At 62.3% G+C, this 115,343-nt stretch carries 102 protein-coding genes (2 of these 102 cut by a window edge); 56 read left to right on the top strand and 46 right to left on the bottom strand.

The window, feature by feature from the left end; all coding sequences use genetic code 11:
- Window positions 1-1,066: the 3' portion of a M13 family metallopeptidase gene (locus tag FHS64_RS02700; protein ID WP_167175261.1), read on the top strand. Its footprint begins 1,064 nt before the window's first position; 1,066 of the gene's 2,130 nt are visible here — the last part of the coding sequence; the start codon falls outside the window, past its left edge; the stop codon is at window positions 1,064-1,066.
- Between the two features lie 392 nt (window positions 1,067-1,458).
- Here the strand turns inward: FHS64_RS02700 and hisS are convergent, their stop codons facing one another.
- From hisS to FHS64_RS02675, 5 genes are all read right to left on the bottom strand, one after another.
- Window positions 1,459-2,928 (bottom strand): histidine--tRNA ligase, encoded by a 1,470-nt coding sequence (gene hisS / locus FHS64_RS02695; RefSeq protein ID WP_167175258.1) that lies wholly within the window; start codon window positions 2,926-2,928, stop codon window positions 1,459-1,461.
- A 43-nt stretch (window positions 2,929-2,971) separates the two neighbouring features.
- Window positions 2,972-4,165 carry a DUF418 domain-containing protein gene (locus FHS64_RS02690; RefSeq protein ID WP_167175254.1) on the bottom strand — a complete coding sequence of 398 codons (1,194 nt, stop codon included), beginning with the start codon at window positions 4,163-4,165 and terminating at the stop codon, window positions 2,972-2,974.
- A gap of 25 nt (window positions 4,166-4,190) precedes the next feature.
- Entirely contained in the window at window positions 4,191-4,760 is a 570-nt protein-coding gene (locus FHS64_RS02685) for a hypothetical protein (RefSeq protein ID WP_167175251.1), read from the bottom strand.
- Entirely contained in the window at window positions 4,760-5,641 is an 882-nt protein-coding gene (locus FHS64_RS02680) for a 3-hydroxybutyryl-CoA dehydrogenase (RefSeq protein WP_167175248.1), read from the bottom strand. Before FHS64_RS02680 ends, FHS64_RS02685 begins: the two co-directional genes overlap by 1 nt.
- 134 nt (window positions 5,642-5,775) lie before the next feature.
- Window positions 5,776-6,102 carry a YggT family protein gene (locus tag FHS64_RS02675; protein ID WP_167175246.1) on the bottom strand — a complete coding sequence of 109 codons (327 nt, stop codon included), beginning with the start codon at window positions 6,100-6,102 and terminating at the stop codon, window positions 5,776-5,778.
- Between the two features lie 682 nt (window positions 6,103-6,784).
- Between FHS64_RS02675 and FHS64_RS02670 the strand changes: the two genes are divergently transcribed.
- The 3 genes from FHS64_RS02670 to FHS64_RS02660 all read left to right on the top strand — a co-directional run bounded on the left by FHS64_RS02670 (window position 6,785) and on the right by FHS64_RS02660 (window position 19,943).
- Window positions 6,785-15,202, top strand: a complete 8,418-nt coding sequence (locus tag FHS64_RS02670) for an SdrD B-like domain-containing protein (RefSeq protein WP_167175243.1) — start codon at window positions 6,785-6,787, stop codon at window positions 15,200-15,202.
- Window positions 15,199-18,837 (top strand): OmpA family protein, encoded by a 3,639-nt coding sequence (locus tag FHS64_RS02665; RefSeq protein WP_167175240.1) that lies wholly within the window; start codon window positions 15,199-15,201, stop codon window positions 18,835-18,837. The genes FHS64_RS02670 and FHS64_RS02665 overlap by 4 nt, the downstream gene beginning before the upstream one ends.
- A 119-nt stretch (window positions 18,838-18,956) precedes the next feature.
- Window positions 18,957-19,943: an urea transporter gene (locus FHS64_RS02660; protein WP_167175237.1), complete on the top strand. Its 987-nt coding sequence runs from the start codon at window positions 18,957-18,959 to the stop codon at window positions 19,941-19,943.
- 155 nt (window positions 19,944-20,098) lie between these two features.
- Here FHS64_RS02660 and exaC read toward each other — a convergent pair whose 3' ends face one another.
- Both exaC and FHS64_RS02650 read right to left on the bottom strand, forming a co-directional pair.
- Complete coding sequence (gene exaC / locus FHS64_RS02655; RefSeq protein WP_167175234.1) at window positions 20,099-21,616, bottom strand: acetaldehyde dehydrogenase ExaC; 1,518 nt, start codon at window positions 21,614-21,616, stop codon at window positions 20,099-20,101.
- Window positions 21,617-21,748: 132 nt separating this feature from the next.
- Window positions 21,749-22,732: a GAF domain-containing protein gene (locus tag FHS64_RS02650; RefSeq protein ID WP_167175231.1), complete on the bottom strand. Its 984-nt coding sequence runs from the start codon at window positions 22,730-22,732 to the stop codon at window positions 21,749-21,751.
- Window positions 22,733-22,971: 239 nt separating this feature from the next.
- Between FHS64_RS02650 and FHS64_RS02645 the strand changes: the two genes are divergently transcribed.
- From FHS64_RS02645 to FHS64_RS02635, 3 genes are all read left to right on the top strand, one after another.
- Window positions 22,972-23,703 (top strand): PepSY domain-containing protein, encoded by a 732-nt coding sequence (locus FHS64_RS02645; protein WP_167175228.1) that lies wholly within the window; start codon window positions 22,972-22,974, stop codon window positions 23,701-23,703.
- 322 nt (window positions 23,704-24,025) lie between these two features.
- A complete protein-coding gene (locus FHS64_RS02640; RefSeq protein WP_167175226.1) occupies window positions 24,026-24,643 on the top strand; it encodes a glutathione S-transferase family protein in 618 nt (205 codons plus the stop codon).
- A 75-nt stretch (window positions 24,644-24,718) separates the two neighbouring features.
- Window positions 24,719-26,239: a VOC family protein gene (locus tag FHS64_RS02635; protein WP_167175223.1), complete on the top strand. Its 1,521-nt coding sequence runs from the start codon at window positions 24,719-24,721 to the stop codon at window positions 26,237-26,239.
- Here FHS64_RS02635 and FHS64_RS02630 read toward each other — a convergent pair.
- The 5 genes from FHS64_RS02630 to FHS64_RS02610 all read right to left on the bottom strand — a co-directional run bounded on the left by FHS64_RS02630 (window position 26,236) and on the right by FHS64_RS02610 (window position 29,744).
- Window positions 26,236-26,514, bottom strand: coding sequence for an HPr family phosphocarrier protein (locus FHS64_RS02630; RefSeq protein ID WP_167175220.1), 279 nt, complete (start codon window positions 26,512-26,514; stop codon window positions 26,236-26,238). The genes FHS64_RS02635 and FHS64_RS02630 overlap by 4 nt on opposite strands.
- The gene (locus FHS64_RS02625; RefSeq protein ID WP_167175217.1) at window positions 26,511-26,915 is read right to left on the bottom strand and encodes a PTS sugar transporter subunit IIA; all 405 of its coding nucleotides are present in this window, start codon (window positions 26,913-26,915) and stop codon (window positions 26,511-26,513) included. Before FHS64_RS02625 ends, FHS64_RS02630 begins: the two co-directional genes overlap by 4 nt.
- A gap of 108 nt (window positions 26,916-27,023) precedes the next feature.
- On the bottom strand, window positions 27,024-27,455 hold the full coding sequence (locus FHS64_RS02620) for an HPr kinase/phosphorylase (RefSeq protein WP_167175214.1): 432 nt from the start codon (window positions 27,453-27,455) through the stop codon (window positions 27,024-27,026).
- On the bottom strand, window positions 27,452-29,065 hold the full coding sequence (locus tag FHS64_RS02615; protein WP_167175211.1) for a sensor histidine kinase: 1,614 nt from the start codon (window positions 29,063-29,065) through the stop codon (window positions 27,452-27,454). Before FHS64_RS02615 ends, FHS64_RS02620 begins: the two co-directional genes overlap by 4 nt.
- A complete protein-coding gene (locus FHS64_RS02610; protein ID WP_167175208.1) occupies window positions 29,034-29,744 on the bottom strand; it encodes a response regulator transcription factor in 711 nt (236 codons plus the stop codon). Before FHS64_RS02610 ends, FHS64_RS02615 begins: the two co-directional genes overlap by 32 nt.
- A gap of 207 nt (window positions 29,745-29,951) precedes the next feature.
- Here FHS64_RS02610 and FHS64_RS02605 point away from each other — a divergent pair, with 207 nt between their 5' ends.
- Window positions 29,952-31,664: a hypothetical protein gene (locus FHS64_RS02605; RefSeq protein ID WP_167175206.1), complete on the top strand. Its 1,713-nt coding sequence runs from the start codon at window positions 29,952-29,954 to the stop codon at window positions 31,662-31,664.
- A gap of 21 nt (window positions 31,665-31,685) precedes the next feature.
- Here FHS64_RS02605 and FHS64_RS02600 read toward each other — a convergent pair whose 3' ends face one another.
- The 9 genes from FHS64_RS02600 to nepR all read right to left on the bottom strand — a co-directional run bounded on the left by FHS64_RS02600 (window position 31,686) and on the right by nepR (window position 40,758).
- Entirely contained in the window at window positions 31,686-32,027 is a 342-nt protein-coding gene (locus FHS64_RS02600) for a TFIIB-type zinc ribbon-containing protein (protein WP_167175204.1), read from the bottom strand.
- 134 nt (window positions 32,028-32,161) lie between these two features.
- The gene (locus FHS64_RS02595) at window positions 32,162-33,385 is read right to left on the bottom strand and encodes a BaiN/RdsA family NAD(P)/FAD-dependent oxidoreductase (RefSeq protein ID WP_167175201.1); all 1,224 of its coding nucleotides are present in this window, start codon (window positions 33,383-33,385) and stop codon (window positions 32,162-32,164) included.
- A 58-nt stretch (window positions 33,386-33,443) separates the two neighbouring features.
- Window positions 33,444-33,758 carry a GNAT family N-acetyltransferase gene (locus tag FHS64_RS02590; RefSeq protein WP_167175198.1) on the bottom strand — a complete coding sequence of 105 codons (315 nt, stop codon included), beginning with the start codon at window positions 33,756-33,758 and terminating at the stop codon, window positions 33,444-33,446.
- 24 nt (window positions 33,759-33,782) lie between these two features.
- Window positions 33,783-36,710, bottom strand: a complete 2,928-nt coding sequence (gene polA / locus FHS64_RS02585) for a DNA polymerase I (protein ID WP_167175195.1) — start codon at window positions 36,708-36,710, stop codon at window positions 33,783-33,785.
- A gap of 105 nt (window positions 36,711-36,815) precedes the next feature.
- On the bottom strand, window positions 36,816-37,883 hold the full coding sequence (gene obgE / locus FHS64_RS02580) for a GTPase ObgE (RefSeq protein ID WP_167175192.1): 1,068 nt from the start codon (window positions 37,881-37,883) through the stop codon (window positions 36,816-36,818).
- 131 nt (window positions 37,884-38,014) lie between these two features.
- Window positions 38,015-38,152 (bottom strand): entericidin A/B family lipoprotein, encoded by a 138-nt coding sequence (locus FHS64_RS02575; RefSeq protein ID WP_167175189.1) that lies wholly within the window; start codon window positions 38,150-38,152, stop codon window positions 38,015-38,017.
- A 59-nt stretch (window positions 38,153-38,211) separates the two neighbouring features.
- Window positions 38,212-39,951 (bottom strand): sensor histidine kinase PhyK, encoded by a 1,740-nt coding sequence (gene phyK, locus FHS64_RS02570; protein WP_167175185.1) that lies wholly within the window; start codon window positions 39,949-39,951, stop codon window positions 38,212-38,214.
- Between the two features lie 4 nt (window positions 39,952-39,955).
- Window positions 39,956-40,564, bottom strand: coding sequence for a sigma-70 family RNA polymerase sigma factor (locus tag FHS64_RS02565; protein WP_167175182.1), 609 nt, complete (start codon window positions 40,562-40,564; stop codon window positions 39,956-39,958).
- On the bottom strand, window positions 40,561-40,758 hold the full coding sequence (gene nepR, locus FHS64_RS02560) for an anti-sigma T factor NepR (protein WP_167175180.1): 198 nt from the start codon (window positions 40,756-40,758) through the stop codon (window positions 40,561-40,563). Before nepR ends, FHS64_RS02565 begins: the two co-directional genes overlap by 4 nt.
- A 220-nt stretch (window positions 40,759-40,978) precedes the next feature.
- On the opposite strand from nepR, the gene phyR reads away from it, so the two are divergent.
- Together phyR and FHS64_RS02550 are read left to right on the top strand one after the other, a co-directional pair.
- A complete protein-coding gene (phyR, locus tag FHS64_RS02555; RefSeq protein ID WP_167175176.1) occupies window positions 40,979-41,773 on the top strand; it encodes an anti-anti sigma factor/receiver protein PhyR in 795 nt (264 codons plus the stop codon).
- Window positions 41,774-42,042: 269 nt separating this feature from the next.
- Window positions 42,043-42,453, top strand: a complete 411-nt coding sequence (locus FHS64_RS02550) for an acyl dehydratase (RefSeq protein WP_167176243.1) — start codon at window positions 42,043-42,045, stop codon at window positions 42,451-42,453.
- Between the two features lie 70 nt (window positions 42,454-42,523).
- Here FHS64_RS02550 and FHS64_RS02545 read toward each other — a convergent pair whose 3' ends face one another.
- Window positions 42,524-43,303 carry a SapC family protein gene (locus tag FHS64_RS02545; protein ID WP_167175173.1) on the bottom strand — a complete coding sequence of 260 codons (780 nt, stop codon included), beginning with the start codon at window positions 43,301-43,303 and terminating at the stop codon, window positions 42,524-42,526.
- Between the two features lie 162 nt (window positions 43,304-43,465).
- On the opposite strand from FHS64_RS02545, the gene FHS64_RS02540 reads away from it, so the two are divergent.
- Genes FHS64_RS02540 through FHS64_RS02530 form a run of 3 tightly spaced genes read left to right on the top strand, consistent with a single transcriptional unit; the run spans window position 43,466 to window position 45,850 of the window.
- Window positions 43,466-43,963: a Fur family transcriptional regulator gene (locus FHS64_RS02540; RefSeq protein ID WP_167175170.1), complete on the top strand. Its 498-nt coding sequence runs from the start codon at window positions 43,466-43,468 to the stop codon at window positions 43,961-43,963.
- Window positions 43,960-44,877, top strand: a complete 918-nt coding sequence (locus FHS64_RS02535) for an alpha/beta fold hydrolase (protein ID WP_243862681.1) — start codon at window positions 43,960-43,962, stop codon at window positions 44,875-44,877. The genes FHS64_RS02540 and FHS64_RS02535 overlap by 4 nt, the downstream gene beginning before the upstream one ends.
- Window positions 44,867-45,850 carry a hypothetical protein gene (locus FHS64_RS02530; RefSeq protein ID WP_167175167.1) on the top strand — a complete coding sequence of 328 codons (984 nt, stop codon included), beginning with the start codon at window positions 44,867-44,869 and terminating at the stop codon, window positions 45,848-45,850. The genes FHS64_RS02535 and FHS64_RS02530 overlap by 11 nt, the downstream gene beginning before the upstream one ends.
- Here FHS64_RS02530 and FHS64_RS02525 read toward each other — a convergent pair.
- Together FHS64_RS02525 and secA are read right to left on the bottom strand one after the other, a co-directional pair.
- Window positions 45,847-47,004 carry an aminotransferase class V-fold PLP-dependent enzyme gene (locus tag FHS64_RS02525; protein ID WP_167175164.1) on the bottom strand — a complete coding sequence of 386 codons (1,158 nt, stop codon included), beginning with the start codon at window positions 47,002-47,004 and terminating at the stop codon, window positions 45,847-45,849. The genes FHS64_RS02530 and FHS64_RS02525 overlap by 4 nt on opposite strands.
- A 192-nt stretch (window positions 47,005-47,196) precedes the next feature.
- Complete coding sequence (secA, locus tag FHS64_RS02520; protein ID WP_167175161.1) at window positions 47,197-50,049, bottom strand: preprotein translocase subunit SecA; 2,853 nt, start codon at window positions 50,047-50,049, stop codon at window positions 47,197-47,199.
- Window positions 50,050-50,416: 367 nt separating this feature from the next.
- Here secA and FHS64_RS02515 point away from each other — a divergent pair, with 367 nt between their 5' ends.
- The 4 genes from FHS64_RS02515 to FHS64_RS02500 are packed head-to-tail and all read left to right on the top strand — an operon-like array spanning window position 50,417 to window position 53,405.
- On the top strand, window positions 50,417-51,319 hold the full coding sequence (locus FHS64_RS02515; RefSeq protein WP_167175158.1) for a peptidylprolyl isomerase: 903 nt from the start codon (window positions 50,417-50,419) through the stop codon (window positions 51,317-51,319).
- A 21-nt stretch (window positions 51,320-51,340) separates the two neighbouring features.
- Complete coding sequence (gene argJ / locus FHS64_RS02510) at window positions 51,341-52,714, top strand: bifunctional glutamate N-acetyltransferase/amino-acid acetyltransferase ArgJ (RefSeq protein WP_167175155.1); 1,374 nt, start codon at window positions 51,341-51,343, stop codon at window positions 52,712-52,714.
- Window positions 52,715-52,725: 11 nt separating this feature from the next.
- The gene (gene mutT / locus FHS64_RS02505) at window positions 52,726-53,151 is read left to right on the top strand and encodes an 8-oxo-dGTP diphosphatase MutT (RefSeq protein ID WP_167175152.1); all 426 of its coding nucleotides are present in this window, start codon (window positions 52,726-52,728) and stop codon (window positions 53,149-53,151) included.
- Window positions 53,152-53,177: 26 nt separating this feature from the next.
- Window positions 53,178-53,405 (top strand): Flp family type IVb pilin, encoded by a 228-nt coding sequence (locus FHS64_RS02500; protein WP_167175149.1) that lies wholly within the window; start codon window positions 53,178-53,180, stop codon window positions 53,403-53,405.
- Between the two features lie 8 nt (window positions 53,406-53,413).
- Here FHS64_RS02500 and FHS64_RS02495 read toward each other — a convergent pair whose 3' ends face one another.
- Window positions 53,414-54,298, bottom strand: coding sequence for a methyltransferase domain-containing protein (locus tag FHS64_RS02495; RefSeq protein ID WP_167175147.1), 885 nt, complete (start codon window positions 54,296-54,298; stop codon window positions 53,414-53,416).
- Between FHS64_RS02495 and FHS64_RS02490 the strand changes: the two genes are divergently transcribed.
- Genes FHS64_RS02490 through FHS64_RS02455 form a run of 8 tightly spaced genes read left to right on the top strand, consistent with a single transcriptional unit; the run spans window position 54,297 to window position 59,110 of the window.
- Window positions 54,297-55,088: a ComF family protein gene (locus tag FHS64_RS02490; RefSeq protein ID WP_167175145.1), complete on the top strand. Its 792-nt coding sequence runs from the start codon at window positions 54,297-54,299 to the stop codon at window positions 55,086-55,088. The genes FHS64_RS02495 and FHS64_RS02490 overlap by 2 nt on opposite strands.
- Before the next feature lie 39 nt (window positions 55,089-55,127).
- Window positions 55,128-55,385, top strand: a complete 258-nt coding sequence (gene grxC / locus FHS64_RS02485; RefSeq protein WP_167175142.1) for a glutaredoxin 3 — start codon at window positions 55,128-55,130, stop codon at window positions 55,383-55,385.
- A 20-nt stretch (window positions 55,386-55,405) separates the two neighbouring features.
- Complete coding sequence (locus FHS64_RS02480) at window positions 55,406-56,245, top strand: carbon-nitrogen hydrolase family protein (protein WP_167175139.1); 840 nt, start codon at window positions 55,406-55,408, stop codon at window positions 56,243-56,245.
- Entirely contained in the window at window positions 56,242-56,679 is a 438-nt protein-coding gene (locus FHS64_RS02475; RefSeq protein WP_167175136.1) for a DUF1178 family protein, read from the top strand. The genes FHS64_RS02480 and FHS64_RS02475 overlap by 4 nt, the downstream gene beginning before the upstream one ends.
- A 4-nt stretch (window positions 56,680-56,683) precedes the next feature.
- Window positions 56,684-57,493 carry an AraC family transcriptional regulator gene (locus FHS64_RS02470; protein WP_167175133.1) on the top strand — a complete coding sequence of 270 codons (810 nt, stop codon included), beginning with the start codon at window positions 56,684-56,686 and terminating at the stop codon, window positions 57,491-57,493.
- Between the two features lie 41 nt (window positions 57,494-57,534).
- Window positions 57,535-58,005 (top strand): DUF6265 family protein, encoded by a 471-nt coding sequence (locus tag FHS64_RS02465; RefSeq protein ID WP_243862680.1) that lies wholly within the window; start codon window positions 57,535-57,537, stop codon window positions 58,003-58,005.
- Entirely contained in the window at window positions 57,960-58,496 is a 537-nt protein-coding gene (locus FHS64_RS02460) for a GNAT family N-acetyltransferase (RefSeq protein WP_243862679.1), read from the top strand. The genes FHS64_RS02465 and FHS64_RS02460 overlap by 46 nt, the downstream gene beginning before the upstream one ends.
- 53 nt (window positions 58,497-58,549) lie before the next feature.
- A complete protein-coding gene (locus tag FHS64_RS02455) occupies window positions 58,550-59,110 on the top strand; it encodes a lipocalin family protein (RefSeq protein ID WP_167175130.1) in 561 nt (186 codons plus the stop codon).
- 13 nt (window positions 59,111-59,123) lie between these two features.
- On the opposite strand, the gene ubiG is transcribed toward FHS64_RS02455, so the two are convergent.
- Entirely contained in the window at window positions 59,124-59,951 is an 828-nt protein-coding gene (gene ubiG / locus FHS64_RS02450) for a bifunctional 2-polyprenyl-6-hydroxyphenol methylase/3-demethylubiquinol 3-O-methyltransferase UbiG (RefSeq protein ID WP_167175127.1), read from the bottom strand.
- An 81-nt stretch (window positions 59,952-60,032) separates the two neighbouring features.
- On the opposite strand from ubiG, the gene FHS64_RS02445 reads away from it, so the two are divergent.
- The 5 genes from FHS64_RS02445 to FHS64_RS02425 all read left to right on the top strand — a co-directional run bounded on the left by FHS64_RS02445 (window position 60,033) and on the right by FHS64_RS02425 (window position 66,784).
- Window positions 60,033-61,331, top strand: a complete 1,299-nt coding sequence (locus tag FHS64_RS02445; RefSeq protein ID WP_243862678.1) for an aspartate kinase — start codon at window positions 60,033-60,035, stop codon at window positions 61,329-61,331.
- 82 nt (window positions 61,332-61,413) lie between these two features.
- Window positions 61,414-63,717 (top strand): phosphoenolpyruvate--protein phosphotransferase, encoded by a 2,304-nt coding sequence (gene ptsP, locus FHS64_RS02440; protein WP_167175124.1) that lies wholly within the window; start codon window positions 61,414-61,416, stop codon window positions 63,715-63,717.
- An 86-nt stretch (window positions 63,718-63,803) separates the two neighbouring features.
- Entirely contained in the window at window positions 63,804-64,964 is a 1,161-nt protein-coding gene (locus FHS64_RS02435) for a helix-turn-helix domain-containing protein (RefSeq protein WP_167175122.1), read from the top strand.
- Between the two features lie 70 nt (window positions 64,965-65,034).
- Window positions 65,035-66,165 (top strand): flavodoxin-dependent (E)-4-hydroxy-3-methylbut-2-enyl-diphosphate synthase, encoded by a 1,131-nt coding sequence (gene ispG / locus FHS64_RS02430; RefSeq protein WP_167176233.1) that lies wholly within the window; start codon window positions 65,035-65,037, stop codon window positions 66,163-66,165.
- Window positions 66,166-66,187: 22 nt separating this feature from the next.
- On the top strand, window positions 66,188-66,784 hold the full coding sequence (locus FHS64_RS02425; protein ID WP_167175117.1) for a glutathione S-transferase N-terminal domain-containing protein: 597 nt from the start codon (window positions 66,188-66,190) through the stop codon (window positions 66,782-66,784).
- A gap of 34 nt (window positions 66,785-66,818) precedes the next feature.
- Here the strand turns inward: FHS64_RS02425 and FHS64_RS02420 are convergent, their stop codons facing one another.
- Window positions 66,819-67,592: a sulfite exporter TauE/SafE family protein gene (locus FHS64_RS02420; RefSeq protein ID WP_167175114.1), complete on the bottom strand. Its 774-nt coding sequence runs from the start codon at window positions 67,590-67,592 to the stop codon at window positions 66,819-66,821.
- 86 nt (window positions 67,593-67,678) lie between these two features.
- The gene (locus FHS64_RS02415) at window positions 67,679-68,302 is read right to left on the bottom strand and encodes a response regulator (protein ID WP_167175110.1); all 624 of its coding nucleotides are present in this window, start codon (window positions 68,300-68,302) and stop codon (window positions 67,679-67,681) included.
- A 267-nt stretch (window positions 68,303-68,569) separates the two neighbouring features.
- On the opposite strand from FHS64_RS02415, the gene prfA reads away from it, so the two are divergent.
- Window positions 68,570-69,637, top strand: coding sequence for a peptide chain release factor 1 (gene prfA, locus FHS64_RS02410; RefSeq protein ID WP_167175107.1), 1,068 nt, complete (start codon window positions 68,570-68,572; stop codon window positions 69,635-69,637).
- Here the strand turns inward: prfA and FHS64_RS02405 are convergent.
- Window positions 69,634-70,881, bottom strand: a complete 1,248-nt coding sequence (locus tag FHS64_RS02405; protein WP_243862677.1) for a YihY/virulence factor BrkB family protein — start codon at window positions 70,879-70,881, stop codon at window positions 69,634-69,636. The genes prfA and FHS64_RS02405 overlap by 4 nt on opposite strands.
- Before the next feature lie 103 nt (window positions 70,882-70,984).
- On the opposite strand from FHS64_RS02405, the gene prmC reads away from it, so the two are divergent.
- The 5 genes from prmC to FHS64_RS02380 all read left to right on the top strand — a co-directional run bounded on the left by prmC (window position 70,985) and on the right by FHS64_RS02380 (window position 75,168).
- Window positions 70,985-71,911 carry a peptide chain release factor N(5)-glutamine methyltransferase gene (prmC, locus tag FHS64_RS02400; protein WP_243862676.1) on the top strand — a complete coding sequence of 309 codons (927 nt, stop codon included), beginning with the start codon at window positions 70,985-70,987 and terminating at the stop codon, window positions 71,909-71,911.
- A 343-nt stretch (window positions 71,912-72,254) separates the two neighbouring features.
- A complete protein-coding gene (locus FHS64_RS02395) occupies window positions 72,255-73,148 on the top strand; it encodes a DUF4167 domain-containing protein (protein ID WP_243862675.1) in 894 nt (297 codons plus the stop codon).
- A 127-nt stretch (window positions 73,149-73,275) separates the two neighbouring features.
- Entirely contained in the window at window positions 73,276-73,932 is a 657-nt protein-coding gene (locus tag FHS64_RS02390; protein ID WP_167175098.1) for a hypothetical protein, read from the top strand.
- A gap of 113 nt (window positions 73,933-74,045) precedes the next feature.
- The gene (locus FHS64_RS02385; RefSeq protein ID WP_243862770.1) at window positions 74,046-74,693 is read left to right on the top strand and encodes a DUF4893 domain-containing protein; all 648 of its coding nucleotides are present in this window, start codon (window positions 74,046-74,048) and stop codon (window positions 74,691-74,693) included.
- Between the two features lie 61 nt (window positions 74,694-74,754).
- Window positions 74,755-75,168 (top strand): SPFH domain-containing protein, encoded by a 414-nt coding sequence (locus FHS64_RS02380; RefSeq protein ID WP_167175092.1) that lies wholly within the window; start codon window positions 74,755-74,757, stop codon window positions 75,166-75,168.
- A 38-nt stretch (window positions 75,169-75,206) separates the two neighbouring features.
- Here FHS64_RS02380 and FHS64_RS02375 read toward each other — a convergent pair whose 3' ends face one another.
- Window positions 75,207-76,856 (bottom strand): serine hydrolase, encoded by a 1,650-nt coding sequence (locus FHS64_RS02375; RefSeq protein ID WP_167175089.1) that lies wholly within the window; start codon window positions 76,854-76,856, stop codon window positions 75,207-75,209.
- Window positions 76,857-76,937: 81 nt separating this feature from the next.
- Window positions 76,938-78,845: a BCCT family transporter gene (locus FHS64_RS02370; protein WP_167175086.1), complete on the bottom strand. Its 1,908-nt coding sequence runs from the start codon at window positions 78,843-78,845 to the stop codon at window positions 76,938-76,940.
- Window positions 78,846-79,089: 244 nt separating this feature from the next.
- Between FHS64_RS02370 and FHS64_RS02365 the strand changes: the two genes are divergently transcribed.
- The 3 genes from FHS64_RS02365 (at window position 79,090) to FHS64_RS02355 (ending at window position 84,567) form a co-directional block, all read left to right on the top strand.
- The gene (locus tag FHS64_RS02365) at window positions 79,090-81,324 is read left to right on the top strand and encodes a TonB-dependent receptor domain-containing protein (RefSeq protein WP_167175083.1); all 2,235 of its coding nucleotides are present in this window, start codon (window positions 79,090-79,092) and stop codon (window positions 81,322-81,324) included.
- Between the two features lie 129 nt (window positions 81,325-81,453).
- A complete protein-coding gene (clpB, locus tag FHS64_RS02360; protein WP_167175080.1) occupies window positions 81,454-84,042 on the top strand; it encodes an ATP-dependent chaperone ClpB in 2,589 nt (862 codons plus the stop codon).
- Between the two features lie 219 nt (window positions 84,043-84,261).
- Window positions 84,262-84,567 carry a GIY-YIG nuclease family protein gene (locus FHS64_RS02355; RefSeq protein WP_243862674.1) on the top strand — a complete coding sequence of 102 codons (306 nt, stop codon included), beginning with the start codon at window positions 84,262-84,264 and terminating at the stop codon, window positions 84,565-84,567.
- A 102-nt stretch (window positions 84,568-84,669) separates the two neighbouring features.
- Here the strand turns inward: FHS64_RS02355 and FHS64_RS02350 are convergent, their stop codons facing one another.
- Complete coding sequence (locus tag FHS64_RS02350) at window positions 84,670-85,020, bottom strand: hypothetical protein (protein WP_167175075.1); 351 nt, start codon at window positions 85,018-85,020, stop codon at window positions 84,670-84,672.
- 648 nt (window positions 85,021-85,668) lie between these two features.
- On the opposite strand from FHS64_RS02350, the gene FHS64_RS02345 reads away from it, so the two are divergent.
- Window positions 85,669-85,998, top strand: coding sequence for a hypothetical protein (locus tag FHS64_RS02345; protein WP_167175073.1), 330 nt, complete (start codon window positions 85,669-85,671; stop codon window positions 85,996-85,998).
- A 218-nt stretch (window positions 85,999-86,216) separates the two neighbouring features.
- Here the strand turns inward: FHS64_RS02345 and FHS64_RS02340 are convergent, their stop codons facing one another.
- Complete coding sequence (locus tag FHS64_RS02340) at window positions 86,217-86,834, bottom strand: TlpA family protein disulfide reductase (protein WP_167175070.1); 618 nt, start codon at window positions 86,832-86,834, stop codon at window positions 86,217-86,219.
- Between FHS64_RS02340 and argH the strand changes: the two genes are divergently transcribed.
- Genes argH through lysA form a run of 3 tightly spaced genes read left to right on the top strand, consistent with a single transcriptional unit; the run spans window position 86,833 to window position 89,753 of the window.
- Window positions 86,833-88,236 carry an argininosuccinate lyase gene (gene argH, locus FHS64_RS02335; protein WP_167175067.1) on the top strand — a complete coding sequence of 468 codons (1,404 nt, stop codon included), beginning with the start codon at window positions 86,833-86,835 and terminating at the stop codon, window positions 88,234-88,236. The two genes, FHS64_RS02340 and argH, sit on opposite strands and share 2 nt — an antisense overlap.
- A 14-nt stretch (window positions 88,237-88,250) precedes the next feature.
- Entirely contained in the window at window positions 88,251-88,463 is a 213-nt protein-coding gene (locus FHS64_RS02330; protein ID WP_167175064.1) for a hypothetical protein, read from the top strand.
- 15 nt (window positions 88,464-88,478) lie between these two features.
- Window positions 88,479-89,753 (top strand): diaminopimelate decarboxylase, encoded by a 1,275-nt coding sequence (gene lysA / locus FHS64_RS02325; RefSeq protein ID WP_167175061.1) that lies wholly within the window; start codon window positions 88,479-88,481, stop codon window positions 89,751-89,753.
- A 34-nt stretch (window positions 89,754-89,787) separates the two neighbouring features.
- Here lysA and FHS64_RS02320 read toward each other — a convergent pair whose 3' ends face one another.
- A complete protein-coding gene (locus FHS64_RS02320) occupies window positions 89,788-90,321 on the bottom strand; it encodes a phosphoribosyltransferase (RefSeq protein WP_167175058.1) in 534 nt (177 codons plus the stop codon).
- Entirely contained in the window at window positions 90,314-91,255 is a 942-nt protein-coding gene (locus FHS64_RS02315; protein ID WP_167175055.1) for an MJ0042-type zinc finger domain-containing protein, read from the bottom strand. The genes FHS64_RS02320 and FHS64_RS02315 overlap by 8 nt, the downstream gene beginning before the upstream one ends.
- A 74-nt stretch (window positions 91,256-91,329) precedes the next feature.
- Between FHS64_RS02315 and FHS64_RS02310 the strand changes: the two genes are divergently transcribed.
- The 5 genes from FHS64_RS02310 to FHS64_RS02290 all read left to right on the top strand — a co-directional run bounded on the left by FHS64_RS02310 (window position 91,330) and on the right by FHS64_RS02290 (window position 95,234).
- Window positions 91,330-92,088: a cell division ATP-binding protein FtsE gene (locus tag FHS64_RS02310; RefSeq protein WP_167175052.1), complete on the top strand. Its 759-nt coding sequence runs from the start codon at window positions 91,330-91,332 to the stop codon at window positions 92,086-92,088.
- Entirely contained in the window at window positions 92,085-92,984 is a 900-nt protein-coding gene (locus tag FHS64_RS02305) for a cell division protein FtsX (RefSeq protein ID WP_167175049.1), read from the top strand. Before FHS64_RS02310 ends, FHS64_RS02305 begins: the two co-directional genes overlap by 4 nt.
- A 9-nt stretch (window positions 92,985-92,993) precedes the next feature.
- Window positions 92,994-93,641 carry a YdcF family protein gene (locus FHS64_RS02300; RefSeq protein ID WP_167175046.1) on the top strand — a complete coding sequence of 216 codons (648 nt, stop codon included), beginning with the start codon at window positions 92,994-92,996 and terminating at the stop codon, window positions 93,639-93,641.
- Between the two features lie 5 nt (window positions 93,642-93,646).
- Window positions 93,647-94,357, top strand: a complete 711-nt coding sequence (locus FHS64_RS02295) for a lysophospholipid acyltransferase family protein (protein ID WP_167175043.1) — start codon at window positions 93,647-93,649, stop codon at window positions 94,355-94,357.
- Between the two features lie 94 nt (window positions 94,358-94,451).
- The gene (locus FHS64_RS02290) at window positions 94,452-95,234 is read left to right on the top strand and encodes a MipA/OmpV family protein (RefSeq protein WP_167175040.1); all 783 of its coding nucleotides are present in this window, start codon (window positions 94,452-94,454) and stop codon (window positions 95,232-95,234) included.
- 72 nt (window positions 95,235-95,306) lie between these two features.
- Here FHS64_RS02290 and hisC read toward each other — a convergent pair whose 3' ends face one another.
- Genes hisC through FHS64_RS02265 form a run of 5 tightly spaced genes read right to left on the bottom strand, consistent with a single transcriptional unit; the run spans window position 95,307 to window position 101,548 of the window.
- Complete coding sequence (hisC, locus tag FHS64_RS02285; RefSeq protein WP_167175038.1) at window positions 95,307-96,407, bottom strand: histidinol-phosphate transaminase; 1,101 nt, start codon at window positions 96,405-96,407, stop codon at window positions 95,307-95,309.
- A gap of 18 nt (window positions 96,408-96,425) precedes the next feature.
- The gene (locus tag FHS64_RS02280) at window positions 96,426-97,106 is read right to left on the bottom strand and encodes a hypothetical protein (RefSeq protein WP_167175035.1); all 681 of its coding nucleotides are present in this window, start codon (window positions 97,104-97,106) and stop codon (window positions 96,426-96,428) included.
- On the bottom strand, window positions 97,106-98,251 hold the full coding sequence (locus FHS64_RS02275) for a DUF2125 domain-containing protein (protein ID WP_243862673.1): 1,146 nt from the start codon (window positions 98,249-98,251) through the stop codon (window positions 97,106-97,108). Before FHS64_RS02275 ends, FHS64_RS02280 begins: the two co-directional genes overlap by 1 nt.
- Complete coding sequence (ybaK, locus tag FHS64_RS02270; RefSeq protein WP_167175032.1) at window positions 98,230-98,703, bottom strand: Cys-tRNA(Pro) deacylase; 474 nt, start codon at window positions 98,701-98,703, stop codon at window positions 98,230-98,232. The genes FHS64_RS02275 and ybaK overlap by 22 nt, the downstream gene beginning before the upstream one ends.
- 1 nt (window position 98,704) lies before the next feature.
- On the bottom strand, window positions 98,705-101,548 hold the full coding sequence (locus FHS64_RS02265; protein ID WP_341771055.1) for an ATP-dependent DNA helicase: 2,844 nt from the start codon (window positions 101,546-101,548) through the stop codon (window positions 98,705-98,707).
- A gap of 161 nt (window positions 101,549-101,709) precedes the next feature.
- Between FHS64_RS02265 and FHS64_RS02260 the strand changes: the two genes are divergently transcribed.
- A complete protein-coding gene (locus tag FHS64_RS02260) occupies window positions 101,710-102,702 on the top strand; it encodes an alpha/beta fold hydrolase (RefSeq protein WP_341771054.1) in 993 nt (330 codons plus the stop codon).
- On the opposite strand, the gene FHS64_RS02255 is transcribed toward FHS64_RS02260, so the two are convergent.
- From FHS64_RS02255 to fsa, 4 genes are all read right to left on the bottom strand, one after another.
- The gene (locus FHS64_RS02255) at window positions 102,699-103,682 is read right to left on the bottom strand and encodes a retroviral-like aspartic protease family protein (RefSeq protein ID WP_167175026.1); all 984 of its coding nucleotides are present in this window, start codon (window positions 103,680-103,682) and stop codon (window positions 102,699-102,701) included. The two genes, FHS64_RS02260 and FHS64_RS02255, sit on opposite strands and share 4 nt — an antisense overlap.
- Before the next feature lie 67 nt (window positions 103,683-103,749).
- Entirely contained in the window at window positions 103,750-104,682 is a 933-nt protein-coding gene (locus tag FHS64_RS02250; protein ID WP_167175023.1) for a tyrosine recombinase XerC, read from the bottom strand.
- Window positions 104,661-105,347: a DUF484 family protein gene (locus tag FHS64_RS02245; protein ID WP_243862672.1), complete on the bottom strand. Its 687-nt coding sequence runs from the start codon at window positions 105,345-105,347 to the stop codon at window positions 104,661-104,663. Before FHS64_RS02245 ends, FHS64_RS02250 begins: the two co-directional genes overlap by 22 nt.
- Before the next feature lie 71 nt (window positions 105,348-105,418).
- Window positions 105,419-106,072 carry a fructose-6-phosphate aldolase gene (gene fsa / locus FHS64_RS02240; protein WP_167175020.1) on the bottom strand — a complete coding sequence of 218 codons (654 nt, stop codon included), beginning with the start codon at window positions 106,070-106,072 and terminating at the stop codon, window positions 105,419-105,421.
- A 30-nt stretch (window positions 106,073-106,102) separates the two neighbouring features.
- Between fsa and FHS64_RS02235 the strand changes: the two genes are divergently transcribed.
- Window positions 106,103-108,265, top strand: a complete 2,163-nt coding sequence (locus FHS64_RS02235; RefSeq protein ID WP_167175017.1) for a primosomal protein N' — start codon at window positions 106,103-106,105, stop codon at window positions 108,263-108,265.
- Window positions 108,266-108,325: 60 nt separating this feature from the next.
- On the opposite strand, the gene FHS64_RS02230 is transcribed toward FHS64_RS02235, so the two are convergent.
- Complete coding sequence (locus FHS64_RS02230) at window positions 108,326-109,135, bottom strand: TerC family protein (protein WP_167175014.1); 810 nt, start codon at window positions 109,133-109,135, stop codon at window positions 108,326-108,328.
- A gap of 363 nt (window positions 109,136-109,498) precedes the next feature.
- Here FHS64_RS02230 and FHS64_RS02225 point away from each other — a divergent pair, with 363 nt between their 5' ends.
- The 5 genes from FHS64_RS02225 (at window position 109,499) to FHS64_RS02205 (ending at window position 114,382) form a co-directional block, all read left to right on the top strand.
- Window positions 109,499-110,053 carry a F0F1 ATP synthase subunit delta gene (locus FHS64_RS02225; protein WP_167175011.1) on the top strand — a complete coding sequence of 185 codons (555 nt, stop codon included), beginning with the start codon at window positions 109,499-109,501 and terminating at the stop codon, window positions 110,051-110,053.
- Window positions 110,054-110,119: 66 nt separating this feature from the next.
- Window positions 110,120-111,652 carry a F0F1 ATP synthase subunit alpha gene (gene atpA, locus FHS64_RS02220; RefSeq protein WP_167175008.1) on the top strand — a complete coding sequence of 511 codons (1,533 nt, stop codon included), beginning with the start codon at window positions 110,120-110,122 and terminating at the stop codon, window positions 111,650-111,652.
- 25 nt (window positions 111,653-111,677) lie between these two features.
- Window positions 111,678-112,553, top strand: a complete 876-nt coding sequence (locus FHS64_RS02215) for a F0F1 ATP synthase subunit gamma (protein WP_167175004.1) — start codon at window positions 111,678-111,680, stop codon at window positions 112,551-112,553.
- A 35-nt stretch (window positions 112,554-112,588) separates the two neighbouring features.
- Complete coding sequence (atpD, locus tag FHS64_RS02210; protein WP_167175001.1) at window positions 112,589-114,112, top strand: F0F1 ATP synthase subunit beta; 1,524 nt, start codon at window positions 112,589-112,591, stop codon at window positions 114,110-114,112.
- Between the two features lie 3 nt (window positions 114,113-114,115).
- On the top strand, window positions 114,116-114,382 hold the full coding sequence (locus FHS64_RS02205; protein ID WP_167174998.1) for an ATP synthase F1 subunit epsilon: 267 nt from the start codon (window positions 114,116-114,118) through the stop codon (window positions 114,380-114,382).
- Window positions 114,383-114,457: 75 nt separating this feature from the next.
- On the opposite strand, the gene FHS64_RS02200 is transcribed toward FHS64_RS02205, so the two are convergent.
- Entirely contained in the window at window positions 114,458-114,934 is a 477-nt protein-coding gene (locus FHS64_RS02200; RefSeq protein WP_167174995.1) for an RNA pyrophosphohydrolase, read from the bottom strand.
- A gap of 77 nt (window positions 114,935-115,011) precedes the next feature.
- Between FHS64_RS02200 and FHS64_RS02195 the strand changes: the two genes are divergently transcribed.
- A protein-coding gene (locus tag FHS64_RS02195) for a Tat pathway signal protein (protein WP_167174992.1) crosses the window boundary here: on the top strand, window positions 115,012-115,343 show its 5' portion. The gene runs 64 nt beyond the window's last position; the window shows 332 of its 396 coding nt (coding positions 1-332); its start codon is at window positions 115,012-115,014; its stop codon lies beyond the right edge, outside the window.

Raw genomic sequence — 115,343 nt, 5'->3', positions numbered from 1 at the left:
TTTTGCCGATCGCCGCTGGGAATTCCGTGACCGCGACCTGTCCGGTCAGCCCGAACAGCGCACCCGCGAAAAACGCGCCATCTCGTTTGCCGAGGGCGCACTGGGCGAGGCCGCTGGCCGTCTTTATGTCGCCCAGTACTTCCCGCCGGAATACAAGGCCAAGATGGAAGAGCTGGTCGCCAACCTGCGTCTGGCGCAGGGCGAGCGTATCCGCAACCTGACCTGGATGGGCGACGAGACCAAGGCTGCGGCTCTGGAAAAACTCGAAAAATTCACCGTCAAGATCGGCTATCCGGACAAGTGGCGTGACTATTCGGCGCTGCAAATGCGCGGTGACGATCTGGTCGGTAACGCCCTGCGTCTGCGCCAGTGGAGCTATGCAGACCGTCTGTCGCGCCTCGACAAGGACGTGGACAAGACCGAGTGGGGCATGACCCCGCAAACGGTCAACGCCTATTACAACTCGATCAATAACGAGATCGTCTTCCCGGCGGCCATCCTGCAACCGCCCTTCTTCGATCCGAATGGCGATGCAGCGGTCAACTATGGCGGTATCGGCGGCGTGATCGGTCACGAAATCGGCCACGGTTTCGACGACCAAGGCTCCAAGTCGGATGGCGATGGTGTGCTGCGCGACTGGTGGACGGCCGAGGACCGCGCCAACTTCGTCGCTCTGACCACGCGTCTGGGCCAGCAATACGCCCAGTTCGCTCCGGTTGAAGGTCACAACATCAATCCGGCCCTGACCATGGGCGAGAACATCGGTGACGCGTCCGGCGTGGCCGTGGGTCTGCATGCCTATCGTCTGTCGCTGAAGGGCCAACCGGCTCCTGTGATCGACGGCATGACGGGCGACCAGCGCTTCTTCTTCGGCTGGGCGCAGGTCTGGCAGTCGAAGTACCGCGAGCAGGCCCTGATCCAGCAGGTCGCAACCGACAGCCACTCGGCTGCCGAGTTCCGTGTCATCGGCCCGCTGCGTAATGTCGATGACTGGTACGAGGCCTTCGGCGTCAAGCCGACGGACAAATACTATCTGGCACCGGAAGACCGCGTTCGTCTCTGGTAGGCTCGAAAGAGTTTCGATATCGGAAAGCCGGTCCTTTGGGGCCGGCTTTTCTTTTGCGCGTTCATTATTCGGGTACGCCGTGAATGTGACGTACACGGACGAAAACGGCACAAATACAGGCCAGAACGGCATGTTTGCTGCGGTTTCAGGCTTCAGGCATGAAAAAGCCCGCTGCGGGGGATACATCGCAGCGGGCCTTCTCGCTCTCTGTGGAGCGGACGTTTCCTCCCCGAAACGCCTCCAAGTGACTGCTGCGCTATCAGCGCCGCGTCCCTCGAGTAGGACCAATTGACCTATTAGGTGCCCTTGGGTCAATCGGGGCAAACAGCGAAATCGAAGCTTTTATGAGTTATCGCTGATAATTTGGAAAAAAGCCCGATAATTATCGAAGTTTATTCGATAATGCTTTTTATGGTCGAAACCAGCGCCGAGCGGGCCACCTTCATCTGTCCCGGACGGGCAGCTTTCCATTCTTCATTGTTGGAAATTGCCGCAGCCTGGGCGCGACCGGCGTCCAGATCTTTGATAGTGACTTCACCGGCAGCGATCTCGTCGCCACCCAGAATAACCGCAGCCGGTGCCCCGCGACGGTCGGCATATTTGAACTGTGCCTTCATACCGGCACGACCCAGATACAGCTCGGCGGCAACACCGGCATTACGCAGCTCCGATACCGCATCCAGATAGTGCTGCATGTCGTCATCCGAGAAGACGATGACCACGACCGGACCACGTGTTTGCGGGCCGCTGCGACCCGCCGAGCGCAGGGCAGCCGCCAGACGCGACACACCGAACGAGAAGCCGGTGGCCGGAATGGTCTGGCCGGTAAAACGGGCCACGAGGTCGTCATAACGACCGCCGCCACCAATGGAGCCAAAGCGGATCGGGCGACCCTTTTCGTCCTTGGTTTCCAGCAGCAGTTCGGCCTCGAACACGGTGCCGGTATAGTATTCCAGACCGCGCACGATGGTCGGATCGAACTTCACGGCATCCTGCGCCACGCCCATGGCGTTCAAGGCGCGATCGATGGCCGCCAGCTCTTTCAGAGCCGCATCACCGGCCTCGCCCAGACCGGCACCGATATTGGCAATCGTATCCAGAACTTCCGAACGCGAAGCTTCGCTATTGCTGACCGAGGCAAGGAAGGTCTCGACCCCGCCAATCAGGTTCGAGGGCAGGTTAGCCCCCTTGGTATAGTCACCGGACTCATCCAGACGGCCCTCCCCAAGCAGCAGGCGCACGCCCTCGATGCCCAGACGGTCGAACTTGTCGATGGCGCGCAGAGCCGTCAGGCGCTGGTGGGTGTCGGTAATGCCACCCGCATCGAACAGGCCGTCAAACAGCTTGCGGTTCGAGACGCGGATCACGGCTTGATCGGGGGTCAGGCCGGTGGCCAGCAAGCCCTCGACACCCATGGCGAGGATTTCGGCATCGGCCTCGGGGCGGTCCGAACCGACCGTGTCGGCATCGCACTGCCAGAATTGGCGCAGACGTCCCGGACCCGGCTTTTCATTGCGCCAGACCGGACCATAGGCATAGCGACGATAAGGCTTGGGCAGGGTTTCCCAGTTCTGGGCCGCAAAGCGGGCCAGCGGGGCCGTGTGGTCATAGCGCAGCGCGATCCACTGGTCGTCATCGTCCTCCAGCGCCAGCACGCCCTCATTGGGGCGGTCGGTATCGGGCAGGAACTTGCCCAGCGCATCGACATATTCAAAGGCTGGCGTTTCCAGACCTTCAAAGCCCCAGCGTTCATACACTTCGGACACGCGCGCAATGATGCGGCGTTCGGCGCTCAGGTCGCTGCCACGGCGATCCTGAAATCCACGGGGCGAGCGGGCTTCGGGGCGTTGAATGTCGGTCATGGGTTGGCGATTAAGCCATCCCCCGCATCGCTGCAATCCGGCTTTAGGCCGCGGCGCGCGAAAGTGACAGCTTGCGACCCTCGGTCAGCGAGCGCCAGACCCACTCAAACGGCCCCCAGCGATAGGCTTTGAGCCACAGATGGGCAAAGAGGATCTGCACCACCCACACCGAGGCAATCACACCCCACAGGGCCGCCGGACCCATCTGTCCATACAGTTTAGGTCCCCACGGCATGTAGAACAGCGTGGTCATGATCAGGGTCTGGGTCAGATAGGTGGTAAAGGCCATCTGGCCGACCGGCCGCGCCCATGCAAACAGGGCAGGCAGCTTGATGATGATGGCCGCATAGGCCAGCGAGATCGGCACCGCCAGCGACGAGCCAACCATATTCATCCCGCGCGACGGCAACAGTTCGGGCGCAACACCCCCCTCGACCCATGCTGCCCAGCCCTTGAGTGCCAGCGCAGAGAGGCCGACCGCGATGATGGCGGCATAGATTTTGTTGCTGAGCTGGCCATGGAAAAACCCGACCTTGAACAGGCCCATGCCCAGCACCATCAGGGCAAAGACCGCAGGGGCCATGATGGTCAGGCTCATGCCCTGTACAATGGCCCAGCTGACCAGATTGGCCAGCATGGCCGCGCCATAGCCGGACTGGACCTTGACCACATCGGCCAGAATACCGGCGGTTGTGACCTCGGCATGCCCCTCGAATGCGGCTGCAATCTCCGGCGGCATGACCGGCATCAGCAGACCCAGAGACGCCTGAAGAAAGATCAGGGCGGCGGTGATGCTGCCACCGACAATCAGCAGCATTTTGCCGGATAGGCCGCGCATCAGCATCACAAACAGGCCGGTCCATGCATACAGCATCAGGATGTCGCCAAACCAGAAAGCCAGCCCGTGGATCAGACCAAATACGGCCAGCCAGCCAAGGCGGCGCAACAGCTTTTTACCGCGTTCCCGGTCATTGCGTTCGCCGCCCACCAGATAGATGGACACTCCGAACAACAGACAAAACAGGGTGCGGAACTTGTCGGCAAACAGGGCCTCGATGGCCCATGCGCCAATGCGGTCATTGCCCTGTAAAACGCCATCGACAGCCATGGGCAGCTTTTGCATGGCCAGCATGGCATCCATCGGCCAGCTATAGGCGAGGGCATTGACGACCAGAATGCCCAGAACGGCGACGCCGCGCACGGCGTCCAGATTACTGATGCGGTTCACAGTCCCCATTATGTCCCCCGACAATGGTGGCCGCCTAGAACGGGCGGCGTATAGGCGGCGCGGCCTTGCCATAGGCAATATAGGCCACGCAGATACCGCCCCACAGCGCATAGCTGACCCCGACCATCAGGGCCAAGGGCACGCCGATAACACCAAAGGTCAGCACCACAGTTTCGATGGCGCCCAGCGCCTGAACAAAGCTTTCGCCCGCAAAACCGGCGACGATGGCCAGTGCCAGCGTCATCAAAACCTGCAAACAGGCGGCCAGAAGACCGCCATAGATGACATAGCGACCGATCACGGCGCGGCGTGTCCATGGCGCATTGTTCGGGCGCTTGGCCTTGGCCAGACGGTTGATGGCTATCGGCGCGGCAATCAGGCCCACGGCCAGCAGAATGATCCGCCAGTCCGTATCCAGCCCCGACCACAGATTATGCGGTGGCCAGAACGGGAAGGTCAGCAACAGCGGTGGCCATGCGGCCGCAACGATGGACGCAATGATCTTGGCCTGTAGCGATTTGCGCGGTGTTACGCGCTCCGAGCCGGGAAACCGGTCGATAATGCTGGGCGTATTCGGATTCTGGGGTGCGGAATGGTCGGTCATCAGCGTGTCGGTACCGGCGTTTCGCCCGAATAATCATAAAAGCCACGGCCGCTCTTGCGACCCAGCCAGCCCGCCTCGACATACTTTACCAGCAGCGGGCAGGGGCGGTATTTGCTGTCGGCAAGGCCTTCGTGCAGCACGTTCATAATGGCCAGCGCCACATCCAGACCCATGAAGTCCGCCAGTTCCAGCGGTCCCATCGGGTGGTTGGCACCCAGCTTCATGGCCGTATCAATCGAGGTGACGGTGCCGACACCTTCGTACAGCGTATAGATGGCCTCGTTCATCATCGGCACCAGAATACGGTTGACGATGAAGGCGGGGAAATCTTCGGACGCGGTGGTCTGTTTGCCAAGGCTCTCGGCAAAGGTGACAGCGGCGTCATAGGTGGCCGCCGAGGTGGCAATACCGCGCACAATCTCGACCAGACGCATGACCGGCGCAGGCTTCATGAAATGAAGACCGATAAAGCGCTCGGGGCGGTCGGTTTCCGCCGCCAGACGAGTGATGGAAATCGACGAGGTATTGCTGGCCAGCAGGGCGTGCGGGGCCAGATGCGGCACAATATCGACCCAGGCCTGTTTCTTGGCAGCTTCTTCTTCCAGAACCGCCTCGATGACCATGTCGGCTCCCGAAACGGTGTCGGCCAGGGAGTCGCAAACCTTGATACGGGCCAGATAATCTTGCGCCTGAACGTCGGTAATCAGGCCGCGCTCAACACGGCGCGCCAGACTGGCGGCGATCTCGCCTATGGCCAGAACAGCACGGCCATGGGCTGTGTCGTATAGTTTCACGTCATAGCCGCCACCGGCGACGGTCTGGGCAATGCCCGAACCCATCTGGCCCGCACCAATAATGGCGACTGTTTTGATCCCGCTCATACGACTCTACAGGTTCGCACCCCGCAAGGGGCATAAGAATACCAGCTTAGGACCCCGCGCAGGGCGTGCAAGCACCGAATGGTGGCCGACGCATAATCCTGCGCCGGCGTGTCCACCAGTCAACGCAGTAGGCCCTAACCGCCGATGAGGCGCAGCGACGTCAGGTGCAGGGCAGGGACCACATAGATCTGCAGGCCCTGAATGATGATCAGTGCCACCACAGGCGTTAGATCAATCCCGCCCAGCGGCGGAATGAAACGGCGCAACGGTGCCAGAATGGGCGAGGTGATGCGGTCCAGTGCCGTGGCCAGCTGATAGACGAAACGGTTGCGGTAATTGATGACATCAAACGCGAATAGCCAGCTCAGAATGGCATTGGCGATGATGGCAATCAAAACCAGCTTGAGCGCGGCACCGATCAGGAAGAACAGAAAGCCGACAAGGCTGGCAGCAAGGGTCATGGACAGGTTTCCGGTAAAAAGTTGGCCTGTTCTAGCCTCGCCCCGCGCCCGCGCCAAGGCGCGCTGTGCCGCAGCCACCCCGACGATGTGCGACCGATCAGCCTGAATGGCCCGCTTCGCTGATGTTTAAGGCGTGTTTGGGGTCGTTTTGATCGCCGCAAAGCCATCCTGTCGGACGTTTCAGGGCGTAGAAAAGGACGGAAAGATTTTCCTCTATAATTATAATGTATATACAGCGGTTAATGCGTGGTCTTAAATAACATTGAGTTTTAAGTTTCAATATTACGTAATTGGTATGTTGAAATTGATAGCGTGATAGTGTTCCGAGGTCCCATTTCATGCACACGTGTATTGGGTATGTGGTGTGGTTCTAAACTCGCCACTCGACCTTGGGTGACTAAGTAATTCTACATAGCCGGCAAGACGAAAATTGGCAAAATAGTCGCGTTCGGTTTTGAATACAGTTTGTTACATATCGCAGCGTGGCCATACGGAACAAAAAGGCGCTAGAAGCTCCATAACCGGATCGGTGGGCGATGTGGGGGCGGCTGTAAGCGTCAGATTTATTCAAATCTGGCGCTGATTTTCGTCACTTCACAGGCCTGACCTTCGTCGGACTGGAGACTGTGAAGTGTTGAAATTGCTCGGTTTGTTCAAGCGTGTTGCGTTGCGTGCAATGCGCGTGGCCGCACCCCTTGCTATGGTCGGTGTTGCAGGAGTTGCTGTCGCAGGCGACCTGCAGGTTTCCGACTATTCGTGGGATCCCAATCCTGTTGCGAACGGTGGTCAGGCGAAGTTCACGATCACGGGTGCCAATAACGGTCCGGGTGTTGTGACCGATGCGGTTGTGACAATTGCTGTTCCGTTAAACTTCTCGGTCCAACCCGGCGCGTACCCGAACTACTGCACCCTGTCCGATGATGTGGGCAGTCAAACCTTGACCTGTAATCTGCCGAGCCTGGCGGTCGGCAATTTCGAATTCGAATATACGGCGAACGCCATAAAGGTCGGTTCGGAAACGACGTCGGTGACGATTTCGTCCGCGACCAATACGGGTAACGATCCGGCTAACGATACGCTGTCGGTTTCGCCGGCTGTCGTGGCGGGTGCCGATCTGGTTGTCACCAAGGATGACGGTCGTCCGACCAGCAGCATCCCTGCCGGTGGCACGCTGAACTATACATTGAAGGTTGTGAACAATGGCCCCGACGCAACCGGTGCCATTCGTCTGGTCGACAACCTGCCCGCCGCCAGCAATTTCGAGTTTATTTCTGCGGCCGGTACGAACTGGAATTGTACGCATGCCAATACAGTGGTCACCTGTGATTATACGGGACCTGATGTTCAGGGGGCCCTGCCCGATGTGATCGTGTCGGGGCGTGTGCTGGCGACCGGCGGTACGATTACCAATAATGCCTTCACGGAAATCTCGGGAAGCGACGTTCGTGATCCGAAGCTCGACAATAACTCCGCTCCGGCGGTTGTGACGACGATTGAACCCGGTGCAGACTTCGAAGCCGAAAAATCCATGCCGGCCTCGATCATCGAGGGCGATGACGTCACTATTACTCTGGGTGTCCGCAACCGTGGCCCGCTAGAGGTTGCGGGTGCGACGATCACGGACGTGATCGCGCCTGAATTCCAGATCGTAATGCCGCTTCCGACAGGATGTTCGGCCGTAGGCCAGACGGTCACCTGTATAGCGGGCAGCCTCTCGACGGGTCAAAATCAGGACTTCCCGATTTCGGTCAAAGCGATCGCGCCGACCGCCGGTGTGGTTGTGAACACGGCAGATGTCACCCTGCCTGCGGGCGTTACCGATCCGACCCCGTCAAATAACAAAACAAATGTCAGCTATCAGATTTCGGCCCCTAGTTCCGACCTGACCCTGACAAAGAACAAGGGTCCGAACCCGGTTGCCGCGAACGGCATCATGACCAGCACGATTACCCTGACCAACAAGGGTCCGTCGGTGCTCAATTATGATGTGGGCACACCGCTGCGTATTGTTGATACGGTCACTGCGAATGAAACCTTTGTTTCGGCAGATGCGCCCTGGACCTGTTCTCAGACGAACTTGCAGATCACGTGTGAACTGGAAGGTCCGGGGACTCTGCCCGTTAACGGCAATATTCCGCTCGTCCTGAAGACGCAGGCCGGAAATGCCGCGGATATGGATCTGGAGAACACGGCCTGCACTGGAACGACCGGCGGTTCGGGCGCTTTGCCGGGCGATGGCAATACTGCGAACGACTGTGCGACCGCTGATACGCGTGCGACGCCGAACGCTGCCGACCTGTCCATTGTGAAAGAGGTCAGCCTCGACAAGGCGACGTGGACCCAGACACCGGCAATCACTGTCGCCGATAACGTCAACTCTTTCTATATACGCCTGACAGTCGCTAACGCCGCTGGTGGCCAGATTGCGCGTACCGTCAAAGTAACCGACTTGCTGCCGAACCATCTGAATGCAGGTTCGATGGTCACTGCGGTTGTAGAGGATTCGAAAACCGCAGGCACAATGAGCTATAATGCGGGTACCGGCCTCATAGGCTGGGACCTGACCGATCTAGCCGCCGGAACCAGCCACACTCTGGTGGTTCGCGTTGACCGCCCGTTTGAAAGTGGCGAGTTCACCAACAAGGCTAGGGTTTCGTCGCCGGACACGACCGAGCTCGACACTCTCAATAACGAGTCCGAGGCCAAGTACACGATCGCGCCGATTGCCGACATCACGCTCAACGGTAAATCGATTACGCCGGATCCGGCGCAGGTCGGTGTGTTGTCGACCTATGAAATCAGTGTGCGCAACCTGGGGCCGAACCCGGCCGCCGGTGTGGTTGTTACGGATATTATTGATCCGACACGCTTCGAACTGGTGGGCGAGCCGAGCTCTACGCTGAACACTGCAAACTGCACGAAGGATGATTCGTCAGGTCTGGTCCAGTGCGCGATGGGCACAATCGCCCGTAATGTCACCTACCAGATTCACCAGCCGGTTCGTGCGCGCTATCCGTTTGGCGGAAGCACGTCGTTCCCGGCCACCCACACCAACACAGCGTCGGTCACCACCACGACGCTGGAAACCGATACCACCAATAATAGTGTCTCGAAGACACACGATGTGTCGGGTCCGCAAATGGATCTGGCCATTACCAAGAATGAGCCGAGCGCGGCCTATGATCCCGTGCCCTACGGCTCACAGCTTGTATATGATGTCCGCGTCACCAATCTCGGCCCGTCGCGGGCTTCGAATATCATCATTACAGATACGCCGGCTCCCCCTGCGGGCTATACGATGACGCTTGCGGGCGCTCCTGAGATCAATCCGGTCGGAGCGAGTGGCGGTAACACACGCTACACGCCGCCGGCACCAAGCTGTGTACCTTCGGGAAGCGATATCCAGTGCCGCCTGCATGGTACCGATGTCAGCCAGAACTATCTGGACGCACGTCATCAGGTTATTTTCCGTCTGACTTTCAATGTGGTGCCTGATGCAGGTGTCCCGCCGCCGACCGGTACGCTGACATTCTCCAACAGCGTCAATGTGATCTCGCTGGAGCAGGACAACATCACGACGGTTCAGGCTGACAGCCAGTTGGCCAACAACAAGGCGACCCAGAACACGACGATTATTCCGTCGACCGATCTGGAAGTGGTTTCCAAGACCCGCATCACGGATTCGCCGGTCGAGATTAACCAGCCTGTCGAATACAAGGTTGTCGTTCGCAATAACGGCCCGTCACCGACCACACAGATCCGCGTTTCGGATCAACTCCCGACGGGCTGGACCCGTGTGGGAGGGGAAACGGCTGTCGGTTCTGGTGGTGCAAGCGTTTCCAATCGCGAATGTTCGGGCACGGACAAGGTCATCTGCGTTCTTGACGGTACGTTCCCGGGCAATGGTGATCTGGTCACCGTGACCTTCTTTGCCAAGGCTCCTGATCCGTACGACGGTGATTTGAACACTGACCTGACCAACACGGCTGAAATCAAGCCGGGTCAGGACAGCTTGGGTGTGGAAATCAGCCGTGACTCTGTGCCGACCAATAATACCGGTACCGCAGTTACGCAGGTTACCGAGTCGTCGATTGCGGGCACGGTTTACGCTGACAACAACCTCAATGATGCGATTGATGCGGGCGAAGCTCTCTCGGGCGTTACTGTCAAGCTGACGGGTACGGATAGCTTCAATAATGCGATTGCAGAGCGTACGACCACTACGGCTGCCAATGGCACGTTCAAATTTGAACGTCTGCCGGCCGGCTCCTACACGATCGTAGAAACCCAGCCGTCACGCTATTTCGACCGCAACGAGACGGCAGGTACTGCCGGTGGCGTTGTCGATAACGCGGTCTATAGCAGCGCGGCTGACTACAACACGATTTCCGCCATCAACCTGCCTGCGAAAACCGCAGCAACGGACTACCTCTTCCAGGAAATCGAAGCCGCAAAGGTTTCGGGTGTCATCTATGCCGACATGAACAATGACGGTGTGCACGATGCGGGCGAGACTGGCTTTGCGCCTACCGCATTCAAGACAGCACCTCATCTGGAGCTGACGGGTACCGACTATGCCGGTAACGCCGTCAACCTGACGACAAATGTTGATGCGAACGGCCAGTATCAGTTCACCAATGTCCCGCCGTCGAATGGCAATCCGTACACCGTGACCCAGCTGGTTCAGCCGGACGGTGCTTCGGATGGTCTGGACACCAACGGTGGTACCAATGTGGTTGCGGGTTCGCGCGGTCGCACGGCCCCCGAGGGCATTGTCATCGGTACGGTTGCACCTGCCGACAATCTGACCGGTCGTAATTTCGGTGAACTGCTGACCTCGACCCTCGGCGGTATGGTCTTCCTTGACCCGAACTCGGATGCGACCCGTGATGCGTCTGAAACCTCGGGTCTGTCGGGCGCTATTGTCCGCCTTACCGGCACGGACGATATGGGTCAGGTGATTGATTGTTCGATCACCACGACCGCTTCGGGTCTGTACCAGTTCCCGGTGGCGGGCCATGCCCTGCCGCTGTGTCAGGTGCTGCGTCCGGGCGACTATGCTCTGGAAATCACGCCGTCTTCGGGTCTGACCCATACGGGTGCCTATCTGGGTTCGCTGGGTGGTACCTCGAACGGCCTGACCGGCACGAACACGCCTTCGGCGGGGGCTGCGGCCCTGCAGGTGACCGGAATTGAAATTCTGGCTGGCTCGGATGGCACCAAGTATGACTTCGGTGCGATCGGTGAAGGCCTCAGCGGCTTTGTCTATATCGACCGCAATGCCTCGGGTGTCCGCGATGCAGGCGAAGCCGGTATTCCGGGCGTAACCATGACCCTGTCGGGTACGACGGCCAGTGGTCAGGACGTCTGCACCATGATCGTCTGTGAGGTTCAGACCGACGCGACGGGTGGCTTTATGTATCTGGGCGTTCCGGGTTCGGACGCCACGGGCTACACCCTGACCGAGCAGGCCCAGCACACGGCACCGCTGTCGAGCTATACCGACGGTCTGGAAGCTGCGGGCAATCTGGGCGGCACTGTGGGCAATGACGTCATCAGCAATATTGTGCTGGCGATGGGGACCCTCGGTACGAACTACAGCTTCGGTGAAGTGGCCGGTTCGCTGGCGGGTTCGGTCTTTATCGATGCCGATAATGACGGTGTCCGCGATGCGGGCGAGGCCGGCATCGAAGGTGTCGAAATCACCCTGACGGGTACGACCAAGGACGGTCAGGATATCTGTGCCTGGCGCGCAGCCCTTGATCCGGCTCTGTCGTGCACGATCCGTACGGATGCCAATGGCAACTATATCTTCAACGATATGCCGGAAGGCGATTACAGCCTGATCGAAACCCACCCCGGCCAATATGCCGACGGCAAGGAAGGCGCGGGTACGGCTGGCGGTACAACCGATAATTCGGTCTTCAACGGCACGCCTGCCGCCAACACCATCAGCAACATCACGCTGGGTGCGGGCGAAAAGGGCACCGACTATGTGTTCGGCGAGCAGGCCGTCGTCATCAAGGGCAGTGTCTATAAAGACATCGACCGTGACGGTGTGCGCGATCCCGAGGACACCCCGATCGGTGGCGTCGTGATTGAACTGTACGAAAACGGCGTACTGGTCGGCACCACCACAACGGATGCGGACGGTAATTACAGCTTCACCGACTTGCCTTCGGGTGACTACACGATCCGCCAAACCCAGCCGGACGGCTATGGTTCGTCGACCCCGAACGAGGTTCAGGTCAACCTGACCCCGGGCGTCGAGCAGTCGATCGACTTTGGCGAAACCGTCAGCACCATGTCGGGCCATGTCTTTGTCGATGCCAATAATGACGGCATTCGCCAACCGGGCGAGGCACCGATCGCTGGCACCGTTGTGACCCTGACGGGTACCGACGATGCCGGTAATCCGGTAACCCGCACGGCCACCACCAATGCGCAGGGCGAGTGGGTCATCGACGACCTTCTGTCCGGCACCTATCAACTGGTCGAGACCCAGCCGGATGGCTTCTCTGACGGTGCAGACAGCGCCGGTAGCGTCGGCGGCACGGTCGAGGCCGATGGCGACCGCATCTATGACATCACCCTTCCGGTGGGCACGGATGCAACCGACTATGCCTTTGGCGAGCGTGGCCAGAGCCTGACCGGCACTGTCTATGTCGATGTGGACGGCGACGGTTCGTTCACGCCGAACGATCGTCCTCTGGAGGGCGTGGTTGTCGAACTGCGCAAGCCGAATGGTGAACTGGTCGCGACGACCACCACCAATCCGGACGGCAGCTATAGCTTCGGCAATATCCGTGGCGGTGATTACGTCGTCGTGGAAATCCAGCCGGACGGCTATGGCAATGGCCGCGAAAACCCGACCAACCGCGTTCCGGTGACCATCGTTTCCGATGAGACACCGCCGGTTGTGAACTTCGGCGAGCGTACAGGTTCGCTGTCGGGCCTCGTCTATAACGACACCAACAATAATGGTGTCCGCGATGCCAACGAGCCGGTCATCGGCGGTGTCACTGTGACGCTGACGGGAACGGATGCGCGTGGCGAAACGGTCACCCGCACGACGGTCACACAGGCCGACGGCAGCTATGTCTTCACCGACCTGCAGGGCGGCACCTATTCGGTGACCGAAACCCAGCCGGACGGCTATGACGACGGTATCGACACGGCGGGTACGTCGGGCGGTACCTCGGACGGTGCCGACACGATCAACCAGATCGTTCTGGCTCCGGCCACGGATGCGACCGGCTACCTGTTCGGTGAGCGCGGTGCCGAAGCGGCCGTGTCGGGTACGGTGTGGATGGATACCAACCACAACCGTGCTCTGGACGGCGGCGAAGAGGTGCTGGCCGACTGGACGGTCGAACTGTTCCTGGGCGATGTCCTGATGGGCACGGCCCTGACCGGTTCGGACGGTGGCTATGCCTTTACCGGCGTGGCTCCGGGCTCGGGCTATTCGGTCCGCTTCCGTCACCCGCAGAACAATGCGGTCTATGGCGGTGCGCGTCCGAACGAGAACGGAACCGCCTACACCAATGGTACGGTTTCGCCGTCCAATCCGGGTGGTGCGACCATCCGTGATGGCGAGCTGGCCGACATCACCCTGCAACCGGGTGCCACTGTTCCGCAGCAGTCCCTGCCGCTTGATCCGTGGGGTGTCGTCTATGACTCCGTGCGCCGTACGCCGGTGCAGGGTGCCATTGTCGAGATCAACGGTCCGGCTGGCTTCGATCCGGCCAAGCATCTGGTGGGCGGTGAAAGCGGTCTGCGTCAGGTCGTCGATGCCAAGGGTCTGTACTACTTCCAGCTGGTCAGCTCGGCTCCGGCGGGTGTTTACACCCTGTCGGTGACCCCGCCGAACGGCACCTACAACCCGATCCAGCCGTCCAGCATGCTGCCGCCTTGCGTCGGTCCGCTGACGGTGAACGCGACGCCGGACCCGATGCTGGTCTCGACCATCAACGGTGCCCCGCCGATCGGTACGCCGGAAACCTGCACCACAGGGACGCTGACGACCGGTTACGTTCTGACGCTCAACCTGACGCCGGGCCTGTCGGCCAATGTCGTGAACAACAACATCCCGCTGGATCCGATCCTCGAGGGTGCCATCGAAGTCACCAAGACGACCCCGATGGTCAATGTGGTTCGCGGCGGTCTGGTCCCGTACGTTGTCACCGCCCGCAACACGCTGGCTGGCACCGTACCGGGCGTGACGGTGACCGACCGTGTTCCGGCCGGCTTCCGCTACCGTGAAGGCAGTGCTCTGCTGGACGGTGTCGCGATCGAGCCGATCCAGAACGGTCGTCTGCTGAGCTGGCCCGACCTGACCTTCGCGGCAGGTGAAACCAAGCGCTTCCAGCTGATCCTTGTGGTCGGTGCGGGCGTAGGCGAGGGCGAGCACACCAATACGGCGTTCGCGCTCAACCCGACTGTGGACCAGATCATCTCGAACATCGCCGAGGCGACCGTTCGTATTATTCCGGACCCCGATTTCGACTGCACGGACATCCTCGGCAAGGTGTTCGACGACCGGAACGGCAACGGCGTACAGGATGACGGCGAACCGGGTCTGGGTGGCGTGCGTCTGGCAACGGCGCGTGGTCTGCTGATCACGACCGATGCCGAGGGCCGCTACCACATCACCTGCCCGATGATCCCGAACGAGGACCGTGGCTCCAACTTCATCGTCAAGCTGGATGACCGCACCCTGCCGACAGGCTACCGCGTCACCTCGGGCAACCCGGAAACGGTTCGTCTGACGCGCGGCAAGTTCGCCCGCCTGAACTTCGGCGCCAGCCTGCACCGCGTGGTGCGTCTGGACCTGAACGCCGAAGCCTTCGAAGGCAGCGATCTGCGTGCAGAGTTCGAACAACAGTTCGAGACCCTGCTGGTCACTCTGGCCGAACGTCCGTCGGTCCTGCGTCTGGCCTATGCGTCGCAAGGCGAGGATGCGGATGTGATCCGCGACCGTATCGCCAAGGTGCGTCGCATGATCCGCGACCGCTGGAACGATGCCGGTGACCGTTACCGTCTGGTGGTCGAGGAAGAGACCGTCATTGCGTCAACTTCCAACGACGGAGGCGTGCAATGATCCGCGCGTCGAACAAACTGCTGACCGCCCTGTTTATGGGCGGCTCGGCCATCGCTCTGGCCACGGCTGTTCAAGCGCAAGACGCTTCGAACAGCCAGGATCAGGTCTATTGCGGCCGTGACACGGATCGTCCGTGCGGTCCGGTAGCCGATGATGCTGCGGTGGAACGCCGTGGCGTCGGCAATAACCTCGAAGCCGCCGATCGCGGTGCCTCGACCCCGTTCCGCATCAGTGTGGACGGGGAGGGGGACACCGACGACCTGCGCGCCGACCGCCAGCGCCGTCAGGATCTGGCCTTGGCCGGTGCCGATGTCCGCGTACAGGCCACGGGCTTTGATGTCCGTCCTGTGCTCAGCATCGTCGCCGACCAGCCGGTCATCCGTGCGGGCTATCCGGTGCGTTTCTTCACGCTCAGCAACTATGCGGCGTTTGTAGAACGCGCGGAAATCCGCATCTTCCGCGCTGACCAGAATACGGGTGAAGCCCCGATGACGGTCATTCCGCTGCGTGTCGGTGAAACGGCCACATGGTCCACCGACCGCGAGCAGGCGGGCGAGCAACGCTATCGCTATCTGCTGCGCGTCTATGGGGCCGAAGGCCGCTATGACGAGACGGCGGCAAGCACGCTGGGCGTCACCCATGCCATTTCCGTGACCAAGCCGGATATTCTCGAAGGCCCGTCCTTCGAGAATATGCGCACGACCGATTCCATCGCGGTACGCGGTGCGGCTGTGACCATCAGCGGCGAAGTCGAGGACAAGGCCACGCGGGTCAGCGCCTTTGGCGCGCCGGTGCCGGTCGATCTGGCGGGCCGTTTCATGGTCCAGCAGATCGTCCCTGCCGACACCAAGTCTGTGGCCGTGCAGATTGCCCGTCCGCAACAGGCTCCGGTTGATCTGATGCGCGAAGTGGTTCTGCCGCGCAGTGACCGCTTCTTTGTCGGTATTGCCGACATCACCGCCGGTAGCCGTAGCTTCGATGCGGCCAAGCTCGAACTGCTGGGCGATACGGGCGACCATCGCGACGACTTCGTGGATGGCCGTCTGGCCTTCTACTTCAAGGGTCTGGTCAAGAACGACTGGCAGGTCACGGCCTCGGCCGATACCGGCGAACAGCGCCTCAAGAACCTGTTCGACGGCTTCCTCGAAAAAGACCCGCGCTCGATGCTGCGTCGCCTTGATCCGGATATGCACTATCCGGTCTATGGCGATGACTCGGTCACGGTTGAAGATGCGCCGACCTATGGCCGTTTCTATATCCGTGCCGAAAATGAAAACACCGACGCCATGTGGGGTGTCTTCCAGAGCCATCTGGGCGGCAACGAACTGATCCGTCACCAACGCACGCTGTACGGTGCCAATCTGGACTGGCGCAGCGAGGGCGTGACCGAGGGCGGCGAGCGCCGTACCGAGCTCAACGTCTTTGCCGCCGATCCGGGCACGATTGCCAGCCGCGAGGACTTCGCCTCGACCGGCGGCTCGGTTTACTTCTTCCGCAACCGCGACATTGCACCGGGTTCCGAGCGCGTCTTCCTAGAAGTGCGCGACAAGGATTCCGGTCTGGTGCTGGAGCGTCAGGAACTGATCGCCGCGCGCGACTATGATGTGAACTATCTTCAGGGTCGCGTCATGCTGCGCAACCCGCCGCCGATGACGGCCGGTTCGGACAGCTTTGTCCAGCAATCGACCCTGTCGGGCAATCCGGTCTGGGTGGTTGCGACCTACGAATACTCGCCGGGTCTGACCCGTCCAGATGCCTTCACCACAGGCGCGCGTGCCCAGCACTGGCTAAACGAGCGCGTTCGTGTGGGCGGCAGCGCCTATCACCAGGGCGAAGATCAGGCCTCGCAAGACCTGTTCGGTGCCGATGTGCTGTACCAGCACGCCGCCAATACCTTCGTGAAGCTTGAGTTCGCTCAGGCCGACGGTCCGGGTGATGGCTCGTTCCTGTCGTCCACCGGCGGTTACGACTTTACCCAGATCCGTACCGAAGCCGATCAGGCCAATGCGGTCAGCCTGACCTTCGGCGGCAAGATGGACGAGGTCGGTATCGACCGCGATGGCCGCTTTGCCGGTTACTACAAAAAGCGCGAGGCCGGTTTCTCGGCACCGGGCGAGCTGACCTTCAGCGAGACGCTGGACCAGTATGGCGGCTCGGTTGATCTGGCCCTCAGCGAAACCCTGCGCCTTCAGGCCAAGGGTGATGTGACCGACGGTCGTCTGACCGAACGTCACGCCATCGAGGCCGGTCTGCGCCGCGAGGTGGCACAGGGCTGGTTCGGTTCGATCGGTATCCGGTCGGACAAGCAGCAGGGCCAGCGCACACCGTACAGCCCGCTCTATGTGCCGCCGCCCAGCGAAGGCACGCGGACCGATGCGGCTGTGACCCTCGGCTATCGCCACACGCCTGATCCCGACAATCAGGAACGCGACATCCATGATGCGCCGTGGGCGGTCTGGGCTCTGGCTCAGGCGACCCTCGACCATGATGGTGGCCGCCAGTCGAACGACCGCTACGGCCTCGGTGCCGAATATCAGGTTCATGACCGCCTGAAGTTCAAGGGCGAGCTGTCTGACGGCGATATGGATTTCGGAGCCGATCTGCGTGCCGATTTCGCCATGTCCGAGCGTGGCAGCCTGTATCTGGGCTATGCACTGGCCGGTGAAAATCCGGATGCCATGTCGGGGGGCCGCCTCGGTCGCCTGACCGGGGGTGCCCGCCAGCAGATGAGCGAAAAGACCAGCGTCTTTGCCGAGCAACGCTATGACCATGGCGAAGGCCCGACCGGCTGGACCCAGGCCTATGGTGTGGACTTCAGCCCGATCGAGGCGTGGACCTTCGGTGCCCGCTACGAAACCGGCACCTTGTCCGATGCGCTGGGTCAGGAAATCGAGCGCATGGCCATCGGTGCAACTGCCGACTATGGCAGTGATCGCCTGCGCTGGGCCTCGGGTCTGGAGTTCCGTAAGGACGACGGCACCACGGTGGGCGAACGCACCACGGTGACCACCCGCAACCAGATCACCTACAAGGCGACCCCTTCCTTACGTCTGTTTGCCAAGGCCAACATCTCGATGTCCAATTCCGATCAGGAAATGGCCATGGATGCGGACTTCTACGAGCTGGCTCTGGCCAGTGCGTATCGTCCGGTGGACAATGACCGCTTCAACATGCTGGCCAAGTACACCTATCTGGCCGACCTGCCGTCGCCCGCACAGGTGGACGCGCTGGGCCAGAACCTCGACTATGCGCAACGCAGCCATATCGCGGCTGTGGACGGCACCTATCAACTGACCCCGCGCCTCGCGCTCGGGGCCAAGGTGGCTTACCGCATCAGCGAACTGCGCGCCTCGCGTGACGAAAGCGCACAGTGGTTCGACAGTGAGGCCATGTTCTGGGCTGTCCGTGCGGACTACCAGATCGTGCGCCGCTGGGATGTTATGGTCGAGATGCGCGACCTGCGTATCAAGGAAGCCCATGACAGCCGTCTGGGCGCTCTGGTCGGTGTCTATCGCCACTTCGGCGACCACATGAAACTGGGTGTCGGTTATAACTTCACCGACTATTCGGACGATCTGGGTGACCTCAGCTATGACGAGAACGGCTGGTTCGTGAACCTGATCGGCAAGTTCTAACCGGACCATCCGATAAATGTGAACAGCCCCCTCGACGAGGGGGCTGTTTGCATTTCGGAGCAGGATTTTCCTTAACCCGCACAGTCTAGGCTCAAGGCCGGATTGTCAGGAGTTAAGCCATGAAGCTGTCATCAACCGGACTGGTATGGGACGATACGGGTTCCGCCTCCGGCCCTGCCTTGCGGGCATTGGGTTTGGTCGACACGGTCCTGCGCGGCGTGGGACAGGTCATGCTGCAGAACAACAGCTATGCAGGCCTGCTGTTTCTCATCGGGGTTTTCTACAACTCGACCCTATTCGGTATCGGGGTTCTGGTCGGCACGCTGTCCAGCACGCTGACCGCCCGTCTGCTGGGGGCCGAACGCGCCCAGATCCGCGACGGCCTGTTCGGCTGTAACGGCGCGCTGGTGGCGGTCGGGATACTCTATTTCCTGCATCCGGGCGTTCTGACATGGGCCTGTGTGATCGTGGCCGCCGCCTGTTCCAGCGTACTGATGGCGGCGATGCTGAACATGATGCGGGTGTGGAAACTGCCGGTGCTGACGGCGCCGTTCGTGTTTACGACCCTGTGCGTGTTTCTGGCGACGGCGCGTTTCGGGCGTCTGCAATCCACCGAGCTTTTGCCCTCTGCAGGCCTGCCTCACGACGCAACGGTTGAAGGCTTCGTCACCGGCTCGACACTGGTCCACGGCCTGTTCAGTGGCGTGGCACAGGTCTTCTTTCAGGCCAGTCCGGTGACGGGGGCCCTGTTCCTTGCCGGCCTTCTGGTCAGCTCGCGCCTCGGCTTTGTCGCGGCCATGGCAGGATCACTGATCGGGGCCATGGTCGCATGGGGCATGGGCGCCGCCGAGGCCGCCATCTATTCGGGCGCGTTCGGTTTCAACAGCGTCTTGACCGCTATTGCCTTGGCCAGCGTATTCCTGCGCCCTAGCACAGCGTCCCTGGCCTATGCCGGTTTGGCCACCATGGTCACACCACTGGCCTATGCCGCAGTATCCGCCCTGCTGGAGCCTGTCGGCATGCCCGCCATGACCCTGCCTTTCGTGCTGGTGGTCTGGGTATTCGTTCTGGCCATACCGCTCTTCCCGCGTCTTAAGAGCGCCTAGGCGTACAAAAGAAAAAGGCGCGGACTAAAAGTCCGCGCCTGAGCCTGCGACCGTGGGGGGATCGGTCGGACAGTGTCTGTTCGGAAAGTGCAGTTGGTCTCAAACTTCCCTGAAGCCGCCGAGGGGGGAAGAGGCGGCCAACAGACAGCGGTCGGTCAGAAGAAGCCCAGCTTGTCGGGGCTGTAGCTGACCAGCAGGTTTTTGGTTTGCTGGTAGTGATCCAGCATCATGCGGTGGTTTTCGCGGCCAATGCCCGACTTCTTGTAACCGCCAAAGGCGGCATGGGCCGGATACTGGTGATAGCAGTTGGTCCAGACGCGACCGGCCTGAATGCCGCGACCGGCGCGGTAGGCGGTGTTCATGTCACGCGACCACACGCCTGCGCCCAGACCGTATTCGGTGTCATTGGCGATGGCGATGGCTTCTTCCAGCGTCTTGAAGGTGGTCACAGCCAGAACGGGGCCGAAGATTTCTTCCTGGAACACCCGCATGTCATTGGTGCCCTTGAAGATGGTCGGCTTGATGTAATAGCCGCCCGCCAGATCGTCCTTCAGCACGGCCTGTTCGCCGCCGGTCAGAACCTCGGCACCCTCGTCCTTACCGATTTGCAGATAGGACAGGATCTTCTTCAGTTGCTGGGCCGAAGCCTGTGCACCGACCTGGGTTTCGGGGTTCAGCGGGTCGCCCTGCTTGATGGCTTCGACGCGGGCAATCGCCTTTTCGATAAAGGCTTCATAGATGTCTTCGTGGATCAGGGCGCGGCTGGGGCAGGTGCAGATCTCGCCCTGATTGAGCGCGAACATGACAAAGCCTTCCAGCGCCTTGTCGAGGAAGGCGTCATCGGCATCCATCACATCCTTGAAGAAGATGTTCGGCGACTTGCCTCCCAGTTCCAGCGTCACCGGAATGATGTTCTGGGTCGCATATTCCATGATCTTCTGGCCGACCGCGGTCGAGCCGGTAAAGGCGATCTTGGCGATGCGCGGATTGGTGGCCAGCGGCTCGCCCACCTCGATGCCGGTGCCCGATACGATGTTCAGCACGCCCGCCGGAAGCAGGTCCTGAATGATCTCGACCAGCAACAGGATCGAGGCCGGTGTCTGCTCCGCAGGCTTCAGCACGATGCAGTTACCGGCGGCGAGGGCAGGGGCAATCTTCCACGTCGCCATCAGAATGGGGAAGTTCCACGGAATGATCTGGCCGACCACGCCCAGCGGCTCGTGGAAGTGGTAGGCCACGGTGTCGTTATCCAGCTGCGACAGGCCGCCTTCCTGCGCGCGGATGCATCCGGCGAAATAGCGGAAATGGTCAATCGCCAGCGGAATGTCGGCGGCCAGGGTTTCGCGCACCGGCTTGCCGTTGTCCCAGGTCTCGGCCTCGGCAATGGCTTGCAGGTTTTCTTCCATGCGGTCGGCGATGCGGTTCAGCATCAGGGCGCGCTGGGCGGGGCTGGTGGTGCCCCATGCATCCTTGGCGGCATGGGCGGCGTCCAGTGCCAGTTCCACATCGGCAGCGTCCGACAGGGCCACTTCACACAGCACGCGGCCGTTTACCGGCGAGGTATTCTCGAAATAGCGGCCATTGACGGGGGCGACCCACTCACCGCCGATGAAGTTGTCGTAGCGGGCCTTGTATTGCGGCGTCACGCTGCGGGTAAATTCGGATTTGGTCATCGAAATGGCCTCCTGCTGTTTCCTGTGCGCCGGTGGCTCGGCGTCGTTCAGGAGACGTTGGGACGACCGTGGGGGACTTGCCAGAGGGCGCACTCATGGTGCGGCGCACACCTGTCGCAGGATTGCGACAGGTCAGTGCAACTCGATCAGGCCCAGCTTGTGCAGCTTGCGATGAAGGGTGGCGCGACTGATGCCCAGCGCCCGCGCCGCCGCCGAGACATTGCCACCGGAACGGGCCAGCGCCCGCCGTACCGCCCCGCGCTCGGCCTCATGCAGATCGGTTTCGGTTTCGGCGTAGGGCGCTTGTGCTGGGGCCAAAAGATCAGCCGCCGGAAGCTGGGCGGCAATCCTCTCGTCGGTAATCAACAGCGACAGCCGCGCGGCCCGCGTTGCGCCGATAACCAGATCGTCGCGGTCCACCGCCAACAGTGCGGCGTGGTTGCGTTCGCTGGCATCACCGGCCAGCACAATACGCGCATCGCTGAAGGCCTGACGGAAGGTCTGGGCCTCGATGGCGCGAACCGCATCGGCCACAGCCGTTGAAATCAGACCGAGAATGCTTTCGGTGGCATCGGCGCGACAGGAAGAGACGTCCAGCGATCCCACCAGCCGCCCCAGATGGTCATGCACCGGATAGGTGACGCAGCTCAGTCCGGTATTGCGCGCATGGAAATGCTGGTCGCGGTGAATGGTGACGGGGCGATGCTCGGCCAGAGCCGTGCCAATGCCATTGGTGCCTTCGACCGCCTCGGACCATACCGCCCCCGGCCACAGGCCCCAGCGGTGGAAGGTCTGGTCATCGGCCACAGCGCCGCGCCGTTCAACCGGAATGCCGTCCGTATTGGTCAGCAGCACGCAACAGCCCACACCGCCGACGGCCTGAAACAGACGGTCCAGCACCCCTTCGGCGGCGCGCGTCACAGGCTCCATCGCCTGTTGCGCCTCGCGCAGTTGCAGGTCGGTAATGGTCTCGACCTGACGGTGCCGCATCGGGTCCAGCCCGTGAAGCGTGATGGAACGACGCCATGAAGCCGCCAGGGCCGAGCGGGCACCGGCGCTGTCGTCCAGTGCCTGACGGATCAGATTGCCATGGTCGTTACGTAAACGATCATTCACAGTCGGCCTCCAAGGCTGCGCCGATACGGATCAAACGCGTCTTGACGGGGGGCGTCAATACGGGGGCGTCAATGCGTCATCGCTGTCCCGCTCCAGTGGCGATAGATGGGGATGCGACCCGACCAATGCAAACGGGCCAGCCGCCTAACCGCTTCTTGGCGGGGCCGAGGGGAAGACCCCTGCTATGCGTATAGGGTTTCAGGGTGATAGAGGCGCATGAAAGCGCATCAGGGGGAAATATGAAGGTCCTGCGATACTCGACACAGATCCATAAATGGATCGGCCTTGTTGTGGGCGTGCAAGTTCTGTTCTGGGTGGCCGGTGGTGTGGTGATGACCGCCATCCCGATCGAGACGGTCCGCAGTGAGCATCGTTTGAAACCGGCCTCGCCTGTGGCCCTGCCTGTAGAACAGGTCCTGCCTCTGGCCGATGTGGTGCAGACCACAGGCATTGCCCCGGCGCGTGCCGAGCTTAAAGGCACACAACGCGGTCCCGCATGGGTTCTGACCCCGTCGGGCGCCGAGGCTGTGACCCTGAACGCCACCACGGGTCGGCCTTTTGCGGCGATGGATGCCAACGAAGTTTCGGCGCTGGCCATGGCTGCCTATCGGGGCACAGCGGCGGCGCAACCGCCGATCCTGCTGGATCAGGCCCCCAAGGAAACCGGCCGCGACGGGCCGATCTGGCGCGTGAATTTCAAGGATGCCGAGCGCACAACCTTCTATCTGTCCCCCCAGACCGGCGAGGTTGTGACGCGGCGTTCGGCGGTGTGGCGCTTCTATGATTTCTTCTGGCGGCTGCACATTCTCGACTTCAAGAATGGCGACAATTTCAACCACCCGCTGCTGGTCGGTCTGACAGTTCTGACGCTCAGTATTGTGGTGACCGGCTTTATCCTGTTGTGGATACGCCTGTCGCGCGACCTGAAAATGGCGCGCGCCGTCCGTGCCGCCCGCCGCAAGGCGGGCTAAGGGGCTAGGGCAGGGTCTGGACCGTTTCAGGAGGCTGTGACACCCAAGCCTCTCCCGCGGACGGGCCTGATAGTGAAAACCATGTCAGGCCTATCGCCGCTATGATCGCGGCAATGCTGAGAAACCGGATACGGGCCTGTTCGCGCAGGCATAAAGGGTCGTTCCGCATAGCCACCCCGATGGCTGTTGGTGAGCAATCCTGAGCCGAGGCTAGAACAGAAAGCTTGACCGTGAAACCTAGGATAAATGCTTAAGCTTGTACCCGTGCCGTTCGTGCCCATGTCCACTTGATCGCTTGCTGATTTTTGACGGAGCTGCCCCCTTGCCGACCCTGTATTACGCCGTAGGTGCCTGTTCGATGGCCCCGCATATTGTTCTGGAATGGATCGGTGCGCCCTTCGAGGCCGTCAAAGTCCAGTACGGCTCACCCGAGCTTCTGGCGGTCAATCCGGCGGGGGCTGTTCCGACCCTGCGCGAGGACGATGGCTGGCTGCTGACCCAGGCGGGGGCCATCCTCGACTATCTGTCGCAAAAACACCCCGAGGCCAATCTGTCGGGCGGCGACAGCCTGCGTCAAAAGGCCGAGAACCATCGCTGGTCGGCCTTCCTGACCTCGGACATGCACGCCGCCTTCTGGCCGGTCTTCATGCCGTATCGCTATACGACCGACGAGAGCGACGAAGCCCGCGCCAAGGTCGTCGCCGCCGGTCACGTTCTGGTCCACAAACAGTTCGCCACCCTCGACAAGCACCTTGAGGGCCGCGAATGGATTTTGGACGGCAAGTCGGTGATCGACGCCTATGCCTTCCCGATGATCCGCTGGGGCAAGAAGCTGCTGGAAGGCAACCTGACGCAATATCCGAACGTTCTGGCCCTGCACGACCGTCTGGCCGCCGATCCGGCTGTCCAGAAGGTTCTGGACCGCGAATCCGGCAACTAGGCCGTCTGAAAGCGTAAGCCTTTACAGCCCCGTCCGGTCACAGGCCGGACGGGGTTCCTGATCGAAAGATACCCGATGACGACCGGCATCCATCACGTCACCAGCATCACCGCCGATGTTCAGGCCAATGTGGATTTCTACATGGGGTTTCTGGGCCTGAACCTCGTCAAACAGACGGGCGGGTTCGAGGATGCCGAGCAACTTCACCTGTTCTATGGCGCACCCGACGGACGCCCCGGCACCCTCGTCAGCTTCATGGTGTGGGAGGCCACAGGCCGTGGCCGCACAGGGCTGGGTCAGGTGTCGGAAATCGCCTTTGCCGTACCGACCGACAGTCTGGGCGAATGGATGATGCGGGCCATCTCGGCCAATATTCCCGCCGAGGGCCCGATCAAGGAATTCGGCGAGCCGGTCCTGCGCCTGAAAGACCCTGACGGCCTGATTATCAAACTGGTGGCCAGCGAAGCGGCCTTAGGCTCCGGCTCGGTCACGGCACCTTGCTATATTCGCGGCGTGACCCTCCTCAGCGACCGCGCCGAGGAGACCAACCGCTTCCTTGGCCATTTCGGCTATAGTGTCTCCCGTACCGAAGACAGCGTCACCCGCCTGAAGTCGGACACCGATGTGGTGGATGTGCATAGCGTCACCGGCTTTGTGCCGTCGGTAAAGGGCGCAGGCGTGCCCGACCATGTGGCCTTCCGCGCCCCCGATATCGAGACGCTGAAAAACTTGCGCGAAACCCTCAGGGACCATGTCCCGACCATGGTGCGCGACCTGCAATATTTCAGCTCGTTCTATGTGCGCGACAGCAGCGGTCTGTCGATCGAGTGCGCCACAGACCTACCGGGTCTGACCGTCAACGAACCGGCAGACCAACTGGGCCAGTCTTTGCAATTCCCGCCCGAGGTGATGTTCTTTGTTGCCGACGATCTGAGGATCAAGCTGCCGCAGTTTTCGCGTCCGGGCGAAATGCGCGGCCCCAAGCGTGACCTGCCGTTCGTGCATCGCTTCTATTGGCCGGAAGATCCCGACGGCTCGACCATTGTCCTGCTGCATGGCCCTAGTGGCGACGAGGCCGAGCTGATGCCTTTGGCGCACCGGATCAATCCGCGTGCGGCGCTTCTGGGTGTGCGCGCCCGCGCCACCGAAGAAGGCAATCTGCGCTGGTTCCGCCGTGAGGGCGATGCTGTGTTCGACCAGAAGGACATCCGCGCGGAAGCTGCGGCCTTCAATGCCTTTCTGGCGGGGGCTATCCGTGGCTATGCGCTGGAGGCCGACACGCTGATGCTGCTGGGCTATTCCAACGGGGCCGACATGATCGGGGCGATGGCGCGTCTTTATCCGGACAGCGTCAAACAGGCGGTCATGCTGCGGCCTGCAAACGCCGTGACGGGCGAGGTCTCAACGGATACGGGCGAAGGCCGTCTGCTGCTGCTCTCGGGTGCCGATGACAATCTGGCCCCGCTCCAAAGCGCAGAGACACTCAAGGCGGCGTTGCAAGCGCACGGCCATCAGGTGGATCACCAGACCCTCAGCGCCGGTCACTGGATGGTCGATGCCGACGAGGCCGCCATCCGGGCGTGGCTGAACGCCTAGGCCTCTTCGTCGAAGCGGCGGGCGACGAGGTCCGACAGGGCCGTAACCGCCGCTGCGGCATCGCTGCCCTCGGCCTTGACCGCGATCGAGGAGCCGATACCGGCCCCCAGCATCAGCAAGCCCATGATCGAGCGGGCATCAACCGTGGTGCCGTCTTTGGAAACGTGGATTTGGGCCTCGAATTCCGAGGCGGTCTTTACGAACTTGGCCGAGGCGCGGGCATGCAGTCCGCGCTGGTTGCAGATCGCCATTTCGGCGTGGACGGCTTCGCTCATTTATCCCCTGCCAAAACCCATGACGCGACCGAGATATATTTGCGCCCCGCATCCTGCGCATGGGCCACACAGGCCTCAAGGCTCTCGCGACCGCGCACACTGGCCAGCTTGATCAGCATGGGCAGGTTCAGACCGGCAATCACCTCGGCCTTGGTCTGTTCCATGACCGAAATGGCCAGATTGGACGGGGTGCCGCCGAACATGTCGGTCAGCAGAATCACGCCATCGCCGTCATCGACCGCAGCCGAGGCGTCGAGGATGTCGCGCCGGCGGCGCTCCATGTCATCTTCGGGACCGATACAAATGGCCGCGACACCGCGCTGCGGGCCGACCACATGCTCCATCGCCGAGATGAATTCGGAGGCCAGACCTCCGTGGGTGACGATCACCAGACCGATCATAAATCTAAACCGAATGGCCCATATCTGCCGAACATCAACAAGAAGCGGTCAGGTTGAACCCTGTTAGACGCCCCTTGGTCCGATGTCTTAAGCCAAAGCCACAAAGGTTCAAAGGGCTTCCAGTGCACGGATGACCAAACTCGCCGCGCTGGCAGGGCGCGGATCAAGCTGTAACAGGGGCACATCCACCCCGCACAGCTTGAGACCTTGCGGTTCGGGCATACGCTCGGCGGCATGGTCGATCAGGTCGATAACCAGTGAAATAGAGGCTGTTTTCAACGGTGTGACCGGACGGATGCCCAGACCGCGCACCTCGATCAGGCCGGAAATCCTGGCCGGAGCCGTGGCATATAACCGGCCAGAACTTGTCCACAGGTGGACGTAATCATCCCCGATCAGACGCGCGCCTATGTCCATAAGTCGCAGGGCCAGATCGCTCTTTCCGGCCCCCGACGCCCCGCGGATCAGCACCCCGCGCCATGCACCGCACAGCCGCAGGGCGACCGCGCTGGCATGGACGGTGGGGGTGTCGGGGGTCATCCTGTCCGGCGCCCCGCCAGCGGCAGGCGCACAATAAAGCTGGCACCCTTCACCTGATCGCCTTCGCTACGGTTGATAGCGACAACCGTGCCTTCGTGCGCTTTCACGATCTGGCGCACAATCGACAGGCCAAGACCGGAATTGGTGCCAAAGGCCGTACCCTTGGGTCGCGAGGTATAGAAACGCTCGAACACGGTTTCCAGATTGTCGGGCGGAATACCCGGGCCATCATCCTCGACGCGCACACGCCAGAAGTCAGGACTGTCGTCCTTCTCCAGATAGACGCGCACCTCGGCTCCTTGCGGGCTGAACGAGCGGGCATTGTCGATCAGGTTGCGGAACACCTGACCCAGCGGCGTGTCGCGTCCCACCACCTGTGCGGGCATGGACAGGCTGTTGATCAGGCGCACCGGAATATCGCCTTCGCGCAGGCTGTTTTCATAGACGCCGATAATGTCCGACAGCAGCTCCCCAAGATCAATCGAACGTGGGCGGTCACGCGACAGCTCGGCATCCAGACGCGAGGCATTGGAAATGTCCGTAATCAGACGATCCAGACGGCGCACATCGTTTTGCAGCAAATTGGTCAGGCGCGCGCGCTGTTCCTCGGTCTTGACCAGAGGCAGGGTCTCCAGCGCCGAACGGATCGAGGTCAGCGGATTCTTGATCTCGTGCGAGACATCGGCAGCAAAGCGTTCGATGGCGTCCATACGCATGGACATGGTGTCGGTCATGCTCTCCAGCGCACGGGCCAGACCGCCGACCTCGTCCTTGCGGGCGGTCAGGTCGGGCAGGGAGATGGCGCGGGCGCGTTGCAGACGCACTTGGTCGGCGGCTGCCGACAGTCGCAATACGGGCCGCGCCACAAACAGATGCAGCACCAGCGACGCAAACAGGTTCACCCCCAGCGCCACAAAGGCAAACGGCATCAGGGCGCGGCGCTGGGCGGCCAGAATGGCGTTCACATCACCGGCTTCCAGTGTCAGTACGCCCAGAACCTGCTGGACGTGGCGCACGGGCAGGGACACGGACACCACGCGCTCGCCTTCTTCGTTGCGGCGGATATTCATCTGCGGCTGACCCTGCAGGGCCAGTTCGACCTCGGCCGCCAGTGCCGCATCGGCCTCGGAACGCGCTTGTTCGATTTCGGCTTCGGAAACGGGCGGTGGCGCGGTGGTGCCCGAGGGCAGGGCGGGCGGCAAAGGCTCGCCCGGAATATTGTCCGAGACGTTGTAGGAATCAGAGACCTGAATCCCGTCCACATCGAACAGTCGGGCGCGCTGCCCATAGGGAATGAAGTTGTCGCGCAGCCAGTAGGCGGCGGCGCGGTCGTCCAGCATGGGATAGGGGTCCCCCTGGGTAATACCCAGTTCACCCAGAACATTGGACAAAAGCTCGGCCTGCACCGACAGCGATTCCTGTCGGGCATTGATCAGGCCACGGCTCCACTCGTTCAGAGCCAGAGCCCCGCCGATCATAATCAGCAGACTTAGAAGGTTGAGAGCCAGCATAAAGCCGCCCAGTCGTGACCCGCCAAAACGAAATCGTCTGGCAGGCCGTCTGGGCGGCTTCTGGTTCTTAGGCTTCGCGGTAACGGTAGCCGACGCCATACAGTGTCTCGATCGCGTCGAATTCAGGGTCAACCATGCGGAACTTCTTGCGCATACGCTTTACGTGGCTGTCGATGGTGCGGTCATCGACATAAACCTGGTCGTCATAGGCCGCGTCCATCAGGTTGTCGCGGCTCTTCACGAAACCGGGGCGCTGGGCCAGAGCCTGAAGCAGCAGGAACTCGGTGACGGTCAGTTTGACCGGCTTGCCTTCCCACGTGCATTCGTGGCGGGCCGGATCCATCGACAACGGGCCGCGCTTGATGGCCTTGTTGGCATCGGCATTGGCCGCGTTTTCGGTCAGGTCGATACCCTCGACACCGGCACGGCGCAGCAGCGCCTTTACGCGTTCCAGCAGCAGGCGCTGGCTGAACGGTTTGTGCATATAGTCGTCGGCACCAAGGTTGAAGCCGAGGATTTCGTCGATTTCCTCGTCCTTGGAGGTCAGCATAATGACCGGCAGGTTCGAGGTCTGGCGCAGACGGCGCAGCACTTCCATGCCGTCCATACGCGGCATCTTCACATCGAGGATGGCCAGATCCGGCGGGCTATTTTCCAGAGCCTCAAGGCCCGAGGCACCGTCATGATAGGCGGTGACCGTGTGGCCATGGCTTTCCAGCGCCAGGGAAACGGACGCGACGATATTCTCGTCGTCATCGACCAGGGTGATGTTAGCCAAGGGCTTCTCCTTGCGAACGAACGCGAACGGTGTTGCCGACACAACGCACGGCGAGCGGTACAGTTTCGGTATGATTAAGGCAGATTAGGGCCTTAGGAAATGGGAAGTTGTAACTTTCGCTGCAAGTGCTGCCTGTGACGATAAGTTGAAACCCTGCCTTAAACTCCTTGAGCGATAACAGACGACTGATAGCTTGGCGGGAAATCTATGGCGGGGCCCATTCACTACGAAATCTACGTTCGCAAGCACGCGAACTCAGAATGGGCTTTGCTGATGGCCCATGAGGACCGTCGGCACAGCATCGACACGGCCGAAGAAATCATCCGAGACAAGATCGCGGCGGCGGTCAAGGTGACCAAGGAAACGCTCAATCCGGTCACGATGGAGTTTTCCAGCATCAGCGTGCTGCGCCTCGGCGCACCCGATCCGGTGCGTAAAAAAGCCAAGGTCGATACGCCCACCGGTCCCGCCTGTCGCTCGCCTGCCGAACTTTACACCGTCCATGCCCGCGAAAGTCTGGGCACGATTCTAGAGGACTGGTTGCGCCGTCAGGGGGCAACGGCGTTCGAGCTTCTACATTCGCCGGTACTGGCCGAACGGCTGGACGCGGCAGGGGTCGAGGTCCAGCACGCGATCCAGAAGGTTGCCGTCCCCGAGGCACAGGCCACCGGTCAGGACCTGCACGCTCTCTTGCGCCTTTATCAAAAACTGTCGGATCAGACGGTCGAGCAGATTATCAAGGCGGGCCGGCGCGGCGAGTTTATGGATCCGGCGGTCATACCGGTCGCCAAAATTGCCGAAAACCTGCAAGGTGATAGCGACCGCGCCTTCAAGATGGGCGGCACGATTGCCCATGCGCTGACCGGCCTGCGCGGGTCGCGCGCGCGCCTGTCGGCTCTGCTGGACCTGTGCGATCAGGCCCCGCAGGCAGGCGCACTTCGCGCCATGGTCATGGTGCCGATCGAACAGATTTTGTGCGAGATGCTGGCGGGCAGCTGGAACCTGCCGGACCTGTTCGGCCCGGCTCTGGATCAGGGCTCGACGCTAGCGGCGGTGGTACGGATGGTGGCCCCGCGCGAGGTGGCTGCGATTGTGGCGCACGATCCGCGTCTGGCCATGATGGTGCCGCCGGTCGAGGGCCCTGCGGCCCGCCTTGGCGAGCGTCTGGCCGTGGGCGAGTTCCCGCTAGTGGCGGCGGCACTGGCCAAGATGGTGCTGCGCGAACTGACCAGTCCGCGCCGCCTGCGTCCCGGCGATGCCGAGGGCGAGATCAATATCCTGCGGGCGCTGGCCACGTCGCTGACGGCCACGGCAGGACGACTTCTGACGCTCGAAGAGGTGCAAAACGCCTTTATCGAACGCTCGCGCCTGCTGGTAACGGCTGATTTCGTGGCCGCCTATGTGCGCGGTTGCCACACGGTTCTGGAAGAGGCCGAGCGTCTGGCGCGGCTCAGCGACAATGTGACTGGCGGGGCCAGCAAACGCGCCGCCGCCCGCTGGCTGGAGGCCTGTGTGTTGTCGCTGCGTTTCGAGGCCGAGCTTTGCGCCACCACCCCGCCACCCTTGCATCGCCTGATGGCCCTGCGCCGTCTGCAACGCTCTATCGAAGGGGCGGGGCTGGAGGGCAAGAGTGCTGAAAACACCACTGAAACCCTTGGCCGTATCGGCACCAAGATCGCCGAGGAAACACGCCTGATCGCGCAGATCGCCAAGGCCTCGGCGCCGCTCCAGCAAAAACTGACGATACTGTTGCGGCTGGCCACGGCAGAAGCGGCACCGGTGGGCAAGGTCAACGAGATGGCCCGCGCGGAGGCTATGCGCCTGATACGCCTGCCCGAAACACGCCAGTTCCTACAGACCTCGCCCGAGGTTCTGGCGTCGCTCAGGCCGATGATGAAGGCCGCCGGACTGGCGGGTTAAGCCTGTCCAGCGGCTCTTGGATCAGTCGAAAATGTCGAAGATATCGAGGCGCTTTTTCTTTTTGTAATAGCGCTCGTCTTCCTTGTGACGACGATAGTCGTCCTCGCGGCTGCGATAGGGCGCTTGCTGGGGCTGTTGGCCCCATGGCGACGGCTGATGGTGCTGTTGTTGTGGCGGCGGCGCTTGCGGGGCAGGGGCCGCCACCGAGGCACGACCGTCCTGGGTCGCACCTTCCATCAGTTTTTCCAGCTCGCCGCGATCCAGCCACACGCCGCGACAGGTCGGGCACATGTCGAACTGCACGCCATTGCGATCCAGCGTCTGCATGGGGGCATTGTCATTGGGACACATCAGAAGAGGCATAGTGATCCTTTCGCCTTCTTGCGGGCCGACATCATCCGGCACCTGCCGGACCAGAGGGGCCCGTCCCGCATTTTCGAGCTAGGAAGTCTGCCGCGACAACGCAACGTGCCCGCATGTCGCAGGAGGCAAAATATTCAGCAGTGCTGGCCGCACGCCCAGCCCGATGACCATGCCCACTGGAAATTATAGCCGCCCAGCCAGCCGGTAATGTCCACGGCCTCGCCGATAAAGAACAGACCGGCGACCGTCTTGGCCTCCATGGTCTGCTGGTCCAGCTGCATCGTATCCACGCCGCCCACGGTCACTTCGGCGGTGCGATACCCTTCGGACCCGACCGGCTTCACGCTCCACGCATTCGCGCTTTCGGCCAGCAGGCGCAGCTTCTTGTCGCCCTGTTCGGCCAGCTTGCCCTTCAGGCCCGCCCGCTCGCACAGCACCTCGGCCAGTCGGCGCGGCACAATATGGCCCAGCGCCGTATGTACCATCTGCTTGCCGTTCTCGTTCTTGGCTTCCAGCAGCAGGGCCGCCACATCCTTGTCGGGGGCCATGTCCACAGTGATGGCCTCGCCCTCGCGCCAATAGGAACTGATCTGCAGGATCGACGGGCCGGAAAGACCACGGTGGGTAAACAGCATCCCCTCGCGGAACTCGGTCGGCTTGGCGGGCCGCTTGGGATCGGCATCCTTGGGGACTTTGTGGCGCACCACAGCATCCAGCGACACCCCCGCCAGCGGCTTCAGGCTTTCCAGCAGGGTCGGCTCAAACGTCAGCGGCACCAAGCCCGGACGGGTATCGGTCACACGCAAGCCGAACTGTTTGGCCACATCATAGGCCCAGCCTGTGGCCCCCATTTTCGGGATCGACTTGGCACCCGTGGCGATCACCACAGAGGTGGCCTGAACGCGCGATCCATCATCCAGATCGACCGTATAGAGACTGCCGTCATGGCTTAGGGATTTGACCCCGAGGTTTAGAGACAGGGTAACCCCAGCACGCGCCATCTCGTCGGTCAGCATCTTGATAATGTCCTTGGCGCTGTCGTCACAGAACAACTGGCCAAGGGTCTTTTCGTGATAGGCGATGCGGTGGCGCTCGACCATCTTGATGAAGTCGTGCTGCGTAAACCGCTTCAGTGCCGACAGGGCAAAGCGCGAATTTTCACCCAGATAAGCCGCCGGATGGATGCCCGTATTGGTGAAGTTGCAACGCCCGCCGCCCGAGATGCGGATCTTTTCACCGGGCGCGCGCGCATGGTCAATCACGCGCACGCGGCGTCCGCGCTTGCCCGCTTCGATCGCGCACATCATGCCGGCAGCACCGGCTCCGACAATCAGGACATCAAGGGTCTGGAGTTTCATCAGCAGGCCCTAGCAGGACGGGGCGCAAAAACGAACCCCGCCCTTTAGGGGGTCCGGCCTATTTCAGGCCCAGAACGATCTTGTAGCCGTCCTGCACCAGATCACCATATTCCTCGGGGTGCTTCTGGATGTAACCGGCAAAGAAGGTGCAGGTCGGCAGGATTTTCAAACCCTTGTCGCGGATGTCCTGCAACACATGCTTGGCCAGACGCGAGGCAATACCTCGACCACCCAGCTCTTCCGGAACCAGCGTCTTGGAGACCAGACGGCCCCCTTCGACATTGTTGTATTCCACATAGGCCACATGCCCATCGACATGCAGTTCGTAACGACGCTCGGCTTCGAGGTCTTTGATTTCGGGATCAAGCGACATGGGTGTTCCTTTGAGGGGAGGGGATCAGTGCGCCTGATCCCAGTTGGCGGCGGCCTTGGCTTCGACTTCGATGGGAACGCTGAGGGCGACGACAGGTTCAGCGGCCTTTTCCATCACCGACTTGATGATCTTCAGGGCGCGCTCGGCCTCGGCTTCCGGTGCTTCAAACACCAGTTCATCGTGGACCTGTAAAAGCATGCGGGTTTGCAGACCCGCATCCTTCAGGGCATCGGGCATACGGATCATGGCGCGGCGGATGATGTCGGCGGCGGCCCCTTGGATGGGCGCGTTGATGGCGGCCCGCTCGCCGAACTGGCGCTCGGCCCCCGACTTGGAATGGATGGCCGGAATATGGATGCGGCGACCGAAGATTGTCGAGACATAGCCGTCGCGTTTCACCGTCTCCTTGATGCGGTCCATATAGTCGCGGATGCCGGGGAAGCGTTCGAAATAGGTGCGGATATAGGCCGCGGCCTCGCCCTGCTCGATGCCCAGCTGGTTGGCCAGACCAAAGGCCGAAATGCCATAGACGATGCCGAAATTGATCGCCTTGGCGCGGCGGCGCGTCTCGGATGGCATGCCCTCTACCGGCACACCGAACATTTCCGATGCGGTGGCCGCGTGAATATCCAGCCCCGCCTTAAAGGCACGCTTCAGCTCGGGAATGTCGCCGATATGGGCCAGCAGGCGCAGCTCGATCTGGCTGTAGTCGGCAGAGATCAGCACATGGCCGTCACGCGCGATAAAGGCCTGACGGATTTCGCGCCCCGTTTCGGTGCGGATCGGGATGTTCTGAAGGTTCGGATCACTGGAGGCCAGACGCCCCGTCGAGGCCGCCGCCAACTGATAGGAGGTGTGAACGCGCTCGGTCTTGGGGTCCATCGCCTCCAGCAGGGCGTCCGTATAGGTACTCTTCAGCTTGGCCAACTGGCGCCAGTCGAGGATGGCGCGCGGCAGGTCATGCGTCAGGGCGAGGTCTTCCAGCACCGAGGCATCGGTGCCCCATTGGCCGGAGGCGGTCTTCTTGCCGCCGGGCAGGTTCATCTCACCAAACAGGATCTCGCCGATCTGTTTGGGGCTGGCGATATTGAACGGGCGACCCGCAATCTCGTGGGCCTTCTTTTCCAGCTCGTCCATCCGCAGACCAAAGCTTGAGGACAGGCGACGCAACAGGTTCGGATCAATGCGGATACCGGCCAGTTCCATATCGGCCAGAACCGACGGCATCGGGCGTTCCAGCGTCTCATAGACATTGAGCAGGCCCTGTTCGGCCAATTGCGGTTTCAGAAGCTGCCACAGCCGCAAGGTCACATCGGCGTCCTCGGCGGCATATTCGGTCGCGGGGGCCAGTTCGACATGCTTGAACGACTTGGCGCTCTTGCCGGTGCCGGTCACCTGTTTGAACGGGATCGGTTCGTGGTCGAAATGACGACGCGCCTGCTCGTCCATGCCGTGCGCGTGCAGACCGCCGCCCAGCACATAGGAGATCAGCATGGTGTCGTCGTGCGGGGTAATCTCGATGCCCTGACGGCGCATGACGGCCATGTCGTATTTGCCGTTCTGCATCACCTTCAGAACGCTTGGGTCTTCCAGCAAGGCCTTCAGGCGCGGCAGGGCCTCGGCTAGCGCAACCTGTTGCGGCGCCGCATCGGCTCCACCGCCGAAATCGAGGCCACCGCCAAAGTCCAGACCGCCCGATCCGGCCTCCGGCATGTTTTCATGGGCCAGCGGCACATAGCAGGCCTGATTGGGACCCACCGCCAGCGACAGGCCGACCAGACCGCTATGGGTGGCCGACAGGGCGTCCGTTTCGGTATCGAACCCGACCACGCCCGTGGCCTTGGCGCGGGCAATCCATTGGTCCAGTGCCTCCAAGGTCGTCACGCACTCATAGATGCTGCGATCAAAACTCTGCGGGCCGGAAACGGGGGCAGGGGTGTCGGTCCCGCCATAGCGCGGCGTGGCAACCGGCGCGCCCATCGGCGCGGCGCGCTTGGGCGCAAAGGCCGAGGTGCCGTTGGCGGTCGCCTTACCGTCACCCACGCGACGCGCCAGCGTGCGGAACTCCATCATCTCGAGGAACTCACCCAGCACCGCAGGGTCGGGATCACGCAAAGCAAAGTCCGAAACCGGTTCCGGCGCAGGTGCATCACAGGTCAGCTTGACCAGTTCGCGCGACATGCGGATTTGATCGGCGAAATTGATCAGTGTTTCGCGGCGCTTGGGCTGTTTGATCTCGCCCGCGCGTTCCAGCAGCGTATCGAGGTCGCCATATTCACCGATCAACTGGGCGGCCGTCTTGGGGCCGATACCGGGCGCACCGGGGACGTTATCGACACTGTCGCCGATCAGGGCCTGCACATCGACCACGCGGTCGGGCGCGACGCCGAACTTTTCCATCACGGCGTCTTCGGCCAGCACGCGATCCTTCATCGGATCATACATGACCACGCCGTCACCGATCAGCTGCATCAGGTCCTTGTCGGACGACACGATCACGACCTCGCCACCGGCATCGCGCACCTTGCAGGCATAGGTGGCGATCAGGTCGTCGGCCTCGAAACCGGGCAGTTCGACACCGGCCACGCCAAAGGCCTTGGTGGCCTCGCGCACCAGCGGGAATTGCGGCACCAGATCTTCGGGCGCAGGCGGGCGGTTGGCCTTGTACTGGTCGTACAGCGTGTTGCGGAAGGTCTTTTCCGAATGGTCGAACACGGCGACCAGATGGGTCGGGCCATCGGCGCTCTTGGTGTCCTGCAACAGCTTCCACAGCATGTTGCAATAGCCTTGAACCGCCCCCACGGGCAGGCCGTCCGACTTGCGTGTCAGCGGCGGCAGGGCGTGATAGGCGCGGAAAATATAGGCCGAGGCATCGATCATCCACAGCCGCACGGGCTTGTCCGTGGCGGGGGCGTCGGTTGCGGCGGGGGTGTCGTGGGGCGCTTCGGTCATGGGGCGAACATAGGCGCGCTTTGAGGCGGCGTCATCCGGTCAAAACAAACCCCGTCCCGCTTTTGGCGGAACGGGGTTTGAAAAGCTTGCATAGACGCGATGCGCTTACATCGGCGACCAGCCACCGGGGGTTTCAAAGACGGTATCGTCTTCCTCCTCGGCCACCACATGGCGATCACCACGCAGTTTGCGCACCTCGGCATAGGCGGCGCGCAGCAACTCGGTCACGCCTTCACCCGAAACACCCGACACCAGCATCGGACGACGACCGGCGGCGGCCTCAAGGGCATCGGCCTTCTCGATGCGCTCTTCTTCCGACAGCGAGTCGATCTTGTTCAGGGCCAAAATCTCGGCCTTTTCCGCCAGACCGTCGCCATAGGCTTCCAGCTCGCCACGGATGATACGATAGGCATCCACCACATCGTCCTGCGTGCCATCGATCAGATGGATCAGGCTGGCCGAGCGCTCGACGTGGCCTAGGAAGCGCGTGCCAAGGCCCGCGCCTTCGCTGGCCCCTTCGATCAGGCCGGGAATATCGGCAATGACGAAGCGTTCGGTCGATGACAGATCCACCACGCCAAGGTTCGGCACCAGCGTCGTAAACGGATAGTCCGCCACCTTGGGCTTGGCCGCAGAAACCGCCGACAGGAAGGTGGACTTGCCCGCATTGGGCAGACCCGCCAGACCGATATCGGCAATCAGCTTCAGGCGCAGCCAGATCCAGCGTTCCTGACCTTCCTGACCGGGATTGGCGTGGGTCGGGGCCTGGTTGACCGGCCCTTTAAAGCGGGTATTACCCCAGCCGCCATTACCGCCTGCCAGCAGTTTCACGCGCTTTCCGGCGCGATCCATGTCCAGCAGCACGGTCTCCTTGTCCTCGTCCAGCACCTGTGTGCCGACCGGAACGCGCAGGACGATATCCTCGCCCTTGCCGCCGTGCATCTGGCGACCCTGACCGTGATGGCCGGTCTGGGCTTTGAAATGCTGCTGGTAGCGATAGTCGATCAGGGTGTTCAGGCCGTCAGCGGCCTCGACCCAGATGTCGCCACCCTTGCCGCCGTCACCGCCGTCGGGACCGCCATTGGGAATAAATTTCTCGCGTCGGAACGACACGGAGCCTGCGCCGCCGTTACCGGAGCGGATGTAAATCTTGGCCTGATCGAGGAACTTCATGTGTGCCTTATGGCTGAACTCCGTGGCTTTTTACAGGTCACAGGCGCTCAAGCTCGCCAATCGTGTCTTTGGTGCAGCAAAAAGGAGCCCCTTCCGGCAGGAAAGAGCCCCTTTACAGCGGTTGCCCGTGATTAGTTTTTGCCGTCGCGCGCGGCATCTTCGACCGCAGAACCGGCAGCTTGTGCGTCACGACCGACACCGGCAACCGTGTTGCAGGCGGCTGTGGTCAGGGCGGCGGCAATGACTGCGAGGACCATAAGTTTGCGCATGGAAAGCTTCCTTGAAACATGAATGTGGGGGCGTTTGCCTCAAGGATAGAACGCAAGGCCTACAGGTCTTGTTCCGATCGTGATGGAACGGCAGTTTCTGGCGAGGCCGGTGTTTCAAAGACAAGGCTGGCAATCGTGCCGCCAGAATCCGCCTTGCGGGTGGTGGCCGTCCCGCGAAGCTGTTTGGCAAAGGCCGTCATCAGGGTCACGCCGACACCGGATGTCACATCATTCATGCCGGGGCCGTCGTCCTCGACCTCCAGTGTGCTGGTCTTGCCATTGACCTTGAAGCGGACCTTGAGTTCGCCGCCGCGACCGGCAAAGGCGTGCTTCTGGGCATTGGAAACCGCCTCGACCAGCCAGAGCGCCATCGGGGCCAGTTTTTCGGGATCGATGCTGAGCGGGTCGGCCTCGATGGAGCTTTTTACCAGCGGGCCACGCAGGGATTCCGACGCCACCAGATGCCCGACCAACTCGGTCAGGAATACCTCGGCATCGGCATGGCGCACATCCTCGCCCTGATAGAGCGTGCGGTAAATCAGGGCCAGGGCCGAGATTCGCTGGCGCGTATCGCCCAGAGCCGCCCGTGCGGCGGGGTCTTCGACAACCCTTTGCTGCATCGACAACAGCGACGAGATGATCTGCAGATTGTTCTTCACGCGGTGGTGGATTTCGCGCAGCAGGGCATCTTTTTCGTGCAGGGCCTCGGTCAGGGCCGCATCGCGCCGGGTAATATTCTCGGCCAGTTCGTCCATGGTGCGCGCCAGATGGCGGATTTCCAGCGGCGCATTTTCGGCCTGAACGGGGCGGATCGTATAGCGACCGCGCGCATAGATGGCGGCAATCCGGTCCAGATAGTCCAGCCAGCGGATGACAATACGCTCCGACGCCAGCATGGCCGCCGCAAACGCCGTCAGCCACGCCGCCAGCGGCAGCATCAGGAAGCGGATCGGGTTGGTCTGGGCCCAGAACCACGGCGAGGCTGCGGGGGCCGAGATCACCGCATAGACATTCTGGTTTTCCAGCTTGGCGGCGGCATAGAGGCGGTTCACCCCGTCGGCCCCTTTGGCGCGCAAGACAGCACCGGCCTCATGACTGTGGGGTTTCAGCCAGTTTTTCAGAGGGGGGAAGCTCTGGCCAAAGGTCAGGCCTTTGATCGGGGTGAGGGCACGGCCCTGATCGTCAAACAGGCCGGTCTGGGTATCGGGCGGAAGCGGTATGTCCTGCGTGGACAAACTGAAAATGCTGGTCGGAATGACAGCCACGAGTACGCCGTCAAAACCCCCCAGCGGTCGTGTGGCCCGATAGGCAAGGGCCAGTTGGCTGCCCTCGGCATCGGTTTGCAAAAAGATATGCGAGGTGCTGCGGCCCTGTGCCAGCGCTTTGAACCAGTCGCTGTCACGCACGTCGCCAAAACGGGCGACCTCTTTTTCGTGCGAGGCACACAACACCGTGCCATCGGTGCCGAAGCGGTACAGCGCCTCGACCTCGCCGATACGGTTCACCAGCCCGTTCAGGCGCGCATTACAGTCAAAGGCCTGACCTTCGGGGGCAATAATGCTCAGCAATATGCCGGCGCGATTAAAGGCGCTTTCGGCTTCGCGCACACTGCGCTCGGCGGCCAATTGCAGGTCGGCCTTCAGGTCGGTGGTCTGCTGTTGGTACTCGCCCCGGACCTGTATCAGCCCCAGTAGGATAAAGGGCAGCAACGACAGGGCCATCGAAAAGCCCAGACGCGCACGAATACCCTCAACACGCCTCTGGCGACGTCCCAGCCATTTCCGCAATAGCGGCGGCATGGGCTCAGTTCCGCAAGGGACTGCTCAACCGATCGGCATCGGCGAGAATAGAGCGCATGGCATCACCGGCGGCCTTGCCGTCGCGTTCATAACCGCCGCGTTCAAGTGCGGCCAGCAGGGCCTTTCGGGCCCGCGACACGCGGCTTTTGACTGTCCCGACGGCGCACTGGCAGATTTCAGCCGCCTCTTCATAGGCAAAACCGCCGGCACCGACGAGGATCAGGGCTTCGCGCTGCTCTTCGGGCAGGGTTTTCAGGGCCATACGCAGTTCGTCCAGCGCCACAGGCGCTTCGGGATCATCGACCGCGATCAGGGTGCGTTCGGCGGCTTCCTGATCCAGTTGGGTCGAGCGCCACGAGCGGCGCTTTTCCGAATAGAACTGGTTGCGCAGGATCATGAAGGTCCAGGCCTTCATATTGGTGCCCATCTGGTATGAGGCACGCGCATCCCATGCCTTCATCATGGCTTCTTGAGCCAGATCGTCGGCGGCCGTCGGGTCACCCGTCAGGGTGCGCGCGAAGGCCCGTATGTGAGGGATGAGGCCCACAAGTTCTTTCTTGAAGGCATTGTCATCCGCTGACGGCGGCTTGGGTGCCGCTCCGGTTGAACTCATGCCCCACCTTTGTTTTCTCGTTGATCTGCGCGCCTCAGGATGGACAGAAACTCATCCGGCACCGGTTCGTTTACGATCTCGTCGAACAGATGTCTCAGCTTCACGCCAATGGCTTGCTGTCGCAGTCTCGCTTCATCGAGATCTACGTCGTCAATATCGTTAGTATCATGAACTCGTTGAGATTTTTCAGTCATTAACTCTTGGACCGTCCCCCTGTCCGGCAGACCTCTTCCCGGACACGCTGCATGCTAAACGCCTTGACAGGCTTTACCGTTCCGACAGCTTAGCTGAAAATTGTAAAACGGGTGGTAAAACACGGAACTGCGGCCAAGGTTCTCCGTTTAACCTTTCTGTCTTATGGTCTGGGGGGTAGCGCCGGTAATCGGTCTGCTTCAGACATCGGGGATTATAGGTATGAGCCTTTTGGCTAGATTAGCGCCTCACCTTCCGTATGTGCGGCGTTTTGCGCGGGCCCTGACGGGTGATCAGGCAACCGGCGACCACTATGTACGCGTGGCCCTTGAAGCTCTGGCTGCGGGGGAACGTCAGCTACCGGCGGATATGACACCGCGGGTGGCTCTGTATCATATTTTCCACGCCATCTGGTCTTCCAGCGGCGCACAGCTCGAAGATCACGGCAGTGCATCGGGCAATGCGGCCGAGGATAATGCCTCGCGCCGCCTGATGAAGATTTCGCCGGCCTCGCGTCAGGCCTTCTTGCTGACCTCGCTGGAAGGGTTCACCCCGTCCGAAACGGCGCAGATTCTGGATGTCGATATTTCGGCGGTCGAGCGACTGGTGGCTCAGGCCCAGACCGATATCGATGCCGAACTGGCCACGGATGTGCTGATTATCGAGGACGAGGCCATCATCGCCGCCGACATCGAAAGTCTGGTGCGTGAACTTGGCCACCGCGTCACCGGCACGGCCGCCACCCATACCGAGGCGGTCGAGGCGGTGCGCCAAAAACGTCCGGGTCTGGTTCTGGCCGACATCCAGCTGGCCGATGGCTCTTCGGGCATCGATGCGGTGAAGGAAATCCTGCAAAGTCTGGACGTGCCGGTGATCTTCATCACCGCCTTCCCCGAGCGTCTGCTGACGGGCGAACGCCCCGAACCGACCTTCCTGATCACCAAACCCTTCCAGCCGGAAACGGTGAAGGCGGCCATCAGTCAGGCCCTGTTCTTCCATCCATCACCGCGCGGCTGAGTTTTGCTCTGGCCCAACGAGAGGGAACCCGTCCGGCAGGGCGACGTTCTTCACGCATAGCCCCTGCCAGTCTGGCAAGGCTCCTCTGGCAAGGCCCCGCTCGTTTTGCGAGGTGGGCTATGGATGTACCTCTTTTGTGATGATGCGACTTTTAAGGCGGCCCTGCGGGGTCGCCTTTTTTTGATGCATCGGCCCGGGCGCACACATCTTGTTTGTGCGGGGGAACGGGTGGCATGGTGGAAATGCATATTGCGGCGGGGATCAAAAACATGGCCGAGCTACTGAACATCCATTTCGAGCAGATCGAGGTGGGACAGGTCGTTTCCCTCGGCGTTATCGCCGTGGATGGCACATCGCTGGCCCTCTATGTCGAGCGTTTCCTGCCGGGTTGGGATGACAGCTATGGCGCACCGGACGGGATGCTCTATGCGCTGTGGAGCCGATTATCTTTTGAGGCCTGTAGCCGCTGGGCCGGTTTCAAAATGCTGGCCGTCGATGGTGTGCGTTACTTGCGCAATCCGCCCGCCGGAGAGCTGTTGCGGGGCCGAGTGACCATTATGGGCAAGGACCCTGTCGGCGATAATAAGGGCGTGGTCATCGCCCAGCAGGACCTGCTGGACGAGGCGGGCCGTCTGGTCTTTTCGTGCCTGACCCGCTCGCTGGTCGCCCGCCAGTCCTGATCCATACGATCGGCAAAGAAAAACGCCCCGCAGTATTCTGCGGGGCGTTTCTTTTAGCTTACAGCGCCGATCAGGCGTTGGCAGCGGCCTGACGGGTCAGGGCCAGAGCGATCAGACGATCCCAGCCAGCCAGCGACACGAGGTGCGCATAGATCTGGCCCAGAGCGCCGTTGTCGCGCAGTTCAACCAGCTTGTCGGCCGGCAGAGCCTTCAGCTTGTCTTCCGAAACGGCGAAATACTCGGCCAGCTTCTGGGTTTGGCCCGGCGTGCCGTCGGCATTGCGCGGGGTGAAGTTGGCTTCCTTGACTTCGAACAGGTCCAGATCGGTCAGGATCTTGACGAACGACTCGGTGCGCAGGCGCTCCTGTTCGAAATTGTTGCAGAACTCCATCGCGTTCTTGACGTAGGCGCTCGGCTCGGTGCCTTCGAACAGCGGGGTGTCGCCGCCTTCGACGAAGTAGGGTGCAGCGCGGTCGATGCACAGGATCATGCGCTGTTGCGCGTCGTCATTGGCGTAGACGAACGGATAGCGACGGGCATAGGCCGGAATATAGGCGTCCGAACGGAACTCGCCGTCGGTCACGAACAGGTTGTCATTGGCGTTCAGGCCCATGGCAACGACCGGTTGCTTGCTGTCGCCGACGAAGATCACCGGATAGGACAGGGCGGCCGGTGCGAACTCGGTCACGGTCAGCGGCACAATATTGGTCTGGCCGATGAAAGCGTACGGCTTGTCGACAACCTTGACGCCCAGCTTGCCGTGCGCCTCGATCGACAGCGGTTCCGGTTGCGAATAGAAAAGTACGTTACCGGAGAGGCCGCCGGCGTTTTGTGCAGTCGTGTCGGTCATAAAACTTCTGGTGTTCTGGACAGAAAGGAGGCGCGTTCTAGCCCATAGTATGTCTAACGGCAAACGCGGTACGGACCTTTGTGAACCACGTTTTGCAGCCGTCTGCCAGTCCTGATGCCCAATGTGGTTGCGACAAGCGACGGGAAACCTTAGCTCTAGGCCATGACCAAGGCTTGCCAACACGATCACGACGGCCACGCACGCGGCGAGACCGAGGTTGCGCGTATTCTCGCCAGCTTCGAGGCTTCCTGCGTCGCGCAGGGCGAACGCATGACGGCTCCGCGCCGCCGCGTCCTCGAATTGCTGCTGACAGCGGGCGAGCCGGTCAAGGCCTATGACCTGATTGCCCGCTATGGTGTGAACGGCGAAGCGGCCAAGCCGCCGACCGTTTATCGCGCACTGGAATTTCTCGAACGCTGGGGCGTGGTCCACCGGATCGCGTCCATCAGCGCCTATGTCGCCTGCTCGGTCCACAAGGACGAGGTACAGGCCCATGCGGCGGCGTTTCTGATCTGCGACTGCTGCGGCTCGACCGCCGAGGTGTCTGTGCCGCTCAGTGATCTGGGGCTGGCCGGTGCCGCCTCGCGGGTCGGCTATAACATCGAGCGCACCACGATCGAGGGCCACGGCAAATGCGCCCAGTGCCGGGATGCCGCATGATGGACGGCAGTCTTGATGGCACCATGGCCATCCCGCCGCGCCGTCTGTCTGTTCCGGTCCGCAACCGTTTTGGCGAAGGCCGGATGGCCGTGCTGGATTTCGGCCCAGCCGAGCGTCCGGTTGATCTGGTCTTTGTCCATGCCAACGGTTTCAATGCCTATACCTATCGCCAGCTTCTGTCGGGACTGGCGGGGCGTTTGCGTATCTGGGCGGTGGACCTGCGCGGTCACGGACACACAACCCTGCCGGCCAAGGTGCAGGGACGCCAAAACTGGCATGACCATCGCGACGACCTGATCTCGCTGCTGGAAACCATCGACGGTCCGCCCGTCGCCCTGTGCGGCCATTCCATCGGCGGCACATCCAGCCTGCTGGCCGCCGCCAAGGTACCACACCAGGTCTCGCGCCTGATCCTGCTCGATCCGGTGATCTGGTCATTTGCGACCATGGCGGTGTTCAACACCCCGTTGCTCAATAGCTTGTCGCGGCGCGCCCCGATTGTGCAATCGACCTTGCGCCGACGCGCACACTTCGACAGCCGCGAACAGGCCTTCACCTCGTGGCAGGGACGCGGGGCCTTCAAGGGCTGGCCCGACGCGGTGCTGCGCGACTATCTGGCCGATGGCCTGATCGAGAATGGCCCAATCGAGGATGGCAAGGGTCTGCGACTGGCCTGTAGTCCCGAATGGGAGGCCTCCAACTATGCCGCACAGGCGCATAATCCGTGGCGGGCGCTGCGCCAGTATGACGGGCCGGTCCAACTCCTAAAGGCCGAAACCGGCAGCCTGTGTGCGCTGAACAAGCCATCGGCGGGCCATCAAGTTTCGATCCATACGGTGACAGGTGCAGGCCACCTGTTTCCGATGACCCATCCGCAGGTGGTGCGCGAGGTCTTGTCGGACCTTGCCGCCTAGCCGTCCCTACCTGTCGAACCGCACCGCCGCAGCCTTGGCCGCAGGCATCGGGCTGGGGCTGGTGGTGGCGGGCCTGATGATTGTCATCTGGTGGACCGTGACCCAGAAGGACCGCGCCGTGCGCGTGGTCCGCGATGATCCGGCGCTTGAAACCCTGCTGGCCTCGGCCCCTGCGATCCGCCTCAATGCGGGCGAGCGCCCCGTCACGATTATTTCGCCGCGCGCGGCGACGGCGCTGGAACAATGGCTGGGCGCGGACGCCGCCGAACTGGCCACCCATGGCCGCGAGGTTCGCGCCATCATCGTGCCGTCCGGCCACGGCGGGGCCAGCGAGGAGGCCACGGTGGTCCAGCTCTGGCAGGGGCGCGATATCGGCCTTTTGCGCCAGTGGCTGTCGATGCGGGCCGAACACTGGACCGCGGTGGGCATAGAGCCTGTGTCGTCATCAGAAACACGCATGGCGACTCTGGCCGAGGCGGCGGGTTTGCGCCGTTCGGTCTTACAGCGGCTGAGCCGTCCGGCTGATGACAACCGCTGGCCGCTGGTGATCTGGCGCGACGGGGCGGGGCAATTGGCCGTGTGTTATTGCCATACGCCCAAAGCGGTCGCCGAAGCCCGTCTTGCGCTGGGCCTGAAGGGGGCTTCCGCACCGGTGGTTGCTGTGCCCACTCCCCCTGCGCCAATACGCACAGCGCCTGCTACGGCTGAGGCTGAAACCACAGATTCCTATCCGCGTCTGGGCGATATGCCTGCCCCGGAGCCTTCCGCGACCCATCCTTATGGCGAGGTGTCCGAAACGCACACCCGCCCTGCGCCTGTTCTGCCGGGGGATGCAGCGCCCGTAGCACCGTCACCGCAAAAGGCTGCACCGCGTCCGGCCAGCCGCCCTGCGCGTCCTGCAAGGGCCCCGCGCACAGACGTGAACACGGCGGCCCCCAAGGCCGAAAAAGACGCCGAAAGCCTGTTCTACTAAACCGACAGGCAGGCAGCGATCAGGCGCTCCACGTCCGCTTCGTCCTGATAGGGACCAAAGCCGAACCGGATCACATCGTCACGGACATCGGTGACGATATGCGCCTCCAGTAAACGGTCGCGAATGGTCGCGGCTTCGGGGTGTTTGAGCGCCAGAAAACGCGCACGGGCCTGTTCGCCAACCACCGGATTGAGCCAGCGAGCCGCCGCCAGTAGTCCCTTGTCCGAGGCCTGAATCGCGCTCTGGAATTGCTGCTGCAACCGGCGCGAATGTTCGGCCATATCGGCAATCGCGATCCCTTCGGCGGCCAGCATGTCCTGCACGGCATTGAAGCGGTAAAGGGCGCTGACATCGAAGGTCGCCCCCCAGAACCGCCCGCCATCGGTGCGATAGCCGACACCGCCCGCCGGTCCTTCCAGATCGCCGAACTCGGCAAACCATCCGGTCACAACAGGGCGCGGACCATAGCCATCGGGCGCATGCAGGAAACACGCCCCTTCACCCGCCATGGCGTATTTATAACCGCCGGCCAGATAAAACACGCGGTCATGGATGCCCGACAGATCGGTCGGCGTGGCCATAAAGCCGTGATAGCCGTCAATCACCACCCACGGCCCCTCGGGACGCGACAGGGCCGCCAGCGGCTCAAGGTTTCCGGCCAAGGTTCCGGTGCGGAAAAATACCTGACTGACAAAGATCAGATCATGGCCGCCCTTTTGCGCCTCGGCCAGAAAACGGGCTTCGAAACTGTCGAAGGGTTCGATCGGCACGGTGGTCAGTTCCGCCGCGCCTGTCTCTTCCCAGCGCTGGCTCTGGCGCCGGAACGAATGGAACTCCGCATCAGTCGTCAGTATACGGACAGTCGGCTTCTCAACCGCCGAAACGATACGCAGCAACAGGTCATGGGTATTGGGCGCAAAGACGATGCTGTTGGCATCGGGCAGCCCCAGCAGACGCGCCACATGGCCTTGGGCCGCGGGAATGACCTCACCGAAGATCAGGTCCCACTTGCGGTCCGCATGGCGGTTGGCATCGTCCCAAGCCAGCCCTTGCGCCTCATAGGAGACATCCGGCCACAGATGGTGGCTGTGCGCCGCAAAATGCAGACGCTCGGGAGACAACGACAAGGCGCGGGTAAAACGGTGTTTTAGCATGCACGCACCTTAGCGTGTTCTGCTGTTCACCCAATAAAAAAGGGGCGAGGGCCGTAGCCCCCACCCCTGATTTTTACCGCTCAAGCAGCGAGCGACCGCGTCGCGAGAGTTAGCGGCGGCGGGCAAGGCCCGCCCACCTTTCTGCTTGGGCCGCGGTCAAAAGGCTCCGCCTTTTCGACCCGACGCGGCCTGTTAAATCAAACTACCGTGGCAGTGCTTGAACTTGCGGCCCGAACCACAGGGGCAGTCGCCATTGCGGTTGGTGCGTTCCCAACCGACCGGCAGAGCCTCGACCGGCAGCTTGGCGCGGTCATCACCGGTCAGCATACCTTCGGGATTCTGGGCCATCGGATTGGCCATTTCGTTCTCGCCCGTACCCGGATTCAGGTGGATTTCCTGAAACTCCGGCATTTCCAGTTCCGGCGGAGCCTGGAAGCGGAACTCGACCGTCATCAGCCAGCGCGTCACATTCTGGCGCAGGTCGTGCAGCAGGTTTTCAAACAGGTTGAAAGCCTCGGTCTTGTACTCGTTCAGCGGGTCGCGCTGGCCATAGCCACGCAGACCGATCACGCCGCGCAGGTGGTCCAGATGCACCAGATGCTCGCGCCACTGCATGTCGATCATTTGCAGCATGAACTGCTTTTCGAGATTGCGGGTCTGTTCGACGCCGACCATTTCCAGACGCTCGGCGGCGCGGGCATTGGCGGCTTCGTTCAGGCGCTCTTCGATTTCTTCGTTCGACACGCCTTCTTCGGCCGCCCAGTCATGCAGCGGCAGCTCCAGACCGAGAATGCTCTTCACCTTCTCGTCCAGACCGTCGATGTCCCACTGCTCGGCATAGGCCTTGGGCGGCATGAAGCGTTCGACCAGATCGGAAATGGTGTCCTGACGGAAGTCGGCCACCAGCTCGGACAGGTCGTTGGAGTCCATGAACTCCTGACGTTGTTCGAACACGGCCTTGCGCTGGTCGTTGACGACGTCGTCATACTTCAGCACGTTTTTACGCATGTCGTAGTTGCGGGCCTCGACGCGCTTCTGGGCGGTCTCGACGGCGCGGTTCAGCCACGGGTGGCTGATGGCCTCGCCCTCGGCGACGCCAAAGCGCTGCATGATGGCGTCCAGACGGTCACCGGCGAAAATACGCAGCAGATCGTCTTCGCACGACAGATAGAATTTCGACGTACCCGGGTCACCCTGACGGCCGGTACGACCACGCAGCTGGTTGTCGATACGGCGGCTTTCGTGACGCTCGGTGCCCAGAACGAACAGGCCGCCCGCGGCGAGGCCCTTCTCCTTGGCGACGACGATCTCGGCCTTGAACTCGGCTTCCTTGGCGGCCAGTTGCTCGGGCGTGACCTCGATGGCGAGGTTACGCTGTTCCAGACGCCAGCGCTCGATACGCATTTCCAGGTTACCGCCGACCTGAATGTCGGTACCGCGACCGGCCATGTTGGTGGCGATGGTCACCGCGCCGGGCAGACCGGCATCGGCCACAATATAGGCTTCCTGCTCGTGCTGACGCGCGTTCAGAACGTTGTGCGGGATGCCCTTACCGGTGGCATAGGTGATGTCATAGGCGTCATCGCCGACCTTCTGGGCTTCCTTCTCGCGACCGGCATATTCGGCCTTGAGGGTGCGGCCCGTCTCGACCTTGTAGGCATAGGTCTTGAGGATTTCCGACAGCTCTTCGGACTTCTCGATCGACACAGTACCCACCAGAATCGGCTGGCCACGCACGTGGCAGTCGGCGATCTGGGCGGTGATGGCGTCGTTCTTTTCCTTGAAGGTGCGATAGACCTCGTCGTCATAGTCCTTACGCAGGATCGGACGGTTGGTCGGCACTTCCAGAACATCCATCTTGTAGATGTCGAGGAATTCCTGAGCCTCGGTCGCGGCCGTGCCGGTCATGCCGGACAGCTTTTCATAGAGGCGGAAATAGTTCTGGATCGTGACCGAGGCCAGGGTCTGGTTCTCGGGCTGGATCTTGACGTCTTCCTTGGCTTCCAGCGCCTGGTGCAGACCTTCGGACAGACGACGGCCCGTCATCATACGGCCGGTATATTCATCGATCAGGACGATCTCGTCGCCCTTGATGATGTAGTCCTTGTCGCGGTTATACAGCGTATTGGCGCGCAGGGCCTGGTTCACATGGTGGACCAGCGACACGTTCAGCGGATCATACAGGTCCTCGGTGCCGTCGGTCAGGTGACCGGCTTCCTTGAGCATCTCCTCGATGCGCTCCGAACCCAGCTCGCTCAGCAGCGCCTGACGCTGCTTCTCGTCCAGCTCGTAGGTGTCCTTGTCCTTGATCAGTTCCTTCACCAGACCGTCAACGATCTTGTAGAAGTCCGAACGATCCTCGGTCGGGCCGGAGATGATCAGCGGGGTACGCGCTTCGTCGATCAGGATGGAGTCAACTTCATCGACGATGGCAAAGTGGTGGCTACGCTGCACCATCTCGCGACGGTCATAGACCAGATTGTCGCGCAGATAGTCGAAGCCGAATTCGTTATTGGTGCCGTAGGTAATGTCGGCCTGATAGGCCATTTGGCGCTGGCCTTGCGACAGGCCATTGACGATCACGCCCACTTCCAGACCGAGGAAGCGATAGACGCGACCCATCTGTTCGGCGTCGCGGCGGGCCAGATAGTCGTTCACGGTAATGACGTGAACGCCCTTGCCGTTCAGGGCATTCAGATACACCGGCGCCACAGCCACCAGGGTCTTGCCTTCGCCGGTTCGCATCTCGGCGATACCGCCTTCATGCAGGATCATACCGCCGGTCAACTGGACGTCGTACTGACGCTGGCCCAGAACGCGCTTGGACGCCTCGCGGGCAACCGCAAAGGCTTCCGGCAGGATCTTCTTGAGGCTTTCACCACCCTCGACGCGATCGCGGAAGGTCTGCGTCATCATGCGCAGTTCGTCGTCCGAAAGCGCTTCGAACTTGGGTTCGAGGGCGTTGATCTTCTGAACCTCGGCCATAAAGGTTTTGACTTTACGGTCGTTCGAGGAACCAAAGAATTTCTTGGCGATGCCGAGCATGGGTGATCCGAAACGGTCGAGCGGCTGAAGGCTCAGAGAAAAAGACAGCTCTCGCCCGCATCGAGGCATTGAAAACGCAAGGATTTCCGGTGCCAGCCCTTCAGGCGGCTCCATCCTCGCTCCTTCAATCGAAAATCCCTCGACTTGGGCGCAAGGCGGACTTAAGCACCGACCTGTGGCCTGTCAACGCGAGCAGTGTTTTGGTAGAGCTATGCGTGCCTCAAAACCACAGGTTCACAGGCTTTTGCCCGTCCGCTTTTATCGTCCCCGTGCAGGGAGTGTAGGCAGGGAGTGTTTGATGCGATTGTCGCGCCCGTTGTTCTTCTCCGATCACTTTTTCCGGATGCGCCGAACCGTGGGCGGGCCTATGGCCGTCAGACTGGCTGCTGTCCTGCTGGCAGTGTCGGTGGCGGCCTGTGGCGATAATCCCGAAAAACTTCATCCCGATGCCGGTGACCGCGTGGTGGCCCGTGTCGAAAAGCATGAAATCTGGGCCTCCGATGTGCGCCGCGAAGCGGTGGCGCAGGGCCTGATCGGCGATGCCGAGCCGCTGGATGTCGCCTCCGAACTGTTCCGCCGCGTGCTGGACGAGGTGATCGACCAGACCCTTCTGGCCCGCGAGGCCGAACGTCGTGGCCTCGATAAAAGCCCCGCCGCCCAGCGCCGTCTGGAGGCTGTGCGCCAGCGTATTTTAGGCGACATGCTGGTGGAATCTGCGGTCGACAAGGCCGTGTCCGACGAAGCGGTCCAGCGCCTCTATGCCGAACAGCAACGCCGCGCCAAACGCTCCGAGGAGGTGCGCCTGCGCCTGATCCTCAGCGACACCCGCGCCGAGGCCGATGCCGTTCTGGCGCTGCTGGGGCAGGGCACCAGTTTCGAAGCCGTCGCCGCGCAACGCTCGGTGGACGAGGCATCGCGCGCTCTTGGCGGCGATCTGGGCTATGCCACGCCCGACCTTCTGCCGCCGGTCTATGCGGCGGCCATTACCGAAAAAGCGGCTGGCAGTGTCATCGGGCCGGTCGAGGCCAGTGGCCGCTGGGCCATCCTGCGCGTCGAGGACCGCCGCGCCGAAACCCCGCCGACGCTGGAACAGGCCCGCCCTGTCATCGTGCGCTATCTGACCTATGAAGGTGTGCGCCAGCTCTTGGAACAACTGCGCGGTAAGGCCAATGTCGAATTCGAGATTGACCCGCCGCGTTCTGCGCCGCAAACGCCACCCCCTGTTTCGACCGCTGCTGCGGCAGCGTCTTCGCCCGTAGCGACTTCTTAAGTCCCCCACTGGATCCGCCTGATGAGCCAACCCCCTGTGAAACCTTCCTCGACCGGTCACATGATTGAAGCCGCCATCGAGAAGGCGCTCGATCCTTTGACCTCGGCCATCAAGCGGGCCACCCAGCCTGCGGCCAAACCGGCGGCGGGCAAGCCGGACCTGATGATCTCGCCTCTGGCTGTGCCGTTCCCCGAACTGCCGGTTATGGGCGGTGTTGAAATCGCCACGGCCCGTGCCGGCTTTTACAAGCACGAGCGCGACGATCTGGTGGTGTTCCACTTCCCCGACGGTGCCAATTGCGCGGGTGTGTTTACCCGCCACAAGGTCGGCTCGGCACCGGTGGACTGGTGCAAGAAGCAACTCGACGCCGAAAAGGGCGGCGAGGGCGTGCGCCTGATGGTCATCAATGCCGGCTGTGCCAATGCCTTTACCGGCAAGCTGGGGGCCGATGCCGCCCGCCGCACCGCCGCCGAGGCCGCCAAGCGCTTTGGCTGCCGCCAGCGCGACGTCATGCTGGCCTCGACGGGCGTGATCGGTGTGGTGCTGGATGACAGCAAAATCACCGCCAAACTGCCCGACATCCAGGCCGGTCTGTCGCCTGACAACTGGGCCAAGGCCGGTTCGGGCATTATGACCACTGACACCTTCCCCAAGGGCTCGACCGCCGAGTGCGAGATCGAGGGCGTGAAGGTGCGTATCTCGGGCATTGCCAAGGGCTCGGGCATGATTGCACCGGACATGGCGACCATGCTGGCCTTCATCGTTACCGATGCCGACATCGCCCCGCCGGTGCTGAAGGCGCTGCTGAACCTTCATGTCCGCACCACCTTCAACTCGGTGACGGTCGATGGAGACACCTCGACCAATGACACGGCGCTGATCTTTGCCACCGGCACCTCGGGCGCGCCGCGCATCGGCCGCGTCGGCGATCGCCGCCTGAAAGACTTCTCGCGCGCTCTGGAACAGGTCATGCTCGATCTGGCCCACCAACTGGTCAAGGACGGCGAGGGCGCAACCAAGTTCGTCAAGATCACCGTGGATGGCGCCGCATCGCCCGCCTCGGCCCGCAAGCTGGCCAAGTCCATCGCCGACAGCCCGCTGGTGAAAACCGCCATTGCCGGTGAAGATGCCAACTGGGGCCGTATCGTCATGGCCGTCGGCAAGACCGACGAAGCCGTGGACCGCGACCGTCTGGCCATCTTCTTTGGCCCGCACACCGCCGCCGTCGATGGCGCACCGGCCACCGACTATAATGAAGAGGTGATGAGCGCCTATATGAAGAATGACGAGATCGACATCACGGTCCACGTCGCTTCGGGCCGCGCCTCGGCCACGGTTTGGACCTGTGACCTGACCAAGCGTTATATCGAGATCAACGGGGACTATCGTTCGTGACAGGGGCGCTCGTGACGGAAGTCGAAAATGCGGGGGCAGTCCCTACTGTCCTCGTCGTCGCCGTGGCCCTGATCGATCCGGATGGCCGCATCCTAATCGCCCAGCGCCCCGAGGGTAAGCAACTGGCAGGCCTGTGGGAATTCCCCGGCGGCAAGGTCGAGGCTGGCGAGCGCCCCGAACAGGCTCTGATCCGTGAATTGCATGAAGAGCTGGGTATCGACGTCAAGGAGGCGTGCCTCGCCCCCTTCGTGTTTACCAGTCATGCTTACGAAAAATTTCACTTACTGATGCCACTCTACCTTTGCCGTAGGTGGTCGGGCACGGTTGTGGCCAAGGAACATACGGCACTGGCGTGGGTCAAACCGGATAAGCTTCGGGACTATCCCATGCCCCCCGCCGATGAGCCGCTGATCGCCTGGCTCAGGGATTTGATTTAAACCGGCCTGTCCGGAAAGGGTGGCCTATGCGCACGACAGTCAAAGCTTTTGCAAGCGACACCAGCGGCGCAACCGCCATCGAATACGGCCTGATCGCCTCGCTGATCGCCATGGTCATTCTGGTGGCCCTGTCGGCCACTGGCGACGGCGTCATGGCCAAATGGGATCTGGTCATGAAGCGCGTCATTGCGGCTCTCAGCGGCAGTGGCGGAGAGGGCGGCGGAGGCGGCGAAGGGTCTGGTGAAGGCGGCTGATCTGCCGCCTATTCGTCCGTCACTTCCTTCACACCCAGAGCATCGGCCAGCCGCATCTTGGCCGAGCCACGCTTGGCGGGCTTTTGCTGGCTCTCGTGCGGAGCCCAGCCTGCCAGATGCACCATTTCAAACGTTGCCGGAATCCGGCCATCGGCCTCGGCATGGCGCTCGACATAAAGCGCTGCGGCCCGCGCCAGAATATCACGGCTGAGCGGCTTGATCTGACCGGCCAGTGCGTTTGTTTCGCCCATGGCCCGCAGATCGCGCATCAGCGAAAACGGATCGCGATACCGCACTGTCACCCGATCCACATCCGAAACCGGCAGGGCAAATCCGGCCCGCTGTAACAGACCCGCCCCGTCAAAACCGTCGACAAAGGGCGATATCCGCGCCTGCGCCCCGCCACGTATCTCCAGCTCTGCCTCGGTCAACACGCCGCGCAGTTCTTTCAGGGTCGCCGCGCCAAACAGGCTGCCGATAAACAGCCCGTCCGGCCGCAAGGCCCGCCGGATCTGTGCCAGCGCCCCGGGTAGGTCATTGGCCCAGTGCAGACCAAACAGGTTGATAATCAGGTCCGCCGACTGCTCGGCCACCGGCAAGGGGGCCGCCCCCGGTGCCGCCCGTTCATCCAGAGACCCGAGCGATTCAATCGCACCGATCCGCTCTGCCGCTGGCATGCCTTGCAGCGCCTGCGCCACCAGTCCTCCATGCGGAGACAGATCGACGCCGCGCGGAAACTCGCGCAGGATGGCCGACAGGGTATGGGCGGCATCCTCGGCGGCCCTGCGATGTAGAAAATCCGCCTGCGGGAACAGGCGCTGCGCGCGGGCAAGACGATGGACACGACGGCTGGCGTCGAAAATATTGGGGGGACCGGAGGAGGGGGCGCTCATGACGGGATTAGATGGCCGTTTGCGATCGGGAATAAAAGCCCCGTGGGCCATTCGACTGCGCGATTATGGTCGGGCCTTGGTCGATATTGTCCTGCCGCCCGCCAGTCTAGACGGGTTCGAGGGCAGTCTTGGCGGCCTCAGCGTCTCGGCCTTCAACCGCATAATCTTTCTGGAAGACCCTGTTTGCGACGGCTGCGGTCAGGCCTTCGAATATGAACTGGCTTCGGGGGGAGGGCGCTGTATTCCCTGCCAGACCACGCCCCATCTGTTTTCACGCGCCCGCGCAGCCTGCATCTATGACGAGCATTCGCGCGGCCTGATCCTTGGCCTCAAACACGGCGATCAGCAGGCCCATGCCAAGCTGTTTGCCCGCTGGCTCAGCCGCGCCGCCGATCCGCTCATCCTCGACTGCGATGCGGTGGTGCCGGTGCCTCTCCACCCCTCGCGCCTCTTGCAACGCCGCTTCAACCAGAGCGCCGAGATCGCCCGCCCCTTGGCCGCCCTTCGCGGCCTGACCTATCTGCCCGATAGCCTCAAACGTATCCGCGCCACCCAAAGCCAGGGCGGAAAGTCCCTTGGCGGTCGCAAAACCAATGTGCGCGGCGCATTTCGCGTGACGGCCTCGGGGGCCAAAAAGATCGTGGGCCGCCGCATCCTTCTGGTGGATGATGTGCTGACCACAGGGGCCACCGCCAATGCCTGTACCAAGGCCTTGCTGGACGCCGGAGCCGCTAGTGTTGATCTGGCCGTGATTGCGGGGGTGCATGGCGCGCGCGAAATGCCTAAATAGGGCTCAGTTTGATATTCCCCCTGTAAGGAGATGCCCCGCGTGGCCGAGATCGTTATCTATACCAAGCCCGGTTGCCCCTATTGCATCCGTGCCATGTCGCTGCTGGACCGCAAGGGCGCAGCCTATACCGAGATCGTCGCTTCGAACGATCCGGCAAAGAAGGCCGAGATGGTTGCCCGCTCGAACGGTGCCGCCACCTTCCCGCAAATCTTCATCAACGACCAGCACATCGGCGGTTGCGACCAACTGCACGCGTTGGACGCCAAGGGCGGCCTCGACCCGCTGCTGGCCGCTTAAGAGCTTTTCAGGAGCGTGATATGAGCGTCATGGTCAAAACGGCCCTGATCCAGACCTGCACACCGGCCACAAGCCGCGCGGGCCTTGCCCATATCACGCCCCTGATCCGTCAGGCCGCTGCCGAAGGTGTCGAGTTTGTCCTGACCCCCGAAGGCAGCAACTTCCTCGAACAGCGCAAAGGCCTGCGCGAGGAGGCTCTATCCGACGAGGCCACCGACGAAGCCGTCCTTGGCCTGCAAGCTCTGGCAGCGGAGCTGAACATCTGGCTCCTGATCGGCTCGGTAATCGTGCGCTCCGGTATCGAAGGCGATGACCGTGCCGCCAACCGCAGCCTGCTGATCGACCCGCAAGGCCGCATCACTGCCCGCTATGACAAGATGCACGTCTTTGACGTCGATCTGGATACGGGCGAACGCTGGCGCGAAAGCGCCGTGATCCGCCCCGGATCGCAAGCCGTGGTGGCCGACACGCCGTGGGGCGGCCTTGGCCTGACCATCTGCTATGACGTGCGCTTTGCCTATCTGCACCGCGCACTGGCACAGGGCGGAGCCTCACTTTTAACGGTGCCCGCCGCCTTTACCCGCCCGACCGGCGAGGCCCATTGGGAAGTCCTGCTGCGCGCCCGCGCCATTGAAACCGGCAGCTTCGTTCTCGCCCCCGCCCAAGGCGGCACCCACGAGGATGGCCGCAAGACATGGGGCCGCTCCATGGTCATCACCCCGTGGGGCGAGGTCATCGCCAAGCTGGACCATGACCAACCCGCCATTCTTCATGCGACCTTGGACCTGTCGCTCGTCGATGCCGCGCGCCGCGCCATTCCGGCCCTGACCCACGACCGTCAATTCGTGTCCGGCCAATGATCCGCTACGCCCTCATCTGCGATCACGACCACGGTTTCGAGGCGTGGTTTGCCTCGTCATCCGACTATGACGATCAGGCCGAGCGCGGCTTGGTCGAATGCCCCTTCTGCGCCTCCCGCGCGGTCAGAAAACAGATTATGGCCCCCGCCGTCTCCGGCACCAAAAAGACCGCAACGGTCCAGCCCGACGCCTTGCAAACCATGCAGACCATGATGATGGAGGCCGCCCGCGAGGTGCGCGCCCATGTCGAGGATAATTTCGACTATGTCGGCGACACCTTCGCCCGCGAGGCCCGCGACATCCATGAAGGCCGCAGCGAGAAACGCGAAATCTATGGCGAGGCCACACCCGCCGACATCAAAAAACTGAAAGACGACGGCGTCCCCTGCGTGCCGCTGCCGGACCTGCCGCCCGATCCCAAAAAGGCCAACTGAACGGATGGGTGGAGAAGAAAGATACGAAGAGTTCGCTCCGCCTGAATCCCTACGCCCCTTTGTGCGTCTCCTGTGGACCTATGCGGCACCGGCACCGACAGGGGCCGTGCAGCGCATTGCGCCGGATGGCTGCCCCGAGCTGGTGATTGATCTGGCTGCTCCCTATGCGGAGGAGGGCGAAGACGGCGTCTTTCGGCCCCAGCCTTCGGTGATTTTCGCCGGTCAGTTGACCCGACCCATGCTCATTCGTCCGGTTGGTCCGGTCGAGATCGTCGCTGCCAAGTTCGAGCCGGACGGCGCACGCGACGGGTTGGGGCGTCCTCTGATCGAGGCGACAGACCGGAGACTGGATTTTGTAAAGCGCCTGCATGGTTTTGCGGCACCATCAGACGATCCCGCAGCTCAGGCGGCGGCCTTGGCGGCATGGCTGGAGGGGCAGCGCCAAACGGGCAGCTGGCATATTGATCCCGCAGTGCGCGCCGAGGTCGCCGCTGCCGAGCGTGAAACCGATGGACCGTTACTGAACCCGACGGAACGGCGCGCCCTGCAACGCCGCTTTCGCGACCGTGTCGGCGTCTCTCCGCGTACCTTGCGGTCGGTCTTTCGCTTTCGCCGTATTTTCGACCACGCGACAGGTCCGGATGCTGATGCGGCCTCTTGGCTAGAAGCCGGACTGGCCGCAGGCTATTTCGACCAACCCCAGATGGCGCGCGATTTTCGTCGCTTTCTGGGATGCACGGCGACGGAATGGGCACGCGAGCAGATGGAGTTGGCGCGCAAATTGGCGTCGCAATCTTACAAGCCCGCTTCGTGAGCTTGGCCTAGCTTGGGGCGATCCTTGAGGAGGGAAGCATTATGACAGCTATGATTGGTCTGGCGTTCGCCACTTTGTTGCAGGCAGGCCCGGTTGCGCCACAAACACCCGACCTGTCGTGGTTGGCCGGCTATTGGCTGGATTGCTCGCGCGGCGGCGAGGCGTCCGAAACCTGGAGCGATCCGAGACTGGGTCTGATCGTTGGGTCTTCCGTAACTGTGCGAAATGGCCGCAGCGGCTTCGAGAGTAGCCGCATTGCGCCCCTGAAAGACGGCGGACTGGCCTATTTCGCCCAGCCTGACGGGGCACCGGCAACGGTTTTCCGCCTGATCGAAAGCGGCCCGCAGCGCGCCGTCTTTACCAACCCCGAGAACGATTTTCCGCACCGGATCATTTATCAACGGCATCAGGATCAGCTACAGGCCCGTATCGAGGGGGCTGATGACGACGAGAACCGGAGTATGGAATGGACCTTCAACAAAGCCGAGCTGAACAGCCGATGCCCGCGCTGAACTGGCGCGCCATGCGCGAAAGCGATCTGGACGGTGTGGTGCTGGTGGCCCAGAAATCCTTCCCGGACCATCCGGAAGAACGCGCCTGTTTTGCCAATCGTCTGGACCTGAACCCGAACGGCTGCTTCGTGCTGGCCGACGATCAGGACACAGTAAAGGGCTATCTGGTGTCCTATCCGTGGATGCGGAACATGGCACCGGCGCTGAATGTGCTGATCGACGCCATCCCCGCAGATGCCGACAGCTATTACCTGCACGATCTGGCCATCGACCCCGATGTGCGTGGCGGTGGCCATACCCGCACGGTGATCGAAAAACTGGCCGAACAGGTCAAGGCAGACGGCTGGCCGCGCGTGTCGCTGGTCGCGGTCAACAACGCCACGGGCTTTTGGAACCGCAACGGTTTTGAAGTGCAAAACCCCGAAGGCATGGCCGAAAAACTGGCCAGCTACGGCGATGACGCCCGCTATATGGAACGCCCTCTGGTCTGATAAGACCCTGAAGTCTGAGGGAACCACTGACGCGCGCAGACGGTTTTATAGGCATGGCAAATCTTAAAACCCGTCTGCCCGTCCTTCTTCTGGCAGGTGTCGCCCTTGTGGCGCTGGGGGCCTGCGCGACCTTGCAGCAAGGCCCGTCCGGCAATGCCCGCGTGCCGGAACCTGCCAAAACCGTAGAGCTCGATCGCTATCTGGGGCGCTGGTACGAACTGGCCCGCTACGAACAGGGCTTCCAGAAGGATTGCGAGGCGGTGACCGCCGATTACAGCCTGCGCGATGACGGCCTGATCCGCGTCGTCAACACCTGCCACGAAGGCGCGCTGAACGGCCCTGTCAAACAGGCCGAGGCCCGCGCCAAGGTGGTTGCGGACAGCGGCAATGCCAAGCTGAAAGTATCCTTCTTCGGTCCCTTCTATGTCGGCAATTACTGGGTGCTGGACCATGCCGACGACTATAGCTGGGCCATCGTCGGCGAAGGCTCCGGCCGCTATCTGTGGCTCCTCAGCCGCGAGCCTAACCCGTCACCGGAGCTGCGCGAACGCCTTTGGAGCCGCACGGGCGAACTGGGCTACGACCTGTCCATGCTGCGCGTGACCCGGCATTAGGGCGTGAAGGCCATCAGGCCTTCTTGATGGCCACCATCATATAGTTGATGTCGGAATCGCCTTCGCCCCAGCGGTCGTTCAGCAGATCATAGCTCAGACCATACGGGCCGGTAACGGTCAGCGGCTCGTCCTTGAGCATGTCGCGGATCTCGTCGGGCTTGAGGAACTGCTTCCAGTTGTGCGTCCCTGCGGGCACCCAGCGCAGCACATATTCGGCAACGAACTTGCCCAGCAACAGCCCCTTGAGGGTGCGGTTCAGCGTGGCGACAATCATGATCCCGCCGGGTTTCACCAGCTGGGAACAAGCCCGCACAAAAGCCTCTGGATCGGCGACGTGTTCGATGACCTCCATGGTCAGAACCACATCGAATGGACCTTCGCCTGCCTCGACCATCTGCTCGACCGTGGACGCCTTGTAGCGGATATCCAGACCGACCTGCTCGGCATGGGCGCGGGCAGTGCCGATGTTCTCCGACGACGCATCCAGCGCCGTGACCTCAAACCCCATGCGCCGCATCGGCTCGGCCAGCAGGCCACCGCCGCAACCGATATCGATCAGCTTAAGACCGGCAAACGGCGCGCGCGTATTGGCATTCAGGCCGTAATGGTCGGCCACACGGTCGCGCACGAATCTCAGACGGGCCGGATTAAAGCGGTGAAGCGGCGCAAACGGCCCCTTCGGATCCCACCATTCGGCAGCTTGCGCGGAAAATCGTGCCACATCGGCAGGGTCGATACTGGGGCCTTGGGCACGTTCCATGGTTCCGTCATGCGGAATGTCGGAAAAATCCTGCGCGGATTGGGGATTGCGCTCAAGGCTGCTGTCGTTAGAAGCGGACATGAGCGAAGGGATGGACTGCCTTTCATTCCGACGCAAGTGACAAGACGCCCCTGATTTGGGCACCGGTAACCGGGGATAAGGATGACAGGCGCAAGCCAAGAGACGGATCGCAGCCGTCTGGTCATGAAGTTCGGTGGAACTTCGATGGCCGATCTGGAGCGAATTCGCCGTGCGGCGCGCATTGTCGCCGCCGAGGCGGCTAAAGGTAAAAAGGTCGCTGTGGTCGTATCGGCCATGGCGGGCAAGACCAATGAACTGGTGGCATGGACCGATGGCGCGGGCGCACCCGCAGCCGGTCTGTACCCCAAAGGCTCGATGACCGATGACGAGTACGATGTCGTCGTCGCCTCGGGTGAACAGGTCACATCGGGCCTTCTGGCCCTGACCCTTCGCAATATGGGCCTGAAAGCCCGTAGCTGGATGGGCTGGCAGATTCCGATCATCACCGATGACGCCCACGGTCGTGCGCGCATCGAGGATGTGCCGGGCGAAGTGCTGGGCGCGTCGATGGATGCCGGTGAAATCGCTATCATTCCGGGCTTCCAGGGCGTCTCGCGTTCGGGCCGTATCACCACCTTGGGCCGTGGCGGCTCCGACACCTCGGCTGTGGCCGTGGCGGCAGCGCTGAATGCGCCTTGCGACATCTATACCGACGTGGACGGGGTCTATACGACCGATCCGCGCATCGAGAACCGCGCCCGCCGACTGGCCCGCGTCTCTTATGAAGAAATGCTCGAAATGGCGTCCTTGGGGGCCAAGGTCTTGCAGACCCGCTCGGTCGAACTGGCCATGCACAAGCGCGTGCCTGTGCGGGTTCTGTCCAGCTTTATCGAGCCTGATGAAAACGGAAAACTGCCGGAAGATGCCGGCACCCTGATTTGCGACGAGGATGAGATCGTGGAAAAGCGCATCGTTTCCGGCGTGACGATGAGCCGGGACGAAGCCCGGATCACCCTGCTGGGCCTTTCGGACCGTACCGACGCTCCGGCCGACGTCTTCACCCGTCTGGCCGAGGCCAGCGTGAACGTGGACATGATCGTCCAGTCACAGGCCCGCAGCGCCGGTACCGTCAACCTGACCTTCACCACTGGCCGCCGCGACGCTGCCCGCGCTGCCGAGCTGATGAGCTCGCTCAAGTCGGAAATCGGCTTTGAGGAAATCCGCGTCGATGACGATGTGGCCAAGGTCTCGGTCATCGGTGTCGGCATGCGCTCGCACGCCGGTGTGGCCCAGATGATGTTCCGCGCCCTTGCGGACAAAGGCATCAAGTTCCAGGCCATCTCGACCTCGGAAATCAAGATCAGCGTGCTGATTGAGTCTGCCTATGCCGAACTGGCTGTGCGCGCCCTGCACGCGGCCTACGGTCTGGACACGCTTTAAAGGCGAACAGCGTCATCACAGATAGAGACAGCCGTGCCGCTTGCTGGCACACTGGACACCGGTCAGCAGAACAGGAGCTGTCATGGTCAAGAATGCGGGATTGACGACACGGGGCCCACGGAACCTGCTGCGCCAAATCCGCGAGGCCTTGGCCGGCGGTTATGGTGCGGGCGGTGCCAGTGGTGTCGCGGTGGCCGGTGCCCAGCAAAGGCTGGACATGGTGGTGGGCATTATTGCCCGCTCCATGGTGGCCGAGGTCTGCTCCATCTATCTGCGACGCGGCTCGGGCGAGCTTGAGCTGTTCGCTACCGAAGGCCTGAATCCCGCCGCTGTCCACAATACGCGCCTGCGCCCCGGCGAGGGTCTGGTGGGCGAGGTGGCCCGTCTGGCCCGCCCGATCAGCTTGTCGAACGCGCAGGAACACCCGAACTTCTCCTATCGTCCGGAAACGGGCGAAGACCCGTTCAATGCCTTCCTTGGCGCGCCCCTGCTGCGCGGTGGTCGCGCCATCGGGGTGCTGGTGGTCCAGAACCGCGCCGCCCGCGTCTATGACGAGGACGAGCTGGAAGACATCCAGAACATCGCCATGGTGCTGTCGGAAACGGTGGCGTCTGGCGGTCTTCTGGCCGATGCCGAACTGCGCGATGTCGAGCTGTCGCCGCACCGGCCAGAGCGCCTGTCCGGCCAGAAATTCTCCGAAGGACTGGCCGTGGGCCGTGCCGTCCTGCACGAAGCCCCTGTTCCACCCGAAAAGCTGCTGGCCGATGATCCGGCCCTTGAGGAAGTCCGCCTTCAGGACGGCCTGTCGGCCCTGAAATCCAGCATCGACCTGTTGCTCGAAGGCGGTCAGGCCAAGCTGGGCGGCACCCCTTACGAGGTGCTCGAAACCTATCGCATGTTCGCCGACGACCGTGGCTGGAACCGCTCGCTCGAAGAGGCGGTGCGCTCGGGTCTGACGGCCGAGGCGGCGGTGGACCGTGCCCGTAACGAGCACCGCGCCCGTTTTGCCAGTGCGCGTGACCCCTATATCCGCGAGCGGCTGCACGATTTCGAGGATCTGGCCAACCGCCTGTTGCGCGTCCTGATGGGCGATAATCCGGGCGAGCGGCAACTGCCGGACGATGCCATTCTGGTGGCACGTAATCTCGGCCCTGCCGACCTGCTGGAATATCCGCGCTCCAAGCTGAAAGGCCTTCTGCTCGAAGAAGGCTCGCCCGCCGGTCACGCCGCCATTGTGGCCCGCGCGCTGCAAATCCCCTGTGTCGGGCGCCTGACGGGCCTTCGCGACCGTCTGTCCGAAGGTGATCCGGTCATCGTCGATGGCGAAACGGGCGAAGCCTTCCTGCGCCCGCGTCAGGACATGCTGGTGGCGCTGCAAAGCCGGATGGAGGTGCGTGAACAACAACGTGCCGAGTTCGACCAGCTGCGCGATACGCCCGCCATCACGCTGGACGGCACGCGCATCATGGTGCTGACCAATGCCGGTCTGGCGGTCGATCTGGAAAATCTGGACATGACGGGGGCCGAGGGCATCGGCCTGTTCCGCACCGAGTTCCAGTTCATGGTCGCCGACGAACTGCCGAAATTGACGGCCCAGACCGCGCTCTACAAACTGGTGCTGGATGCGGCGGGCAACCGCCCTGTGACCTTCCGCACGCTGGATATCGGCGGCGATAAAATCCTGCCCTATCTGGAACCCGAGCGCGAGGAAAACCCTGCCATGGGCCGCCGCGCCATCCGTCTGGGGCTGGACCGTCCGGCCCTGTTGCGGATGCAGCTGCGCGCCCTGTTGTCGGCGGCGGCGGGACGCGAACTGCGCGTTATGTTCCCGATGATCGCCACGGTCGAGGAATTCCGCCGTGCGCGCGAAATGGTGGACCGCGAAATGGAATGGGCGCGCCGTCGTGGCCGCACCCTGCCGCGCCTGACGCGGGTGGGGGCCATGATCGAATGCCCCAGCCTGTTGTGGCACCTCGACGCCCTGCTACCGCTGACAGACTTTGTCTCCATCGGCACCAATGACCTGATGCAGTATATGTTTGCTGCCGACCGCACCAATCCGCGCGTGGCCGACCGCTATGATCCGCTGTCGCCACCGGCGCTGCGGGCGCTGCTGGAAATCCGCGAGAAATGCACCGACACCAATACGCCGGTGTCCATCTGTGGCGAACTGGCGGGCAAGCCGCTGGAGGCGTTTGCCCTGATCGCGCTGGGCTTTGACCGCCTGTCGGCTCCGGCCAGCGGTGTGGGACCGGTCAAACGGATGATCCTGTCCACCGATCTGAAAGCGGCCCGCCGTGGAATGGAGCCACTTTTGGCGTCTTCGGCCAGTAGTGTGCGCGGAGAGCTGGAATCGCTGGCGCGCAAACTCAACCTTGCGATCTGATCCGGCCACACGTTGAACCCGACCGCCGCCTCGTTTAAGCGGGGAAGACCAAGATCTGCCGAGCCCGGCAATGGATATTCCGACTGATGGATCAGGACCGGCCCCTGCCGCCCGAAAACGACAGCCAGACCGCACAGACCGCTGAAGACACGGCACATGAAGACATGACCGCCGAGCCGACAACGCTGGGCGGGCGACTGCGTGCGGCACGTCTGGCGTCCGGCCTGTCCTTTGTCGAGCTGTCCACCAAGACCCGCGTCAATACCCGCTTCCTCAAGGCCATCGAGCAGGGCGACCAGTCGCTGCTGCCGTCGCGCATTTTTACCATGGGCTATGTGCGTATCTACGCACAGGTTCTGGGTCTGGACGAACTGGAAGCGGTCGAACAGTACAAGGCCGAATTCCCCGAAGCCGGTGCCATACTTCAGGCCCCGACCGGCGCGGCCTTCCAGCAGATGCGCCGCCGCTCGCCCGCCATTCTGGGTGTGATTGGGGTCGTCGGTCTGGCCTTCCTGTGCTGGAATATCTTCCAGCGCCTGAACCGCATCGAGCCGCCCCACCCGTCGGACCTGACGGCGATACCGGCTGTCTGGTCCAAGGAGGCCGATAAGGTCCCGCAGACCGCTCTGGTTCTGGGCGGCCCGCAAGCCGCCCCGCCGGACCAGACCACGCCGCCGCTGTATCTGACCCCCGGTATCGAGGCGCAGATTTTGGGTGATGATCCCGACGCCGCCGCGACGGCTGCGGCACCGGCTCCGCCGGTTCAGGCCGCTTTTAACCCGCGCGGTGCATTGTACGGCGCACCGGCCAACAGCTCGACCACCACCTTACAGGCCATCAAGCCCGTGACTCTGGTGGTGCGTCAGGGCGACGGGCGTGTCCTGTTCGCCCGCCAACTGGCCGAGGGTGATAGCTGGCGGGCACCGCTCAATGTACAGGCCACGGTCGATGTGTCTGATCCGACCGCCGTGGCTGTCTATATGAACGGCGAACTGGCGGCCCCTCTGGCGGGCACGCAAACGCCGCTGGCCCGTTTGAATGCCCTGGCCGGTAACCTGGCCCGTCAGGCCGAAAGCCGCGCCGCCGCTGCCGCCGAGGCCGAGGTGAGGGCCCGCAACGCTCTGGCCGAACAGGCTGCTGCCGAACTGGCCCGCACCACGCCACCCGCTGCGGCCGCCGCGCCTGTGGCAACACCTGCCCCCACCACATCTGCCCCCACCACATCTGCCCAAGTCGTGCCCCAATAGGGGCCGACACATAAACTTTGTCTTCGGAAGCGTGGTCATCGCCCGCGCCCCGTCCTATGTATTGGCTGTCATGTCAGACCACACCCACGTCCGTCCGTGGCGCCATATCGAGCGCCGCAAGAGCCGCCAGATCCGCGTCGGCAATGTCCTTGTCGGTGGCGATGCCCCGATCAGCGTCCAGTCGATGACCAACACCCCGACCACGGATGCCAATGCCACGATCGGCCAGATCCGGCAGTTGGAAGAGGCAGGGGCCGATATCGTGCGCGTGTCCTGCCCCGACGTGGAATCCACGGCGGCGTTCAAGACCATCGCCAAGGCGGCCAAGGTGCCGCTGGTGGCCGATATCCACTTCCACTACAAACGCGGCATCGAGGCCGCCGAAGCGGGCGCGGCGTGTCTGCGCATCAACCCCGGCAATATCGGCTCGGCGGATCGTGTGCGCGAGGTCATCAAGGCCGCCCGCGATAATGGTTGCTCTATGCGGATCGGTGTGAATGCCGGATCGCTGGAAAAGGAACTGCTGGAAAAATACGGCGAGCCTTGCCCCGATGCCATGGTGGAAAGCGCGCTCAACCATGCCCGCATCCTTCAGGACAACGACTTCCACGAGTTCAAAATCTCGGTGAAAGCGTCCGACCCCTTCCTGACGGTCGCCGCCTATCAGCAACTGGCCGAGGCCATCGATTGCCCGCTGCACCTTGGCGTGACCGAGGCGGGACCGCTCCGCACCGGCACGATCAAATCGGCCATTGGCATGGGCAATATGCTGTGGGCCGGTATCGGCGATACCATCCGTGTCTCGCTGGCCGCCGATCCGGTCGAAGAGATCAAGGTCGGCTTCGATATCCTCAAATCGCTGGGCCTGCGCCATCGCGGCGTCAACATTATTGCTTGCCCGTCTTGCGCCCGTCAGGGCTTCAACGTCATCGAGACGGTGGCCATCCTCGAAGAGAAACTGGCCCATATCTCCACGCCGATGTCGCTGTCGATCATCGGCTGCGTGGTCAACGGTCCGGGCGAGGCCCTCTATACCGATGTTGGTTTTACCGGCGGTGGTGCGGGCTCGGGCATGGTCTATCTGAACGGCAAGATCGCCCACAAACAGGCCAATGACGGCATGATCGACCACATTGTCGAACGGGTCGAGGAAAAGGCCGCAGAGCTGGACGCCGCCCGCAAGGCCGCCGAGCAAAACTGAATAAAAGAGCAGGGGAAATCGTATGAAGCTCTATATCACCACGCCGTCGCCGTTCGCCCGCAAGGTGCGTATCGTGGCCCGCGAAAAAGGCCTGTCCGACCGCATCGAGGAGATCGTTGTCGATCCCTACGCCAATGCGCCGGAACTGCTGGACACCAATCCGGTGGTGCAGGTGCCGACCCTGATTGCCGAAGACGGTCTTGCCCTGAACGACAGCCCGGTCATCTGCGACTATCTGGATCGCGTGGGCAGCGGTGATCGCCTCCTGCCACAGGACAATGCCAACTGGCTGCGCGTCAAACGCCTCGAGACACTGGGCAATCAGGCGCTGGAAATGGGCGTCAAACTGGTGCTGGAAAAGCGCCGCCCCGAGCATGAGCGTTCACCCATGTGGATCGAGCGCTGGACCGCCAATATGGGCCGCACCCTCGATGCCCTCGAAGCCGAAACCCTGTCGGCAGATGTCATCGACATGGGCTCCATCACCGCCGCTATTGCCGTGACATGGATCGGTTTCCGCCATCCCGACTATGACTGGAAGGCGGGCCGCCCCAAGCTGGTGGCCTTCCAGACGGCCATGGAAGCGCGCGAAAGCTTCAAGGATACCTATCCGAAATAGGCCAAAGAAAAGGGAGCCATCGAGGCTCCCTTTTTTATTTCAGAAACAGGTTCACGCCCTGAAAAATGGCCAGCCCGACCAGCAGGATACCCACGGCATAGGTCAACACCTTGCGTGGCACCTTCTTGACGATCAGGCCTGCAAACGGCGCGGCAATCACCCCGCCGGCCACCAGACCGGCCACGGCGGCGGCATGGTCTTTCAGCCCCTCGGCCTCGGTCCAGTGACCACTGACCAGCGCCCAGACAAAGGTCGCCGACACGGCCACCGTCAAAAAGAACTCGGCGGTGTTGACCGTGCCGATGGCCTTGCGCGGTTCCTGCCCCGATCCGATCATGGACGAGGTCACGGTCGGCCCCCAGCCTCCGCCGCCAATCGCATCCAGAAACCCGCCGATCAGACCAAACGGTGCCGCCACCCAGCGCGGCAGCTTGCGCGGGTGGATATCATGTCCGGCCCGCCACAAAATCCATATGCCGATCAGGGCCAGATAGGCGACGATAAAGGGCTTGATGATGTTGCTGTCGATACCGGTCAGCACATAGGCCCCCAGCGTACCGCCGATCACGCCTGCCACCGCCAGCGGCACGAACAGCCGCCACTCGATATTCTTGTGCACGACGTGGCTGGATGCCGAGGCGGCCGTGGTGAACACCTCGGCCGCATGGGTGCTGGCCGAGGCAGCCGCGGGCGGAACCCCCAGCGCCAGCAGCACCGAGGTCGAGATCACGCCATAGGCCATGCCCAGCGCGCCATCGACGGCCTGTGCCAATATGCCGACCAGCAGAAACAACAGAAAGGTATCCAACCGGCATTCCCTAGATCATGCGCCTGCTATGGACAGCCAGCGCGACAAAGACACAGACCGAACAAGGTTACTACAGATGCCGGGCTTCAGTTGGTAATTTCGAGGCGGTGGATGGCGCTCAGAACATCGGCGGTCGAATAGGGTTTGATGATCATGGCGGCGGCCATATCGGCATGGCGGGCCGCCTGCGAAACATCCCCCGACAGAAAGATCACCGGCACACCCCAACTGTTCTTGAGGCTACGCGCCAGATCAACACCGCTGGCCTCACCCGAAAGATTGATGTCCAGCAGGGCCAGATCAATCGGATGCAGGGCGGTTGCGGCCTCTGCGGTTTCGGCACTGTGGAACGGGCCGATCACGCGGTGACCCGCCTCGTCCAGCATTTCGGTCAGGGTCGCTGCCGTCTCCGCATCGTCCTCGACCACAAGCACATTCAGGGCCTCGCGTGTCATATCAGCCTCCTCGTCGGATTCATTCAGGGCAGGGGATATCGGGGCCTGTTTCAGCAACAGACTGCGGATCATGGGCCACAAGGTGCGCGACGGTCCGTCCGAGGCCAGATCGAAAATCCGGGCCAGCGCCCGTAGTTCGGCATCGGCGGCGGATGATAATGGCGCGTTGTGATCCATATGGGCGTCATAGACGGCACAAAGCCGCTCTACGCCCGGATCGACCCGAAGGTCCGGACGGTCTTTGGTGTAGCTCATTCAGCCAGTCCCCTGTTACGCAATGCCGATCACAGGCCGCACCCATGTCTTCGATAGGAGAGGCGAGCCGCGTCCGGCAGCGCAAAGCTAGGGAGTGCAAGGGCCTGTGAAAATGCCTTTGACGCGCTTGTGACGTCTCATCACAATCTGTGCATGAGCGCGTGATGAGGCTGTAAATGCCCTGATCGCCCGCGCGAATACATGATCCGGCATAGACTTGGGGCGGGCCGTCAGCGTATTCAGGCCGCTTCAATCCAGGAGCATCCCTTGCGTCTTCCCCAGGCCCGTCTCGATCAGGTACTCGACCGTTTCCATCAGGTGGAAGCGCGTATGGGCGCGGCCACAGACGGGGCCGAGATCGTGCGCCTGTCCAAAGAACATGCCGAGCTGAAGCCTGTCGCCGACGCCGTAACCACACTGGCCAAGGCCCGTCAGGAAATGGCCGATCTGGAGGTTATGGCCTCCGATCCCGACATGGCCGACATGGCCGCCGAGGAAATCGAAACCCTCAAAGAGCGCCTGCCGGAGCTTGAACGCGAAGTGGCCCTGCTTTTGGCCCCGCGCGATGCCGACGAAAAAGCCTCTGCGGTTCTGGAAGTGCGCGCCGGTACCGGCGGCGACGAGGCAGCCCTGTTCGCGGGCGACCTGTTCCGCATGTATAGCCGCTATGCCTCCAGCATCGGCTGGCGCGTCGAGATCGACAGCGCGACCGAGGGCGAGGCGGGCGGCTATAAGGAAATCATCGCCACCATTACCGGCGACGGCGTGTTTGGCCGCCTGAAGTTTGAGTCCGGCGTCCACCGCGTCCAGCGCGTGCCGACGACCGAGGCGGGCGGGCGTATCCACACCTCCGCTGCCACCGTCGCGGTCCTGCCGGAAGTCGAGGACGTGGAGATCGAAATCCACGACAAGGACATCCGCATCGACACCTATCGCTCGTCGGGTGCAGGTGGCCAGCACGTCAACAAGACGGACTCGGCGGTCCGCATCACCCACTTGCCGACCGGCATCGTGGTGACGTCCTCGGAGAAGTCCCAGCACGTCAACCGCGACAAGGCGATGAAGAACCTGCGTATCCGCCTGTATGACCAACAGCGTCAGGCCAAGGACAATGCCCGCTCCGACGCCCGCAAGTCACAGGTCGGCTCGGGCGACCGTTCGGAACGCATCCGTACCTACAACTTCCCGCAAGGTCGCGTGACCGATCACCGTATCGGCCTGACCCTGCACAGCCTGCCGCAAATCCTCGAAGGCGACCTCGACCCGATGCTGAACGCCCTGATCGCCGAAGATCAGGCCGCCCGCCTTGCCGACCTCGAGGCCGAGTTCGGCTAAGACCGTCTCCTGCGGCGGATCACCTTCGATCCGATGCTCTCGGCATATTTCAGCGTAAAGGCCAGCGCGGCAGGGTTGCCCCTCCGTGCGCCCACACTGTCGGCCATCACGGCCCCGCGTTCGCCGATCGGCTTGTCGGGGCCGACCGTGGTGTCCATCGCGGTCTGGTGTTCGATCTCGGCATTCAGACGCGCGCCCATCAGCACGACTTGCAGCGAAATCCACGTCCACAGTAGAAAACCCATGGCCGCCGATAACGGACCATAGGAGTCCGTGCGGACAAAATTGGTCAGGAACCAGCTGAACAGCAAGGACACCAACAGTCCCAATATGGCTGCAACCGTCGCCCCCGGCGTCAGCCAGCGCCAGCGCGGCGAGGTCCGGCTGGGACCGATGCGATAGACCAGATTGAGAAACCCTACATACAGCACAAACAGGATCGGCCAGCGCAGCGGCGACAAAAACGCCCACTCCTCCTGCAGACCGAACAGGGCAATCACCACCGGCACACCCACCACCAGCAACGATACCAGCATCACCGCCAGCAGAGCCGAAATGGTGCAGGCCATACACAGCAGGTTGTACTTGACGATGTGGCGCTTTTCGACCTCGTGATAGGCAAGATTCAGCCCGTAAAACAGGGTCTTCACCCCGCCATTGGCCGCCCATAGCGACAGCAACAGCGTCCAGATCAGGGTAAAGGTCAGCTGGCCGGTCGAACCGCTGGCCAGCCGCGCCATTTCATTGCCGAGAAACTCGGCCACATTGGCGGGCAGCAGCTCGTAGATGAAGTCCAGCCGCCCCCATGCGTCTGCCGGATTGGCGAACAGGCCATAGATGGTGACAAAGGCACCGATGGCCGGAAACAGGGCCAGCAGCATGAAAAAGGTGATCCCGCCCGCCACAAACGAAACGCGGTCGCCAAAAAAGCCGACGCCGGTACGCCACAGAATATCGACCCAGCCCCTGAACGGGATTTGCAGCGGCGAGGTAGCCAACCGCCCGCGACCGGGCTCGGCGCGGTCATAGCTTTCGGGGCTTTCGTCGTCGGCCACGGCATCGGGACGATACTGGCGCAGGTCCAGACCGATCCTGTGCCCTTGCGTATAGAGCAGGTGCGCCGCCGTCGCCCCCGCCGCTAGCCCGCCGCCCGCAGCCCCCAGATAACGCAACCATAGGGGCGTGCGGCCCCGACTGCGCCCTTGGGACGGACGCGGGGCCAGCAGTGCAGTGACGCGATTCAAAGCCGTGCGCGATGCGCCCGACCGTTTTGCGGTGGATTTATTTCTGCCCATGGCGGTTCAGAACGATCCTGCCTGTGACCTGTTCCGTCTTGAATTTTTTGACATGAGTCCCCAATCAATCCGCATGAACGCGACCACCACCCCTCCCGCATCCGGTGCCACCCTCCTGACCTTGTGGAAGGATGCCCAGACCCGTTTCAAGGCCGCCGGTCTCGACAGTCCCTCCATCGACGCACGCATCCTGCTGGAAGCGGCGACGGGGGCGGGGCGTGTCGATATCCTGACCGATCCCTATCGCGTCGTCACCTCCGAACAGAATTCGACGATGGAAGAGATGGTTGTCCGCCGTCTGGCCCGTGAACCGGTTTCCAAAATCCTCGGCAAGAAGGGTTTCTGGAAGATCATGCTGAACGTCACCCCCGACGTCCTCAGCCCGCGCGCCGATACCGAGGTGATCGTCGATATCGCCACCCTGGCCTTTACCGAGGATCAGGCCTTCGAGATGGCCGATCTGGGCACAGGCTCGGGCGCCATCCTGCTGGCGACACTGGCCGAACGCGCCCGCGCACACGGTGTGGGTGTCGATATCTCCAATGCGGCCCTCGAGGTCGCCCGCGAGAACGCCGCCACGCTGGACCTGTCGAACCGCTGCACCTTCGCGCATGGCGACTGGGCAAAGGGTCTGGCCGATCATTGCTATGATCTGGTGGTGTCCAACCCGCCCTATATCCCGTCGGGCGATATTGCCGGACTTGATCCCGAAGTGCGCGAACACGACCCGCATCTGGCTCTGGATGGCGGTGCCGATGGTCTTGAGCCGTACCGCGTACTGGCGCCCGAGATTAAGCGCCTGTTGCGCCCCGAGGGTATTTTCGCGGTCGAGATCGGCTGGGACCAGGGCCCGCAGGTCAAGGCCTTGTTCGAGGCGGAAGGCTTTGCCGATGTGAAGGTGGTCAAGGATCTGGGACAGCGCGATCGCGTGGTCACCAATGGTCCCGATCCGCACACCACACCGCGCCCCAAGGCCTAGGTTTTCGCAAGGCCCAAACGGTATTTGGCGGCGGCAGGTCAAAAGCCTGTCGCCGCTTTTTGCATTATAGGTCTTGGCAAAAGGCTTAATCACGCGCTAAGTCCACCTTGTCTCCACCCAAAACACAGCGGATGCGGCTACCTATGCCATCATCAGTGTGTCCGGGGCATGTGACGGTCGGGCCTGAGAGGGCGCGGCGGACCACAGGGCGACAATTGTTTTTCCGAACACATCGCAACGGGGATTGGCCCCGAAAGCGCGGAACCAGGACTTGGGCCCAAACTGTCACAGCGACAGCCGGATCCACACCAGCACGGTAACCTCGATGAGAGATTTCAAGGGCATGAAGCGTCAGCGCGGCCGCAATCGCAAGCCGAGCGGTGGCAACAACGCCAATGCAACCAACCCGAACCGTTCGTGGGACTCGCAAGGTCCCGAGAACATCAAGGTTCGAGGTAATGCCCAGACGGTTTATGAACGCTATATGCAGCTGGCGCGCGATGCTTCCGCTGCCGGTGACCGCGTTCTGGCCGAAAACTACACCCAGCACGCCGAACACTATTTCCGTGTCCTGCGCGCCCTGCAGCCCCTGCGTTCGGTGAGCGAGATCTCCCAGCGCGAACAGGCTGGCCAAGGTTTCGATATCGACTTCGAAGACGAATCCGGTGCCCAGGCCGCGGCCATCATCGCTGCCCAGCAGGCTGAGGAACGTCGCGCCGAGGACGAAGCCCGCCGTCAGGCCGAACGCGCCGAGCGCGAAGCCCAGCGCGAGCGTGAACGTGCCGAGCGCGCTGAACGCGGCGAGACCGACGCCGAATTCGAAGCCCGTGAAGGCAACCGCCGTGAAAGCCGCCGCGAGCGTTGGGAACGTCGTCGTGACGATCGCAACCGCCGCTTCGATAACGGTACGGAAGGTTCGGGCGAAGACAGCCCTAACGACACGCCGCCGGCCGATACCGGTGCTGGCGAAGTCGCCCAACCGCCTGTAGCGGCCGTCGAGGTCGAACAGGCCGAACCGGCACCGCGCGCCCAGCGCACCCGCCGTCCGCGTGCGGAATCGGCACCGCGTAACGCAGAACCGGCGACCGAAGCTGGCGAAGAAACCTCGCGTGATGCGGCCAGCCTGCCGGGCTTTGTCACCCGTCCGGTCGCTCTGGAAGATACCCCCGACGAGGCTCCGGCTCCGCGCCGCCGCGCGCCGCGCCGCAAGATCGAGGAAACCACTTCGGAGGACTGATTTCCCCGAAACGGTAAAGACTACGAAAGCCCGCAGTATTCGCATACTGCGGGTTTTTGCTTGCCTGTCCGGTAACCAAAACTTTCATTTCAAAGCCAAGACTGTCCCTGATTGCAGAGATGATGTCATGGCTTCCCCCGGCTTTACCCGTCACCTGAACGATCTACTGGGCCAGTTCTTGAGCGAGTTTTCGCGCTTGGCGGCCCTGATGCGTTCCCCGTCGCGTGCGTCTGTTCTGGCCGCGCCCGCAGAGCCGCTCGCCGCTGTCGCGATTTGCCCGCAAGCTATTTTGCGACAGGTCGGACTCAGTCTGGGTGACGAGGCTTTTTTCTATCGTGTCGATGTCATGCGGCGTTACCGCTGGGACGTGCCGCTGCTTTGCGTGGACGCAGTCATGCTCACCTCGGTCCTGACCGATCTGGTGCGGGGCGCGATTACCGCCTGCGGGCACGAAGGGGCCGTCATCTGCGACCTTGGCTATGACGCACAGGGGCTGCGCCTCGGCATTTCGGACAGCAGTGGCGTGACCGGACAGACCATGGGCTGGTGGGAAGGGAGCAGCCGCTACCGACACCTCGCGCGTCTGGAACAGGACGTGATCCGGCTGGGCGGACAACAGCGGGTGTCGGTGTTCGAGGGCGAAGGCGTGGTGGTCGAGCTACGGTTTCCAGCGGCCCTGTGCCTCGGTCCCGAACGCCGGACCCGCCATCTTGTGGCACTTAATGAACCGCATCGGCCCTTGTCGGTCCCGATTGGGGCAAGATACCACCCTCGTCGCCCTTGACGCACCGGCTCTAAGGCCGTCGAATAGTCCCAAGGTGGGGTAGTGCCCGAAACATGGAGAGCCGTGTGGCTTGTTGGCGTCCAAAACCGCGTAAATGGATGGGTACCACAGTGATGACAGGCGCAATCCTGTCAGTGCTGGCTGGGTGCGCGTCGGTCAATAGCGGTTCGGATCGCGTCGATGTCGTCATGCCGCCGCCTCCGCCACCGCCGGTCGGTACCGTGCTGGTTGACTGGCGCGGCGTGATCTCCCGCTTTGACCGCGACCGTCTGGATCGCCGCGAGGCCGCATGGAAGGTGGCGCTGGAACAGGCCGACCGTCTGGGCGGCAGCGGCAATCTAGCGTCTCTGGGCGCTCTGGTTGACCCCGCCGCCAGTCTGCCCGATCCGGCCATGCCCAGCGGCCATTACCGTTGCCGCACCGTAAAATTGGGCAGTCAGGCCGAGTATGACGGTCTGGGCTATGTGGTCTATGGCTGGTTCCGTTGCCGCGTCGAGGCCACCGATCAGGGCACGCTCCTGACCAAGCTGTCAGGCTCGCAACGGGTGCAGGGGCTGCTCTATCCCGAAAGCGAAAAACACATGGTCCTGCTCGGGGCTATGGCCCTGTCGAACGAGGTACGCGCACCGGCCTATGGCGCGCGACCGGACCGCGACACGGTGGCGGTGCTGGAACGTATCGGCCCGCAACGCTGGCGTCTGGTCACCCCGTGGCCGCACAACGAATCCAATCTGGACGTGATGGAGCTGGTCCCCGAATAAGGCTTGCCACTGGCCCGTCTTTTTCGGAATTATGGCCCTGATATTGTAGAGGAAGGGCATAATGAGCAAACCGCAATACGGACTTAAGGCCACGATCTGGACGATTGTAGCGGCTGTGGCTGTACTGGCGATCGTTCTGGTGGGCCTGCCCACCTACAACGTCTATGCCAAACAGATGCAGGGCCGCGCCGCCTACGAAGAAGCCGTGCAAAACCGCCGCATCCGCGTGCTGGAAGCGCAAGCCGCCCTCGATGCCGCCAAGCTGACCGCACAGGCCGAGATCGAACGCGCCAAGGGGGCCAACGAGGCCAACCGGATCATGGCCGAGGCGCTGGGCGGTGCCGAAAACTATCTGCGCTGGTCCTATATCAACATGCTTCAGGAAACCGCGGGCAAGGAAGGTCGCCAGACCATCTACATCCCCACCGAGGCGGGTATGCCCATCCTCGAAGCGGGCAAGCGCGACGCGAAATAACAAAAGGGCCGGATCATCTGATCCGGCCCTTTTTATTCTCAGCGGCTGCGCGGGACCCTGGTCAGACGCAGGTTCTGATAGTCATACGAGAAGTCGATATCGGGCGAGACACCCTTGAGGGTCGCACGGACAGCCAGACCGTTTTCGACCTCGAAGGTGAAGAACGCATCTTCCTCGCGCTTGTCGGTAAAGCGGGTACGGAAGGTATTGCCGTCATACGGCTCCAGCCAGCCCTTCAGCGCGGGGGTATGGGTAAAGGTCACCCACAGACCGGGGCGGTGGTGCTGGCCACGGCCATAGTCCTGCTCGCGGATGATGATGTCGCCATACCACGGGTCACGCCATGTGCCTTCATAGGCCGCCAGATGAAGCGGCGGACGAGCGCCCGCGGCCTGTTTGGCATCGATCTCGGCCGCGGCCTTCAGCGACTTCTCGATCCCCTCGGCCTCGATGCGCTTGGAATCGGCAATCCAGTCCACATCCACCTTGCCCATGGCCAGATCGGTCAGACCCGAACGCAGCGCCCGCAACAGCAGACCCTCCTCGGCATTGGTAAAGATCGAAATGCCGATCTTGCGCGCCGTCAGAAGAACGGTCGAGGAGATACCGCCCGGCGATCCGCCGCCATGGGTGGCCATGCGCTCGCCGCGATAGTCCTGCACCTGCAAGCCCATGGCATAGGTATTGGCAATCGAACGGTTGGGCATGGCCGCCGTCGGCCCCTCGGACGACGAGACGATGATGTTCGGACGGTACATCTCTTTGGCCACCGCCTCGGAGAACAGGCGGGTCCCATCGGGTAGTGCCCCGTTGTTCAGACGCAGCGCCATCCACTTGGCCCAGTCACGGGCGCTGGCACAGATGCCACCGGCAGCGGCCGCATTGTCCCAGTTCCAGACCTCGGCAATCGAGCGCGCAATCTGGGTCATCTCGCCCTGATAACGCAGGGGCGGGCCGACGCGGCCATGGGGCAGGGCCGACTTCGCAGGGTCTGCCAGACGCGCCAGCGGCACGCTTTCCGTCATGCCCAGCTTGTCGAACACGCGGGTCTGGACAAAGTCTTCCCAGGTCATACCCGAGACGCGCTCGATCACGGCACCGGCGACGACAAACATCAGGTTGCAATAATGATAGTTGGCGCGGAACCCGTCCTCGATCGGCACAAAGGCCGCCTGACGCAGCACATCGGCGCGCGAGCGGTCGCTATTGGGCCAGAACAGAAGATCACCGGCACCCAGCCCGAAACCGGCACGGTGCGACAGGGTATCGCGCACGGTAATACGCTCCGCGATCACCGGATCGGACAGGGTGAACTCGGGCAGATAGGTCTTGATCGGCTCGTCCCATTTCACCTTGCCCTCGTCCACCAGCATACCCAGACAGGCCGCGGTGACGTTCTTGGAGTTGGAGGCAATGGCAAACAGGGTATTGTCGCTGGCAGGCGCGTTCTGGCCCTTGATGCGCGTGCCATAACCCTTGGCCAGCAGGGTCTGGCCGTCCTTGACCAGCGCCACCGATACCGCAGGCTGGTCCGGCCATGCCGCCAGACAGCGCTTCACATAGGCATCGAACGCCTCGACCAGCGAGGCATCGTCATTGGCGGCTTGAAAGGCAAAGGCAGGGCGTGTCGTCAGCGCGGCGGCACTACCGCTCAGTAGTGCGGCGCGGCGGGAAAGACGAAGGGACATGGCAGCTCCGGTATAATCTCGGCGGCCACGCTATCTTGCTTCCCGCTGCCGCGCCAGCATCGCGCACGCCGGTTTGGCCTCTTACAGCGCCGCCCGCCATCTTTGCAGATGCTCCAGCACATCCGAGACAATCTGTTCGCGGGTAAAGCCGGTAATGTCGCGGGCGCGCTTGCCGTCACTGCTGTTGGCGGCCATGCGCCACTCGTTCAGGCGACGGTTTTGACGCGCCTCGGATGCCGTCAGGGCGATGCGCGGCCTTGAACGGGGGGCGACGCGATAGAAGAAGGAGGTGCCCTTTTCATTGTCGATGGTCAGGGTGATCTCGTCCTCCTGCCGGTCCAGATTGGCGAACTCGGCATTGGCGCTGAGCGCGGCATAGACCTCTTCCAGTGCCGGACAGGCCGTCTGGTTGATCTGGCGGATAATCTGTTCGCGGCTGGCCGGCGCAAAGATAAAGCGCAGACGTGCGCCCAGATGCGGCGCGGCCTGTTCGATCACCTCGCCATGCAGGTCGGCATTCATCTGGCGCACCAGACCGGCCCCCATCAGCAACAGGATGATGCCAAAGGGTAGGGCCGCCAGCAAAGTGGCCGTCTGCAAGGCCGACAATCCGCCCGCCAGCAACAGGGCCGACGAAACCAGAGCCAGCAATACCGCCCAGTAGACCCGCATCCAGCCGGGGGCATCCTCGTCATTATGGGCCGAGGACAGGTTGGCCAAGATCAGCGCACCGGAATCCGCCGAGGTGACAAAGAACACCATCACCAGCGCAATGGCGAGGATGGAGGTGACGGTCGACAGCGGGAAATAGTCGAGGAAGCGGAACAGGGCGGTCGACAGATCGGTCCGTACGGCGTCCGAGATGGCACCTTGGGAAATCCCCATATCCAGCGCCATGGCCGAGTTGCCGAATACGGTCATCCACAGGAACGTAAAGGCTGTCGGTACGGTCAGCACGCTGACGACAAATTCACGCACCGAACGCCCGCGTGAAATGCGCGCGATAAACAGGCCGACAAACGGTGACCATGCGATCCACCATGACCAGTAGAACAGCGTCCAGTCCGCCAGCCAGGCGCGCGGCTCATAGGCATAAAGCGTAAAGCTGCGGACGATGAAGTGATCCAGATACAGACCGAAATTCTGCACATAGGCGCGGATCAGGAACAGGGTCGGCCCTGCCAGCATGATGAACAGCATCAGGCAGACCGCCATAATCAGATTCAGTTCCGACAGGCGGCGCACGCCCTTGCCGACGCCCGACAGCACCGAAATCGTGGCCAGTCCCACCACCGCGACAATCAGGACCACCTGCATCCACGGCGTTGCGGGCAGGCCGAACACGGCATTCAATCCGCTGACAATCTGGCTGACACCCAGTCCCAGCGAGGTGGCGATCCCGAACAGGGTGCCGCAAATCGCAAAGATGTCGATCAGATCACCGATGGGACCATAGATGCGGTCCCCGATCAGCGGATGGAAGGCCGAGCGCATGGCCAGAGGCAGACCCTTGCGGTGCGCGAAATATCCCAGCGCCAGTCCCACCAGACCATAGATGGCCCAGCCGTGGAAACCCCAGTGGGTATAGGTGATGGCCATGGCCTCGCGCGCGGCTTCCATGGTCTCGGGCGTGACATCGGGCGGATTGACATAGTGCTGAACGGGCTCGGCCACGCCGAAATACATCAGGCCGATCCCCATGCCCGCCGCGAACAGCATGGCCACCCATGACAGGAACGGGAAATCCGGTTCGGAATCGTCCGGTCCCAGTTTCAAACGCCCCATGGGACCAAAGGCGATAACCAGCAATAAAACAAAAAAGACGGCCACTGCCGTCACATAAAACCAGCCAAAATTTTCGATGGTCCAGTTCTGGGCCGATCCGAACACGCTGGCAGCGGTGTCCGGAATGATGAGTGTGACCAACAGCAAAACGCCAATGATCGCACTCGCACCCCAAAAGGTGCGGGCATTGATGGATGCAAGCATGTCAGAGGTAACGGCTTTTTTGTGTCAGGGTTCCCCTGTTTCGGCATGTTGCCACTATCCGAACGGTATTTGGTCAAGCTGCAACAGATTGAAAATGCGGCGTTATGAAAATTTATCAGGCCGCTCGCCAAGATTAAATCCATGTAAGGATATGAAATAAAACAACATTGCTTCGATGTAACTTTCACGGCTATGGGCCATGTAGTAAAGCGTGCTTTACAAGTTATTGTCATCGAGACCGATCATGAACCGCCTGAAAACGACGCTCCTCACAGGTGCCGCCCTCGTTGCGATCAGCACGCCGGCCTGGGCCCAAAGCTCCACCCAGACCCCACCCCAAACGCCGACCCAGACACCTGCGCCATCCAAGGACACGCAGGAAGAACCGGCCAAGGTCGAAGAGGTCGTCGTCAGCGCCCAGACCAACGGCATCCGCACCTCGATCGACAGTATCAGCTACATCCTCGCCAACGACCTTCAGGCGACCACCGGCTCGCTGGCCGACGCCCTTCGCAATGTTCCGTCGGTCGATGTCGACCCGCAGGGCAATGTCTCGCTGCGTGGTAATTCCAGCGTCACCATTCTGGTGGATGGCCGCCCGTCCGGCATCCTTAGTGGCGAAGGCCGCGCACAGGCCATCCAGCAACTGCCTGCCGATCAATATGCGCGCATCGAGGTGATGACCAATCCTTCGGCGGCCTATAGCCCCGAGGGCGGTGGCGGCGTCATCAACCTGATCACCAAACCGACCGCCCCGCGTCCGGGTGTTCAGACCACCGGCTCTGTCCGTGTGAATGTGGGCGACAATGGCCGCTGGAATACCGGTGTCAGTGGCTCGTACCAGAAAGACAAGCTGACCCTTTCAGGCGACCTCAGCTACCGTTCGGATGCCAACGAGTTCACCTTCCCCTCGCGTCGTGAACTGCTGGACGCTGCCGGTAATGTGACTAGCACCACCACAGTCGACCAGAGCTCGGACACCGAACAGTCGGGCGGTTTTGGCCGCTTCTCGGCGGAATACAAGCTGACCGACCGCACCCAGTTGACCGGCGAAGTCCGTGCCATGGTGTTCGATATCGATCCGCGTAATGGCGGCCTTTATGAAACCCGTGATGCCAATGACAATGTGACCAATGCCTATACGCTGTCGACCGGCGGCAATATCACCATCGACAATATCGGCGCGACCGCCCGTTTGCTTCACCGCTTCGACACCGAGGGCCACGAATGGTCCAATGAAGTGCGCTATGACAAACAGGGCAATGACAACGAGTTTCTGTTGCATACCCGCTTTGCCCAGCCGGTAAGCCCCGACACCTATGAGCGCATGAACACCACGGTCGATACCAAGACTGTCGGTTTCACCAGTGCCTATGTGCGCCCGATGGCCGAAGGCGAGAAACTGCGCCTCGGCTACGAGCTGACCTATACGTCGCCCGATCAGGACACCCAGTTCCGCCGTGGCCCCTCCGAGGCCGGCCTTGTTCTCGTACCCAGCCTCAGCAACCGTTTCGAAGGGTCGCAGACGGTTCACGCCCTCTACTCGACCTATGAGCGCGCCCTGACCCCCAAACTGTCCGCACAGGCGGGTTTGCGTCTGGAACAGGCCGAGATTGAAATCGATGACCTGACCGGTGGTCTGTCCGCTTCGCAGGACTATTTCCGCGCCTATCCGACCGGCCACCTGCAATACCAGCTAACCGAGGCCCAGACCCTGCGCGCCAGCTATTCGCGCCGCATCCAGCGCCCGCAACTGTCCCAGTTGAACCCGTTCGTGTCCTATCAGGACCCCATGCGCCGCAACTCGGGCAATCCCGATCTGGAGCCGCAGGAAACCGACGCGTTCGAGGCCATGTGGCAGATGCGCCATGGCCAGTCCTTCTATCAGGCGACCGCCTATTACCGCGACACCAACAAGGCCTTCACCGACGTCGCCAGCGACATCGGCAACGGCATCATCCTGACCCGTCCCGAAAACCTCGGCTCGCGCAGCGATCTGGGTCTGGAACTCAGCGCTAATGGGCGTCTGCTCCCGACCCTGCGCTACGGGGCCAGTGCCAATGTCTTCCAGCAAAAGATCGACGCTGCCGGTATTGCGGGCGGACGCGACCGCGAAGGCACCATGGTCAGTGGCCGTCTCAGCCTGAACTGGCAGCCGAACGACAAGGACTTCATCCAGCTCACCGGCTTCTGGCAGGGCGAGAGCCTGCTGGCCCAGGGCACCCGCGAGGCGGGCGGCATGGTCAATCTCGGCTACCGTCGCAAGCTGACCGACAAGCTGTCGCTAAACGTCACGGGCCGCGACCTGTTCAACTCGTTCGACAATACAGTGCGCTACGACACGCCCGCCTTCCGCGAGCTGAACGAGCAGAAAATCAATCTGCGCGCCTTCTATATCGGCCTCAGCTGGCAGCTGGGCTCCAGCCCGCGTCGTCAGCCCGAGCAGTTCGACTTCTCGAGCGGCCCGACCGGAAGCTAAACACGAGCTGATTTCGTTGATGTTTCCCCTTGCGGGGTAACGTCGGCATTCCCAACTGATCGGTATCGGGGTTGCGTTGCTTCAACTGAAGGACGCGACCCCCAAATCCGCCTCTCAGGGGATGCCCATATGAATATCGAACTCTATTCCGACCGCGCCAAACAGGCGATCCAGTCGGCCCAGTCTCTGGCACTGGCCCGCCGCCACCAGCAATTTGCTCCCGAGCACATCCTCAAGGTGTTGCTGGAAGAGCGTGACGGCCTTGCCCGCAATCTGATTACCCAAGCCGGTGGCGATCCCGCCAAGGCCGTAACCGACACCGAAACGGCGCTCAAAAAACGCGCTCAAGTCTCGGGCGGCTCCGGCCAGCTCTACATGGATGGCGACACCGCCCGCGTCTTCGCCAAGGCCGAGGACGATGCCAAGGCCGCCGGTGACGCCTTCGTCACGACCGAGCGTATTCTTGCCGCTCTGGCCCGCGAGGGCGGTGTGGCCGCCGCTGTCCTGAAAGGCGTGGGCGTGACCCCCGCCAAGATGGACGCTGCCATCAATGAAATCCGCAAGGGTCAAACCGCCGACAGCGCCAGTGCCGAAGACGGCTATGACGCGCTCAAACGCTATGCCCGCGACCTGACTCTGGCCGCGTCCGACGGCAAGGTCGATCCGGTCATCGGCCGCGACGAAGAAATCCGGCGCACGATCCAAGTCCTTGCCCGCCGTACCAAGAACAACCCCGTCCTCATCGGTGAACCGGGCGTGGGCAAGACCGCCATTGTAGAAGGTCTGGCCCAGCGCATCGTCAATGGCGATGTGCCCGAAAGCCTGAAAGACAAACGTGTCCTGTCGCTCGACATGGGCGCGCTGATCGCTGGTGCCAAATACCGTGGCGAGTTCGAGGAACGCCTGAAAGCGGTCCTCAACGAGGTCGGTGCCGCCGAGGGCCAGATCATCCTCTTCATCGACGAAATGCACACGCTGGTTGGCGCGGGCAAGGGCGATGGCGCGATGGACGCGTCGAATCTGCTCAAGCCTGCTCTGGCCCGTGGCGAGCTTCACTGCGTCGGCGCCACCACGCTGGACGAATACCGCAAGCACGTTGAAAAAGACGCGGCCCTTGCCCGTCGCTTCCAGCCGGTCATGGTCAGCGAACCGACGGTCGAAGACACCGTCTCGATCCTGCGCGGCCTGAAGGAAAAATACGAAGTCCACCACGGCGTGCGTATCTCCGACAGCGCCATCGTGGCCGCCGCCACCTTGTCGAACCGCTACATCACCGACCGCTTCCTGCCCGATAAGGCCATCGACCTCGTCGATGAAGCCGCGTCGCGCGTGCGTATGGCCGTGGATTCCAAGCCCGAGGCTCTGGATGAAATCGACCGCCGTCTGGTTCAGCTCAAGATCGAGCGCGAAGCCCTCAAAAAAGAGGACGACGACGCCTCGCGCCATCGCCTCGAAAAACTGGAAGACGAGATCATCGACCTCGAGGCCCAGTCCGACGACATGACCTCGCAATGGCGCGCCGCCAAGGACAAGGTCGGCCAGTCCGCCCAACTGCGCGAAACGCTGGACCGCCTGCGTCTGGAACTGACCAATGCCCAGCGTTCGGGTGATCTCGCCCGCGCGTCTGAAATCGCTTACGGCCAGATCCCGCAACTGGAACGCCAGCTCGAAGAAGCACAGGCGAACGAGGAAGAAAAAGCCTCGACCCTCGCGGCCGAGGTGGTCGATGCCGAACAGATCGCGGCGGTGGTGTCGCGCTGGACCGGCGTGCCTGTCGACAAGATGCTGGAAGGCGAGCGCGAAAAACTGCTCGTCATGGAAGACGCCCTGCGCGGTCGCGTCGTGGGTCAGGAACCAGCTCTACAAGCCGTGTCCGATGCCGTGCGCCGTGCGCGTGCGGGCCTGAACGACCCGAACAAGCCCATCGGCTCCTTCCTGTTCCTCGGCCCGACGGGCGTGGGCAAGACCGAGCTGACCAAGGCTCTGGCCGAGTTCCTGTTCGATGACGACAGCGCCATCACGCGCATCGACATGTCCGAATATATGGAAAAACACTCGGTCAGCCGCCTGATCGGCGCGCCTCCGGGCTATGTCGGTTACGATGAAGGCGGTGCCCTCACCGAGGCCGTTCGCCGTCGCCCGTATCAGGTCATCCTGTTCGACGAGGTCGAAAAGGCCCACCCCGATGTGTTCAACATCCTGTTGCAAGTCTTGGACGACGGTCGCCTGACCGACGGTCAGGGCCGCACGATCGACTTCAAGAACACCCTCATCATCATGACCTCCAATATGGGGTCCGAATTCCTTGCCAACCAAGGCGAGGGCGACGATGTCGAGGATGTACGCGAACTGGTCATGGGCTCTGTCCGCAGCCACTTCCGTCCCGAATTCCTGAACCGCATCGACGAGATCATCCTGTTCAAACGCCTCGGCCGCGAACAGATGGGCGGCATTGTCCGCATCCAGCTCAAGCGCCTCGAAGCCCTCATGGCCGAACGCCGCCTGTCTCTGGACCTCGACGACAGCGCCCTCAGCTGGCTCGCCGACAAGGGCTACGACCCCGTCTATGGCGCCCGCCCGCTGAAACGGGTCATCCAGAAACAACTGGTCGACCCCATGGCCCGTAAACTCCTGCAAGGCGAGTTCGAGGACGGCAGTGTCGTCCACGTCACCGCCGGCGAAGACGGCCTCGTCATCGGCAAACCCCAAGTCCACTAACCCAAAAGGGCGGCCCCACAGGCCGCCCTTTTTCTTTCGTACCAGCCTTCGTTCTCCGTCATCCTCCGGCTTGACCGGAGGATCCAGATACCCGCGCACCCACCTGCACATTTCTGGATCCCCCGATCTCGCTACGCTTCGTCGAAGGATGACGAAAACCGAAATGAGCGATAGCGTCACACTATGGACCCGCGCCGCCCCTTCATCGCCACCTACATCATGGCCAGCGAACGAAACGGCACTCTCTACACCGGCTCCACCTCGAACCTTCCGGCCCGCGTCTGGCAGCACAAGTCCCACAGCCTCACCGGCTTCACAGACACCTACGACTGCATCAACCTCGTCTGGTTCGAACACCACGCCTTGATCGCCCAAGCCATCCACCGCGAATGCCGCATCAAGAAATGGCTCCGCGCATGGAAACTCGCCCTCATCGAGCGCGAGAACCCCGATTGGCACGACCTCGCCGCCGACTGGTACCCCACCCATGACCCCGCATGGTCACCCCCAACCCCAACCGACTAACCTAACGTCATCCTCCGACAAGCCGCCTTGGCGGCGCAGATCGGGGAGCCAGCGGCGCGCGTCAGCGCGAAAACTGCGTCACCATGCGATACCGTCCAAACCTCACCCCAAAACCGGCATCACCTCCACACCGTCGCAGGGGAAGGGGTTCATATGCGGGTGGTCCTCGAACAGCCTTGCCGCGGCATCAAAGCTGTCGGCGCGCACGACCATAAAAACGGTCAGCAGATTGACCACATCCGTCACAACTCCGTCGTCACCGATGCGCTTGGTCGGGCCCAGCGGGCCGCCCTTATAGACGATGGCGTCACGATGGGCCTCTTCCCATGCCGCCACGGCGGCAACGCCGATACGCGCCGTTTCGGCCTGCTCGGCCTCGCTCATCGCGCGCCATGCCCGCCATTTGGGACCGGTCTTGTCGCTGGTGAAAATAGCCAGATAGTCGGCACTCATGACGGCCTCCTGTTTGGCGCAAAACTCTACCTTCCTTTCGTTTCGGACAAGCAGAGCAGGGCGCACATCTCGCAAAACCCGCTAGGTATAAGGCCACAGCCACCACAGTCCACGCCAATAACCCGTATGAAATCAACGCCCACCGGCGCATTGGCCCCCATCGACGCGTCCTACCTGAGCCCTGCCGCATAATCCTCTGTGTCCCGTCGCAGGGGAGGGCTCGCTCGGCCGGCGATCCGATGCGGCGGCGGGAGCGAGAAGAGCGGGGGTCATGCGCACGCATGACGCCGGTGGAGCCTGTCGGCGCAATGCGCTTGGACGAAGAGGTTCCGGCAAGGGTCGAGGTGGATACTCGGACCGTTCCAGCTTTCGTCGTCTGCGAAAGCTGCCCGCCACGGGCGCAGAGGGTAACCGCAAACAACGGTGCCTGCCTCTAGCGCGTGAATAACTTCCCGCGCGAGGTGACAGGCCGCGTCGTGTCGGGAGGTCCCGTAGGGCCGACGACCGCGGCCCGCTAAGAATTTACGGAAAAAGCCGTGGTTCCAATTTTCCTGATCACGTTTTCGCAACCAGTCTCTCACGACGGCGTTATGCGGAATGGCCAGCTTGGCGTTGGCCGTTTTCAAGAACCTCGAGGGGGATGATCCCATGCGTATTCGTTCGCTTTCCATCGCTGCTGCCGCTGTTCTGGCTCTCGGTGCCGCTGCCTGCACCCAAGCCGAACAAAACAAGGCCGAGGCCGATGCTTCTGCCGCGGCTGCCGATGCAACGGCTGCTGCCGAACATGCCGGTGACGCTGCCGCAACGGCCGTAGACAGCGCTGCTGACGCCACGGCTGCTGCCGCGACCGACGCTGCTGCCGCCACCTCGAACGCTGCCGACAAGGCTGGCACTGCCATCAAGGATGGCGCTGTTGACGCCGCTGCCGCCACTGAAAAGGCTGCCGCCGAAGCCCGCGCCAAGCTCGAAAAACACTAAGTGGTTTAATAGCCCGCGCTGAAATCCGGCGCGGGCTTCTGCCCCTCAAACAGCGAGCCGCCGTGCGGCGAGCGGTAGGGGCACTTAAAATATAAGTGGCCCGCGTTCGTCGGCCCTTCGGGACCTCCCGACCCGACGCGGGCTTCTGCCCTCAAGCAGCGAGCCGCCGGGCGGCTTGCGGTAGGGCAAGCTGAAAACAGGCTGCCTTCGGGCAGTCTTTATTGTTTTAAAATGTCTTCGATCAAGGCCACCGCTTGCGGCCCGTTCCAGTCGGCTTCGCCCACCATCACCGCCACCACCCGACCCTCGCGATCAAGGATCATGGTTTGCGGCATGGCCCCCTTGCCGGGGAACTCGAAGGCCAGCTGAAATTTTGGATCGGCATAATATTTCAGCGGCGCATTCTCGGCGATAAAGGCCTTGGCCGCCTCCTGTGCACGGTCGGTATCCATGCTGATAACCGCTACCGCAAAGTCCTCGCGCCCCTCATAGCGCTTGGCCAGCGCCGCCAGCGTCGGCATCTCGATCTTGCACGGCGCGCACCATGTCGCCCACAGATTCACCACCGTCACCTTGCCCTTGAAATCGGCAAAGGTGACCGGATTTCCGTCCGCATCCTGAAACGCATAATCGGGGGCAGGGACAGGCTCCGGCGACTGCAATCGCGCCAACGGACCCTTGGCATGGGCGGCAAAAGCACCGCTATTCGTCGAAGCGGCATCAGAACCTTTGCTCCCGCCGTCCTGATTGACGTATAGCAGGGCCGCACCGCCGATTGCCGCCACTGTTGCAATCACGCCTATGCCGATCGCCTTAGTCCGTTTAGAGCCGCTCATGTCCGATACGCCTTCGAAAACCCCTCAGGGTCAGTCTCTATGGGGTGGCCGCTTCAGCGCCAAGCCCGCAGATATCATGCAGGCCATTAACGTCTCTATCGGCGTTGATAAACGCCTGTGGGCACAGGACTTGGCCGGATCGCGGGCACATTGCCGCATGCTGGCCAAGCAGGGCATCATCCAGCAGGCCGATGCCGACGCCATCCTCGGCGGTCTGGATGTGATCGAGGGCGAGATCAAGGACGGCACCTTCCCGTTCCGCGATGCCTATGAAGACATCCACATGAACGTGGAAATGCGCCTGTCTGAACTGATCGGCGAACCGTCGGGCCGTCTGCACACCGCCCGTTCGCGCAACGATCAGGTGGCCACCGATTTCCGCCTGTGGGTCCGCGACGCTGCCGACCGCACGATTGAACAACTCAAAGACCTGCAACGCGCCCTGCTGGACCGCGCCGAACAACACGCAGGCGATCTGATGCCGGGCTTCACGCACCTGCAAACCGCACAGCCGGTGACGCTGGGCCACCACCTGATGGCCTATGTCGAAATGTTTGGCCGCGATGCCAGCCGCTTTGCCGATGCCCGTGCCCGTATGAACGAAAACCCGCTGGGCGCTGCGGCTCTGGCTGGTTCGCCCTTCCCGATTGACCGCCATGCTACCGCACAGGCGCTCGGCTTCGACCGCCCGATGGGCAACAGCCTCGATGCCGTTTCCGACCGCGACTTCGCGCTGGAATGTCTGGCCGATGCCTCGATTGCCGCCGGTCACCTGTCGCGTCTGGCCGAAGAGATTGTGGTGTGGATGACGCCGATGTTCGGCTTCATCACCCTGCCGGATGATCTGACGACCGGCTCGTCGATCATGCCGCAAAAGCGCAACCCGGACGCCGCCGAACTGGTGCGTGCCAAGACCGGCCGTATCAACGGGGCCTTCATTGCCCTGACGACGGTGATGAAGGGTCTGCCGCTGGCCTATTCCAAGGACATGCAGGAAGACAAGCCGCCGGTGTTCGAGGCCTTTGATGCTCTGAACCTCGCGCTCAGCTCGATGACCGCCATGATCGCGGCCTTCCGTCCGAACACGGAAAAAATGGCCGCCGCTGCCGGTGCCGGTTTCTCGACCGCGACCGATCTGGCCGACTGGCTGGTGCGTGAACTGAACCTGCCGTTCCGCCAAGCCCACCATGTGACCGGTGCCGCCGTGAAACGCGCCGAGCAGCTGGGCCTTGATCTGGGCCAGTTGCCGATTGCCGAATTGAAGGCGCTGGACGAGCGCATCCATGACGGTGTCTATGCTGTCCTGACTCCGCAGGCCTCGTGCGCCAGCCGCCAGTCCTTCGGCGGTACGGCCCCCGATCAGGTCCGCGCCCGTATCGCAGACTGGAGACAACGCCTGTGATCCAAGGAAACCCTATGAAAAAGACCCTGATCCTGTCCATGGTTCTGGCCTCGGCTGTGACCCTTTCGGCCTGCGGCAAGATGGCCGATCTGGAAGCGCCCAGCGCCCGCTCGAACTCCAAATGGACCGAGCGCAACCGCGAACCGGCCACGGTCCTTTCCCCGTCCAGCAACAACCCCATCGACGGTGGTGCTGCTGATCCGACGGGCCGTCGTCCCGACTTCTAAGCCCCTGTAGGCCCCGTGCATTATTTTGATCTGAAAGACGGCGTCCTCCATGCCGAGGGCGTCAATCTGGAAACCTTGGCCGCCGAGGTGGGCACGCCCACCTATGTCTATTCGGCAGCCACGCTACGCCGCCATTATGGCCTGATGCGCGAAGCCTGTGACGCCCATAAGGGCGCACTGGGCGATGCGCTGATCGCTTTTGCGGTAAAGGCCAACTCCAATATTTCGGTGCTGAAAGTGCTGGGGCAACTGGGCTGCGGTGCCGATACGGTGTCCGAGGGGGAAATCCGTCGTGCCCTCAAGGCTGGCATTCCGGCCTCCAAGATCATCTTCTCGGGCGTGGGCAAGACCGACGCCGAGCTGGCCTTTGCCATCCGTGAAGGCGTGCGCCAGATCAATGTCGAAAGCTCGACCGAGCTTGAACGCCTGATCGCGGTTGCGGCCTCCATGGACGCCAAGCCCGACATCGCCATCCGCGTGAACCCGAAAATCGGCGCGGGTGGCCATGCCAAGATCACCACGGGTGGCGCAGGCGACAAGTTCGGCGTGCCGGTTGAAGAGGCCATGGACCTCTATGCCGTGGCATCACGCTCTGCGCATGTGAACCCTGTCGGTCTGGCCTGCCATATCGGCAGCCAGATCACCGATCTGACCCCGCTGGAAAGCGCCTTCAAAGTGCTGCGCCAGATGACCGAAACCCTGCGCGAACAGGGCATGTCGGTAACGCGCCTTGATCTGGGCGGCGGTCTGGGCGTGCCCTATTATGGCGAGACCAATACCCCGCCGCCTTCGGCGTATATCGCCATGGTCGCCGGTGTGCTGGAAGGCCTCGGCGTCGAGGCCGCCTTCGAACCGGGACGCCTGATGGCGGCCAATGCCGGTATCCTGCTCAGCCGCGTCGTGCACATGAACGAGCGCACGGACGGTCGCCGCTTCCTCGTGCTGGATGCGGCCATGAACGACCTGATGCGTCCGGCCCTCTATGATGCCTTCCACGACATCAAGCCGGTCCGTCCCAAGGGCGGTGAGGCCATCCCGCACGATGTGGTCGGCCCTGTCTGCGAGACGGGTGATACCTTTGCCCGTGATCGCAATCTGACCCCTCTGCAAGCCGGCGATCTGGTGGCCTTCATGTCGGCTGGTGCCTATGGCGCGGTGATGAGCGGCGAATACAATACCCGCCCGTTGGCTGCCGAGGTTCTGGCGGATGGCGACAAATGGGCCGTGATCCGCCCGCGCCCGACCTATGACGAGATGTTCGCCCGCGAGCCGATCGCGGACTGGCTGTAAAGAAAAAGGCCCCTCGTTTGAGGGGCCTTTTGTCTTAGTCGAGGGCGCAGATATCGGGCAGGCCGCGCATGCCGCCCTGATGATCCAGCCCATAACCGACGAGGAAGCGCGCGGGGGCTTCCCAGCCGACAAAGTCCGGCGTCATGCGTTCGTGCTCGCAAGGCTTGCGGGCAAACACACAGGTCAGGACGCGTGCGGCACCGGCTTCCTTGGTGATGCGGATGGCCTCGACCAGCGACAGGCCGGTATCCAGAACATCGTCGATCAGAAGAACAGTCTTGCCTTCCATCGAGCGCTGGAAGGGCGCGCGCACAGTGACCTTGCCGCGGCTTTGCTTGTCGTCGCCATAGGACGACATCCACACGGCATCGAACTTGACGTTGCGGCCTTCGCGATAAAGAGCGCGGGTCAGGTCGGACCCGAACCACAGCCCTCCGGTCAACAGCACCGCCGCCACAGTGTCATCATCGATCAGCGGCGCAATCTGGCGCGCCAGCTCGGCATTGATGCGGTTGATTTCGCTCTGTGAGAGCAGGACGGTCGGCGCAAGGGGGGAGGGATCAGCCATGCCCAGCCGATACCCCCTCAAACGGTCCGGTGTCGAGATCAGATCGACCAATTGCCGATGAAGGGGTCAGTTGGCTGATTCGGCGCAAGCCATCGGTATCGACAGCATCGGTGGTCTTGGTTTGCGGTGCCGAGGCTTTCGGCGTCTGGGTTATGGCAGGGGCGGTTTCAGGCTGGACCTTGCGCGCAGGTGCGGCGGCGGCGCGCGGTTGCGGCTTTACCGCGGCCTCGTCCGGCACAAGACGCAGACGGGTTTCGGCAAAGCGTCCGTCGGGATTGGGCAGGATCACCGCAAAGCCACGCACACCACCGGGAAGAACCGGCGCGCCTTCGAGGCGCAGGATATGATGGTCGTATTCACGACCCGTGCGATCCAGCAGGGCAATACGAATAGGCGGGGCCACAATCTCGCGGGCGCGCAGATTGCGTAAGGCGCCGGAGACATAGATCTGGCTGATATCGTTACGGGCAAATCCGGTAGAAATGGCTTCGAAGTCCAGCCCGATGGGGTTGGTTTCGATGCCCACCAACTGATAGGCGCTGGCCAGCTTGGGCACCTTGGCGACGATAGTGTCGCGCCAGATATAGGCCGCCATAAAACCGACCAGCATCAGCACAATCATCAAACCCCAGGCCAGCCCCTGACGGACAGCCTGACGAGTACGGCGTTTTTGTTCTGCACGGGCGCGGAAGGCCTGGGTCAGAGGGGCCGTGGTAACATCATCCTCGGCAGCGGCTTCGGACTGGACGGCAGGCTTTGCCAAGGCGGGCGCGACAGCTTCGGCAACACCCTCATCCAGTTCCAGCGGGGCATCTTCGGGCATGGCGCGCCAGTCGTGACCGCAGGCTTTGCAGCGCACGCGACGGCCCAAAGGGCCGATTGCCGCATCGGATACAAAATAGCTGGTGGCGCAAGCGGGGCAGGTCAGTATCATAGGCGGCGGCTAAGAGGCGTTACGCCCCCTCCTGTCGAGGGCGAACGCGCCCCGGTCCAAAACGAAAACACCCTATGCCAATCCAAGAACGTCGCCCTACGGCACCCAACAAAGATATCGATGTCGTCCGCCTCAGAGGCCTAGGGTTCGGTTATGATGACCGGCCTTCGGTTCTGCGCGATGTTAACCTTATCCTGCCTCATGGCTCTTTCCATTTCCTTACCGGACCGTCCGGCGCGGGAAAGTCAACGCTTTTGCGCCTGATGACGCTGGGTGAGAGACCACAAACAGGCCGGATCAGCCTGTTCGGACAGGATGTAACCCAGATTCCGCGTTCGGCCATTCCGGCCATGCGTCAGAGAATGGGCGTCGTGTTTCAGGAATTCAGGCTGCTGGACCACTTGTCGGCCTTCGACAATGTGGCCCTGCCCTTGCGGTTGAATGGCGAGCGTCCGCGCGACTATGTGCAGGATGTGGCCGAGATGCTGCGCTGGGTCGGACTGGGCGGGCGCTTCGAGGCCCTGCCGCCATCCCTTTCGGGCGGCGAGAAACAGCGTCTGGCCATTGCCCGCGCCGTGATTACCCGTCCGCGCCTGATTCTGGCCGACGAGCCGACCGGCAGTGTGGACCGCGCTATGGGTGAAAAGCTGATGCGGTTGTTTGTGTCGCTCAACAAGCTGGGAGCGACCATATTGATTGCGACCCACGATGAAGACATGGCTGAACGCTATGGCGCAGGTTTGCTGCGACTGGAGGATGGCTATCTGCGCCAGTTGGTGCCGTCACAGCGCCCGCCAGAGCATCAGCCGCACCCGGAAGGAGCCGCCGTATGAGCGCGAACCCTTCGGTGATTCGCAAACCGCTGCCGGTGCCGGGCACCTTGCTGCCGCGCGAGCGGTCGGGCGAGCGCTGGCTGGCGGCGGTGATTGCCGTGCTGTGTTTTCTGGCGACGCTATCGGCCATCGGTGCCTTGGCGGCGGATCGCGCCGCCCATGGCTGGGCGGGAGAGCTGCGTGGCGAGGCGACCGTACAGGTACGCCCGCGCGTAGATGAAAGCGGTCCCACGGCGGCAGCGCGGGCAGCCGAAACCCTGTCTGCGGTTCAGGGTGTCGAAGAAGCCTATGCGCTGGACCGCAAGGCATCGGAACGCCTGTTGGCCCCGTGGGTGGGCGAGGCGGTGCTGCCCGATCTGCCATTGCCGCATCTGGTGGTGGTGCGTCTGGACGAAAAACACCCCGCCAGCGCACCGACCCTCAGCCGCGCTCTGGCCGAGGCCGGACTGGATGCCTCGGTGGATGACCACAGCCTGTGGCGGGGCGAGGTCGAGCGGGCGGCAGGGATTGTGACCGTGCTGGCGATCGCCGCCTTTGTGCTGATTGCAGGGGCGACGGCAGCGGTGATTGCCTATGCCACGCGCGCAGGCATGGCGGCACAGGCCGATATTATCGAAACCCTGAGCTTGAACGGCGCTTCGGATGGGCATGTGGCGGGGCTTTATCAGGCACGCTTCGGCAAGCTGGCCTTGAGCGCAGGGGTGGCAGGGGCGGTGATGGCCGGTCTGGCCATGGCGCTGTTGCGATTGCTGGGCGGCGAGGCGGGTTTGACCCCCGCCCTTCCGGTCCGTTTTAGCGATCTGCTGGCGATTGTGGTCTGCCCGGTTCTGGCTGCGGTCACGGCCATTCTGGCGGCACGTTTCACAGCACTGGCGAAGCTGTCGGGTCGTGGGTAGTAGAGTCCCATGAGATTCATCACCCTCATTGCGGCAATTGTGCTGATGTGGCTGGTTGGCCTGTTCGTCTTTGCCGGACGGGTGCAGGACTTCACGCCCGCTACAGAGCCGGATCGCGCCGATGCGGTTGTGGCCCTGACCGGCCCTTCGGCCGAGCGGGTCAATGCGGCGATCCGGCTGTTGGAACAGGACAAGGGTGACCGGCTGCTGATCTCGGGGGTGAACCGCGAGGTCCGCCGCAAGGAATTGCGGGCCCTGACGCCCGGTTCCAACAAGCTGTTCAACTGCTGTGTCGATCTGGGCTTCGAGGCCGAGGACACGGTGGGCAATGCCAGCGAGATCGCCGAATGGGCGCGCCGCAACAAGTATAGCAAGCTGATCGTGGTCACATCCGACTATCACATGCCACGCAGCCTGCTGGAGGTCCGCAGTGCCCTGCCGGGGGTGGTGATGGTGCCCTATGCGGTTGGAACCCCGACGCTGGATCGCCCGGACTGGTGGCGACATGAACAGTCGGCCCGCCGCATGACGCTCGAATACATGAAATATCTGGCGGTACTGGGCCGCGAAGCGTGGCACAAGCTGCGCGGTTTCCATCCTGAACGCCCCGCCGAACTGGTGGAAAAGGCGACCGGCACCGAAGCTGACAAGGCTTGATCTGAATGCACCCTATCCGTTCCCTGCTGTTCTCGCTGTGGCTCTATCTCACAATATTCGTTTGTGCGGTGGGCCTGTCTCCGGCGCTGTTGATGCCGCATGGCTTCGCCATGGGCGTGATCAAGTTTTGGGCGCGGATGGTGCTGTTTGGTCTACGCTGGATTGCTGGGATCAAGGTCGAGATACGCGGTCTGGAATACCGGCCGACGGGCGGGACTCTGGTGGCAGCCAAGCACCAGAGCATGCTGGACGTCGTGGTGCCGTTCATCCTCATGGACGACCCGTGCTTCGTGCTGAAAAAAGAGCTGATGTCGCTGCCCTTCTTTGGCTGGTTCGCATGGAAGACCAAGATGATCCCTGTGGATCGCGAAGCCCATGCCAAGGCGCTCAAGGCCATGGTGGAGCACACCAGTGCGCGCTTGAAGGACGGACGCCAGATCATGATTTTTCCCGAAGGCACCCGTACCCAGCCCGGTGCGGCGGGCACCTATAAGCCGGGGGTGGCAGCCATCTATCGCGACGTGGATAGCGCCTGCCATCTGATGGCGACCAATTCCGGCCAGCACTGGCCGGCCAAGGGCGTGATGGGCTTCAAGCCGGGCACGGTGGTGTTCGAGTTCCTGCCTCCGGTCGAGGCCGGTCTGAAGCGCGGCGAAATGATGAAATTGATGCAGGATCGAATTGAAACAGCATCGATTGCCCTTTTGCAGTCGTGATCGGGGCATGTTGAAGCCTTAAAATTCGTCTTTGCACTGAAGCTGCTGCCCATGGCGCGAAAGCGTTGTGGCGTTTTCCGAACAGGAGCTTCATGTGTCGCGTAATCTGGCTGTGCTCGTATTCTCGGCTGTATCGCTTTTGGCCGGACAGGCCCTTGCTCAATCCCAGCCCTATGAACAGGTCGAGGATGCCAAGACCTGGAAGGTCGATGTCGGCGGCGGTTTCGTGCGCGGCTTCAGCGCCACGGGTGACGACAGCAAGGATGTGAACTGGACCTTCTGGGGTTCGGCTTCCTACAAGGACGTCGTCTATGCCAACGGGCTGGACGGGATCGGCTGGAACGCCATTAAACGCGACGACTTCCGCGCCGGTGTACAACTGCGTCCGCGCTTTTCGGCAGGCGACCTCGAAGGGTTCGACAATCGCCCCGAACTGGGAGCCGATGCCACCCTTTATGCGTTCAAGCGCCTGCCGGGCAATGTGGTCGTGGGCGGGCGTGTCTCGCAGGACGTGACGGGCGATGATGCGGGTATGACCTGGAATGCCCAGATCGGGCACCAGCGTATTACGCGGGTCGGACTGCTACAGGTTATGGCCTATGGCCGCGGCGGGGATTCTGACCGGCTGAACCGCTATTTCGGTGTGACCGCCGACGAGGCCGTATCCAGCGGATACCGTCAGTTTGAAAGTGATGGCGGCTTGTCCGCGCTAGGGGCGTCGGCGGTGCTGGCGGTGCCGATCGGCACGCGCTACGGCGTCGGTGCCTTTGTGAACTACGAAGAATATATGGGTGATACCCGTAACAGCCCGCTGTTGGACGAACCGCATATCTGGCGTGCCGGTATTATTGGTGTGGCCCGCTTTAACGGGATGTAGGCCAACGCAGAAATGACAAAGGCCGCGCCCCGAAAGGAGCGCGGCCTTTGTGTTTTATGGCAGTATGCGTTTTTAGCGGGCTGCAAACTCGCTGAGCGCATCGGCGACGGCGCGGTTCTGGTCCGGCGTGCCGATGGTGATCCGCAGCCCTTGCGGCAGGCCATACCCACCGACGCCGCGCACGATGATACCCTTCTGGTTCAGATACTCGCTGGCGGCATTGGCCTCGGCAGGGTCTTTGAACATCACCAGAATGAAGTTGCCGACCGATGGCAGCACATCATAGCCAAAGCCCTTGATGGCCTGTGTCAGGCGCGGGCGCCATTCCAGCACCAGATCACGCGAGGCCTTCTGGTGGTCCTCATCCCCCAGAGCGGCGATGGCGGCGGCAAGACCGGGCACCGAGACATTGAACGGCAGGCGGATACGGTCCATCGCCTCGGCCATGGCCTTGGGCATATAGCCATAACCGATACGCAGGCCGCCCAGTCCGTGAAGCTTGGAGAAGGTGCGGGTGACGACAATGTTTTCGGCGGTACGCGCCAGATCAATGGCGCTTTCCCATTCCGGCTCGACGACATATTCCGCATAGGCTTCGTCAATGACCAGAATAATGTGGGCGGGCAGGGCGGCATGCAGACGACGGATTTCCTCGCCGTTGTGCCAGCTTCCGGTCGGGTTCGACGGGTTGGAGAGATAGACAATCTTGGTGCGTTCATCGACCTGCGCCACCAAGTCCTCCACCTCGGCCTTATAGCCGGGCTCGAGGGCCAGCTTGACCTGGGCCTCGCAGCCCAGCGCCGAAATACGATAGGCGAGGAAGGCGTACTCGCCGGTGACGATGTTATCGCCTGCGCTCAGATAGGTCTGGTTCAGCAGGGCGAAAACCTCGTCCGAGCCATTGCCGAAGACCAGCCGGTCTTCCTCGATGCCGTGCAGGTCCGCGACGGCGGTGCGCAGCTTGCCGGCATGGCCGTCCGGATAGATGTGGATCTTGTCCAGCACCGAGGCAAAGGCCTCGCGGGCCTTGGGACCGGCCCCCAGCGGGTTCTCGTTCGAGGACAGCTTCATCGGCTCGGCCACACCGCTCAGAGCGCCCGTTCCGCCGACATAGGGCGCGATATCGAGAATACCCGGTTTGGGGCGCGGGGCGGAGTGACGGACTTCGGTCATGGACGCTTCCTCGATCGTCTAGAATATGGGAGCCGCACCGATGATGCCGCTGAGTTGGCCGGGAGCGCCCTGAAGTCTCCCGTCTTCTGCCTGCACATAACCGCTTAGCACGAACAGCTTCAAGGCACCTGACTGTGCCAAAGTCTCGGCGGCCAGACCATTGGTCGACAGGCTCTGGATGATGGCGGCATCGGTCATCGGGCTGTCGGTCACCCAGAAGGTGCGGTCATCCCCGGTAGGGCCGCTGGTTTCGTTCGAGATCATCAGGCTGCGCGGACGCGCGCGGGCATCATCGGGCAGGGCGGCAATGACCCGTATATCGGGCGTTGCCAGCAGTTTAGCCCACCACGGACGCGTACCGATATCGACCAGCACACGCGCGCCTTTCTGGGCGGCTTCTATGGCCTGTTCCGGTTCGGCCAACGGGCGGGCAAACGGTCCCCATCGGTCGGCGGCCAACAGTTGCGAAACGCCGCCACAGGCCATGACCTGTCGACCGAGGCCTGCCTCCATCCGCCCCAGAACCGCCCGTACCGCCGATCTTTGCGTCGGGTGCATATCTTTCAGGATGTGGCGCAGGGCCAGAGCATCAGCATCGGGGCGCGCCCGCGCACCCGCCGCCTGACGTTCCATGACGGCCTTGGCGATGGCCTGATCCAGCGACAGGCGGTGGGGGTCTTCGGACGGGGCTTCAAGCATCAGAACAACTGCGGTGCCGGAGCCAGCGCGAACGGGCCAAGATAGGTGCGGCCCTTGCGGAACATGACGCTCAGTTCGACCTTTTGCTCGCCTTCTTCCTCGGCCCCTTGCGGGGTGCTGGCAGCCGCGCGGGCCGCTGCGGCGCGGTCGGCGGGGGTGCCCTGATGGCTGCCCGCCAGTCCAACCAGAGCGGCCAGAGGTTTCTCGGCCTTGAACGTGACCTCGCCCTCAAGCTGGCCCTTGTCATTGGCCGTCAGCAGCGGGCTGGTCAAAAGGGCATGGGTTTCGCCCGCCTTCATCTCGCCCTTGATGTCGGTGAAGCGCCCACCGGCGGCGGTCCATGCCGACAGCAGACCCGCAGCCGTCGCAGGCTGGCGAAGCGCGGAGGCCTTTTCGACAACGGCTTCTACCTGCAAGGTCAGTTGGTCATTCTGGGTAAAACCTTGAACCGGACCACCCTCGCGACCCTTGGCCTCGATCAGGCGCACCAGAATATCGACATCGTCACCGGCCTCGGTACGGGCGGTAATGTGCGGGCGCATATAGAGCTGGATCAGCGCGGCATCGGCCAGCGGGAAGGGCGCGGCCCCTTCTGCGGCGGTGAAGCGCGGTTTGACGGCCTCGAAGGCGACATTGGGCCAGCGCTGGCGAAGACCGGACAGGCTCATGCGGATGGCTTCGGCCTGTACCTGTGTCTCGCCCTTTTCGGCACGGATCAGCGTCACGCCGTTCGATGCACCAACCACCCAGCGCAGCGGATTATAGCTATTGGCCTCGGCAATGATTTCGGGTGCGCGCAGACCGTGGCCCGACGGAGCCAGAACATGCAGATCGTGCAGGCCGATGCGCGTATGTAACGGCCAGCCACGCGTGGAAACCTTGCTGTACTCGATGCTCCAGCCCGCTTTTTCCAGCCGCTCCAGACGGCTGTGAAGCTCGCTCTTGACCTCATGGGCCAGCCAGAACCACCAGACGGTCCAGATCGCCAGAATGATGCCGAAAATAATAAAGGGCACATACAGGGCGCGGCGGCTGTGGCGCGGTGCAGGCTCGGAAACTGTCGAAGATTGCGTGGTCATGGGGCGCTTATAGATCAGCCATTTGCGAACGTCTTGTGTCGAGATCAGGCGGTAATGTCGGACCATGTGGCATTGGCCGCCAGCCGCGCCCCGTCGGGTGACAGGCCTAGCAACAGACCTCTCTGCCCACCATTGATCAGGATGGTGTCGAACAGTTGTGCGGTTTCGTCGATGACGGTGGGCACGGCCTTGCGTTGGCCAAAGGGGCTGACCCCGCCGACCTTGTATCCGGTCAGGCGTTCGGCATCGGCGGGCTTCATCATCTGGGCGGATTTTCCTCCCAGACATGCGGCCAACTTCTTCATGCTGACCTCACAGTCGGACGGCAGAACCACACAGGCGGGTTTGTCATCCACCAGAACCATCAGGCTCTTGAAGACCTGTTCGGGCGCTATGCCCAGGGCCTCGGCGGCCTGAAGCCCGACACGCGGTGCATCGGGATCATAGTCATAGGGATGCAGTTCGAAACCGACGCCGGCCTTGGACAGGGCCAGAGTAGCTGGGGTGGTCTTGGCCATACTATTCGACCTTCAGGAATTCGCGGGTCAGATCGACAGCGTCGGCCAGCCCCATTCGCATGACTTCTGTGCCCTCGGGCAGGGCCGAGAACAGCCGCGTCGGACAGGCCGCATCCAGCATCACAAACACACCCTTGTCATCGGCACGGCGGATCAGGCGGCCAAAGGCCTGCGCGATACGGCCTCTGGCGAGGGCATCGTCATAGGAGCGACCGCCATGGCCGGTGCCGAAACGCTCGCGCCGTGCCTTGTGCAAGAGGTCGGGGCGCGGCCACGGCACGCGGTCAAAGGCCAGAATTCTCAGCGAGCGACCTGGAACGTCCACCCCGTCGCGCACCGCATCGGTGCCCAGCAGGCAGGAATCGTTTTCGGCCCTGAACACATCGACCAGAGCGCCGACCTCTAAGGGATCGACGTGCTGGGCATAGAGCGGGATGCCCGCACGGGCCAGTTCCGGCCCCAACCGCTCATAAACGGACTTCAGACGCCGGATAGCGGTGAACAGGCCTACGCCGCCGCCGCCCGCCGCCAGAAACAGTTCGCGCATGGCCGCCGCCGTCTGGCGCGGATCGTCCTTGGTCAGGTCGTTGACCACAATGATGCGGCTGTGATTGGCATAGTCGAACGGGCTTTCGACCTTCAGGGTGCGGGCCGGTTCAATCAGTCGTGCAGCACCCGAGCGCATGCGCGCCATATCGAACGGATCACTGGCCGACGGATCTGACAAGGTGGCACTGGTCACCAGCACGCCGTGGGACGGCATGATGACCGCCGCTTCCAGCGGAATGGTCGGGTCGATCCAGTGACGGCGCAGGGCGACATCGTGGATGCGACCGAATGCAGCCTCGGCCGACAGCCAGTCCACATAGTCGGGGTCCGGTTCGCTATCGGCTTCGTCCAGCGCCGACAGCATGGAGCGCCAGCCGGGCAGGGTCATGCGCGCACGGCGATCGAGCCCCCGCAAGGCCCCCTCGATACGGGCACGGGCGGACGGGTCCAGCTCGGAAGCCTCTTCGTCGAGAATATCTTCGAGGTGACGGGCCAGCGCCAATAGCGGCGCTTCGATATCGGCCAAGGCCTTGGCCGCAGCGCGCGCCGTCTCGACAACGGATTCGGTTACGGGGCGAAGGGCGCATTCCAGCCCGAACTCGGTGCCGCCATTTTCAGACGCGCGGGCGCGAAGCTGCTCGAGGGCGGCGGCTAAAAACCGCTCGATCGGCCCGATGGGATTCACTTCACCGGATGCAGGCGCAATACGGCCGGATACACCCTCACCCGGAAGTTGGGCGGCGGCGGCCAGTGCATCGGTCAGGGATTTTCGGGCCGCTTCGTTGTCGGCGCACAGGTCGCCAAGGCGCAGTTCCAGTCCGCGCCCGCGACGCCCGCGCCCTTCGGGACCCCGCACCCAGCGCCGCAACTCGGCGGCTTCCTGTCCTGACAGGCTGGCTGAAAACGCGCTGTCGGCGGCATCGAACAGATGGTGGCCCTCGTCAAAGACGATGCGTTTCAGGGCCGCCGTCTCGCCATCCTGCTTCAGGCCGCGTGCGGTACGAGAGCCATCAAAGGCAGCCTGTGTCATCACCAGAGCATGGTTGGCCACGACCAGATCGGCGCGGCGGCTGGCGCGAATGGTCTTTTCGACAAAGCACAGGCGATAGTGCGGGCAGGCGGCATGGACGCACTCGCCGCGACGATCCACCAGATTGGCGGGGCTGGCCTGATGGGCGGGGGCGACGGCAAACAGGCCCGACAGCCAGCCGGGATAGTCGCCGCCGGTCATGTCGCCATCGCGGCTATGGGCGGCCCAGCGGGTGGCCAGCGCCATGCCGATCAGATCGCCATTCCCCAACTGCGCAGCCTGCACCATGTCCTGAAGGTTCAGCAGGCACAGATAGTTTTCGCGTCCCTTGCGCACGACCGTCTTTCGACGGCGCTCAGCCTCGTCCGGCCACAGAGCCTTGCTCTCGCGATCGATCTGGCGCTGTAGGGCGCGGGTATAGGTGGAAATCCACGCGGCCCCGTGGTTGCGCTCGGCCCACAAGGAGGCAGGGGCCAGATAGCCCATGGTCTTGCCGGTGCCGGTGCCCGCCTCGGCCAGCAACATGCGCGGACGGCCTTCCTCGCTGCGGGGCGAAAAGGCATAGGCGGCTTCGGACGCATAGTCGGACTGGGCCGGACGGGTTTCGTCCAGACCCGAGGCCTGCAACAGTTTTTCCAGCCGGATACGGGCGCTCTCGCTATCGACAGGCGCAGAACCCGCTTCTCCGCGCGGGGCCTCATCCTCCCATTCCGGCAGGCGGGCCCAGACATCCAGACCCGAGCCGCGCGAGGTGCGCTGGCGAATACCGCCCGCTTCGAGTGCATTGATGACGCGCCCGCCCCAGCTCCATCCGGCGCGATCCAGCGTCAGGGCCAGACCATAAGCCTCTTCGCGGTTGGGATAGGCGGGGGCGGCCAGTTCTTTCAAAAGTTCGCCCGCGGCTTCGCGCAGGGCCACGGCTTGCGCCTCGGCCCCCTTGGGCTCGGCGCGACCAAGCGCCAGCGCCAGACCTGTCGGCGAAGGCGCACAGAAACGTGCAGGCCTGACAAAGGCGAACAGTTCCAGTGCATCGAGAATATCGTGTGAGCGTTGTGGAGCTTCCAGCCCTAAACGGCGGGCGGTGATGCTGGCATGGGCGACAATAACCGGTCCGCCCAGTAACAACCCTTCGGCAGCACCGCGCCCGATTTTTCGTGCCCCTTCGTCATCGCATACGGCACCGGCACCCGGCGGTGTCGCCAAGGCGGGTGGCAGGTCGATTTTCAGCTCGACAGCAGTGGAGGAAGAGGTGTTGGCGGTGCTCACCCGCTAAACATAGTCAACCTGCGAGCGAAACGAAAAGGAAACACCTCGCTTAAAGACGGCTAAATTTGTGTAACATTGATATGTTCGCGTTGCCTCGGAGAAATTTATAGCTTTTTGTCCACCTAGAGTTGTCTCTTTTCATGGTGGAGTGCGCGGTGGAAGTGAAAACGGTCAAAACCGAAGAGCTGCCGATACAGATTCGTCGCGCGGGCGAAGGGCCACTGGTTTTGCTGATCCACGGCTTTCCCGACCTGTCACTGGCCTGGCATCACCAGATCGAAGGACTGGCGGCGGCGGGCTATCATGCGGTGGCCCCCGATATGCGCGGCTATGGCGGCACGGGCGGACCGTCACAGGCCGAGGCCTATTCCATATTCTCGATGGTGGGCGATCTGGTCGCGCTGGTCGAGGCGCTGGGATACGAACAGGCCGTGATTGTGGGCCACGACTGGGGTGCAGCCGTTGCGTGGCACTGTGCCCTGCTGCGCCCCGACATGTTCCACGCGGTGATGGGAATGTCGGTGCCGTTCCAGCCACGTCGTAAACAAGGCCCGCCAACGACGGTGATGAACTATCTGGCGCAAAAGAACGGCGAGGATCAGCTGTATCTGGCGGCCTTTGCGGCCCCTGATGCCCATCTGGCTATGGATGCCGATCCTGAAGCGGCTTTGCGTAAAATGTTCTGGGCCTTTGACGGGGCCACACCGCAGAGCGATCAGGCCACAGGCCGTATTCCGGCAGGGCGCGATATGCTTGATTTGATATCCGATCGCGCGACCTTGCCTGCGTGGATGTCACAGACCCATTTCGAGCAGTATGTCGCGGCTTTTCGCCAGACAGGGTTTGAGCGCGCGGTTCACTGGTATCGCAAAATCGACGCCAACTGGGCGCGCACCCGCTGGCTACAGGGGTGCAAGATTACGGTCCCTGCCGCGTTCTTGGTCGGAGAGCGCGATCCGGTGCGAAACTATGCCGGACATTTCGAGGGCGAGCTTTCCGAATGGCTGACCGATCTGCATGCCGTCACGGTGGTGCCGGGGGCAGGCCACTGGGTGCAGCAGGAAAAGCCCGAGATCGTGACACAGGCCATATTGTCCTTCCTGTGGGGATTGTCGTTGCACGCCTCGCGTCCTGCCCAGCTTTGTCCAGCCTAGGGACGCGGAAGCCTGTGGCGCATGACGTCGCCCAGAGTGACGCGGTTGGTACGGTAATCGATACCGACGCGATCAAACCGGCCCAGTATGTCCGCACCGATCATCAGGGCCGGTCGCGATAACAGGCCCAGCACCCCAAAAATGTGCAGGTCCGCAAACAACAAAGGCGCTTGCGGTATGCGTTTGACCCCCAGTGTGAGCGAGGGGGCAGGGCCTGTATGCACCGGTATGGGCGGGCCACTGACACCAAAGAGGGTCCGCATCTGTGTCTGGTCGGGGCGATAACCAAGGGCTGCGAGCAGGTTCAGATTGGCCACCGAATATTGGGAACCGGTGTCAAGAAAGGCGACGGCCTCGACCGGCCCCACAGTGACGCTCATCAAGAGCAAGCCGTCGCTGCGCTGACTGGGGACGGACGACATAAGGCGCTCAATGCGGGTGGCATTTGTGCTGTCGCCGAAATTGAAACTGACACCGCGTGACTGTGACGGGTTGAGCGTGGCCTGTTGACGCCGGATATCCAACAGCAGGCTGAAGGCCTGAAGGTGGTTGAGACCCAACAAGCCCTCCGCTCCCAACTGGGCAAAGGGAAAAACGGGGGCAATCACATTGTCGAAGCTTTCGCCTTGCAGTTTCAGGCGCGGCAGACGGGCACTGGGCACCAGACTGGAGGTTGTGACGCTGTGGACCAGCACGTCGGGGCCGCGAGACAGACCCATTTCCTCGACCAGACGGTCCGACAGCGACGTGGCCTGTGCGCCTGTATCCAGTACAAACAGACAGACACGGCGCGGCTCCAACTGGACCCGGGCGGCAAGGCGGGTGAACAGATTCAGGGCCAGCGGAATTTCGGGAAGAGCGGAGGCTTCCGACTGGGCGGCAAGGGCGATCCCGTTATGCAGGGCCAGACCCGCAAACCCGCCCATACCGGCCAGACAGGTGCGGCGGCATAGTGCAGTCGGGCCGGAGGGTTCAGGCATGGCGGCGGGCCTCTCCTTGGAGAAATCACCACAGGCTGAACGATGTTATTTAGGGGCGGTTCCCGCCCTAACGGCGCGGATGGGCGGCTTCATAGGCCTTGAGCAGGGCGGCGGCATCGACCTGCGTATATTTCTGCGTGGTTGAGAGGCTGGCATGGCCCAAAAGCTCTTGAATGGAGCGCAGGTCTGCCCCCGCTCCCAGAAGGTGGGTCGCAAAACTGTGACGCAGGGCATGGGGGGTGGCTGAGGCCGGCAGGCCCAGCCGTCCGCGCAGCCGCTGTACGGTGGCCTGAACTTGACGGGGCGATAAGGGCCCGCCGCGTTTGGCTCTGAACAGGGCCTGCTCGGGGGCCAGCGGCCACGGGCAAAGGCGCACATAGTCGTCCACGGCCTCGATTACCTGCGGCAGCACCGGAACAATACGGGTCTTGGCCCCCTTGCCGGTAATTCTCAGGCTTTCACCCAGCGGCGCATCACTGCGTTTCAGCGACAGGCCCTCGGAAATCCGCAGGCCACAGCCATAAAGCAGAGTTAGGACGGCACGATCACGTGCCGCCTCCCATGGCTCCATATCGGGATCGGCGTCGGGTTCCTGCAGCAGGCCCATGGCCTGATCTTCGGTCACAGGGCGCGGCAGGGACGGTTTAACGCGCGGCCCGCGCACCAGCGCCAGTTGCGGCGCATCCACGCCACAGCGACGATCCAGATAGTTATGAAAGCTGCGGATTGCCGCCAGAGTCTGGGCCAGTGAGCGCGCATTCAACGGTTTGTCGCCGCTGCGCCGTTCGGCCAGATGGGCGCGCAGTTCGGCCGCCGAAATGGTGCCCATATCGGACAGCATCAGCGTCTCGCCACGATGGCGTTCCATAAACCCGACATAGAGGCGGCCAATATGGCCATAGGCTTCCAGCGTGCGCTCCGACAGGCGGCGCTCATGGGCCAGATGGCCCAGCCACGCCATCAGCAACTGGTCGGCGTTCAGGCTTCCTGAAGCGGCCATCGTCCGGCCATCCGTTCAAACACGCGCGCGACATAGGCAATCAGTTCGCCACCCATGGCGGGGGTAAAGCCCTCGTCTTCGGTCGAGCCAAAGGCACACAGGGCAGGGCGTGGCTCGTCCTGATCGGGGAAGCGCAGGTTCATTCGCACAAGGGCGACCGATTTGACCTCGCCATCGGCAGGCCCAAAGAGATCAAGGCCGGTAAAGTTCGGACCCAGCCAGTTGCGGCCATCCTCGCCCAGAAGGGCATCGACACGGCCCGGTTCCAGCGCCTTCCAGCCAAACGGGATCGTGCCGGGCTTTTCGATGGCGACAGCGGCACCCGCCAGACCGAATCGGGCCTGTGTGCTCATATCCAACTGGCGCGACAGTTCGATCAGGCCGGTGGCCTCCATCAGGTCCAGAGACGCCACATGGGTCTGGGTCTGGGCGGCAAAATTAGTGCGCGAGATTTCTTCGATCAGGCGGCGGGCGCCCGCTTCGCGCTGGGCATTGGCTTCCATCTTGCTGACGGCGGCGCGGCCAAAATCGACGACATTGGCCTCGCTGATCTTCAGGCCAAGCTGTTCTAGCAGTTCGCGGTCGTCCAGCAGGTGCTGGCCGTGGCTTTCCAGCCATAGCCGAACTTCAGGCCAATGCAGATCGGATTGAAGTTCGGCAGTCATGGCAAGGTTACCTAGCTCGGAGTGATCCATTGATTGAGACACGTTCGGACCGCTCCATATTGGGTCAGGCTTTACAGGATGGACTGGCCGGTCTTGCCCCAGTCCGCAAGAAACGCATCAAGCCCCTTGTCGGTTAACGGGTGCTTTACCAGAGCCTTCAAAACTTCCGGCGGCAGGGTGGCGGCATTGGCACCGGCAATGGCTGCGGCCTCGACATGGGCGGTGTTGCGCAGGCTGGCGGCGAGGATTTCGGTCTGGAAATCCTGCATGTCATAAAGGGCGCGGATTTCTTCGATCAGAAGACTGCCATCGGCACCGTGGTCGTCCAGACGGCCGACAAACGGGGAAATAAAGGTCGCACCGGCCTTGGCGGCCAGCATGGCCTGGGCGACCGAGAAGCACAGGGTCACATTGGTCTTGATGCCACGGTCGCTAAAGGTGCGGGTGGCGCGCAGGCCGTCCCAGGTCAGCGGCAGCTTCACCACCACATTCTTGTGGATCGCGGCCAGCTTTTCGCCTTCCTTGACCATGGTCTCATAGTCGGTGGCGACGGCCTCTGCCGAAATCGGCCCCTCGACGAGGGCGCAAATCTCGGCAATGACCTCGGCAATGTTTCGACCTGATTTGGCAATAAGGGACGGATTGGTGGTAACCCCGTCCACCATACCGGTGGGCAGGATGTCCTTGATGACGTTGACGTCGGCGGTATCGAGGAAGATTTTCATGCCTCAAGTCCTAGCGCGGGTGGAGTATTCGTGAAAGTCGCATCTGTGCTCGTCCCCCTGCCGGTGCAGGAAGCCTTTGACTATGCCGTGCCCGACGGCATGGATTTGTCGCGCGGCGATCAGGTGGATGTGCCGCTGGGGCCGCGTTTCCTGCGCGGGATCGTGTCGGATGTCTTCGAGACGACCGGATCGAACCGCAAGCTGAAATCCATCGAGCGCAAAGCCAGTGATCCGTCCTTGCCGCTGGGGACGGTCGATTTTGTCGAATGGGCGGCGCGCTGGACGCTGAATCCGCCGGGGGAAATGGCCTCGCGGGCCTTGCGCGGCCTTCGCGCGCCGCGCCCCAAGCCTGAACGTCGTGTGCGCCGTATCGGCATGCGCCAGCCCCAGCGAGCGACAACAGCGCGAACGGCGGTGCTGGAGGCCCTGCAGGACCGCAGCATGACGGCGGCAGACCTTGCGCGGGCAGCAACGGTCTCGACCGGCGTGGTCAAGGGATTGGTGGACGAGGGTGTACTGGAAGTTTTCGAGGTCGAGGCCGTGGCCGCATTCGACCGCCCGCGCCCCGACCATGCCCCCGCCGTTCTGAACCCCGATCAGGCGGCCTCGGCCAAGGCGATGGCCGGAGCGGCTATCACGGGCGGCTTTGCGCCCTTCTTGCTGGACGGGATTACCGGCTCGGGCAAGACGGAAACCTATCTGGAAGCGGCCGCTGAGCTTCTGGCGGCAAAGCCGGACGCTCAGGTCCTGATCCTGTTGCCGGAAATCGCCCTGACACAGGCCCTGATCGAGCGAATCACCCGCCGTTTCGGGTCTGCTCCGGCGGAATGGCATTCGGGTGTGACCCCGCCGCGCCGTCGTCAGGTCTGGGAAGCGGTCAGGGCAGGGCGCTGTAATATTGTGGTGGGGGCCCGTTCGGCTTTGTTCCTGCCCTATCCCGATCTGGCGATGATCGTCGTCGATGAAGAGCACGACGGTTCCTACAAGCAGGAAGAGGGCCTTGTTTATCACGGGCGCGATCTGGCTGTGGCGCGGGGGCGCATTGAAGGGGCCACGGTGGTGCTGGCCTCGGCGACGCCGTCGCTGGAGACATTGTGGAATGCCCAGCAGGGGCGGTATCGCTGGCTGAAGCTGCGGACGCGACACGGTGTCGCGGTTCTGCCCGATATTGCGCTGGTGGACCTGCGCCAAAATCCGCCCGATCCGCAAACTTGGCTGTCGCAAACCCTGCGCGAGGAAATCGGGGCCAATCTGGCCAAGGGCGAGCAGAGCCTTCTGTTTCTGAACCGGCGTGGCTATGCACCGGTGGTGCTGTGCCGTGCCTGTGGGCACCGCCTGACCTCGCCCGATACGGATTCATGGCTGGTCGAGCATCGCTATAGCGGGCGACTGGTGTGTCACCTGACCGGCTTTTCCATGCCCAAACCCAAGGCCTGTCCGGCCTGTGGAACCGAAGACACGCTGGTCTCGGTCGGGCCGGGCGTCGAGCGCGTCGAAGAAGAGGTGCGACAGCTTTTCCCCGAAGCCCGCACGGCGGTCTTTTCGTCCGACACTGTACCGGATGCCGAGGCCGCGCGCGCCATGATCACAGCCATGGCCGAGGGCGAGATCGATATTCTGGTGGCCACACAGGCTGCGGCCAAAGGCCACAACTTCCCACGCCTGACACTGGTGGGGGTTGTGGATGCCGATCTTGGCCTGCGCGGTGGTGATCTGCGGGCAGCGGAGCGCACCTATCAACTCTTGGCGCAGGCGACGGGGCGGGCAGGGCGTGCCGACAAGCCGGGGCGGGCCTTCTTGCAGACATGGACGCCCGAACACCCCGTGCTGGAAGCCTTGGCGGCCAATGAACGCGAGGCATTTGTGGCGGCGGAAATGGCCGAGCGCGAACTGGGCAGTCTGCCGCCCTATGGCCGTCTGACGGCGCTGATCCTGTCCAGTGAGAACGCACAGGCGCTGGAAAAAACCGCGCGTGAACTGGCGGCGGCCATTCCCAATGCCGAGCGGCTGGAAGTCTATGGTCCGGCCGATGCGCCTCTGGCGCTGGTGCGCGGTCGCAGGCGTAAACGCTTGCTGGTCAGGGCCGACCGCGACGTGAATATGCAGGCCTTTTTGCGGGCATGGCTGGGGCGGATAAAGATACCGGCCTCGGTACGCCTGACCGTGGATGTAGACCCCTACAGCTTCCTGTAGCGGTCAAGAAAAAGGGCGCTGTGTTTCCACAGCGCCCCGATTTTCAGGTTTCGGACAGCGTTAGATATCCGCGCCCTTATCGGCGATAGCCGCCTCGGCGGCGTCTTTTTTCATTCGCGCATTACGCGACATCATGTTGAGGCCTTCCACCAGTGCCGAGAAGGCCATGGCGGCATAGATATAGCCCTTGGGCACATGGACGCCGAAGCCGTCGGCGATCAGCACAGCACCGATCATCAGCAGGAAGCCCAGAGCCAGCATGACGACGGTCGGGTTCTTGTCGATGAAATTGGCCAGCGGATCAGAGGCCACCAGCATGGCAATCACGGCGATGATCACAGCCACCATCATGATCGGCACATGGTCGGTCATGCCCACGGCGGTCAGGATCGAGTCGATCGAGAAGACCAGGTCCAGCAGGATGATCTGAACAATGGCCGAGCCGACATTGTTGATGACGACATCCTTCTTGTCTTTTTCAAGCAGGTGGTCGTTCGACGGCGTCGTATCGACAGCGTGGTGGATTTCCTTGGTGGCTTTCCACACCAGGAACAGGCCACCGGCAATCAGGATCAGGTCACGCCACGAGAAGGCGGTGTCGAAGGTTTCACCGTGGATGCCCAGATCAAAGACCGGTGCGGTCAGGCCGACAATCCAGCCGATGGTGGCCAGAAGGCCAAGGCGCATGATCAGTGCCAGACCGATACCGATACGGCGCGTGCGCTGGCGGTGTTCCGGCGGCAGCTTGTTCGACAGGATCGAAATGAAGATCAGGTTGTCGATGCCGAGGACGACTTCCATGACCACTAGGGTCACGAGGGCCGCCCATGCGGCTGGGTCGGTCAACAAGGGGGTTATGCTATCGAGCATCGAAGTTCCTGAGTTTATGTGAAGCGTTTTCGGTAACGCCAGCGTGAACGCGTATCAAGAGGGTACAGGGTTCCGTGTCGTCGCACCCCCCTGACAGAAATAACCCCGTCCCGCCCTAGACCAAGGTCGAGACGGCTCGCTTAAGACGTCAATCTGGCTAAGAGAGTGCGGTTACGGGGATAACGTTCCTTACGCATTGGTTGCGACTTTCGGCCTTGCATGGTATTGGCCGCGCGGCTTTGACGAAGGGCGTATCGAAAGATGCGTCCCCGGATTGCTTTTTACAAGCATATCAAACCCTTGATCGGCGTGGGTAACTGCGGCCGGTTTTGACGCAAACGCTAAGATGCGGACCAAACATAAGTGGCGGACGATTTCAGGACGACGCAAGTCGGTGAACGGTATGCTCAGGCACTGTTCGAACTCGCAGAAGACAAGGGCGCTCTTGACGCCGTGCGCGCCGATATGGCGTCGCTGAAGGCAGCCTGGAAGGACAGTGCGGACTTGCGCCGTCTGGCCACCTCGCCTGTCATTTCTGCTGACGATCAAGCCAAGGGCTTGCTGGCCATTGCCGACAAGGCCAAATTTAATGCTGTGACCTGCAATCTGCTGGGTCTGGTTGCCAAGAATGGCCGTGCCGTCGATCTACCGGGCGTGATCGCCGGTTTCGAGGCGCTTTATGCCAAGAAGACGGGCGTGGTCGCTGCCGAAATCATTTCGGCCGTAGAGTTGACCGCAGCCCAGTCCAAAAAGATTCAATCGGAGCTGCGCACCGCACTGGGGCGTGATCCGGAACTGACCACCCGTATCGATCCGTCGATCCTGGGGGGGCTGAAGGTCAAGGTGGGCTCGAAACTGTTCGATGCCTCGCTGAAGACCAAACTCGACCAGATGACCTTTGCGCTGAAACGCGCCTAAGACCGAACCCGAAGATTTAGCCGGGTCGCAAGACCCGCACCGAAGACGAAAGCCAGAGAGCTCAACATGGATATCCGCGCCGCCGAAATCTCGGCCATCCTTAAGTCGCAGATCGCCAATTTCGGCGTAGAAGCTGACGTATCTGACGTTGGTCAGGTTCTGTCGGTTGGTGACGGTATTGCCCGCGTTCACGGTCTGGACAATGTCCAGGCCGGTGAAATGGTGGAATTCACCAAGGCTGGCGTTAAGGGCATGGCCCTGAACCTGGAACGTGACAACGTCGGTATCGTGATCTTCGGCACCGATGCCGAGATCGCCGAAGGCGACGATGTACGCCGTCTGGGCGAAATCGTGGACGTGCCGGTTGGCAAGGGCCTGCTGGGCCGCGTCGTCAACCCGCTGGGCGAGCCGATCGACGGCAAGGGCCCGATCGAGTTCACCGAGCGCCGCCGCGTGGACGTTAAGGCTCCGGGCATCATCCCGCGTAAATCGGTTCACGAGCCGATGCAGACCGGCATGAAGTCGATCGACACCCTGATCCCGATCGGCCGTGGCCAGCGCGAGCTGATCATTGGTGACCGTCAGGTCGGCAAGACGGCTGTGGCCGTCGACACCATCCTGAACCAGAAGGCTGTCAACAAGACCGACGACGAGTCGGCCAAGCTGTACTGCATCTACGTCGCCATCGGTCAAAAGCGTTCGACCGTTGCCCAGATCGTGAAGACTCTCGAAGAGTCGGGCGCTCTGGAATACACCATCGTTGTGGCTGCAACCGCTTCGGAGCCGGCTCCGCTGCAGTTCCTGGCACCGTTCGCCGGTACCGCCATGGGCGAGTTCTTCCGCGACAACGGCATGCACGGCTTGATCGTTTATGACGATCTGTCCAAGCAAGCTGTGGCCTATCGCCAAATGTCCCTGCTGCTGCGCCGTCCGCCGGGCCGCGAAGCTTACCCGGGTGACGTTTTCTACCTGCACAGCCGTCTGCTGGAGCGTTCGGCCAAGCTGAACAGCGACTACGGTTCGGGCTCGCTGACGGCTCTGCCGATCATCGAAACCCAGGCCAACGACGTGTCGGCCTACATCCCGACCAACGTGATCTCGATCACCGACGGCCAGATCTTCCTGGAATCGGACCTGTTCTACCAAGGCATCCGTCCGGCTGTGAACGTCGGTATCTCGGTGTCGCGCGTCGGCTCGTCGGCTCAGACCAAGGCGATGAAGAAGGTTGCTGGCCCGATCAAGGGCGAGCTGGCCCAGTATCGTGAAATGGCCGCCTTCGCCAAGTTCGGTTCGGACCTCGACGTCTCGACCCAGAAGCTGCTGGCCCGTGGCGCGCGTCTGACCGAGCTGCTGAAGCAGCCGCAGTACTCGCCGCTGTCGATGGAAGAGCAGGTTGTATCGGTTTATGCCGGTACCCGTGGTTACCTCGACGGTATCAACGTTGCTGACGTTGGTCGCTTCGAGAAGGAACTGCTGGCCCGCGTCCACGCGAACAATGCTTCGCTGCTGGAAGGCATCCGTACGAAGAAGGACCTGACCGCCGATCTCGAGACCGAGCTCAAGAGCGTTCTGGAATCCTTCCTCAAGACCTTCGCTTAATCGAAGCAAGCGAGAGTAACGCCGGATGGCCAGCCTCAAGGAAATGCGCAATCGGATCGGAAGCGTCAAGTCGACGCAGAAGATCACGAAAGCCCTGAACATGGTCGCCGCGGCCAAGCTGAAGCGTTCGCAGGAACAGGCTGAAAATGCCCGTCCTTACGCCCAGCGTATGGCTTCGGTGATCGCCAACCTGGCCGCCGGTGTGCAAGGCGCGGATGCTCCGCGCCTGCTCGCCGGAACCGGCGAGGATCAACGTCACCTGATCGTGGTGGCCACTGCCGACAAGGGTCTGGCAGGCGGCTTCTCGTCGAACGTGATCAAGGCTGCGCGCGAGCGCATCAACAGCCTGATCGCCAACGGCAAGGACGTGAAGATCATCGCCGTGGGCCGCAAGTCGCGCGACCAACTGGTTCGCCTGTATGGTGACAAGCTGGTTCGCACTTTCGAACTGTCGGAACACAAGACCGTCGGTCTGCACTCGGCCCAGCCGATTGCCGAGCTGATTGCCGAAATGTTCGAGAGCGGCCAGACCGATGTGGTCCAGCTGTTCTACAGCCAGTTCAAGTCGGTGATCCAACAGGTTCCGACCGGTGCCCAACTGGTTCCGGCTGTGATCGAGGACGCTCAGGCGACCGAATCCGCGACCGCTCTGTATGAGTACGAGCCGTCGGAGGAGGAAATCCTCGAAACCCTGCTGCCGCGTAACCTGACGACCCAGATTCTTGCGGCACTGCTGGAAAATCAGGCGGGCTTCTTTGGCTCGCAGATGGCAGCGATGGACAACGCGACGCGTAATGCGGGCGACCTCATCAATGCCCTGACCCTGCAGTATAACCGCAAACGTCAGGCCCAGATCACCACCGAGCTTATCGAGATCATCGCTGGCGCCGAAGCCATCTGATCTTGAACGACACCCTATTCGAACCGGACACACCCATGACCGACGCCACCGCTCCGAAGAAACCCGCCGCCAAGAAACCGGCTGCCAAGAAGACCGTCGCTGCCGCTGTTGCTGGCCAGGGCAAGATCGCCCAGGTCATCGGCGCCGTTGTTGACGTGAAATTCGAAGGCCAGCTTCCGGCTATTCTGAACGCTCTGGAAACCCAGAACGTTGACCAGAAGACCGGCGAGGCCTTCACCCTGGTTCTCGAGGTTGCCCAGCACCTCGGCGAGAACATGGTCCGCGCCATCTCGATGGACACCACCGAAGGCCTGACCCGTGGTCAAGCCGTCGTGGACACCGGCAAGTCGATCATGGCTCCGGTTGGCCCGGGCACGCTCGGCCGCATCATGAACGTCGTCGGTCAGCCGATCGACGAAGCAGGTCCGCTGCAAACCACCGAATACCGTCCGATCCACAAGGACGCGCCGAGCTTCGACCAACAGTCGACCTCGTCGGAAATCCTGGTCACCGGCATTAAGGTCATCGACCTGATCTGCCCGTACACCAAGGGCGGCAAGATCGGCCTGTTCGGCGGCGCTGGCGTCGGCAAGACCGTCACCATGCAAGAGCTGATCAACAACATCGCTAAGGCATACGGCGGTTACTCGGTTCTGGCCGGCGTGGGTGAACGTACCCGCGAAGGTAACGACCTGTACCACGAGATGATCGAGTCGAACGTGAACGTCGACCCGAAGGAAAATGGCGGTTCGACCGTGGGCTCGAAGTGCGCCCTGGTTTACGGCCAAATGAACGAGCCTCCCGGTGCGCGCGCTCGCGTTGCTCTGACGGGCCTGTCGATCGCTGAATATTTCCGCGACGAAGAAGGCAAGGACGTTCTGCTGTTCGTCGACAACATCTTCCGCTTCACCCAAGCCGGTTCGGAAGTGTCGGCTCTGCTGGGCCGTATCCCGTCGGCCGTGGGCTATCAGCCGACGCTGGCGACCGAAATGGGTAACCTGCAAGAGCGCATTACCTCGACCAAGAAGGGCTCGATCACCTCGGTTCAAGCCATCTACGTTCCGGCTGACGACCTGACCGACCCGGCACCTGCTGGTACCTTCGCCCACTTGGACGCGACGACCGTTCTGAACCGCGACATCGCGGCTCAGGCCATCTTCCCGGCCGTGGACCCGCTGGACTCGACCTCGCGTATCATGGACCCGCTGGTCATCGGTGAAGAACACTACACCGTTGCCCGCCAGGTTCAGGAAACCCTGCAACAGTACAAGGCTCTGAAGGACATCATCGCCATCCTGGGCATGGACGAACTGTCGGAAGACGACAAGCTGATCGTGGCTCGCGCCCGTAAGATCCAGCGCTTCCTGTCGCAACCGTTCCACGTGGCCGAGCAGTTCACGAACACCCCGGGTGCCTTCGTCGAACTGGCCGATACGATCCGTTCGTTCAAGGGCATCGTGGCCGGTGAATACGATCACCTGCCGGAAGCTGCTTTCTACATGGTTGGCGCGATCGACGAAGTCGTCGCTAAGGCCGAGAAGATGGCTGCTGAGGCCTAATCCATGACCGGTAAGCTGAACTTCTCCCTCGTTGCCCCGGAACGCGAAATCTTCGCGGGCCAGGTCGATCAGGTCGACGCGCCGGGTGTCGAGGGCGACTTCGGCGTCCTGCCGGGCCACGCCCCGTTCATGACCACGCTGCGTGAAGGCGTGATCACGATCTACGAAGGCAATGCCCGTCGTCGCTTCGACGTCAAAGGCGGTTTCGCCGACGTCAACGGTGAGGGTTTGACGATCCTCGCCGAAGAGGCTTCGGAAATCACCGCCTAAGCGGGATAACCGGACAAAAGATCAAGGCTCCCGACAGCGATGTCGGGAGCCTTTCTTTTTGCCTATTGGCGGCCCTTAAGCTGCCAGATGTTTGAAGGCCTCGACCACGGTTGTATAGGCGGGGCGCTTGAACGGCACGATCAGGTCCAGCGCCTCGTGAAGATCGGCCCAGCGCCATTCTTCAAACTCGACCTCGTCATCGGCAAACAGGTCAATCTCGCTGTCGGGACCCGTCAGGCGAAACGCAAACCACATCTGGCGCTGGCCCTTGAACCCGCGCCACGCTTTTGGGCCCTGCGCATGGTCGGGAAAGTCGTAATAGACCCATGACTGGGTGCGGGCCAGAAACGCGACATTGCTGACGCCGGTTTCCTCTTTCAGCTCGCGGCGGGCGGCGGCTTCAAGGTCTTCGCCGTCATCGACGCCGCCTTGAGGGAACTGCCAATTATAGGGCGGGGGCGTATTGGCGCGTCGGCCCAGCCACACCTTGCCAGCTTCGTTGAACAAAACGACCCCCACATTGGGCCGGTAATCTCTGGGATCAAACGTCATATCGCCACGCTAAACCGAGGTTCAGCCAAGGGCTAGACGTAACGGGACTTTAAAAAGTCAGGGTGCAGACTGGGGGCATGGATCGTCGCGCCCTACTTATGTTCATGCTGGTGGCCTCTATGGCCCCGAAACCGGCCCTGGCCAGCCCCAAGGGCGAGGCTAAGTCTGGCGGTGGCGAAATGCCCATGCCGCTGGCCACGGCTACGGTGCTGCGTACGCATGGGCGGCGCGGCGTCATGTCTGTCGAAAGCACGCTGGTCTTCACAGACGGGGCTCTGCTGGAACATGCCAAGCTGTCACGCCCGCGTCTGAATGCCGCTTTTAACGAGGCTGTACGCTCCGAAGCGACGCATCTGCTTGCAGGGGCCCTGCCGGATGTAGAATCCCTGACGCGGGCCTTGCAGCGTGC

The organism is Brevundimonas terrae, from assembly GCF_011761985.1.
Taxonomy (GTDB): Bacteria; Pseudomonadota; Alphaproteobacteria; order Caulobacterales; family Caulobacteraceae; genus Brevundimonas; species Brevundimonas terrae.
Note: the sequence above shows the minus strand (reverse complement) of the source record. Positions and strands in the feature narration are given on the sequence as shown.

Bases quoted from the DNA above. Each gene is read 5' to 3' on its own strand.
- FHS64_RS02380 (WP_167175092.1), top strand. From the start codon at position 74,755: ATGAGCAAACCGCAATACGGACTTAAGGCCACGATCTGGACGATTGTA.
- FHS64_RS02470 (WP_167175133.1), top strand. From the start codon at position 56,684: ATGGGTGGAGAAGAAAGATACGAAGAGTTCGCTCCGCCTGAATCCCTA.
- secA (WP_167175161.1), bottom strand. From the start codon at position 50,049: ATGCTCGGCATCGCCAAGAAATTCTTTGGTTCCTCGAACGACCGTAAA.
- exaC (WP_167175234.1), bottom strand. From the start codon at position 21,616: ATGACCAAATCCGAATTTACCCGCAGCGTGACGCCGCAATACAAGGCC.
- FHS64_RS02415 (WP_167175110.1), bottom strand. From the start codon at position 68,302: ATGAGCTACACCAAAGACCGTCCGGACCTTCGGGTCGATCCGGGCGTA.
- FHS64_RS02255 (WP_167175026.1), bottom strand. From the start codon at position 103,682: ATGCCTGAACCCTCCGGCCCGACTGCACTATGCCGCCGCACCTGTCTG.
- argJ (WP_167175155.1), top strand. From the start codon at position 51,341: ATGAGCCAACCCCCTGTGAAACCTTCCTCGACCGGTCACATGATTGAA.
- FHS64_RS02330 (WP_167175064.1), top strand. From the start codon at position 88,251: ATGAAAAAGACCCTGATCCTGTCCATGGTTCTGGCCTCGGCTGTGACC.
- FHS64_RS02605 (WP_167175206.1), top strand. From the start codon at position 29,952: ATGGCGGGGCCCATTCACTACGAAATCTACGTTCGCAAGCACGCGAAC.
- FHS64_RS02550 (WP_167176243.1), top strand. From the start codon at position 42,043: ATGGCCGAGCTACTGAACATCCATTTCGAGCAGATCGAGGTGGGACAG.
- FHS64_RS02275 (WP_243862673.1), bottom strand. From the start codon at position 98,251: ATGGTCCGACATTACCGCCTGATCTCGACACAAGACGTTCGCAAATGG.
- FHS64_RS02280 (WP_167175035.1), bottom strand. From the start codon at position 97,106: ATGCTTGAAGCCCCGTCCGAAGACCCCCACCGCCTGTCGCTGGATCAG.
- ubiG (WP_167175127.1), bottom strand. From the start codon at position 59,951: ATGTCCGCTTCTAACGACAGCAGCCTTGAGCGCAATCCCCAATCCGCG.
- FHS64_RS02480 (WP_167175139.1), top strand. From the start codon at position 55,406: ATGAGCGTCATGGTCAAAACGGCCCTGATCCAGACCTGCACACCGGCC.
- clpB (WP_167175080.1), top strand. From the start codon at position 81,454: ATGAATATCGAACTCTATTCCGACCGCGCCAAACAGGCGATCCAGTCG.
- FHS64_RS02250 (WP_167175023.1), bottom strand. From the start codon at position 104,682: ATGGCCGCTTCAGGAAGCCTGAACGCCGACCAGTTGCTGATGGCGTGG.
- atpA (WP_167175008.1), top strand. From the start codon at position 110,120: ATGGATATCCGCGCCGCCGAAATCTCGGCCATCCTTAAGTCGCAGATC.
- FHS64_RS02465 (WP_243862680.1), top strand. From the start codon at position 57,535: ATGACAGCTATGATTGGTCTGGCGTTCGCCACTTTGTTGCAGGCAGGC.
- FHS64_RS02305 (WP_167175049.1), top strand. From the start codon at position 92,085: ATGAGCGCGAACCCTTCGGTGATTCGCAAACCGCTGCCGGTGCCGGGC.
- ptsP (WP_167175124.1), top strand. From the start codon at position 61,414: ATGGTCAAGAATGCGGGATTGACGACACGGGGCCCACGGAACCTGCTG.
- FHS64_RS02535 (WP_243862681.1), top strand. From the start codon at position 43,960: ATGATGGACGGCAGTCTTGATGGCACCATGGCCATCCCGCCGCGCCGT.
- FHS64_RS02455 (WP_167175130.1), top strand. From the start codon at position 58,550: ATGGCAAATCTTAAAACCCGTCTGCCCGTCCTTCTTCTGGCAGGTGTC.
- FHS64_RS02575 (WP_167175189.1), bottom strand. From the start codon at position 38,152: ATGCGCAAACTTATGGTCCTCGCAGTCATTGCCGCCGCCCTGACCACA.
- FHS64_RS02245 (WP_243862672.1), bottom strand. From the start codon at position 105,347: ATGACTGCCGAACTTCAATCCGATCTGCATTGGCCTGAAGTTCGGCTA.
- fsa (WP_167175020.1), bottom strand. From the start codon at position 106,072: ATGAAAATCTTCCTCGATACCGCCGACGTCAACGTCATCAAGGACATC.
- FHS64_RS02365 (WP_167175083.1), top strand. From the start codon at position 79,090: ATGAACCGCCTGAAAACGACGCTCCTCACAGGTGCCGCCCTCGTTGCG.
- prmC (WP_243862676.1), top strand. From the start codon at position 70,985: ATGAGTCCCCAATCAATCCGCATGAACGCGACCACCACCCCTCCCGCA.
- FHS64_RS02495 (WP_167175147.1), bottom strand. From the start codon at position 54,298: ATGAGCGCCCCCTCCTCCGGTCCCCCCAATATTTTCGACGCCAGCCGT.
- FHS64_RS02660 (WP_167175237.1), top strand. From the start codon at position 18,957: ATGAAGCTGTCATCAACCGGACTGGTATGGGACGATACGGGTTCCGCC.
- FHS64_RS02295 (WP_167175043.1), top strand. From the start codon at position 93,647: ATGCACCCTATCCGTTCCCTGCTGTTCTCGCTGTGGCTCTATCTCACA.
- FHS64_RS02620 (WP_167175214.1), bottom strand. From the start codon at position 27,455: ATGACCCCCGACACCCCCACCGTCCATGCCAGCGCGGTCGCCCTGCGG.
- ybaK (WP_167175032.1), bottom strand. From the start codon at position 98,703: ATGGCCAAGACCACCCCAGCTACTCTGGCCCTGTCCAAGGCCGGCGTC.
- FHS64_RS02350 (WP_167175075.1), bottom strand. From the start codon at position 85,020: ATGAGTGCCGACTATCTGGCTATTTTCACCAGCGACAAGACCGGTCCC.
- FHS64_RS02345 (WP_167175073.1), top strand. From the start codon at position 85,669: ATGCGTATTCGTTCGCTTTCCATCGCTGCTGCCGCTGTTCTGGCTCTC.
- phyR (WP_167175176.1), top strand. From the start codon at position 40,979: ATGAGCCTTTTGGCTAGATTAGCGCCTCACCTTCCGTATGTGCGGCGT.
- FHS64_RS02590 (WP_167175198.1), bottom strand. From the start codon at position 33,758: ATGTCGCTTGATCCCGAAATCAAAGACCTCGAAGCCGAGCGTCGTTAC.
- FHS64_RS02475 (WP_167175136.1), top strand. From the start codon at position 56,242: ATGATCCGCTACGCCCTCATCTGCGATCACGACCACGGTTTCGAGGCG.
- FHS64_RS02375 (WP_167175089.1), bottom strand. From the start codon at position 76,856: ATGTCCCTTCGTCTTTCCCGCCGCGCCGCACTACTGAGCGGTAGTGCC.
- FHS64_RS02615 (WP_167175211.1), bottom strand. From the start codon at position 29,065: ATGGCGTCGGCTACCGTTACCGCGAAGCCTAAGAACCAGAAGCCGCCC.
- FHS64_RS02490 (WP_167175145.1), top strand. From the start codon at position 54,297: ATGACGGGATTAGATGGCCGTTTGCGATCGGGAATAAAAGCCCCGTGG.
- obgE (WP_167175192.1), bottom strand. From the start codon at position 37,883: ATGAAGTTCCTCGATCAGGCCAAGATTTACATCCGCTCCGGTAACGGC.
- FHS64_RS02565 (WP_167175182.1), bottom strand. From the start codon at position 40,564: ATGAGTTCAACCGGAGCGGCACCCAAGCCGCCGTCAGCGGATGACAAT.
- FHS64_RS02340 (WP_167175070.1), bottom strand. From the start codon at position 86,834: ATGAGCGGCTCTAAACGGACTAAGGCGATCGGCATAGGCGTGATTGCA.
- FHS64_RS02685 (WP_167175251.1), bottom strand. From the start codon at position 4,760: ATGACCGACCATTCCGCACCCCAGAATCCGAATACGCCCAGCATTATC.
- FHS64_RS02690 (WP_167175254.1), bottom strand. From the start codon at position 4,165: ATGGGGACTGTGAACCGCATCAGTAATCTGGACGCCGTGCGCGGCGTC.
- FHS64_RS02215 (WP_167175004.1), top strand. From the start codon at position 111,678: ATGGCCAGCCTCAAGGAAATGCGCAATCGGATCGGAAGCGTCAAGTCG.
- FHS64_RS02500 (WP_167175149.1), top strand. From the start codon at position 53,178: ATGCGCACGACAGTCAAAGCTTTTGCAAGCGACACCAGCGGCGCAACC.
- hisS (WP_167175258.1), bottom strand. From the start codon at position 2,928: ATGACCGACATTCAACGCCCCGAAGCCCGCTCGCCCCGTGGATTTCAG.
- FHS64_RS02435 (WP_167175122.1), top strand. From the start codon at position 63,804: ATGGATCAGGACCGGCCCCTGCCGCCCGAAAACGACAGCCAGACCGCA.
- FHS64_RS02395 (WP_243862675.1), top strand. From the start codon at position 72,255: ATGAAGCGTCAGCGCGGCCGCAATCGCAAGCCGAGCGGTGGCAACAAC.
- FHS64_RS02460 (WP_243862679.1), top strand. From the start codon at position 57,960: ATGGACCTTCAACAAAGCCGAGCTGAACAGCCGATGCCCGCGCTGAAC.
- ispG (WP_167176233.1), top strand. From the start codon at position 65,035: ATGTCAGACCACACCCACGTCCGTCCGTGGCGCCATATCGAGCGCCGC.
- FHS64_RS02370 (WP_167175086.1), bottom strand. From the start codon at position 78,845: ATGCTTGCATCCATCAATGCCCGCACCTTTTGGGGTGCGAGTGCGATC.
- argH (WP_167175067.1), top strand. From the start codon at position 86,833: ATGTCCGATACGCCTTCGAAAACCCCTCAGGGTCAGTCTCTATGGGGT.
- FHS64_RS02355 (WP_243862674.1), top strand. From the start codon at position 84,262: ATGGCCAGCGAACGAAACGGCACTCTCTACACCGGCTCCACCTCGAAC.
- FHS64_RS02200 (WP_167174995.1), bottom strand. From the start codon at position 114,934: ATGACGTTTGATCCCAGAGATTACCGGCCCAATGTGGGGGTCGTTTTG.
- FHS64_RS02205 (WP_167174998.1), top strand. From the start codon at position 114,116: ATGACCGGTAAGCTGAACTTCTCCCTCGTTGCCCCGGAACGCGAAATC.
- FHS64_RS02635 (WP_167175223.1), top strand. From the start codon at position 24,719: ATGACGACCGGCATCCATCACGTCACCAGCATCACCGCCGATGTTCAG.
- atpD (WP_167175001.1), top strand. From the start codon at position 112,589: ATGACCGACGCCACCGCTCCGAAGAAACCCGCCGCCAAGAAACCGGCT.
- FHS64_RS02625 (WP_167175217.1), bottom strand. From the start codon at position 26,915: ATGATCGGTCTGGTGATCGTCACCCACGGAGGTCTGGCCTCCGAATTC.
- FHS64_RS02680 (WP_167175248.1), bottom strand. From the start codon at position 5,641: ATGAGCGGGATCAAAACAGTCGCCATTATTGGTGCGGGCCAGATGGGT.
- FHS64_RS02545 (WP_167175173.1), bottom strand. From the start codon at position 43,303: ATGACCGACACGACTGCACAAAACGCCGGCGGCCTCTCCGGTAACGTA.
- FHS64_RS02675 (WP_167175246.1), bottom strand. From the start codon at position 6,102: ATGACCCTTGCTGCCAGCCTTGTCGGCTTTCTGTTCTTCCTGATCGGT.
- phyK (WP_167175185.1), bottom strand. From the start codon at position 39,951: ATGCCGCCGCTATTGCGGAAATGGCTGGGACGTCGCCAGAGGCGTGTT.
- polA (WP_167175195.1), bottom strand. From the start codon at position 36,710: ATGACCGAAGCGCCCCACGACACCCCCGCCGCAACCGACGCCCCCGCC.
- FHS64_RS02230 (WP_167175014.1), bottom strand. From the start codon at position 109,135: ATGCTCGATAGCATAACCCCCTTGTTGACCGACCCAGCCGCATGGGCG.
- FHS64_RS02600 (WP_167175204.1), bottom strand. From the start codon at position 32,027: ATGCCTCTTCTGATGTGTCCCAATGACAATGCCCCCATGCAGACGCTG.
- FHS64_RS02425 (WP_167175117.1), top strand. From the start codon at position 66,188: ATGAAGCTCTATATCACCACGCCGTCGCCGTTCGCCCGCAAGGTGCGT.
- hisC (WP_167175038.1), bottom strand. From the start codon at position 96,407: ATGACCGAAGTCCGTCACTCCGCCCCGCGCCCCAAACCGGGTATTCTC.
- FHS64_RS02390 (WP_167175098.1), top strand. From the start codon at position 73,276: ATGGCTTCCCCCGGCTTTACCCGTCACCTGAACGATCTACTGGGCCAG.
- FHS64_RS02525 (WP_167175164.1), bottom strand. From the start codon at position 47,004: ATGCTAAAACACCGTTTTACCCGCGCCTTGTCGTTGTCTCCCGAGCGT.
- FHS64_RS02320 (WP_167175058.1), bottom strand. From the start codon at position 90,321: ATGGCTGATCCCTCCCCCCTTGCGCCGACCGTCCTGCTCTCACAGAGC.
- FHS64_RS02595 (WP_167175201.1), bottom strand. From the start codon at position 33,385: ATGAAACTCCAGACCCTTGATGTCCTGATTGTCGGAGCCGGTGCTGCC.
- FHS64_RS02310 (WP_167175052.1), top strand. From the start codon at position 91,330: ATGCCAATCCAAGAACGTCGCCCTACGGCACCCAACAAAGATATCGAT.
- FHS64_RS02540 (WP_167175170.1), top strand. From the start codon at position 43,466: ATGACCAAGGCTTGCCAACACGATCACGACGGCCACGCACGCGGCGAG.
- FHS64_RS02385 (WP_243862770.1), top strand. From the start codon at position 74,046: ATGACAGGCGCAATCCTGTCAGTGCTGGCTGGGTGCGCGTCGGTCAAT.
- nepR (WP_167175180.1), bottom strand. From the start codon at position 40,758: ATGACTGAAAAATCTCAACGAGTTCATGATACTAACGATATTGACGAC.
- FHS64_RS02315 (WP_167175055.1), bottom strand. From the start codon at position 91,255: ATGATACTGACCTGCCCCGCTTGCGCCACCAGCTATTTTGTATCCGAT.
- FHS64_RS02445 (WP_243862678.1), top strand. From the start codon at position 60,033: ATGACAGGCGCAAGCCAAGAGACGGATCGCAGCCGTCTGGTCATGAAG.
- FHS64_RS02515 (WP_167175158.1), top strand. From the start codon at position 50,417: ATGGCCGTCAGACTGGCTGCTGTCCTGCTGGCAGTGTCGGTGGCGGCC.
- FHS64_RS02300 (WP_167175046.1), top strand. From the start codon at position 92,994: ATGAGATTCATCACCCTCATTGCGGCAATTGTGCTGATGTGGCTGGTT.
- FHS64_RS02645 (WP_167175228.1), top strand. From the start codon at position 22,972: ATGAAGGTCCTGCGATACTCGACACAGATCCATAAATGGATCGGCCTT.
- FHS64_RS02630 (WP_167175220.1), bottom strand. From the start codon at position 26,514: ATGAGCGAAGCCGTCCACGCCGAAATGGCGATCTGCAACCAGCGCGGA.
- FHS64_RS02665 (WP_167175240.1), top strand. From the start codon at position 15,199: ATGATCCGCGCGTCGAACAAACTGCTGACCGCCCTGTTTATGGGCGGC.